Annotated in this window: 117 protein-coding genes and 3 tRNA genes; 52 read left to right on the top strand and 68 right to left on the bottom strand. The window is 69.3% G+C overall.

Annotation, left to right across the window (positions count from 1 at the left end):
- Positions 1 to 30 precede the first annotated feature (30 nt).
- The gene (locus tag ABZ860_RS27000) at positions 31 to 468 is read left to right on the top strand and encodes a hypothetical protein (protein WP_357225137.1); all 438 of its coding nucleotides are present in this window, start codon (positions 31 to 33) and stop codon (positions 466 to 468) included.
- Between the two features lie 28 nt (positions 469 to 496).
- Here the strand turns inward: ABZ860_RS27000 and ABZ860_RS26995 are convergent, their stop codons facing one another.
- Complete coding sequence (locus ABZ860_RS26995) at positions 497 to 1,042, bottom strand: AAA family ATPase (protein WP_357225134.1); 546 nt, start codon at positions 1,040 to 1,042, stop codon at positions 497 to 499.
- Positions 1,043 to 1,982: 940 nt separating this feature from the next.
- On the opposite strand from ABZ860_RS26995, the gene ABZ860_RS26990 reads away from it, so the two are divergent.
- Both ABZ860_RS26990 and ABZ860_RS26985 read left to right on the top strand, forming a co-directional pair.
- The gene (locus tag ABZ860_RS26990; RefSeq protein ID WP_357225132.1) at positions 1,983 to 2,525 is read left to right on the top strand and encodes a hypothetical protein; all 543 of its coding nucleotides are present in this window, start codon (positions 1,983 to 1,985) and stop codon (positions 2,523 to 2,525) included.
- A gap of 151 nt (positions 2,526 to 2,676) precedes the next feature.
- Complete coding sequence (locus tag ABZ860_RS26985) at positions 2,677 to 3,210, top strand: hypothetical protein (protein WP_357225131.1); 534 nt, start codon at positions 2,677 to 2,679, stop codon at positions 3,208 to 3,210.
- Positions 3,211 to 3,872: 662 nt separating this feature from the next.
- On the opposite strand, the gene ABZ860_RS26980 is transcribed toward ABZ860_RS26985, so the two are convergent.
- From ABZ860_RS26980 to ABZ860_RS26970, 3 genes are all read right to left on the bottom strand, one after another.
- Positions 3,873 to 4,097, bottom strand: coding sequence for a DUF2283 domain-containing protein (locus tag ABZ860_RS26980; protein ID WP_357225128.1), 225 nt, complete (start codon positions 4,095 to 4,097; stop codon positions 3,873 to 3,875).
- A gap of 101 nt (positions 4,098 to 4,198) precedes the next feature.
- Positions 4,199 to 4,287, bottom strand: a tRNA-OTHER gene (locus ABZ860_RS26975).
- Between the two features lie 574 nt (positions 4,288 to 4,861).
- Complete coding sequence (locus ABZ860_RS26970) at positions 4,862 to 5,500, bottom strand: hypothetical protein (protein ID WP_357225126.1); 639 nt, start codon at positions 5,498 to 5,500, stop codon at positions 4,862 to 4,864.
- A gap of 94 nt (positions 5,501 to 5,594) precedes the next feature.
- On the opposite strand from ABZ860_RS26970, the gene ABZ860_RS26965 reads away from it, so the two are divergent.
- The 4 genes from ABZ860_RS26965 to ABZ860_RS26950 all read left to right on the top strand — a co-directional run bounded on the left by ABZ860_RS26965 (position 5,595) and on the right by ABZ860_RS26950 (position 9,376).
- Positions 5,595 to 6,038 (top strand): hypothetical protein, encoded by a 444-nt coding sequence (locus ABZ860_RS26965; protein ID WP_357225123.1) that lies wholly within the window; start codon positions 5,595 to 5,597, stop codon positions 6,036 to 6,038.
- Positions 6,039 to 6,288: 250 nt separating this feature from the next.
- Positions 6,289 to 7,137: an HNH endonuclease gene (locus tag ABZ860_RS26960; RefSeq protein WP_357225121.1), complete on the top strand. Its 849-nt coding sequence runs from the start codon at positions 6,289 to 6,291 to the stop codon at positions 7,135 to 7,137.
- 618 nt (positions 7,138 to 7,755) lie between these two features.
- Positions 7,756 to 8,859, top strand: a complete 1,104-nt coding sequence (locus ABZ860_RS26955; RefSeq protein WP_357225118.1) for an HNH endonuclease — start codon at positions 7,756 to 7,758, stop codon at positions 8,857 to 8,859.
- Between the two features lie 178 nt (positions 8,860 to 9,037).
- The gene (locus ABZ860_RS26950; protein ID WP_357225117.1) at positions 9,038 to 9,376 is read left to right on the top strand and encodes a HEAT repeat domain-containing protein; all 339 of its coding nucleotides are present in this window, start codon (positions 9,038 to 9,040) and stop codon (positions 9,374 to 9,376) included.
- A 2,383-nt stretch (positions 9,377 to 11,759) separates the two neighbouring features.
- Here ABZ860_RS26950 and ABZ860_RS26945 read toward each other — a convergent pair.
- Positions 11,760 to 12,485: an XRE family transcriptional regulator gene (locus ABZ860_RS26945; RefSeq protein WP_357225114.1), complete on the bottom strand. Its 726-nt coding sequence runs from the start codon at positions 12,483 to 12,485 to the stop codon at positions 11,760 to 11,762.
- A gap of 162 nt (positions 12,486 to 12,647) precedes the next feature.
- On the opposite strand from ABZ860_RS26945, the gene ABZ860_RS26940 reads away from it, so the two are divergent.
- The 3 genes from ABZ860_RS26940 to ABZ860_RS26930 all read left to right on the top strand — a co-directional run bounded on the left by ABZ860_RS26940 (position 12,648) and on the right by ABZ860_RS26930 (position 14,083).
- On the top strand, positions 12,648 to 13,001 hold the full coding sequence (locus ABZ860_RS26940) for a hypothetical protein (protein ID WP_357225111.1): 354 nt from the start codon (positions 12,648 to 12,650) through the stop codon (positions 12,999 to 13,001).
- Positions 12,985 to 13,464: a GntR family transcriptional regulator gene (locus tag ABZ860_RS26935; RefSeq protein ID WP_357225109.1), complete on the top strand. Its 480-nt coding sequence runs from the start codon at positions 12,985 to 12,987 to the stop codon at positions 13,462 to 13,464. The genes ABZ860_RS26940 and ABZ860_RS26935 overlap by 17 nt, the downstream gene beginning before the upstream one ends.
- 67 nt (positions 13,465 to 13,531) lie before the next feature.
- Positions 13,532 to 14,083, top strand: a complete 552-nt coding sequence (locus ABZ860_RS26930; RefSeq protein ID WP_357225107.1) for an HD domain-containing protein — start codon at positions 13,532 to 13,534, stop codon at positions 14,081 to 14,083.
- Here the strand turns inward: ABZ860_RS26930 and ABZ860_RS26925 are convergent.
- Together ABZ860_RS26925 and ABZ860_RS26920 are read right to left on the bottom strand one after the other, a co-directional pair.
- Positions 14,066 to 14,542 (bottom strand): NUDIX domain-containing protein, encoded by a 477-nt coding sequence (locus ABZ860_RS26925; protein ID WP_357225105.1) that lies wholly within the window; start codon positions 14,540 to 14,542, stop codon positions 14,066 to 14,068. The genes ABZ860_RS26930 and ABZ860_RS26925 overlap by 18 nt on opposite strands.
- Positions 14,543 to 14,544: 2 nt before the next feature.
- Positions 14,545 to 15,285 carry an XRE family transcriptional regulator gene (locus ABZ860_RS26920; RefSeq protein WP_357225103.1) on the bottom strand — a complete coding sequence of 247 codons (741 nt, stop codon included), beginning with the start codon at positions 15,283 to 15,285 and terminating at the stop codon, positions 14,545 to 14,547.
- Between the two features lie 150 nt (positions 15,286 to 15,435).
- Here ABZ860_RS26920 and ABZ860_RS26915 point away from each other — a divergent pair, with 150 nt between their 5' ends.
- On the top strand, positions 15,436 to 15,654 hold the full coding sequence (locus ABZ860_RS26915; RefSeq protein ID WP_357225100.1) for a hypothetical protein: 219 nt from the start codon (positions 15,436 to 15,438) through the stop codon (positions 15,652 to 15,654).
- Positions 15,655 to 15,831: 177 nt separating this feature from the next.
- Here the strand turns inward: ABZ860_RS26915 and ABZ860_RS26910 are convergent, their stop codons facing one another.
- A complete protein-coding gene (locus tag ABZ860_RS26910; protein ID WP_357225099.1) occupies positions 15,832 to 16,188 on the bottom strand; it encodes a winged helix-turn-helix domain-containing protein in 357 nt (118 codons plus the stop codon).
- Positions 16,189 to 16,339: 151 nt separating this feature from the next.
- Between ABZ860_RS26910 and ABZ860_RS26905 the strand changes: the two genes are divergently transcribed.
- From ABZ860_RS26905 to ABZ860_RS26865, 9 genes are all read left to right on the top strand, one after another.
- Complete coding sequence (locus ABZ860_RS26905; RefSeq protein WP_357225098.1) at positions 16,340 to 16,681, top strand: hypothetical protein; 342 nt, start codon at positions 16,340 to 16,342, stop codon at positions 16,679 to 16,681.
- Entirely contained in the window at positions 16,674 to 18,026 is a 1,353-nt protein-coding gene (locus ABZ860_RS26900; protein ID WP_357225096.1) for an FtsK/SpoIIIE domain-containing protein, read from the top strand. Before ABZ860_RS26905 ends, ABZ860_RS26900 begins: the two co-directional genes overlap by 8 nt.
- Before the next feature lie 18 nt (positions 18,027 to 18,044).
- On the top strand, positions 18,045 to 18,704 hold the full coding sequence (locus tag ABZ860_RS26895) for a DUF2637 domain-containing protein (protein ID WP_357225094.1): 660 nt from the start codon (positions 18,045 to 18,047) through the stop codon (positions 18,702 to 18,704).
- 17 nt (positions 18,705 to 18,721) lie between these two features.
- A complete protein-coding gene (locus ABZ860_RS26890; RefSeq protein ID WP_357225093.1) occupies positions 18,722 to 19,081 on the top strand; it encodes a hypothetical protein in 360 nt (119 codons plus the stop codon).
- Between the two features lie 23 nt (positions 19,082 to 19,104).
- Positions 19,105 to 19,254, top strand: a complete 150-nt coding sequence (locus ABZ860_RS26885) for a hypothetical protein (RefSeq protein WP_357225091.1) — start codon at positions 19,105 to 19,107, stop codon at positions 19,252 to 19,254.
- A 97-nt stretch (positions 19,255 to 19,351) separates the two neighbouring features.
- Entirely contained in the window at positions 19,352 to 20,734 is a 1,383-nt protein-coding gene (locus ABZ860_RS26880; RefSeq protein ID WP_357225089.1) for a replication initiator, read from the top strand.
- A complete protein-coding gene (locus ABZ860_RS26875) occupies positions 20,724 to 20,906 on the top strand; it encodes a helix-turn-helix domain-containing protein (protein ID WP_357225087.1) in 183 nt (60 codons plus the stop codon). The genes ABZ860_RS26880 and ABZ860_RS26875 overlap by 11 nt, the downstream gene beginning before the upstream one ends.
- Positions 20,906 to 22,159 carry a site-specific integrase gene (locus ABZ860_RS26870; protein WP_357225084.1) on the top strand — a complete coding sequence of 418 codons (1,254 nt, stop codon included), beginning with the start codon at positions 20,906 to 20,908 and terminating at the stop codon, positions 22,157 to 22,159. Before ABZ860_RS26875 ends, ABZ860_RS26870 begins: the two co-directional genes overlap by 1 nt.
- Before the next feature lie 343 nt (positions 22,160 to 22,502).
- The gene (locus tag ABZ860_RS26865) at positions 22,503 to 22,685 is read left to right on the top strand and encodes a hypothetical protein (RefSeq protein ID WP_357225082.1); all 183 of its coding nucleotides are present in this window, start codon (positions 22,503 to 22,505) and stop codon (positions 22,683 to 22,685) included.
- Positions 22,686 to 22,765: 80 nt separating this feature from the next.
- Here the strand turns inward: ABZ860_RS26865 and ABZ860_RS26860 are convergent.
- The 3 genes from ABZ860_RS26860 to cysS form a co-directional block, all read right to left on the bottom strand.
- A tRNA-Thr gene (locus ABZ860_RS26860) sits at positions 22,766 to 22,841 on the bottom strand.
- A gap of 50 nt (positions 22,842 to 22,891) precedes the next feature.
- Positions 22,892 to 23,851, bottom strand: coding sequence for a 23S rRNA (guanosine(2251)-2'-O)-methyltransferase RlmB (gene rlmB / locus ABZ860_RS26855; protein WP_357225080.1), 960 nt, complete (start codon positions 23,849 to 23,851; stop codon positions 22,892 to 22,894).
- Positions 23,852 to 23,873: 22 nt separating this feature from the next.
- Entirely contained in the window at positions 23,874 to 25,268 is a 1,395-nt protein-coding gene (cysS, locus tag ABZ860_RS26850) for a cysteine--tRNA ligase (protein ID WP_357225079.1), read from the bottom strand.
- A gap of 325 nt (positions 25,269 to 25,593) precedes the next feature.
- Between cysS and ABZ860_RS26845 the strand changes: the two genes are divergently transcribed.
- Entirely contained in the window at positions 25,594 to 27,108 is a 1,515-nt protein-coding gene (locus ABZ860_RS26845; protein ID WP_357225077.1) for a DUF2637 domain-containing protein, read from the top strand.
- A 335-nt stretch (positions 27,109 to 27,443) separates the two neighbouring features.
- Here the strand turns inward: ABZ860_RS26845 and ABZ860_RS26840 are convergent, their stop codons facing one another.
- The 3 genes from ABZ860_RS26840 to ABZ860_RS26830 all read right to left on the bottom strand — a co-directional run bounded on the left by ABZ860_RS26840 (position 27,444) and on the right by ABZ860_RS26830 (position 28,864).
- Complete coding sequence (locus ABZ860_RS26840) at positions 27,444 to 27,713, bottom strand: GlsB/YeaQ/YmgE family stress response membrane protein (RefSeq protein WP_193207552.1); 270 nt, start codon at positions 27,711 to 27,713, stop codon at positions 27,444 to 27,446.
- A 192-nt stretch (positions 27,714 to 27,905) separates the two neighbouring features.
- Positions 27,906 to 28,364 (bottom strand): 2-C-methyl-D-erythritol 2,4-cyclodiphosphate synthase, encoded by a 459-nt coding sequence (gene ispF, locus ABZ860_RS26835; RefSeq protein ID WP_357225074.1) that lies wholly within the window; start codon positions 28,362 to 28,364, stop codon positions 27,906 to 27,908.
- Between the two features lie 17 nt (positions 28,365 to 28,381).
- On the bottom strand, positions 28,382 to 28,864 hold the full coding sequence (locus tag ABZ860_RS26830; RefSeq protein ID WP_030510364.1) for a CarD family transcriptional regulator: 483 nt from the start codon (positions 28,862 to 28,864) through the stop codon (positions 28,382 to 28,384).
- A gap of 257 nt (positions 28,865 to 29,121) precedes the next feature.
- Here ABZ860_RS26830 and ABZ860_RS26825 point away from each other — a divergent pair, with 257 nt between their 5' ends.
- Positions 29,122 to 29,778 (top strand): copper chaperone PCu(A)C, encoded by a 657-nt coding sequence (locus ABZ860_RS26825; protein ID WP_357225071.1) that lies wholly within the window; start codon positions 29,122 to 29,124, stop codon positions 29,776 to 29,778.
- A gap of 92 nt (positions 29,779 to 29,870) precedes the next feature.
- Here ABZ860_RS26825 and ABZ860_RS26820 read toward each other — a convergent pair whose 3' ends face one another.
- Positions 29,871 to 30,560: a response regulator transcription factor gene (locus ABZ860_RS26820; protein ID WP_357225070.1), complete on the bottom strand. Its 690-nt coding sequence runs from the start codon at positions 30,558 to 30,560 to the stop codon at positions 29,871 to 29,873.
- Positions 30,557 to 31,666, bottom strand: a complete 1,110-nt coding sequence (locus tag ABZ860_RS26815) for an ATP-binding protein (protein WP_357225301.1) — start codon at positions 31,664 to 31,666, stop codon at positions 30,557 to 30,559. The genes ABZ860_RS26820 and ABZ860_RS26815 overlap by 4 nt, the downstream gene beginning before the upstream one ends.
- A 185-nt stretch (positions 31,667 to 31,851) precedes the next feature.
- On the opposite strand from ABZ860_RS26815, the gene phoU reads away from it, so the two are divergent.
- The gene (gene phoU, locus ABZ860_RS26810) at positions 31,852 to 32,511 is read left to right on the top strand and encodes a phosphate signaling complex protein PhoU (protein ID WP_357225069.1); all 660 of its coding nucleotides are present in this window, start codon (positions 31,852 to 31,854) and stop codon (positions 32,509 to 32,511) included.
- A 139-nt stretch (positions 32,512 to 32,650) separates the two neighbouring features.
- Entirely contained in the window at positions 32,651 to 34,081 is a 1,431-nt protein-coding gene (locus tag ABZ860_RS26805; RefSeq protein WP_357225067.1) for a hypothetical protein, read from the top strand.
- A gap of 46 nt (positions 34,082 to 34,127) precedes the next feature.
- Here ABZ860_RS26805 and ABZ860_RS26800 read toward each other — a convergent pair whose 3' ends face one another.
- The 3 genes from ABZ860_RS26800 to mshA are packed head-to-tail and all read right to left on the bottom strand — an operon-like array spanning position 34,128 to position 36,690.
- A complete protein-coding gene (locus ABZ860_RS26800) occupies positions 34,128 to 34,871 on the bottom strand; it encodes a phosphoglyceromutase (protein WP_357225065.1) in 744 nt (247 codons plus the stop codon).
- A gap of 39 nt (positions 34,872 to 34,910) precedes the next feature.
- Entirely contained in the window at positions 34,911 to 35,396 is a 486-nt protein-coding gene (locus tag ABZ860_RS26795; RefSeq protein WP_357225064.1) for a YbjN domain-containing protein, read from the bottom strand.
- Positions 35,397 to 35,406: 10 nt separating this feature from the next.
- Entirely contained in the window at positions 35,407 to 36,690 is a 1,284-nt protein-coding gene (mshA, locus tag ABZ860_RS26790; RefSeq protein WP_357225061.1) for a D-inositol-3-phosphate glycosyltransferase, read from the bottom strand.
- 157 nt (positions 36,691 to 36,847) lie between these two features.
- Here mshA and ABZ860_RS26785 point away from each other — a divergent pair, with 157 nt between their 5' ends.
- Genes ABZ860_RS26785 through ABZ860_RS26775 form a run of 3 tightly spaced genes read left to right on the top strand, consistent with a single transcriptional unit; the run spans position 36,848 to position 38,974 of the window.
- The gene (locus tag ABZ860_RS26785) at positions 36,848 to 37,597 is read left to right on the top strand and encodes an SDR family NAD(P)-dependent oxidoreductase (RefSeq protein WP_357225299.1); all 750 of its coding nucleotides are present in this window, start codon (positions 36,848 to 36,850) and stop codon (positions 37,595 to 37,597) included.
- Positions 37,598 to 37,607: 10 nt separating this feature from the next.
- Complete coding sequence (locus ABZ860_RS26780; protein WP_357225060.1) at positions 37,608 to 38,417, top strand: class I SAM-dependent methyltransferase; 810 nt, start codon at positions 37,608 to 37,610, stop codon at positions 38,415 to 38,417.
- Positions 38,418 to 38,446: 29 nt separating this feature from the next.
- Complete coding sequence (locus ABZ860_RS26775) at positions 38,447 to 38,974, top strand: GNAT family N-acetyltransferase (protein ID WP_357225057.1); 528 nt, start codon at positions 38,447 to 38,449, stop codon at positions 38,972 to 38,974.
- A 17-nt stretch (positions 38,975 to 38,991) separates the two neighbouring features.
- Here ABZ860_RS26775 and ABZ860_RS26770 read toward each other — a convergent pair whose 3' ends face one another.
- A complete protein-coding gene (locus tag ABZ860_RS26770; protein ID WP_357225055.1) occupies positions 38,992 to 39,510 on the bottom strand; it encodes an O-acetyl-ADP-ribose deacetylase in 519 nt (172 codons plus the stop codon).
- Positions 39,511 to 39,561: 51 nt separating this feature from the next.
- On the opposite strand from ABZ860_RS26770, the gene ABZ860_RS26765 reads away from it, so the two are divergent.
- The 5 genes from ABZ860_RS26765 to ABZ860_RS26745 all read left to right on the top strand — a co-directional run bounded on the left by ABZ860_RS26765 (position 39,562) and on the right by ABZ860_RS26745 (position 42,239).
- The gene (locus tag ABZ860_RS26765) at positions 39,562 to 39,918 is read left to right on the top strand and encodes a BlaI/MecI/CopY family transcriptional regulator (RefSeq protein WP_357225052.1); all 357 of its coding nucleotides are present in this window, start codon (positions 39,562 to 39,564) and stop codon (positions 39,916 to 39,918) included.
- Positions 39,915 to 40,829, top strand: coding sequence for a M56 family metallopeptidase (locus ABZ860_RS26760; RefSeq protein ID WP_357225050.1), 915 nt, complete (start codon positions 39,915 to 39,917; stop codon positions 40,827 to 40,829). Before ABZ860_RS26765 ends, ABZ860_RS26760 begins: the two co-directional genes overlap by 4 nt.
- An 84-nt stretch (positions 40,830 to 40,913) precedes the next feature.
- Positions 40,914 to 41,348 carry a helix-turn-helix transcriptional regulator gene (locus tag ABZ860_RS26755; protein ID WP_204052224.1) on the top strand — a complete coding sequence of 145 codons (435 nt, stop codon included), beginning with the start codon at positions 40,914 to 40,916 and terminating at the stop codon, positions 41,346 to 41,348.
- 3 nt (positions 41,349 to 41,351) lie between these two features.
- Positions 41,352 to 41,711, top strand: coding sequence for a hypothetical protein (locus tag ABZ860_RS26750; protein WP_357225047.1), 360 nt, complete (start codon positions 41,352 to 41,354; stop codon positions 41,709 to 41,711).
- A gap of 177 nt (positions 41,712 to 41,888) precedes the next feature.
- Complete coding sequence (locus ABZ860_RS26745; protein WP_357225045.1) at positions 41,889 to 42,239, top strand: DUF2516 family protein; 351 nt, start codon at positions 41,889 to 41,891, stop codon at positions 42,237 to 42,239.
- Positions 42,240 to 42,260: 21 nt separating this feature from the next.
- Here the strand turns inward: ABZ860_RS26745 and ABZ860_RS26740 are convergent, their stop codons facing one another.
- Together ABZ860_RS26740 and ABZ860_RS26735 are read right to left on the bottom strand one after the other, a co-directional pair.
- The gene (locus ABZ860_RS26740) at positions 42,261 to 43,232 is read right to left on the bottom strand and encodes a magnesium transporter CorA family protein (protein ID WP_357225043.1); all 972 of its coding nucleotides are present in this window, start codon (positions 43,230 to 43,232) and stop codon (positions 42,261 to 42,263) included.
- A gap of 110 nt (positions 43,233 to 43,342) precedes the next feature.
- Positions 43,343 to 43,759, bottom strand: a complete 417-nt coding sequence (locus ABZ860_RS26735) for a VOC family protein (RefSeq protein ID WP_357225041.1) — start codon at positions 43,757 to 43,759, stop codon at positions 43,343 to 43,345.
- A 111-nt stretch (positions 43,760 to 43,870) separates the two neighbouring features.
- Here ABZ860_RS26735 and ABZ860_RS26730 point away from each other — a divergent pair, with 111 nt between their 5' ends.
- The gene (locus ABZ860_RS26730) at positions 43,871 to 45,475 is read left to right on the top strand and encodes a DUF2207 domain-containing protein (protein ID WP_357225040.1); all 1,605 of its coding nucleotides are present in this window, start codon (positions 43,871 to 43,873) and stop codon (positions 45,473 to 45,475) included.
- A 4-nt stretch (positions 45,476 to 45,479) separates the two neighbouring features.
- On the opposite strand, the gene ABZ860_RS26725 is transcribed toward ABZ860_RS26730, so the two are convergent.
- A complete protein-coding gene (locus ABZ860_RS26725) occupies positions 45,480 to 46,085 on the bottom strand; it encodes a CGNR zinc finger domain-containing protein (RefSeq protein ID WP_357225037.1) in 606 nt (201 codons plus the stop codon).
- An 85-nt stretch (positions 46,086 to 46,170) separates the two neighbouring features.
- Here ABZ860_RS26725 and ABZ860_RS26720 point away from each other — a divergent pair, with 85 nt between their 5' ends.
- Positions 46,171 to 47,052 (top strand): alpha/beta hydrolase, encoded by an 882-nt coding sequence (locus ABZ860_RS26720; RefSeq protein WP_357225035.1) that lies wholly within the window; start codon positions 46,171 to 46,173, stop codon positions 47,050 to 47,052.
- Positions 47,053 to 47,063: 11 nt separating this feature from the next.
- On the opposite strand, the gene ABZ860_RS26715 is transcribed toward ABZ860_RS26720, so the two are convergent.
- Positions 47,064 to 48,005, bottom strand: coding sequence for an asparaginase (locus ABZ860_RS26715; RefSeq protein ID WP_357225032.1), 942 nt, complete (start codon positions 48,003 to 48,005; stop codon positions 47,064 to 47,066).
- A gap of 47 nt (positions 48,006 to 48,052) precedes the next feature.
- On the opposite strand from ABZ860_RS26715, the gene dtd reads away from it, so the two are divergent.
- The gene (dtd, locus tag ABZ860_RS26710; protein ID WP_079316195.1) at positions 48,053 to 48,478 is read left to right on the top strand and encodes a D-aminoacyl-tRNA deacylase; all 426 of its coding nucleotides are present in this window, start codon (positions 48,053 to 48,055) and stop codon (positions 48,476 to 48,478) included.
- A 35-nt stretch (positions 48,479 to 48,513) separates the two neighbouring features.
- Complete coding sequence (locus ABZ860_RS26705) at positions 48,514 to 49,032, top strand: VanZ family protein (RefSeq protein WP_357225031.1); 519 nt, start codon at positions 48,514 to 48,516, stop codon at positions 49,030 to 49,032.
- A 7-nt stretch (positions 49,033 to 49,039) separates the two neighbouring features.
- Here ABZ860_RS26705 and ABZ860_RS26700 read toward each other — a convergent pair whose 3' ends face one another.
- The 9 genes from ABZ860_RS26700 to ABZ860_RS26660 form a co-directional block, all read right to left on the bottom strand.
- Entirely contained in the window at positions 49,040 to 50,107 is a 1,068-nt protein-coding gene (locus tag ABZ860_RS26700; RefSeq protein ID WP_357225028.1) for a folate-binding protein, read from the bottom strand.
- An 84-nt stretch (positions 50,108 to 50,191) separates the two neighbouring features.
- Positions 50,192 to 51,766: a fused response regulator/phosphatase gene (locus ABZ860_RS26695; protein ID WP_357225297.1), complete on the bottom strand. Its 1,575-nt coding sequence runs from the start codon at positions 51,764 to 51,766 to the stop codon at positions 50,192 to 50,194.
- Positions 51,759 to 53,462 carry an ATP-binding protein gene (locus tag ABZ860_RS26690; RefSeq protein WP_357225026.1) on the bottom strand — a complete coding sequence of 568 codons (1,704 nt, stop codon included), beginning with the start codon at positions 53,460 to 53,462 and terminating at the stop codon, positions 51,759 to 51,761. Before ABZ860_RS26690 ends, ABZ860_RS26695 begins: the two co-directional genes overlap by 8 nt.
- A complete protein-coding gene (locus ABZ860_RS26685; RefSeq protein WP_357225023.1) occupies positions 53,462 to 54,463 on the bottom strand; it encodes an ATP-binding SpoIIE family protein phosphatase in 1,002 nt (333 codons plus the stop codon). The genes ABZ860_RS26690 and ABZ860_RS26685 overlap by 1 nt, the downstream gene beginning before the upstream one ends.
- A 35-nt stretch (positions 54,464 to 54,498) precedes the next feature.
- Positions 54,499 to 54,900, bottom strand: a complete 402-nt coding sequence (locus ABZ860_RS26680) for an ATP-binding protein (RefSeq protein WP_357225022.1) — start codon at positions 54,898 to 54,900, stop codon at positions 54,499 to 54,501.
- The gene (locus ABZ860_RS26675; protein WP_357225020.1) at positions 54,897 to 55,262 is read right to left on the bottom strand and encodes an STAS domain-containing protein; all 366 of its coding nucleotides are present in this window, start codon (positions 55,260 to 55,262) and stop codon (positions 54,897 to 54,899) included. The genes ABZ860_RS26680 and ABZ860_RS26675 overlap by 4 nt, the downstream gene beginning before the upstream one ends.
- On the bottom strand, positions 55,262 to 56,104 hold the full coding sequence (locus tag ABZ860_RS26670; RefSeq protein WP_357225018.1) for an STAS domain-containing protein: 843 nt from the start codon (positions 56,102 to 56,104) through the stop codon (positions 55,262 to 55,264). Before ABZ860_RS26670 ends, ABZ860_RS26675 begins: the two co-directional genes overlap by 1 nt.
- 71 nt (positions 56,105 to 56,175) lie before the next feature.
- Complete coding sequence (locus tag ABZ860_RS26665; protein ID WP_357225015.1) at positions 56,176 to 56,589, bottom strand: Fur family transcriptional regulator; 414 nt, start codon at positions 56,587 to 56,589, stop codon at positions 56,176 to 56,178.
- A gap of 419 nt (positions 56,590 to 57,008) precedes the next feature.
- A complete protein-coding gene (locus ABZ860_RS26660; protein ID WP_357225014.1) occupies positions 57,009 to 57,500 on the bottom strand; it encodes an FABP family protein in 492 nt (163 codons plus the stop codon).
- A 118-nt stretch (positions 57,501 to 57,618) separates the two neighbouring features.
- Here ABZ860_RS26660 and ABZ860_RS26655 point away from each other — a divergent pair, with 118 nt between their 5' ends.
- Positions 57,619 to 57,981 (top strand): DsrE family protein, encoded by a 363-nt coding sequence (locus ABZ860_RS26655; protein WP_169987347.1) that lies wholly within the window; start codon positions 57,619 to 57,621, stop codon positions 57,979 to 57,981.
- Positions 57,982 to 58,003: 22 nt separating this feature from the next.
- On the opposite strand, the gene ABZ860_RS26650 is transcribed toward ABZ860_RS26655, so the two are convergent.
- The 4 genes from ABZ860_RS26650 to ABZ860_RS26635 form a co-directional block, all read right to left on the bottom strand.
- Positions 58,004 to 58,711: a glutamine amidotransferase gene (locus ABZ860_RS26650; protein WP_357225012.1), complete on the bottom strand. Its 708-nt coding sequence runs from the start codon at positions 58,709 to 58,711 to the stop codon at positions 58,004 to 58,006.
- Positions 58,701 to 59,975 carry a MurT ligase domain-containing protein gene (locus ABZ860_RS26645; RefSeq protein ID WP_357225011.1) on the bottom strand — a complete coding sequence of 425 codons (1,275 nt, stop codon included), beginning with the start codon at positions 59,973 to 59,975 and terminating at the stop codon, positions 58,701 to 58,703. The genes ABZ860_RS26650 and ABZ860_RS26645 overlap by 11 nt, the downstream gene beginning before the upstream one ends.
- 73 nt (positions 59,976 to 60,048) lie before the next feature.
- On the bottom strand, positions 60,049 to 63,138 hold the full coding sequence (locus ABZ860_RS26640; RefSeq protein ID WP_357225008.1) for an ATP-binding protein: 3,090 nt from the start codon (positions 63,136 to 63,138) through the stop codon (positions 60,049 to 60,051).
- Between the two features lie 312 nt (positions 63,139 to 63,450).
- Positions 63,451 to 65,373, bottom strand: a complete 1,923-nt coding sequence (locus ABZ860_RS26635) for a hypothetical protein (protein WP_357225006.1) — start codon at positions 65,371 to 65,373, stop codon at positions 63,451 to 63,453.
- 145 nt (positions 65,374 to 65,518) lie between these two features.
- Here ABZ860_RS26635 and ABZ860_RS26630 point away from each other — a divergent pair, with 145 nt between their 5' ends.
- From ABZ860_RS26630 to ABZ860_RS26620, 3 genes are read left to right on the top strand one after another with little or no spacing between them, the layout of a single operon-like run.
- Entirely contained in the window at positions 65,519 to 66,175 is a 657-nt protein-coding gene (locus ABZ860_RS26630; RefSeq protein ID WP_357225004.1) for a hypothetical protein, read from the top strand.
- A complete protein-coding gene (locus tag ABZ860_RS26625) occupies positions 66,175 to 66,852 on the top strand; it encodes a DUF4352 domain-containing protein (RefSeq protein ID WP_357225002.1) in 678 nt (225 codons plus the stop codon). Before ABZ860_RS26630 ends, ABZ860_RS26625 begins: the two co-directional genes overlap by 1 nt.
- Positions 66,849 to 67,766, top strand: coding sequence for a hypothetical protein (locus tag ABZ860_RS26620; RefSeq protein ID WP_357225000.1), 918 nt, complete (start codon positions 66,849 to 66,851; stop codon positions 67,764 to 67,766). The genes ABZ860_RS26625 and ABZ860_RS26620 overlap by 4 nt, the downstream gene beginning before the upstream one ends.
- Here ABZ860_RS26620 and ABZ860_RS26615 read toward each other — a convergent pair.
- The 11 genes from ABZ860_RS26615 to ABZ860_RS26565 form a co-directional block, all read right to left on the bottom strand.
- Positions 67,720 to 69,066 (bottom strand): hypothetical protein, encoded by a 1,347-nt coding sequence (locus ABZ860_RS26615; RefSeq protein WP_357224998.1) that lies wholly within the window; start codon positions 69,064 to 69,066, stop codon positions 67,720 to 67,722. The two genes, ABZ860_RS26620 and ABZ860_RS26615, sit on opposite strands and share 47 nt — an antisense overlap.
- A 30-nt stretch (positions 69,067 to 69,096) precedes the next feature.
- Entirely contained in the window at positions 69,097 to 69,531 is a 435-nt protein-coding gene (locus ABZ860_RS26610; RefSeq protein WP_357224997.1) for a type II toxin-antitoxin system VapC family toxin, read from the bottom strand.
- Positions 69,521 to 69,748, bottom strand: coding sequence for an AbrB/MazE/SpoVT family DNA-binding domain-containing protein (locus tag ABZ860_RS26605; protein ID WP_357224994.1), 228 nt, complete (start codon positions 69,746 to 69,748; stop codon positions 69,521 to 69,523). The genes ABZ860_RS26610 and ABZ860_RS26605 overlap by 11 nt, the downstream gene beginning before the upstream one ends.
- A gap of 113 nt (positions 69,749 to 69,861) precedes the next feature.
- On the bottom strand, positions 69,862 to 70,161 hold the full coding sequence (locus tag ABZ860_RS26600; RefSeq protein ID WP_357224991.1) for a DUF1416 domain-containing protein: 300 nt from the start codon (positions 70,159 to 70,161) through the stop codon (positions 69,862 to 69,864).
- The gene (locus ABZ860_RS26595; protein WP_357224990.1) at positions 70,161 to 71,000 is read right to left on the bottom strand and encodes a sulfurtransferase; all 840 of its coding nucleotides are present in this window, start codon (positions 70,998 to 71,000) and stop codon (positions 70,161 to 70,163) included. Before ABZ860_RS26595 ends, ABZ860_RS26600 begins: the two co-directional genes overlap by 1 nt.
- A complete protein-coding gene (locus ABZ860_RS26590) occupies positions 70,997 to 71,407 on the bottom strand; it encodes a DUF4395 domain-containing protein (protein ID WP_357224987.1) in 411 nt (136 codons plus the stop codon). Before ABZ860_RS26590 ends, ABZ860_RS26595 begins: the two co-directional genes overlap by 4 nt.
- Positions 71,408 to 71,580: 173 nt before the next feature.
- Entirely contained in the window at positions 71,581 to 71,946 is a 366-nt protein-coding gene (locus tag ABZ860_RS26585; RefSeq protein WP_357225295.1) for a thioredoxin family protein, read from the bottom strand.
- Positions 71,947 to 72,084: 138 nt separating this feature from the next.
- Positions 72,085 to 73,074: a zf-HC2 domain-containing protein gene (locus ABZ860_RS26580; protein ID WP_357224984.1), complete on the bottom strand. Its 990-nt coding sequence runs from the start codon at positions 73,072 to 73,074 to the stop codon at positions 72,085 to 72,087.
- Complete coding sequence (locus ABZ860_RS26575) at positions 73,071 to 73,583, bottom strand: sigma-70 family RNA polymerase sigma factor (RefSeq protein ID WP_357224982.1); 513 nt, start codon at positions 73,581 to 73,583, stop codon at positions 73,071 to 73,073. Before ABZ860_RS26575 ends, ABZ860_RS26580 begins: the two co-directional genes overlap by 4 nt.
- Before the next feature lie 61 nt (positions 73,584 to 73,644).
- The gene (locus tag ABZ860_RS26570) at positions 73,645 to 74,325 is read right to left on the bottom strand and encodes a DUF2993 domain-containing protein (protein ID WP_357224980.1); all 681 of its coding nucleotides are present in this window, start codon (positions 74,323 to 74,325) and stop codon (positions 73,645 to 73,647) included.
- A gap of 40 nt (positions 74,326 to 74,365) precedes the next feature.
- Positions 74,366 to 74,614 (bottom strand): MoaD/ThiS family protein, encoded by a 249-nt coding sequence (locus tag ABZ860_RS26565; protein ID WP_357224979.1) that lies wholly within the window; start codon positions 74,612 to 74,614, stop codon positions 74,366 to 74,368.
- Positions 74,615 to 74,883: 269 nt separating this feature from the next.
- Between ABZ860_RS26565 and ABZ860_RS26560 the strand changes: the two genes are divergently transcribed.
- Complete coding sequence (locus ABZ860_RS26560; RefSeq protein WP_357224976.1) at positions 74,884 to 75,597, top strand: response regulator transcription factor; 714 nt, start codon at positions 74,884 to 74,886, stop codon at positions 75,595 to 75,597.
- Between the two features lie 50 nt (positions 75,598 to 75,647).
- Here ABZ860_RS26560 and ABZ860_RS26555 read toward each other — a convergent pair whose 3' ends face one another.
- The 3 genes from ABZ860_RS26555 to ABZ860_RS26545 form a co-directional block, all read right to left on the bottom strand.
- Positions 75,648 to 76,100, bottom strand: coding sequence for a hypothetical protein (locus ABZ860_RS26555; protein WP_357224973.1), 453 nt, complete (start codon positions 76,098 to 76,100; stop codon positions 75,648 to 75,650).
- Positions 76,101 to 76,117: 17 nt separating this feature from the next.
- Positions 76,118 to 77,422, bottom strand: a complete 1,305-nt coding sequence (locus ABZ860_RS26550; protein WP_357224971.1) for a vanadium-dependent haloperoxidase — start codon at positions 77,420 to 77,422, stop codon at positions 76,118 to 76,120.
- 557 nt (positions 77,423 to 77,979) lie between these two features.
- On the bottom strand, positions 77,980 to 79,788 hold the full coding sequence (locus tag ABZ860_RS26545) for a bifunctional metallophosphatase/5'-nucleotidase (RefSeq protein ID WP_357224968.1): 1,809 nt from the start codon (positions 79,786 to 79,788) through the stop codon (positions 77,980 to 77,982).
- A 130-nt stretch (positions 79,789 to 79,918) separates the two neighbouring features.
- Here ABZ860_RS26545 and mshD point away from each other — a divergent pair, with 130 nt between their 5' ends.
- Positions 79,919 to 80,809 carry a mycothiol synthase gene (mshD, locus tag ABZ860_RS26540; protein WP_357224965.1) on the top strand — a complete coding sequence of 297 codons (891 nt, stop codon included), beginning with the start codon at positions 79,919 to 79,921 and terminating at the stop codon, positions 80,807 to 80,809.
- Positions 80,810 to 80,864: 55 nt separating this feature from the next.
- On the opposite strand, the gene ABZ860_RS26535 is transcribed toward mshD, so the two are convergent.
- The 3 genes from ABZ860_RS26535 to dcd form a co-directional block, all read right to left on the bottom strand.
- On the bottom strand, positions 80,865 to 81,863 hold the full coding sequence (locus tag ABZ860_RS26535; protein ID WP_357224963.1) for an inorganic phosphate transporter: 999 nt from the start codon (positions 81,861 to 81,863) through the stop codon (positions 80,865 to 80,867).
- Entirely contained in the window at positions 81,864 to 82,481 is a 618-nt protein-coding gene (locus ABZ860_RS26530; RefSeq protein WP_357224961.1) for a DUF47 family protein, read from the bottom strand. It abuts the gene before it with no gap.
- Positions 82,482 to 82,637: 156 nt separating this feature from the next.
- Entirely contained in the window at positions 82,638 to 83,213 is a 576-nt protein-coding gene (gene dcd / locus ABZ860_RS26525) for a dCTP deaminase (protein WP_079315405.1), read from the bottom strand.
- Between the two features lie 119 nt (positions 83,214 to 83,332).
- On the opposite strand from dcd, the gene ABZ860_RS26520 reads away from it, so the two are divergent.
- Positions 83,333 to 83,406 (top strand) — tRNA-Gly (locus ABZ860_RS26520).
- A 450-nt stretch (positions 83,407 to 83,856) separates the two neighbouring features.
- Here ABZ860_RS26520 and ABZ860_RS26515 read toward each other — a convergent pair.
- Positions 83,857 to 84,426, bottom strand: a complete 570-nt coding sequence (locus tag ABZ860_RS26515; protein ID WP_357224959.1) for a hypothetical protein — start codon at positions 84,424 to 84,426, stop codon at positions 83,857 to 83,859.
- A 313-nt stretch (positions 84,427 to 84,739) separates the two neighbouring features.
- Between ABZ860_RS26515 and ABZ860_RS26510 the strand changes: the two genes are divergently transcribed.
- Both ABZ860_RS26510 and ABZ860_RS26505 read left to right on the top strand, forming a co-directional pair.
- Complete coding sequence (locus ABZ860_RS26510) at positions 84,740 to 85,204, top strand: hypothetical protein (RefSeq protein WP_357224956.1); 465 nt, start codon at positions 84,740 to 84,742, stop codon at positions 85,202 to 85,204.
- Between the two features lie 277 nt (positions 85,205 to 85,481).
- On the top strand, positions 85,482 to 86,021 hold the full coding sequence (locus ABZ860_RS26505; RefSeq protein WP_357224954.1) for a GNAT family N-acetyltransferase: 540 nt from the start codon (positions 85,482 to 85,484) through the stop codon (positions 86,019 to 86,021).
- Between the two features lie 320 nt (positions 86,022 to 86,341).
- Here ABZ860_RS26505 and ABZ860_RS26500 read toward each other — a convergent pair whose 3' ends face one another.
- The 6 genes from ABZ860_RS26500 to ABZ860_RS26475 form a co-directional block, all read right to left on the bottom strand.
- The gene (locus ABZ860_RS26500) at positions 86,342 to 86,770 is read right to left on the bottom strand and encodes an HIT family protein (RefSeq protein WP_357224951.1); all 429 of its coding nucleotides are present in this window, start codon (positions 86,768 to 86,770) and stop codon (positions 86,342 to 86,344) included.
- 329 nt (positions 86,771 to 87,099) lie between these two features.
- Positions 87,100 to 87,879 carry an alpha/beta fold hydrolase gene (locus ABZ860_RS26495; RefSeq protein WP_357224948.1) on the bottom strand — a complete coding sequence of 260 codons (780 nt, stop codon included), beginning with the start codon at positions 87,877 to 87,879 and terminating at the stop codon, positions 87,100 to 87,102.
- Between the two features lie 318 nt (positions 87,880 to 88,197).
- Positions 88,198 to 88,986: a serpin family protein gene (locus ABZ860_RS26490; protein WP_357224946.1), complete on the bottom strand. Its 789-nt coding sequence runs from the start codon at positions 88,984 to 88,986 to the stop codon at positions 88,198 to 88,200.
- A gap of 39 nt (positions 88,987 to 89,025) precedes the next feature.
- Positions 89,026 to 90,039 carry a phosphotransferase gene (locus tag ABZ860_RS26485; protein WP_357224943.1) on the bottom strand — a complete coding sequence of 338 codons (1,014 nt, stop codon included), beginning with the start codon at positions 90,037 to 90,039 and terminating at the stop codon, positions 89,026 to 89,028.
- 109 nt (positions 90,040 to 90,148) lie between these two features.
- Positions 90,149 to 90,280, bottom strand: a complete 132-nt coding sequence (locus tag ABZ860_RS26480; RefSeq protein ID WP_357224940.1) for a hypothetical protein — start codon at positions 90,278 to 90,280, stop codon at positions 90,149 to 90,151.
- 39 nt (positions 90,281 to 90,319) lie between these two features.
- Complete coding sequence (locus ABZ860_RS26475) at positions 90,320 to 90,970, bottom strand: response regulator transcription factor (RefSeq protein WP_357224938.1); 651 nt, start codon at positions 90,968 to 90,970, stop codon at positions 90,320 to 90,322.
- A 160-nt stretch (positions 90,971 to 91,130) separates the two neighbouring features.
- Here ABZ860_RS26475 and ABZ860_RS26470 point away from each other — a divergent pair, with 160 nt between their 5' ends.
- The gene (locus tag ABZ860_RS26470) at positions 91,131 to 92,957 is read left to right on the top strand and encodes a C39 family peptidase (protein WP_357224936.1); all 1,827 of its coding nucleotides are present in this window, start codon (positions 91,131 to 91,133) and stop codon (positions 92,955 to 92,957) included.
- Positions 92,958 to 93,020: 63 nt separating this feature from the next.
- Here the strand turns inward: ABZ860_RS26470 and ABZ860_RS26465 are convergent, their stop codons facing one another.
- Positions 93,021 to 94,223, bottom strand: coding sequence for an ATP-binding protein (locus ABZ860_RS26465; protein WP_357224934.1), 1,203 nt, complete (start codon positions 94,221 to 94,223; stop codon positions 93,021 to 93,023).
- A gap of 73 nt (positions 94,224 to 94,296) precedes the next feature.
- Here ABZ860_RS26465 and ABZ860_RS26460 point away from each other — a divergent pair, with 73 nt between their 5' ends.
- Positions 94,297 to 94,917, top strand: a complete 621-nt coding sequence (locus ABZ860_RS26460; RefSeq protein WP_357224932.1) for a hypothetical protein — start codon at positions 94,297 to 94,299, stop codon at positions 94,915 to 94,917.
- A 187-nt stretch (positions 94,918 to 95,104) separates the two neighbouring features.
- Positions 95,105 to 98,215, top strand: coding sequence for a BTAD domain-containing putative transcriptional regulator (locus tag ABZ860_RS26455; RefSeq protein ID WP_357224929.1), 3,111 nt, complete (start codon positions 95,105 to 95,107; stop codon positions 98,213 to 98,215).
- A gap of 6 nt (positions 98,216 to 98,221) precedes the next feature.
- On the opposite strand, the gene ABZ860_RS26450 is transcribed toward ABZ860_RS26455, so the two are convergent.
- From ABZ860_RS26450 to ABZ860_RS26440, 3 genes are all read right to left on the bottom strand, one after another.
- On the bottom strand, positions 98,222 to 99,070 hold the full coding sequence (locus ABZ860_RS26450; protein ID WP_357224927.1) for an ABC transporter permease: 849 nt from the start codon (positions 99,068 to 99,070) through the stop codon (positions 98,222 to 98,224).
- The gene (locus ABZ860_RS26445) at positions 99,067 to 100,047 is read right to left on the bottom strand and encodes an ATP-binding cassette domain-containing protein (RefSeq protein WP_357224924.1); all 981 of its coding nucleotides are present in this window, start codon (positions 100,045 to 100,047) and stop codon (positions 99,067 to 99,069) included. The genes ABZ860_RS26450 and ABZ860_RS26445 overlap by 4 nt, the downstream gene beginning before the upstream one ends.
- A gap of 106 nt (positions 100,048 to 100,153) precedes the next feature.
- Complete coding sequence (locus ABZ860_RS26440) at positions 100,154 to 100,771, bottom strand: DUF4291 domain-containing protein (protein WP_357224922.1); 618 nt, start codon at positions 100,769 to 100,771, stop codon at positions 100,154 to 100,156.
- A gap of 201 nt (positions 100,772 to 100,972) precedes the next feature.
- On the opposite strand from ABZ860_RS26440, the gene rph reads away from it, so the two are divergent.
- Positions 100,973 to 103,570 carry a rifamycin-inactivating phosphotransferase gene (gene rph / locus ABZ860_RS26435; protein WP_357225293.1) on the top strand — a complete coding sequence of 866 codons (2,598 nt, stop codon included), beginning with the start codon at positions 100,973 to 100,975 and terminating at the stop codon, positions 103,568 to 103,570.
- Positions 103,571 to 103,628: 58 nt separating this feature from the next.
- On the opposite strand, the gene ABZ860_RS26430 is transcribed toward rph, so the two are convergent.
- Complete coding sequence (locus ABZ860_RS26430; RefSeq protein ID WP_357224919.1) at positions 103,629 to 104,912, bottom strand: MFS transporter; 1,284 nt, start codon at positions 104,910 to 104,912, stop codon at positions 103,629 to 103,631.
- A 107-nt stretch (positions 104,913 to 105,019) separates the two neighbouring features.
- Positions 105,020 to 105,421: an SRPBCC family protein gene (locus tag ABZ860_RS26425; RefSeq protein WP_357224916.1), complete on the bottom strand. Its 402-nt coding sequence runs from the start codon at positions 105,419 to 105,421 to the stop codon at positions 105,020 to 105,022.
- 82 nt (positions 105,422 to 105,503) lie between these two features.
- Between ABZ860_RS26425 and ABZ860_RS26420 the strand changes: the two genes are divergently transcribed.
- The 3 genes from ABZ860_RS26420 to ABZ860_RS26410 all read left to right on the top strand — a co-directional run bounded on the left by ABZ860_RS26420 (position 105,504) and on the right by ABZ860_RS26410 (position 109,039).
- Positions 105,504 to 106,991, top strand: a complete 1,488-nt coding sequence (locus ABZ860_RS26420) for an MFS transporter (RefSeq protein WP_357224914.1) — start codon at positions 105,504 to 105,506, stop codon at positions 106,989 to 106,991.
- A gap of 40 nt (positions 106,992 to 107,031) precedes the next feature.
- Positions 107,032 to 107,883, top strand: a complete 852-nt coding sequence (locus tag ABZ860_RS26415; RefSeq protein WP_357224912.1) for a helix-turn-helix transcriptional regulator — start codon at positions 107,032 to 107,034, stop codon at positions 107,881 to 107,883.
- A gap of 121 nt (positions 107,884 to 108,004) precedes the next feature.
- Complete coding sequence (locus ABZ860_RS26410) at positions 108,005 to 109,039, top strand: LacI family DNA-binding transcriptional regulator (RefSeq protein WP_357224911.1); 1,035 nt, start codon at positions 108,005 to 108,007, stop codon at positions 109,037 to 109,039.
- Between the two features lie 96 nt (positions 109,040 to 109,135).
- Here the strand turns inward: ABZ860_RS26410 and ABZ860_RS26405 are convergent.
- On the bottom strand, positions 109,136 to 110,329 hold a 1,194-nt coding region (locus tag ABZ860_RS26405), incomplete at its 5' end, for an endo-1,4-beta-xylanase (RefSeq protein WP_357224909.1).

Here is a 110,329-nt window from a genome sequence, read left to right as displayed (position 1 = left end):
TACGCGGCGGCCGTACTCACGCTTACATGGATGACCGAAGAGGGTCATCTCGGCGATTCCATGTATGGAGTGCTGACCATGGTCCTGATGGCCTTCCCGCTCTCCCTTGTCGGTACTTCTCTGTACGGCGTGCTGAAAGACGCAATCGTCGGGCAGAGGCACGATGACCCCGCCTACGGCTGGAACTACCACTACGCCTGGGATTACGTCCTGATGGCCTGGCCGGGGATCGTCACGGCCATCGCCCTGATGCTCCTGCTGAGGCGGCGGCGGACCCGTTCGGCGGGCCAGGTCGTCGGCTGGGCGCTGACGGCGGTCGTCACCTTGACCGGCGTGATGATCACCTTCGACGAGTGGGCGCCCCGCCGGCCGTACGGCTGGCCGTTCCTCGTGTACGGGCTGGTCATGGTCATCGGGCTGATCGCCGTACACAGGTCCGCCCGGAAAACGGCTGTCGGCGGGGCGTGACGTGCCCCTTCCCGTGATCTGCGGCGATTCAACGCGCGCGCCCTGAGCGTATCTGTTCCGCCAGCTCGGTCACGTCCACGACCTGGGTGGTGTCCACACGGTGGACGGGGCCGAGGGCGAGTGGGCTGGCTTGACGCGCCCATTCCTCCCACTGCTGATCATCAACGTGGGAGTCACGGTGGATGGGGTGCCGGTCAGCGGACCGTTTCTCGTATCGCCGGCGAGCGAGGGTCACAGGGATGTCGCACCACACCTCGTGGACGGCGGTGACGTCGGCTTTCTGCATACCGGCGAGAACGATCGGCCGCATATGCGCGAGCCACGGGCTTTCGAGCACCGCACCGCATGTGGTGTCGGCGAGGAGCGCCCAGAGGGTTTCGCTTGCTGCGGCGCCCAGTTTCTGGCTCCATCGCCGGTCGGCCAGACCTGGTGGTGGGGTGACGCCGAGTATGTCGGCGAGGGTTTCCTTGATGCGGTCCTTGCTGAGAAGGGGGAGGCCGAGAGCATGGGCGAGGGCCTTGGCGAGGGTTGTCTTACCCGAGCCGGGCAGGCCGTTCACGAGCACGACGAGCATTCGCCGATGGTAGGTCATGGCTCGTAGGTAGAAGCGGCCCAAGCCGTCCTCGGCCGAGACCGGCCATGTCCTCGGGTGCATCCGAAACCGCGTGTCAGCGTGGAAGATCTGTGGGGAAAGTTTCAGCCCTTGTCCGGTATGGCCGCAGGTCACCTCGTCGGGGAACGACGGCGGGTAAACGTGACCTGTACTGATATCACCCGCGCTGCAATGCTCCGCAGTGGAAGTTCGGCACGACATCCACCGCAAGGAGAGTAAGTGCGGAAAATCAGAGCTTTAGCCGTCGCCGGCGCTTTGGTCAGTGGGCTGGCAGTCGTCGCGAACGCCGTCCCCGCGCATGCCGATACGCTTCGTAACGTCTACTACTCCTCGTCCGACTGCTATCGGTATGGGGACTACGGCGTCCAGAACCACCTTTGGACCTGGTATCACTGTGATTACCAGTACAACCTATGGTTCCTTTACAGCGTCCCGTAGAAGGTCCTCCACTGTCGCGACCGGATCCAACCGGCTCGGGTTCACTGGTCGCCGGACGCAACGTGATGCTCATCGTTGGCCTTCTGCCACCCATCAAGCCCAGAGGAGCGCCGGTGGCGACGGAGGACGGTGCTGTACCGACACCAGAGGCCCCTTCCCGATCACGGGAAGGGGCCTCTGGGCTGGAGCCGCCTTGGGGAATCGAACCCCAGACTGTCTGTTCGCACGGAGAATCGGGGATGTCCAGAGGCGCACACCACTGCCACTGGGGCCTTGGTCACGGGTGCCTCTGACTGTTGCCGAGTCCACCGGCTTCCACGATCGTCCACGGCCGTTGTCAGCACTCGTGTCAGCGAGATCCTTCCTGTGACCCCTTCGGTGTGGCGGGTCGGACGGTCAGGCCGTCTCGGCCTGGCAAGCCTGTTACAGGTCAGTCCCAAGTCGGCGAAACCATGCTGGCCTAATGGACCTGACCGACGCTGTTGAGGCGCTCACCACGACCGTGACCCCGGGTCGCCGCATGCCGGGAAAGATCGGTATGGGCATCCTCCTGATCTGCTGGCTCACGCTCGGCGTGCTGCCGTTCGTGACCGCGGTGCCGGATTTCCGGCTCGCGACCGGGAAGATCGGCACTTCTGGCGCCCTCACCGTCGTCTCCTGCGCCTCCCTCGGCCAGGGACGGTATGACTGCAGGGGCAGGTTCGTCCCCGACGGCGGTGGAGACGCGGTCATGGTGGCCGCATCGCCCGACTCAGAAGTGGGGGACGTGACGCGGGCCCAGCTCACCCCTGAGGGGGATCAGGCGCTACCGTCCGGCACGAAGGGGGTCCTGCGGGCCATGACGCTCCCTGCCACCGGCCTCGGCGCGCTAGCCTTCCTGCCCTACGTCGTGCTGTACGTCTTCAGAGCCAGGCGGGGGCGCAAGACCGCCGTAATCGCGGGATCGGCGGTCACCGCCCTGTCCCTGGTACTGATCGTGATCGGCATGGTCGCCGCTTACTCCTGACCGGCCTGACCGGGCGACGAGGTCCGGCAAGAAGGTACTTTCAAAAGGTCCCGCTACCTCGCCTCGGCGCACCCAGCTGGCGCAACCGCTCATCCTTGCGCCTCTTGTTGTCTCACGATCTTGTCGGTGGCGGCGTTTACGCTTCCCGTTCATGAGCAACGATGAGACCCGCACTGTACGTCTGACAGTCGAAGTCGCTGACTGTGGCATCGCCGGGCTGCAGGACAAGGAACTGGACGGGTATGCCGATACACCAGCCCAGTCCGTTGGGTTCATCGAGGTCGAGAAGGGCTGGGTCACCCTTCACATCACCCATCAGTGTGGGCCGGCCGACTTCACTGTGACGATCGCCGACCGGGATCCCGGGGCAGATCTCGCTACCTATGAGGACATCGTGGAAATCGGCTTTGTGTCCATGTCAGGCGAAGTGGAGATGAGCGGGTACACCTTCGACGAGGCTGTGATGCATCCCCTTCCTCCTCTTCCGGGCGGGCCTGGAACCTACCGCATTCGGTATCACGTCAAGAACATGGATTGGGAAGGCGGGGGGGATGACGGCGTCGATAACCACTACCTTCAGATCTGGCCCGCCCCCCTTGAGGACCCCATTGTCGTCAAGGCCACGAGTGACATGTCTGAGTACTTTCTAGATCGAGAGAATTTCACGCGCAACCGAGGATTGTGAGCACGCGCCAGCCCATCCACACATCGGGCAGGCAACGGTCTGAGTCAGGCTTCTGGTGCGCAGCAACGTCCGAGACATGTCTCGCCGCCTCAACCGGCGCGCCGCAAGTTGCCCGGTCCTGATCACCTCGTACGCCGTCGACCCACCGCATAGCGGCAGCGGGCCGAGGACCGGAGGCGCAAGGCCGGCCTCGCGTGTACGTCAACCTGGTCGCGGTTCCCCGGTCATCGGATGCCATCGGTCACGGCCGGCCTTGAGCCGGAGGAGCCGGTCTGCTGGGCTTGCCTGAGTCGATGGCGGGCGAGGCGATCAGGCTCCCCAGCCACCCACGAACCCCGGCTCGCGCGCCGTGATCACCTCGGAGCCGGAGATCCCCCGCCGGAGGCGAAGAAAGACCTCAGCCATCTGCGGCGCTTCCGCGTGGCCGCGGCGGTCGGCGTCGTGCTCGTCCTGGTGGTCGCGCTTCCTGCGAGCGTCATGCGTCTGCCGGGGATCGGGCGCGGCTGGCGTCGGCGCGGACGGGACCGGCCCGAAGAGGCCGCACGCCCGGCCGCGTCCGGACGCGCCGCGCCACCGCCGCCCGGCACGGGCGGCGACTTGAACCCGTACGGCAACTCGATCAGAAATTCCGCCTGAGCCCTACCACTGTCAGACGCGCTCTCCTACCTGTGATCGTCTTCTTTGTCGCCCCGTTCGCCTGGCCACGTGGCGAGGATCTCGATACCGATCACCCTGCCGTTCTCGTCCAGGTCCAGGTTCACCATCGGCCTGTCCACGGTCACCGTTTCAGCGACACCGCCGGGCGGAATCGGGCCGTGCAGGTAAACGTATGCCGCTCCGGCTTCGGGATCGTATGTCCACGTGCCCGGGTGCTCTTCCAAGGTCATCTGGTCTCCTGTCAGCAGGGGTGTCAGCCAGATCCCAAGATTGTCCAGACAAGCAAAGGCCCCTGACCGCGATGACGCTGATCAGGGGCCTTCCGTACGAGAGCCGCCTTGGGGAATCGAACCCCAGACCTTCTGTTTACAAGGGAAGGGCAGACGCCTCGTCGGCAGCATTCCGGCCCGCTGAAGCGGCAGTCACGGGCCGGTGCTGTACGCCTCCGTAAGCCAGCGTTGCTGTAAGAGTTGCTGTACAGCAACCGGCTCTGCACGGATCCGCCTTCGATATGAAGCCAACCAGTGACCACCTCGAGTTGCCGCATCTGGCCTATGCATCAACATCCAGCGTCACTACTGACCGACACTGTTCGCCGAGCATCGCCTTGGTTGTCACTCAGTCACTCACGTCGAGCGGGCTGAGGGCTACTTCTCTAGAGCTGCGCACGATGGGAGCATCTACGGGCGGAAACAAATAGCGGTAGAGTTATACGAGCAGGGAGAAAAGGAACATTCGTCGACTGAGTATGCTCACCGGCCTCGCACGAGATACTGTTTATCGAGCTCTTGACGCCTACGGCATCCAATGGAGGGTCCAAGGGGAAGCAGATAAGCCCCAGCGCCGCCGGCATAGATAGTAGTGATGAGCCTCACAGAGAGAGCAGCATCTCGTTCGTGGATGTTCGCCGGCGTTCGTGGCGGTTGTCACTCAGGTTGCCGTACGAGCAGCGACCAAGCCTGGTCACTGCCCAGGCTTGGTCGTTTCAGGCGGGCTACTTAGTTTCCGACACGGTTGAGACTCGGCCGTCAACGAATGCCATGGTGCCATCCGCTAGCTCACTTACCAAGGTGGCATAAAGGCTTCCATCTTCGGCAGCCTCTCGCATCTGGTTCACAACTTCCTCGGTCGGCTTGGGGCCTAACTGAGGAGCAAGAGTGAACGGCTCCTGATGGGCAACAACTGAGCACCAACCAGCATCGTTAGCCAGTGGGATACGTCCAATTAGGACAGTCCCCATGGAAGTTCTTCCCGGCCAACTGGAAAGATTTATCTCAGGCTTCTCGATAAACACATTAAAATGCACTGGATGGGCGCGTTCTGTGATGTTAATTCGCTTCACATCATGCGTGTCGGGCAGCGTGATTGTGGCTACAGCTCCGGGCTGGATAATTAGCAATGCGCGGGTGAAACCTATCGCAATCTCGCTAGGTCGATTCCAGAGGACTCTCTGCTTCTTGTCCACTTTCAGGTGCCATTGCCCAGACTCATGTAGGCTAATATGTGCCTGAGTGACGCTTTCACGCTCTAAGAACAGTTCGGGCCTGCGTGCACCGGATCGGACTCGCCACCAGCGCGAACGCTGGCCGGCAACCTCGATCCCGAAGTGAAGGTCAGGGCTGTGTTGGTTCATAGGATAGATAGTAGACCTTTGGAGCTGTCGCCGTCGCACGGTTTTTCTTATAAGCCGGCGGGGCTCGTTATAGGCCTGGATTGAAGAGGGTTGTATGAACGGTCTCCCCGATGATGTGGTCGCGGCGGTGGGCCGCATTACCATCGCAGCCGGTGATCTCGAACTGGTCCTTGCATGGATTGGTGCCAGTCAGGCTGACGGTAACGCATTTAAGATCTTGGCCAAGCCGGGCGAGCCGCTCCGGGCCGCTCGCCGCTCCATTGAGGTTGCCGCGCCGGCCTATCGGGATGCGTTCCTACCTGTTGTAGAGAAAGCCGCTGACCTCCTGGCTCGGCGCCATACTGTGGTCCATGCAATGTGGGTTAACGACGATCCGGGTCAAGGGTGGGAGTTACTTCATTACAAGAGTTATGTACGGCATCCGGCTGATCCCCAGACACTGGATGAGCTGGCGCGCCAGCTCATGGAGATCAGAAACCAGCTAGTGCGGATCGTGACGGCGCAAATCAACAACCGTCCGGCACCCGCAATCACTTGATCCCTAGGACGTTCATGTAGGCCTTTCTACAGGTCAGCGGCGCTCGAAAGGGCGAGAGCAAGGTGCGCCTGTGCTGTCGCTCGGGCCGTACGCATGGCGGGGTCCCGACTGGTCCGCAGGTCTGATCAGCGACAGACCCAGTCGGTCTGCACAAGGTGGCTGGCAGACTGCTATGTCAAGCACTAGCCGTCCACCCTAAGTGCATCTATTCTCAACGGAGAGCGATGCATGAACCAAGGGATGAGGTCACATGGGACGGCAGCGCAAGTACTCAGACAGCACTCTGGCGGCGCTCTACTCTCTGGCACAAGGAACCTGCTACTGGCCGAGTCCTCCGTGTACTGAGCCAATTGTCAAGATGATTGACGGAGTACCTGAGTTAAACGTGGAAAAAGCTCATATCTATGCAGCGAACCCGGGAGGTGCACGAGAAAACGAGCAGATGACGGAAGACGAACTGGATGACTTCCCTAACATCATTCTCCTCTGTCGACCGCATCACAAGCGGATTGATGGTCGAAGACGCGACCTCTACCCCCCTGAGCTGCTCCAAGAGTGGAAGGCAAAACGGGAAGGTCCTGGTCTGTCCGCTCTAGACGGCTTGGGCAGACTGACCGAGGATCGCCTTAGAGAAATCCTCGTTGATGCTCACGAGTCGATAGCCGAACGAATGCATGAAGCAATCGAACGGTTCGAGGCAACAGACGCAGAAGCAGCGGCACTCTTACGTGCCCTGATTGATGAGCTGGCGGAAGCACGGCTTGAGGCGATGGGTTTAGATCCCGATCTGGTTACCATGCTGAGCAGTTCCTCCGACCAACTCATCACCTTGGGTGATTATGCTCCACTGCTTGCGTCAGCCGCCGAGGATTTAAAGCACCTCCCCGACGTCGTGCCTCTTCTGGCGGAGACGTCAAGGGATCTCCACGGATTAACGGATACGGTAAGTCTGCTCTCCGACCTGGCTAAAGAGCTCCCCGGCGAGACAACGATCGCGCAACTGGCAAGCGCAGCCTACACCCTGCAAAATCTTCCCGAGACGGTTGCTCACCTAGAGAGTGTCGTAGAGCAACTGCGATGGATTCAGGGGAACATGTAGTGACCTAATATTGCTTCAACCGAAGGGGAGTGCCACCGCATGGCAGGTAGAACTTTTCGGGATATACCGGAGGATCCAGATCTAGTAGCACTTCCCGGACATTTGACCTCGCTATGCTTGAAGCTAGATCCGAAATACCATGCTCGCTGTACGGGCGAAGTTTATCTAACGAAGCCACTGGACGGGCGTAGCTATGCACGTTGTGAATGCCCGCGATGCAACCATCCTGACATCCGACCTAGGAGATTGAAAGGAGGGGAAGAGGCGCGCTTACCTGTCGACGAAGAGACGATTGAGAACGTTAGTCATCATCTCGAGGCACGGAAATTCATCAAACAGCTAGGGCACCTCGCACCGCGGGGTCGTGATGGAGTTACCCTCCTCCACCGGCCACTGCTCCTTCTGTGGCTTCTAGGAAGAGTGGCTAATGGACAGCCAAGGCTCACCCGGTGGCGAGAGGTAAGAGAAGCGTTCAAAGAACTCGCAGCCAAGTATGGCAACGGAGCGGGCCCCGACGCGGCCGTCTATCCCTTCTGGGTCCTGCACGCTACTGATCACTTGTGGGAGATTTCACCCGCAGACAAGCTGACTCTAACCTCAGGGCGCAGACGTCCCACTTTGTCGTCACTGGATGCAATTGATCCAGCAGCCGGCTTTCCACCGGTCATTCACAACCTGCTCTCCACGCAGACCGACGTCCTCGCACAAGCTGCTGCACTTGTGCTAGTCCGGTTCTTCAATCCCATTGCGGATGACTTCTTGCAAGCTACGGGACTCCACGAGATCCTTGCCGGTCGTGAGATGGAAGCGCTCCTCCCCATACCTGGAAGCGTAAACTACAGCAACCGCACAACTTTATGGGAAGCTCACGGCGGGCAGAGAGTTTCTGGCATCGGACCGCTGGAAGACGGACTGATGTGCGTCTTCGCGGATGAGGAGGGACCTCACGCAGACCGTCGCATCCCTGATACCAACTTGATTGAGTACCGAGGTGATGGCCTGGTCGGTCATCAGCGCATGACAGGCGGAAATCAGCAACTCGCTAACTACCAAGCCGAGCAACGCGCGATCCGGTACTGGCATAAACCACTCGGCGGCGATTGGGAATTTGAAAGCTGGGCGGTAATTGTGGAGCGGCGCTATGTCTGGGGAAAGGACACCAAGAAGAACTGGCGCCGAGAGTACGCCTGGGTTCTAGCGCCAGTACCCTCTCCGTTTCGCGACACTTGGCCCGCCGAGGTTCTGGCGCTCTTAGCTGAAGACACCCACCAGACACGCGATGACACGCTCGGCACAGAGGCGCCTGTTGCAGCTAATCCCTCTGATGCTCGCGAGCGCTACCAGCGCCTCTGCGCCTCGGTCGAGTCACGCGAGCGCCAGAACAGCGGACGCTCTACCCGTACTGTCACCGAGCGATACTTCCGATCAGCGCAGGCCCGTCTTGCAGTGCTTCTTCGTGCTGATGGACGATGTGAGAACCCGAAGTGCGCAGGTCAGCCTAACGACGTGACAGACAAGGGCGACCCCATTCTTGAAGTGGACCATGTTAACGAGTTAGCCCGAGGCGGGCGTGACCACCCGAGTACTATGATCGCACTCTGCCCGAACTGTCATGCAATCAAGACACGAGGCAGTACGCGGCGCGCTCTCCAAAAAGAGCTACTGGGTGTAGCTCGGGGACTGCATCTACAATTATCCACGCGAGAGGTGCTTGGCCTGTAGGCCGGGTACAAATTCAGCGTGCCCCCTACCTGCGACAACGGCGCACAAGCCATCGCCGACCTGCGGGACCGCTTCCGTTGGTTGCCATCGCTTGCCACCGGTTTCCGCTGCGATGCGCCCCCGATGTGCCCCGAGGCGCGTCCCCATGCGGGCTGTTTTCAGCGGTACCCTCAGCCTCGTGATCAAGCGGTTTCAGGACGCCATGCACCTGATGCGCCGAAGCGATCCGCAGAAGCAGGAAGACGGCTTTCACAGCCTTCGGCCCTACGCAGCGGATCACGTTGCGGAGCTGATCGACGAGTTCCGGGCGGAGCACGAAGACCGCGGCCTGCGGTGCTGGTTGCTGGAGCTGATCGCTGAAGCTCGGTCTCCGGAAGCGCTTCCGTTGCTGACTGAGGTGGCCCAGTCCGAGGATGAGCCATTACGAGACTGCGCACTGCGAGCCTTGACCCTCCTGGGTACCAAGGAAGCCCGCCAAGTGTTATGGCGTGAGCGGGCGAATCGGCCGATGAGGTGAGCTAGAACCTCTTCCTTATCAGGGAACGGCAATGGGCCTTCGAACTGGTCTTACATGCTCTTACCTGCGGGGCACCGTCTGCTGCTGTCCACCAGCGTCCAGGGTCGTCCGTCGGCGTTGTCACGCAGTTGGTCACGCACGAGGAACCAGTCAGTAGTCTTTCTGAGATGGACTGGATGCCATTACTAAGCACGGTACTTGGTGCCGCGATTGGCGTCGGCGCGACGCTTGTCGCTGACTTGACACGGGCGAGTCGCAGCCAACGAGAAGGCGACCGTGCTAGTAAACGTCAGGCATATGGGGACTACCTTGCAGCACTGTCTCTGACGCGGCATAACCTTCGAGTCGCCGCTCGGTCTTCGGTGGCATCCGTTGACGATAGGGCTCGCCTGGCTTTTGATGCGTTCAAGGATGCCAAAGCGTATGAGATGCGGTACCAGGTTGCACTGGTCGCACCAGACCAAGTCATCGAGGCGTCCACCTCTGCATTCAATGCTCTGAGAAGCCTGCGTGATCTAGTGGAAGGCGGAGGAGGGACGCACGACGACCCGGCCTACCGTGCCGCTCAGGATCAGTGGGCGAACCGATTTGCCGAGCTGCGCCATCGCATGCGGAGCGACCTAGATCGCAAGAGACGCCGAAAGACAGTCGCGATCGACGTCCGTCAGCACACAGTGCATAGCAAAGCCGTAGGTAGAGCCCATCACAGCACCGAGGATCATACGTCGTAGGTCTGATCCGCCACCTGGGCTGAACTGCAATGATCGCCAGGCTCATGGGCTGAGCTGGGCTTTCTACGTTCGACGGTTCTCATCGTTTCGCGCTGCTTTTCGCGCTCGTGGGCCCTGCTTGCGCCCTTTGCGGCTCGACGATCTAGACCGATTGGCACGTCTCTCACCCCGAAAGTTGTCAGTGCCTTGCTCTAGCCTGCATCACATCAGTCTGTGCCCGGAGGGAAGTCGTGAAGCCGAGCGAGCTGCGTCGCAAGTCTCAAAAGTGCTCCTGTCGACTGTGCTTCTACTGCGACGACCCCCTGGAGCGGCACGAGCATGATCACTTTCCGGTCCCGAAGTCGGCGGGCGGTACGAGAGTTGTAGCGACATGCCTCGACTGCCACGACTATAAGGATCGCATCCCCGTCTACAAGTGGGACCTGGCCGCTTTGTGGGCCGCGCACATGGAGCTGTTCAAGGGGTTGGACCCGTCTCGATACAAGGGCCTGTACGGGGATGATCTGATAGATGCCTTGTGGGAAGACTCGTTACTGAGCGAGACGGAAGTCATGGCCCGGTGGAAGTCGCTCACTCCCATCGCCAGGGTTCTCTATGCGAGAATCCGGGCGCTGCGTGAGGTAGACATGCGATAAGATCGCTGTGCGTTCCGGAGTTTCGGGAACGCCGGAACGTCGCGCAGTTTGGCAGCGCACTTGACTGGGGGTCAAGGGGTCGTGTGTGCCACTATGCCCTGCGCCATTCGTTGCGCGATCCCGCACGCTCGCCTTGTCCTGATCTCTCGTCTGCCGTCGACCCATCGCGAAGCGACAGCGGGCCGGGGACGGAAGGTCAAGCCCTGCCTCGCGTGTACCTGCTCCCGGTGACCTTCCTCGCGCGCTGGTTGTCCTGCCGGCGCGGCTGGGCTTGACCTGGAGGAGCCGGGCTGCTGGGCTTGCCTGGATCGATGGCAGACGAGAGATCAGGACTTCCAGTCCAGCCAGCTACGGCGCCAGCTCGCGGCCCCCTCTCGGAGTCGGAGGCCCCGGGGTTTGGGGCAGCGCCCCAAGGTCCTGTCTCTCGCACCTTCCGCCCCGTCCCCTCTCCGCTCCTTCTTCTCTCCCCTCGTCTGCCAGCGTCGCCCCTCTTGGTCTCCGGGTTCTTCGGCTCTGGTGGTGCCGCTCGTGGCCAACGGCCCGTTCACCACTTGGGGAGAGAGATCACTTCTCGCACATTGCCGCTTGCCGCCACCGGTTGAACACCCGCGCCGCTTGTCGGCGCGGGGTGCGCGCCGCCTGCCGGCGGGACCGGCCGGAGAGCCGCAGCCCGCCGGCAGGGCGGGCGCGCGGCCCAGCGGTAGACACAACCTGTGTCCGCGTGCCTTCCCCTCTGGGAGTGCGGGCCGTGATGGCTTCTGGCCGCGCTGTGCCTCCCACCGGCGTTCGACCCCCTCACGGTGTCACTGGAAGACAGCTCAGGAAACAGCCTCCTCCTCTGCCGATCCCTTCTCCGGCGGGCCCTCCTCCTTGGTGGCCCGCCTTCTGTCTCGGATCGTCGAGCCTGCCACCCCCTCGCGCATCCTCCCCGCGGCGCCTTCGCTCCCCCTCCCACCGCGCCCCCGCCGAAGGCGGCTTGATAGCGAGAAGAAAAGTAGCTTCCTGCAGCGAGACCGATCAGCGAAACGGTTGGGCGACGGCCCAGATACGTTCGAGGCTGGTGTGGTAGACGGCTGTGCTGTCTTCGTCCTTGGTGGCCGTGAGATACAGCACGGGGGCCTGGGCCGCTGCGGTGCCGTAGGCATGGACGTTTACCAGTAACTCGGTGTCGGCCCGGTAGATGGAGTTGTAGAGGGTCGTGCGGTGGAGGCGGATTTCTACGCCGTCGACTTCCTGGAGCGGCCGGTACAGCATGAGGGCATTGCGTACTCGGGCGGCCATGACGTCGGCTCCGATGCCTTCTTCGGCTCCTCGGGCGGCTACCTCGGGACTGTCCGGATCGCCGAGAAGGATGCGGATCTTCACGCCTGCCTCGGCTCTGCTGGCGAGCAGGCGGATCATGCCGGTGTCCTCGGCGAGGAACAGGCTGCTGTAGGTCAGGATGTCGATCTCGCGGCTTGCGCCCTGGAAGAGCCGCCGCCAGATGTTCTGCGGTACGGCCCAGCGGTGGGGATAGACGGCTTTCACTTCGTGGGAAATGGTTCGCCGCAGTTGGGCGACGTCGGGCCACAGATCGCCTTCGTCCAGTTGAAGCATGTCGGCCAGTGCCCAGCGGTGGCGGGGGTAGGGGACGCGGCCTTTGAGCCAGCGGTCGACCGTCTTGGGGTCCACTTCGAGGGCGGCGGCGACGTCGACGGTTCCGAGTCTGGCCCGGGCAAGGGCATGGCGCAGGGTGTCGCTCACGGGGGTGTACCTCCTGGGGCGGCGGCTCTGCCTGCGACGTTAACACGAGACGTCCCTAGACGTCCCTTAGTCGCGGTGTAGAGGTTCCCCCGCCTCGGCGGAAGCTCGTTCGGCATGGGCGCGATGAACGCGCCCACCCAAGCCGAAAGGAGCGTGTCAGGCATGGAACAACTGCGGCCGGTTCAGAAGCGGCAGCGCGAGTATCAGGAACAGCTCTTGACGGAGCTGCGGGATGAGTTGGCACAGCGCGGGATCACGGCGGTCCTGATCGTGGATGAAAAGAACCGGCCAGCCCTGGACGTGACCGACAGTCGGCTACGGCCCCGCCGGGTCTACGTCCACCTGGCGTTCTTGTGGTTCTACTGGGGCGACCAGCACGACGAGCGGGTTTCGTGCCTGCGCCTGCTGCCGGCGGCCGACCGGATCGAGAAGGCGGCGCGCGAGGGCTGGCGCGAGGGCGAACAGGGAGAGCTCGGTATCGACCTGACGAAGATTCTCGATGCGCACCGCTCCTGAACGGCGCAAGGCATGGCTGACCGGGCAGCGAGTCTCCGGCAAGCTAACTGAGCGGCTGCGCGAGCGGATCACGACAGGTGTCTATCCGGCGGGCCGGGCGCTGCCCTCGGAGACCGCTCTGACGGCGGAGTTCCGCGTTGCCCGCAACACAGTGCGTCGTGCGTTGCGGACCTTGGAGGCAGAGGGGTTGATCGTGACGGTCCCCTCGAAGGGGCGGCTCGTGCAAGGCGCTGACGCGCCGGTCGATGCCTCATACCGTTACCAGCTCATCGCCCGCGAGCTGCGGCGGCGGATCGAGCGGGGCGACCTCGGTCCCGGAGACCTGCTGCCCAGCGAAGCGGAACTTCGCTGGCTGTACGAGGCGTCGCGCAACACCGTACGGCAGGCATTCGCGGAGCTGGAGCGCGAAGGGCTGATCGTGTCCCGGCAGGGCAAGGGCCGGTTCGTCCGCTTTGATGAGTAGGACGTCCTAGGACGTCTGGGTTGGTGCCCTAGGTCTTGCGGGGGCGGGTGCACCTATCGTCTGTCCCGTGGGACAGACTGCGTGGGCGCGGGACCTGGCCGAACGACTCCTAGCCAGGCCGCTGCCTCGGCGCTGGGCGCACACCGAGGGGGTGGCGGCGCGGGCCGTGTCGCTGAACCCGATCTTCGGAGAGGAAACCGACACGCTGACCGCTGCCGCCTACCTTCATGACATCGGCTACTCCCCTGAGCTGGTCGACACCGGGTTTCACCCCCTCGACGGCGCTCGCTACCTGCGTGATGTGGCGGGCGCCGACGAGCGACTATGTCGTCTGGTCGCCCATCACTCCTGCGCCGTGAACGAGGCCACCGAACGTGACCTATACGACGCCTTGACCAAGGAGTTCGCCCCGGAGCGGCGAGAGCTGGCCGACGCGCTGACCTACTGCGACATGACCACCGGTCCCGACGGCCGACACCTCGGTGTACACGAGCGGCTAGCCGAGATCCATTCCCGGTACGGTCCTGATCACCTGGTCAGCCGCTCGATCACTACTTCGACACCCTGCATCCTTGCCGCGGTTCGGGCGGTGGAGGCGGCGCTAACCGATGTGCGGTAGCCCGATGCCAGTGAGGTAGTGGCCGATCCGCAGGGCCATTGAGCGGTCCATCGGCAGCGCCTCGACCTGGTCGCGGGGCACCCAACGGACTTCGCGAGACTCGTCGCTGGGGGTGGGTTCGCCGCTGACGGCCTGTGCGGTGAGGACGATGGAGAACTCTTGCCGGGCCTCGCCGTTGGAGGTGTAGAGGATCACGTGGCGGGGGTCGGTGTAGGTACCGACAAGGCCGGTGATCTCGCACAACACGCCGGTCTCTTCGAGGGTCTCCCTTATGGCGGCCTGGGGGAGGGATTCGCCGAGGTCGATGGCACCACCGGGGACGGCCCAGTTGTCATTGTCGCTGCGGCGGATCATGAGGATGTCCCCGGCGTCGTTGGTGACGACGACGTTGACGGACGGAACCAGGCTGTTCGCCTGGGGAGCATCAGGGTCGTCGTAGTAGTCGATCCGGCGGGCCACGATCACGACCCTACCGACGTGGCCTGCTCCCAGACCCGTTCGAAGCTGTCGACGTAGGTGGTGACCATGTCCCCGCCTAACACCTTCCGTAGGTGCAGGACCGGGGCGTTGCCGGCGGGCACGCCGTACACGTGGGTGTTGACGAGAAGCTGATCGTCCCCGCGGTAGATGGAGTTGTACAGCACCGTGCGATGGAGCCGGATCTCCACCCCGTCCAGGCCGCGGATGGGACGGTAGAGGACGAGGACGTTGCGGATCTTGGCCGCCATGCCGTCGTCAATGCCCTCGTCGGCACCGCGCTGGGCGACCTCGGGACTGTCGGGATCACCGAGCAGGATGCGCACCCTCACTCCGGCTGCGGCCTTCTCGCCGAGCATGCGCACAATGCCGGCGTCGTCGGCGAGGAACAGGCCGCTGTAGACCAGGACACCGATTTCCTGCGTGGCGGACGCGAACAGACGTCCCCAGGCGTCCCGGGGAACGGCCCAGCGGTGCGGGTAGACGGTGACGATCTCGCTCTCGGACGCTGAGGCGACTTGTTCCCGGGTCAACGCCTCAGGCCACAGGTAACTCTCGTCCATCCCCAGGTGAGCGGCGACGGCGTACCTGTGCTTTCGGTACGGTGCGCGGCCTTTGGTGATCCAGCGTTCGACGGTCTTGGGGTCCACCTGGATCGCGGTCGCCAGCTCACTGATGCTTACCCCGCGTTCCAGAAGGGCCGCGCGTAGTCGCTCGTTGGCCATCTCACCTGCCGCGTCAGGACGTCCAGGGACGTGGCAATCGTAGACGGGACGTCTTGAACATGTCCCGTCGTGTAGTGATCTCGTCCTGCCCTTCCGTCGCACTCTCGGTGTCACAACGCACCACTACCTGCGACGGAAGGAGAACAGACCATGACAGACACCACCATCACCCATCCGGAGGAGGTGCCCGGCTGCGAGTGCGGGGCGCTGCTCGAGGAAGGGCAGACCCGCTGCGGCAAGTGCATCGCTCGTGACCGCTGGGCACGCCGTCAGGTCGCCCGCCGCCGGGCCGCCCGGCGTCGCGCCATCACCCGCCGTCCCCCGCGCGGCCCGCTCGGCGCCGCAGTCCTGGGGGTGATCTGGTCGTGAGCGCGCTGCCTCTGATCATCGCCCTGGCCCTGGCCGCGGTTGTGGCCGTCGGCTACGTGACGGTCCTGGTCGGCATCCGGCGGGAGGACAAGGCCATGTTCCGGGGCGAAGCCTCGGGCGATGCGTCAGCCCGGCTGGCCCGCCACGTCACCGGGTTAAAGGTCCGGAACGGCGGTCCTAACTCTCGGATCGCTGAGACAAGGTCGCTTCGACCCGTGCCAGGCGTTCCGACAGGTCCTGTACGGCGGTGCGTAGCGCGATGACCTCGCTCGCCAAGTCGCCCGCCGGCCCCGGCTCGACGTGTGGGACGTCTTCCCGGACAAACACGCCCTTGCCCTGCTGGCCGATGACCAGGCCCTCGGTGCGCAAGATTCCGACCGCGAGTTTCACGACGCTGAGCGAGGCGTCGTACTGCTCGGCGAGCTGGGTGGTCGACGGCAACGGCGCGCCGGGCGGCAGAGACCCGCCGCGGATCTGCTCACGCAGATCGTCGGCGATCTGGAGGTAACCGGGTCGTCCCGTCTTCCTCACCATTCGCGTCCCTTGCCCAGTCTCAGCCGCAGATCTTGCCCAGTCTCATCCGATCCCATCTCAGCACAACACGACGACCAAGCCAACCGAGAAGACATTGACAACCATGCCAACCTAGTTAACTATGTTGGCATCGAGCTAAGGAGGTTCACACATGCGCACCATTCCGATCCCGGTCGACGTGACCAAGCTCCAGTTCGTCTGCGTCCGCGCACCCCGCCCGCGCGTCCTCAACCAGGACACCGGCGAGATCAAGACCGACAAGAACGGCAACACCGTCTACGAGATCGTCCTGTCGGTGGAGGACGAGTTCGGCCGGATCGAACTCGTCAAGGTCGGCACCTCCGGCGAACCCCAGGTCACCGCCGGGCAGGACGTCACCCCGGTCGGCCTGGTCGGGTACGTCTGGGAGATGTCCCGGGGTGGCGAGGCCCGCTGGGGCATCAGCTACCGGGCCGCCTCGATCGTCCCGGCGGGGGTGTCCGCCCATGCGTGACGCCCTGGTGGTGCTGCTCGCGGGCCTGGCCGCTTCGGTGGCCGGCCTGTGGGCCTGGCACCGCTACCACTTCCGCTCCTTCTGGCTGCTCGTCGGCTTCCCCCTCGTCGCGGTCACCGTCCGGGCGACCTGGCGCAAGGTGGCCCTCGGATGCGGGCTGACCAAGAAGCGGCAACGCTGGTGGTTCACCACCGTCCCCGGCGCGATCGCCTCCACCGGGATCGTCAAGGTACGGCGGCGCTTCCAGCGCGTCGCGGTCGACACCAAGCCGTTCATGTGGCTACCCCGCCCGACCCGGCACGGCTGGCGCGTCACCGTCCACACCCTCGAAGGGCAGATCCCCGCCGACTACGCCCAGGCGGCCGAACGGCTCGCACACTCCTGGGGTGTGCATGCTGTACGGATCTCGTCCCCTCGTCCCGGCCGGGTCGTCCTGGCCGCCACCGTGCGAGACCCACTCGTCCGGCTCGACCACATACCGGCCTCGGGCGACCTCCTCACCGTCCAAGTGGGGCGGCTGGAAACCGGCGGCCTCTGGACGATCGACTTCCGCACGGTGCCGCACTGGATCAACGCGGGCGCCACCCAATCGGGCAAGTCCAACCTCGCCAACGCCCTGCTCGTCGGCCTCGCTCCGCAACCGGTCGCCCTGGTCGGCATCGACCTCAAAGGCGGCGTCGAGTTCACCCCATACGCGCCCCGGCTGTCGGCCCTGGCCACCACGCGGACCGAGAGCGTCACCCTGCTGGATGACCTGATGGCCGTGATGGTCGACCGGATGGGGCTGTGCCGTACGGCCGGCGCACGCAACATCTGGCAACTCCCGCCCGGCGTGCGACCGCTCCCGGTCGTGGTGCTGGTCGACGAGCTGGCCGAGCTGTACCTGATGGCCGACAAGTCCGAGAAAGACGAAATCGCCCACACCTCGACCGCGCTGCTGCGCATCGCCCAGCTCGGGCGGGCGTTCGGCATCTACCTGTTCCTGTCCGGCCAGCGGATCGGCTCCGACCTCGGACCCGGCGTCACCGCGCTTCGCGCCCAGTGCTCCGGGCGGATCTGCCACCGGGTCAACGACCCGGAAACCGCCACCATGACCCTCGGCGACCTCGACCCCGCCGCCCTGGTCTCCGCCCGCGCCATCCCCGCCGAGACCCCCGGTGTCGCAATCGTCGCCCATCAGGACGGCCAGTGGTACCGCGCCCGCTCCTTCCACGTCTCCGAGCAGACCGCAGAACACACCGCCCGGCACTGGTCCCGGCTCACTCCCACGTGGTCCGAGATCGCCCAGCCCGGCCGCGTCACCGGCCTTGATGAGGTCGCGCTGTCCGAGTTGTTGTCCGCCTGATCACGAAAGGGGGTAACGATGCGACGCCTCGCCTCATGGCTTCTCGACACCGGGCCGGTTCTCGTCCTGGCCGCCATCGCGGGTGCCGGATCGTTCACCCACATCCGCGAGACCGCCACCGACCACGGACAGACCGGCTGGATGTCGTGGGCCGTGGCCGTCTGCGTCGACCTCACCTGCGTCATGGCCGCCCGCGAACGCCAGCGGGACAAGAAGACCGGCCGGCAACGCAACGGGTGGGTGTCCTGGCCGACGCTCGTTCTGGCCGGCGGGATCGTGTTGTCCCTGGCCGCCAACCTGCACCAAGCCGAGCCGACCGTGTGGGGCTGGTTGACGGCGGCCACTCCCGCCGGGGCGTTCCTTATCGCCGTCTCGATGCTCGAACGCCGCGCCGCCGCCCCTCGTCCCGCACCGTCCGCGCCCGTCCTGACCGTCGATGCCGTCCCGTCCTCACCGACCCCCGCTCCGGCGCTCGTCCCCGCCACCGAGGACGGGCAAGACGGCGAGCCGGGACCATCCCCGGCTCTGGTCGACTACGCCCGCCGCGTGGCCGACGAGCACCAGGCCAAGCACGGCAAACCGATCACCCGCGACCTGCTACGCGCCCGCCTCGGCGTGTCCAACCAGCTCGCCTCCGACCTGCTCCGCAGCCTCCGCACCGCATCCGAACCCGCCTGACGAAAGGAGATCAGCCCATGAACGACGACCACCGTTCCGCACTCATCGCCGGGCTCCGCGCCCTGGCCGACTTCCTGGAGGCCAACCCGGCCGTCCCCGTCCCACGCTCGGTCAACGTCCTGCACTTCCCACAGCGCGGCAGCGACGCCGAGATGCGCGCGGAGGTGGATCAGGTCGCCGACCTGCTCGGCGCTCCGATCGATCCGCTTGACCAGAAGTTCGGCCACTACGGCGCTTCGGTCCGCTTCGGCCCGGTGGAGTACAAGGCCGTGGCCATCCTCGCTGCCCGCCGCGCCGAGCACGAGGCGCACATGAGCTACGAGGGCTGCGTCCAGCCCGACCCCATCCCCAACGCGAGCGCGGCCCAAGCCGCCTGACCACGAAAGGAGGTCACACACCCATGCCCGACACCGAGCAGGCTCCGCCCGCCACGCCTGCGACTCCGGCGCCGATCACGCCGCGCCGGTGGCAGTGCTGCCACTGCGGTGGAGGCGGTCTCGACTCCTACGGCGAGACCTGCCGCCACTGTGACGGGCTCGGCTTCTGCTGAACCACGTCAGCGCCCCCGGCCTGGCCGTACATCCGCCAAGACGCCTGCCAGGTCGGGGGCCATCCCTCCACCCATCGAGTGAAAGGAGGTCTCCATCTTGCCCGTAACATCCGCCAACGCGCACGCCATCCGCGGCGCCATCGCCCGACTCAACGACCCCAACTGCTCCCGCTTCGCCTCCCAGATCCGCCACACGGGCGGCTGCCGGCAGCCGATCCACCTGCGTGGCAAGGTCGAACACTGGGACAAAGCCACCGGGACCCTGCTGCACCGCTACAGCACCCGCCTCGAACCCGACGGCGTCCTGCGCGTCCCGTGCAAGACCCGCCGCGCCTCCCGCTGCCCGGCCTGCGCGGAGACCTACCGGGCCGACACCTACCACCTCATCCGCGCCGGCCTCGTCGGCGGCAAAGGCGTCCCCGCGTCGGTGACGGCACACCCGTGCCTGTTCGTCACCCTCACCGCGCCGTCGTTCGGCCCGGTCCACACCCGCAGGCAGCACAACGGGAGCGTCCTGCCCTGCCACCCCCGCCGCGACGCCGAGACCTGCCCGCACGGGCGCGTCCAGTCCTGCACCGCCCGGCACGGGACCGACGATGACCGCCTCGGCGAGCCGCTGTGCCCCGACTGCTACGACTACACCGGCGCAGTCCTGTTCAACGCGGTCGCGCCGCTACTGTGGAAGCGCTTCACCGACGCCCTTCGCCGACACCTGGCCAAGCTCGGTGGCCTGACCCTCCGCGACATGCGGGACCAGCTCGTCGTCTCCTTCGCCAAGGTCGCCGAATACCAGCGCCGCGGCATCGTTCACCTGCACGCCGTCATCCGCCTCGACGGCCCGGCCGGACCCATCTCCCCGCCCCCTGCCTGGGTCACGCTCGACCTGCTCACCCAGGCCGTAGAGCACGCCGCCTCCGTGGTCACCGCCAAGGTGCCCTCGTACGACGGCCACCCGGAACGGGTGCTGCGATGGGGCACGCAACTCGACGCCCGCCCGATCACCTTGGACGGCGAGCTGACCGACCAGGCCGTAGCCGGGTATGTGGCCAAGTACGCCACCAAGGCCGCTGAATCCGTCGGCACCATCGACCGGCGCATCGTCCCCGGCGAGGACCTGGCCGCCCTACCCGTCCGCGACCACGCCCGGCGGCTTATCGCCGAATCCCTCCGCCTCGGCGCCTTCGAGGAACTGGCCGAGTTCCGGTTGATCCACTGGGCGCACATGCTCGGCTTCCGCGGCCACTTCTCCACCCGATCCCGCCGCTACTCCACCACCCTCCGCGAGATTCGGGCGGAGAGAGAACGCTTCGTTCACACCGAAGAGATCGCCCACGGGCGCCTACCCCTCCTCGACGAAGACACCGTCCTTGTCATCAGCGAATGGGAGTACGCCGGAAAGGGCTACTCGTCCGGTGACGCCCTCGTCGCTGCGCTGGACGGCGCTCAGCTCCACGGCTCTGGGGGTCCTCATGACCTCTGAGCTACTCACCGTGCCTGAAGCGATGGCCGTGCTCAAAGTCAGCCGATGGACGCTCTACTGCCTCATCCGCTCGGGTGAACTGCCTTCGGTGCTCGTGAACGTCCGTTGCCGTCGCATCCCCGCCGCCGCTCTCGATGCCTACGTGACCCGTCTCTGCGAGGAGGCCGCCTGATGGGCAAGCGCGCCAACGGCGAGGGCTCCGTCTTTCCGTACAAGGACGGGTGGGCGGGCTACGTCTGGGTCACCACGCCGGAAGGCAAGCGGACCCGTAAATGGGCGTACGGCAAGACCCGCGAGGAGACCCACGAGAAGTGGCTCAAGCTCCACGAACTGGCCGGCAAGGGACCGGTGCCGACGAAGCACCCCACCGTGGCCGCATACCTGACCCAGTGGCTCGCCGAGGTCGTGAAGCCCAACCGCGAGCCGACGACCTACGTTGCGTATGAGCCGCTCGTGCGGCTATACATCATCCCCGCCCTCGGAAAGAAGCGGCTTGACAAGCTCACCGTCCGCGACGTACAGACGTGGCTCAACAGCCTGACGACGCTCTGCACCTGCTGTGACCAGAAGAAGGATCACAAACGGCCTGAGTCCAAGCGGCGGTGCTGTTCAAAGGGGCAGTGCTGCGAGAGCTACCCGTCTCGGAGCACGATCACCGGTATCCGCAGCGTCCTGCGTGCCGCGCTGGGCAACGCCATACGAGAAGAACTGATCTCGAAGAACGTCGCAGCGCTGGCCACACTCCCGACGAAGGCGAAAACCAAGAGCAAGCGCAGGAAGCGTCACGCCATCTGGAGCGCCGATGAGGCCCGGCGGTTCCTGGAGTACGTGAAAGGCAAGGACGATCCGCTCTACGCCGCGTACGTGCTCATCCTCGGCCTCGGCCTGCGACGCGGCGAGGTGCTGGGGCTGGTCTGGGACAGCGTCGATTTCGAGAACTCCGAGCTGTGGATCAATCACCAGCTCACTCGGGTCAGCGGTCAACTACTTCACCGCGACACCACGAAGACGGAGGACTCCGAGAACTCCCTTCCTCTCATCGGCCTCTGCGTCTCCGCGCTGAAGCACCGGCAACGGGTACAGGAGGACGCGCGGAAAGAGGCCGGCGAGAAGTGGAAGGACTCAGACCTCGTCTTCACCACGAAATTCGGCACGCCGATCGAACCGCGGAACTTCAACCGCTCGTTTGACCTCCACTGCGCCGGGGCCGACGTCCCTAGGATTCGCGTTCACGACACCCGGCACACCTGCGCCTCGCTCCTGGCCGCGCTCGACGTTCACCCTCGCGTCGCGATGCGCATCCTGCGCCACTCGCAGATCTCGCTAACCATGAACGTCTACACGCAGATCCCCTCGCCGACTACCCGCAAGGCCCTCGACCGCCTGAGCCAAAACCTTGATCGTAATCAGGCTTCAGAGGCGTAGCTACATAACTGTCTTATAACTTCTCCAGCGCCAGGGAGGCTCGGGTCGTGACGATTAAACCATCGAATGCACTTCTGAGCTGGGCAAATGTATGTTTGCTTACAATGCCAAAAGAGCAGCTCGGAATGCAAAGGACCTTCACATCCCTTAGCGCTCCTACGAAATATCGAGCCACACCGTTAGCTTCCCTTAGGGAACTGCGGTTTGTCTGCGCCGAGAAAGCCGACCGTTCTTGCTCTAGTCTTTGGGCAACGCGCGCCCCGAGCTGAGGGATATCTCGCCAAAGATCTTCACCCCAAGCTCGGAGCGCGCTTCAAGTCGCCCACTACAAGGAGACTCGACAGTGCCGACAGTACCGCCACCACCACATGCCGTGGTAGCCGCTTTCATCCTGGCAGGCCTTGCGATCGGTCTAGCTCTGATCGGCTTCCGAGCAACCGACATCAGCCAGATCATTAGTCAGGTCACGGCGCTGGTAGCGCTGTACGTCGCCAAGCAAGGCCCGGCCACCTCTACCCTCTCCTGACAGCTGAGTACGTTGCTGTACGGCCCTGCTGTACAGACGGCGAGAGGCCCCTTCCCTGTCGCGGGAAGGGGCCTCTGAGCTGGAGCCGCCTTGGGGAATCGAACCCCAGACCTTCTGTTTACAAGACAGATGCTCTGCCGATTGAGCTAAGGCGGCCTGTTACCAGACGAGTTTAGTGGGCCCAGGGCCGTACCGTCACGGTGAAATCACCGGCGACGGTGACGGGCGACCTCGTAGAGGGCGATCCCGGCGGCCACACCGGCGTTCAGCGACTCGGCGGCGGCGTTCATGGGGATGCGGGCGATCTGGTCGCACGCCTCCCTGACCAGGCGGGACAGGCCCTTGCCCTCCGAGCCGACGACCACGACGAGCGGTTCGCTCGCGAGCTCGACGTCCGCGATGTCCACGGTGGCCGTGCCGTCGAGGCCGACCACGAACAGGCCCTCTTCCCGGTACGCCTGGAGGGTCTGGGTGAGGTTCGACGCGCGGGCGACGGGGAGGGTCGCGAGGGTGCCGGCCGAGGTCTTCCACGCGCCGGCCGTGACGCCCGCCGAACGGCGGGACGGCACGAGCAGCCCGTGCGCGCCGAAGGCGGTCGCCGAGCGCGCGATGGCGCCGAGGTTGCGCGGGTCGGTCACGCCGTCCAGGGCGACGATCAACGGCACTTCCGCGGCGTCCCTGGCCCGCTCCACGAGCTGCTCGGGGTGCGCGTAGTCGTACGGCGGGACCTGCAGGCCGATGCCCTGGTGGACGGTGCTCTCGGTCAGCCGGTCGAGCTTGTCCCTGCTGACCTCCAGCAGCGCGATGCCACGGTCAGCCGCGATCTTGATGGCCTCGCGCACGCGGTCGTCGTTGTCGACCCGCTGCGCCACGTACAGCGCGTTCGCGGGGACCCCCGCACGCAGCGCCTCGACCACGGGGTTGCGGCCGCCGATGACCTCAGGAGCGTCCTCCCGGCGCGTACGGCTCGGCGCACGCGAGGGAGAACCCCCGCCGCCCCGGGACTCGCGCTCGATCCGCTCGGCGCGGGCCTTGTCCTTGTACCAGTGCCGCATGTGCGCGGGTGGCGTCGCTCCCTTGCCTTCCAGGGAGCGCCTGACCTTGCCACCCGAGCCCTTCGCCGGCCCCTGCTTCTTCGACGGCTTCCCTGAAGCCCTACCCGCCATGGTCTCTAGCGTAGGGCCACGCCTACTGTGCCAGCTCCCACCGAGGGCCCTGCGGGGTGTCCTCCACCACGATCCCGGCCGCCGCGAGCTGGTCGCGGATCGCGTCGGCCGCCGCGTAGTCCTTGCGGGCACGCGCGGCCTGCCGCTGCTCCAGCGCCACGGCCACGAGCGCGTCCACGACCTCCCGGAGCCCCGAGTCGCCGGTCGTGCGCCACTGCTCCGACCTGGGGTCGAGGCCGAGCACGTCGAGCATGTTCTGCGTCTCGGCGAGGAGCCGGGCGACCTGCTCCTTGTTGCCCTGCGCCAGCGCGACGTTGCCCTCGCGGACGACCTCGTGGATCACGGCGAGCGCCTGCGAGACGTTCAGGTCGTCGTCCATGGCGTCCACGAACGCCTGGGGCAGCGGCGCGGCGGCGTCCACGTCGTGGATCACCTCGGCGGCCCGCGTGACGAACCCCTCGATCCGGCGGTATCCGGCCGCCGCCTCCTGGAGCGCCTCGTCGGAGTAGTCGATCGCCGAGCGGTAGTGCGCCGCCACCAGGTAGTAGCGGAGCTCGACCGCGCGCACCTTGCGGAGCATGTCGGGGATCAGCAGCGAGTTGCCGAGCGACTTGCTCATCTTCTCGCCGCCGAGCTTGAGCATGCCGTTGTGCAGCCAGTAGCGCGCGAAGCCGTCGCCCGCCGCCTGCGACTGGGCGATCTCGTTCTCGTGGTGCGGGAAGATCAGGTCGACGCCGCCGCCGTGGATGTCGAAGGTGCCACCGAGGTACTTGGTCGCCATGGCCGAGCACTCCAGGTGCCAGCCGGGACGGCCCCGTCCCCACGGCGTCGGCCAGGTGGGCTCTCCGGGCTTGGCGCCCTTCCACAGCGCGAAGTCGCGCGGGTCGCGCTTGAGCGAGTCGGTGTCGGTGTCGGCGGCCGCCCGCATGTTCTCCAGCTTCTGGTTGGAGAGCTTGCCGTACCGGTCGGCGTAGGACACCACGTCGAAGTAGACGTCGCCGCCCGACGCGTACGCGTGCCCCTTGTCGATCAGCCGCCGCATCAGCTCGATCATCTCCGGCACGTGGCCCATCGCGCGGGGCTCGACGGTCGGCGGCAGGCAGCCGAGCTGGTCGTACGCCCAGGTGAAGGCGCGCTGGTTGCGCTCGGACACGACGAACCAGGGCACACCCTCCTGCGCCGAGACCCTGATGATCTTGTCGTCGAGATCGGTGACGTTGCGGCAGAAGGTCACGTCGTAGCCCTGCCGCATCAGCCATCGGCGGAGAACGTCGAAGTTCACGCCAGACCTGATGTGCCCGATGTGCGGCGGAGCCTGAACGGTCGCACCACACAGATACATCGAGACCCGGCCGGGCTCGACCGGTACGAATTCACGGACCGTACGCGTGCTGGTGTCGTAGAGGTGCAGGCTCACGAAGGCAAGGCTAACGCCTGACGGCATGGCACAGGGCTACTTGAGCGCCTGTGAACGGCATGGTGTGGTCGATCATGGAAACTTGCGACACATAAGTCCCGATATAACCTGAAACAAAACCCGTAACGATCTGTACGGCAGGCGGCGCCGGCTTCCTCTGCCCAGGGAAGGGCCCCTCGGACACGCAGCGTCGCCGGGCCGCCCGGGCGCGACACCCGGCCGGAACGCACCGGAGGTTCCCGGCGCAGTCCTCCGTTCCGACACGAAACGGGTGATCACGCAGGTGTGATCGATCGTCACTCCGATTCTGTAGGCTCGAAACGCCATGGACGTGACTCCCCCCGGCGCGGCAGGCACGGCCTCCCGCCCGTCCCGAAACACCCCCTCCGGAATCCCGCTGGTGCTGCGCCGCCTGGCCCTCGGCCTCGCGGGCGCCGCCCTCGCGGTGCTCGCGGGGGTCGCCTGCGCGCTGTCCTTCGACGACCTGCGGGCTCTGGCCGTCTCCGGGCGCGCCGAGCCGCGGCTCGCCTACCTGTATCCCGCGGCGTTCGACGTACTGCTGGTCGTCGCCCTGGTCAGCGTGCCGCTGCTGCGGGGCGCGCGTTTCCTGGTCCGGTTACAGGCGGGCTTCGTCCTGCTCCTGCTCCTGGCGTCGGCCGCCGCCGCGAACGCCGCGACGGCCGTGGGCGTCTCCTTCGACCCCGACGCCTCCGCTCTCGTCGTGGCGTTGTCGCCCTGGGTGATGCTCGCCATCGGGCTGTGGCTGCTGCTGCTCCTGCTGAAGCACGTGCGCACCAATCGGGCCGACCTGGACGGCGACGACGACTCCGACGACGACCTGGTGCCCTTCGACGGCGCACGCGAGCCCCGGACCGCCGTCACCGCCCCCTATCCGATGGCCGTGCGGGAGCGCCCCGCGCCCGCGCACGCCGTCACCGAGGAGCACGGCGCGCCGCCCCTGCAGCCGGTTCCCGAGGCCGTGGCGCCCCCCGGCTACGTCCCGCCGCTGCCGGTCAGCCCGGTCTCCGAGACCGTCGCACCGCCCGAGTACGCACCGCCGCTTCCCGTCACCCCTCCGCATGCCGAGGACGAGGCAGGACCCCACGCCGTCACCCCCGACACCGACGAGGACGGCGAACGGCTGCCGCCCGAGGCGATCCCGGAAACCGTCTACGGAACCACGTCCGAGGCCGGGCCCGGAGAGATGCCGGACCAGGAGCCGGACGAGCCCGAGGCCCTGCCGGTCGTGCCTCCGACGGCGGCGCCCCGCACCCCGCCCGTCACCGAGCAGGCCGAACCGGACGCCACAGAGCCGGACATCGCAGAGCCGGTCGTGACGGAGCCGGCCGCCGAGACGGCCGTGGATGAGCACGCCCACGACGCGCAGCCCGTCGCCGCCGAGACGGCGGCCCGGCCCGCCCCGGAGGTGTCTGCTCCCGGCGAGACGGGTGACCGCCCGACGGCGCAGCCCCGCCGCAACCGTCCCGTGCGCTGGGGCGACCTCGTGCGACCGCACACCGGCGACGTCCTCGTGCACCCCCGCCCCAAACCGGAAGAGCCCGCCGACGCCGAGCCGGAGCGGCCCGAGGACGAGTCGGGCGTCGACACCCAGCCACTCCGCCAGATCAGGGACGTGCCGGATCCCGCCCACGCGCCGGACTGCGCCGACCCGGGCGAGCAGGACGGAAGGCGCGAGCCGTACGTCGCGGAAGGCGGCCATCAGGGCGCGCCGGAAGCCGGGGACACCGAGGATGGCGCCGAGGAGAGGCCCGAGGAGGGGACTGTCCCGATGGCGCCTCCGTCAGGCCGGATGCGCAGCACGCCCCGCCCGCCCGCCTGACAGCGCCCGCGAAGGCCGACCCCGGAGGGCCTCCGCGAAGACCGACCGCGGACGCCGAGCGAAGAGCAACCGGCCCGTGCGCCCCACAGCGGTGCCCGCACCCCGTGGCGGCACGGGCCGTCTCCCGCGGCCGCCTCCGCAACCTCGGTCAGCCCGTGGGCCGGCCATTCCTCGCACCCACGGCCAGGCTCGCGCCTCCCGGCAGCTCGTTCGCCGGCCGAGGAGGCGGCCCGATGCACCGGGGTCGAACAGCGCGCAGGCCCGCCCGGCTGGGGAGCCGGACGGGCCTGCGCGCTATGGGGTGAGGGCGGGGGCCGCCCCACCGAGCGAGTGCCTTACACCCGCGACCCTCGCTTGATGCCGGCGACGATGCCGACACCCACGACGGCCAGTACGACCTGCATGACCAGTTCGATCCAGTCGATGCCATCCGTCGTGGCAACACCCATGACCTGGGCGATCGCGGTACCGATGAGCGCCGCGACGATGCCGACGACGATCGTCAGCAGCCAGCCGATCGGCTGCCGGCCCGGCAGGAACAGGCGGCCCAGAGCGCCGATGACCGCACCGATGACGATGGCGCCGAGAATGGACTCGATTGTCATATCGACCTCCCGATGAGGGTGACCCTTTCATCCTCGGACTGTCGGATACCCCACGGAACGGAAATATGCGTCCCATGAAAGAAAAAAGAGGGCGGCGGCTCGATTCCGCGCCTTGGTTCGAGCCGCCGCCCACGCGTAAGTGAGACGCTCCGGGTCTCATTCAGGTTGGCATGTCCGATTGGAACGGGACATTCACGTCGGCAGGATCAGGGCGGTCGCGATGGCCGCCACGCCCTCGCCGCGGCCGGTGAGCCCCAGGCCGTCGGTCGTGGTCGCGCTGACGCTCACCGGCGCTCCGGCGGCGGCCCCGAGGGCTTTCTCCGCCTCCGCGCGGCGAGGTGCGACCTTCGGGCGGTTCCCGATGATCTGGACGGCCAGGTTGCCGATCTCGAACCCGGCCTCCCGGACCTGGCGGGCCGCCTCCTCCAGGAGGGTCACCCCCGCGGCGCCCGCCCAGCGGGGATCGGAGGTGCCGAAGAGCGCACCCACGTCTCCGAGCCCGGCGGCCGACAGCAGCGCGTCGCAGCAGGCGTGCGCCGCCGCGTCACCGTCGGAGTGACCGGCCAGCCCGGTCTCGCCCGGCCAGAACAGTCCGGCGAGGTGGAGCTCCCTACCGGATGCGAAAGGGTGGACGTCGACTCCGACGCCCACCCTTGGCGATGTGATGTTCAGGAGTTGAGCACCTCGTCGAGCAGGGCCTCCGCCTTGTCCTCGTTGGTCTTCTCGGCCAGCGCGAGCTCGCTGACGAGGATCTGGCGCGCCTTGGCGAGCATGCGCTTCTCACCGGCGGACAGGCCGCGCTCCTTGTCGCGCCGCCACAGGTCGCGCACCACCTCGGCCACCTTGTTGACGTCCCCCGACGCCAGCTTCTCAAGGTTGGCCTTGTAGCGGCGGGACCAGTTGGTGGGCTCCTCCGTGTGCGGCATGCGCAGCACGTCGAACACCCGCTCGAGTCCCTCTTGGCCGACGACGTCGCGCACACCGACGAGCTCGGCATTTTCCGCTGGTACCTGTACGGTCAGGTCGCCCTTGTCGACCTTCAGCACCAGGTAGGTCTTTTCCTCACCCTTGATGGTTCGGGTCGTGATGGCCTCGATCCGAGCAGCCCCATGGTGGGGGTAGACGACAGTGTCGCCGACCTGGAAAGTCATGTGACGAGTACCCCTTCCGCTGTACTCCAGGGTACCACGCGGTTACCGCCTCCCGGAACAGTGAAAGGAACATAACTGCAGGTCAAAGCCTCGTTTTGGGGCTTGACAAGCCACTCACTCTGTGAATCGGCATATGGGACATACCAGGTGACCTGCACTGCTGCGGCCTATCGACCGGGAGCCGACGCCGGACCGGTGACCGGCGCGGATAAGGTGATTGCTGCCCATACACGTGCGTACCAAGGAGACCTCGAACCGTGACCAGCAGCCGTCGCAGGGCGATCGCCATTGCCGCGCTCCTCGCCGCCGCCATCCCTGCACTGGCCGCGTGTGGCGCCGGTTTCGACGCCAACACCAACGTGCCGTACGCCCCGAACGAGGCGGGTGTCCTCTACGACGGCGACGGCCCCGGCAAGGCCTACGGCAAGAACGGCGTCATGATCCCGCAGGCGTTCGTCCTCGGGCCGGAATCCGGTCAGCAGCTCGCCGCCGGGGCGTCGGCGCCGCTCTACCTGACTCTCCTGAACAGCACGGGGACCGCGGACCAGCTCACCGGCATCGTCCCCGAGGAGCAGAAGGCCACCTCGGTCAAGGTGCAGAGCCCCATCGACCTCCAGCCGGGCACGCTCGCCAAGACACCCGGGGTCACGGTCGAGGGCCTGAAGACGGCGCTGCGCGGCGGCGAGAGCATCAAGCTCACGCTCCAGTTCAAGAACGCCGGCGACGTCGCGCTCACCGTGCCGGTCGTCGCCCGCAGCCGCGAGTTCGCGACGCTGCCGCCCGCGCCGACGGCCGCGCCCACGGCCTCGACGGCCTCGCCGCTCGCCACCGGGAGCCCGGCGCCGTCGGACACCGCCTCCCCGGAGACCACCGGGGCCACCACCTCCGAGTCGCCCGCCGCGAACGCCGGCTGACGGCCGTGTAGACGCGAAGGAGCCCCTGTCCGGCCGGACAGGGGCTCCTCTCATGCGACGGGGTCGCGCGAGCCGTATGAGCCCGTACGGACTCAGTCGTCGGCGGGGTCGAACTTGTAGCCGAGACCGCGCACCGTGAGGATGCAGCGGGGGTTGGACGGGTCGGCCTCGACCTTGGCCCGCAGCCGCTTCACGTGCACGTCGAGCGTCTTGGTGTCGCCCACGTAGTCGGCGCCCCAGACCCGGTCGATCAGCTGGCCGCGGGTCAGCACCCGCCCGGCGTTGCGCAGCAGCACCTCGAGCAGCTCGAACTCCTTCAGCGGCAGCTGCACCTGCTGGCCGCGCACGGCCACGATGTGCCGGTCGACGTCCATGCGGACCGGCCCCCCGGTCAGGACGGCCGACTCCACCTCCTCGACGTCGCCCTGCCTGCGCAGCACCGCGCGGATGCGCGCCACCAGCTCCCGGGACGAGAACGGTTTGGTCACGTAGTCGTCGGCGCCCAGCTCGAGGCCGACCACCTTGTCGATCTCGCTGTCCTTCGCGGTCAGCATGATCACCGGCACCTTCGAACGCTGCCTGAGCGAGCGGCACACCTCGGTTCCGGGCAGGCCCGGGAGCATCAGGTCGAGCAGGACGAGGTCGGCGCCGTTGCGGTCGAACACGTCCAGCGCGTCGGGGCCGGTGGCCGCCACCGCGACCTCGTACCCCTCTTTCCTCAGCATGTACGACAAGGCGTCCGAGAACGACTCCTCGTCCTCGACGACGAGTACCCGAGTCACTTAGCGGCCTCCTGGGGGATGGTCGTGCTTGGTACGGGGACCGCCTGACCGCCGAACGCGGGAAGGCGAAGAGTGAAGGTCGAACCGGAGCCCTCTTTGCTCCACACCGCGACCTCGCCGCCGTGGGCGACGGCCACGTGTTTGACTATCGCGAGGCCGAGCCCGGTGCCACCGGTGGCGCGCGACCTGGCCGCGTCGACGCGGAAGAACCGCTCGAAGATGCGCTCCTGGGCGCTTTCCGGAATGCCGATGCCCTGATCGCTCACGCTCACCTCGACGGCGTTCCCGGCCGGCCTGGCGCTGATCACGACGCGGGTGTGCTCGGGGCTGTAGGCGACGGCGTTGTCGATGAGGTTGCGCAGCGCGGTGACGAGAAGCTCCTCGTCTCCCCAGACCTTCAGGCCCTCGGTGCCGCCCGCGACGAGCGTGATGTCCTTCGCCGAGGCCTTCGTGTTGCACCGGTCGATGGCCTCGTGCACGGTCTCGTCCACGGGCACCTGGGCGGGCGCCGGGATGGGCTCGCCGCCCTGGATCCGCGACAGCGTGATCAGGTCCTGCACCAGGTAGGTCAGGCGGGCGGCCTCGTGCTGCATCCGGCCGGCGAACCGCTTCACGGCCTCGGGGTCGTCGGCCGCGTCCTGGATCGTCTCGGCGAGCAGGCTCAGCGCGCCGACCGGCGTCTTGAGCTCGTGACTGACGTTCGCGACGAAGTCCCTGCGCACCGCCTCGACCCGCTGCCGCTCGGTCTGGTCCTCGGCGAGCACGAGCACCTGTCCGTGGGAGCCGAGCGGAGCCACCCGCACCGCGAACGACGTGGACTCCTGCCCGAACTTGCGGCCGGCGGTCTCTATCTCGCTCTCGCGGATCTCGCCGTCCCTGCGGACCTTCCTGGCCAGCGCGAGCAGTTCGGCGGCCATCAGGGACTCCCCGCGTACGAGGCCGAAGGCGCGCGCGGCCGAACTGGCGCGCAGCACCCGGTCCTCTCGGTCGAGGACGACCGCCGAGGAGGGCAGCACGGCGAGCACCGACGCCACCCCCGGAGGCAGGCCGTCGTCCACCGGTTCCGGCGTGCGGGGCTTGTCCGCCTGCCGTCGGATCGCGAGCATGACGAAGGAGCCGAGGACAAATCCGCCCATCGCCGCCAGGCTCGCCAGCAACTCGTTCACATTCAGCAGCCTAGGCGGCATTTCTCGTTCTTCCACCTGTCCGACCTGGCACGACAGCCCTGTTTCCGGAAAAGTTCATCCGGCGGTCGGGATTCGTTCATCGGCGCGCGCGTAGCGTGGCGGCCATGCGCGACGCCTATCACGAAGAGCTTGCGGCCCTGACCGACCGCCTGGTGGAGATGACCCGCCTGGTGCGGTCGGCCATGTCGAGGGGGACGACCGCCCTGCTCGACGCCGACCTGCAGCTGGCGGAGAGCGTCATCTCCCAGGACGCCGAGGTCGACCGGCTGCACCAGGAACTCGAGGCCTCGATCTTCGAGCTGATGGCCACGCAGCAGCCGGTGGCGGTCGATCTGCGTACCGTCATCACCGCCCTGCGGATGGCCGCCGACCTGGAGCGCATGGGCGACCTGGCCGAGCACATCGCGAAGCTCGCCCGGATGCGCCATCCCGAGTCCGCCATCCCGGCCGAGCTGCGCGACACGTTCGTCGAGATGGGCGCCATCGCCGAGAACCTGATCACCAAGGCGGGCAGCTGCATCGCCTCCCGCGACATCGACCTCGCCAAGGAGCTGGAGGAGGACGACGACGCGATGGACCGCCGTCACCGCCGGCTGTTCCGCGTCCTGCTCTCCAAGGACTGGGAGCACGGGATCGAGGCCGCCATCGACATCACTCTGGCCGGCCGCTACTACGAGCGGTACGCCGACCACGCCGTACGCGTCGCCCGCGACGTGGTGTACCTCGTCACGGGTACGCGCGACACGGACGCCCTCGCCGGCTGACGCTGCGGCGAACGGGGGCGCGAAAGCCCCGGTCCTCGGGGGGCCGGGGCTTTCCGCGTCGCTCGGGGCGCCGACGGGCCCCTCACACATTTGCGAACTGCGGGTCGTTTGTCGCACGTGCCGAATAGTCTTCGCTCTCGTGCCGAGACGATCATGGGCGCTCTGGGCGGCGGCGACGCTGACCGCAGTCGCTCCTGCCCTCTTCTTCTGGGTCATATGGACCTTGACCGGCGACTACGGCAGCCGGAGCTACCTGTCGATGTCCCAGGGCTCCTGCCTCGGGTGGGACATCTACGACCAGGTCTCTCCATGGGCCTATCCCGTCAAGGCCTTTCCCCTCTTCTCGTACGACGGTGCACCGCTGATCGTCCTGGGCTTCGCGGGCTGGTGGCTGAGCCTGCGAAGTGGGCGGATCGGACTGGGCAGGATCATCGGCCGGTGCGTGGCCGTCGTCCTGCTCGTCCTCAACCTCCCCGACTTCCTGCTTCCCACGCTGGACGCGGCGCTCGGCCCCGCGTGCACGCAGATCTGGGGGCCGCCCGAGCTGTTGTCCCAGCAGTTCGCGTGGAGGCTCTACGACTGCCTTCCGCCGATCCTCGTCCTGCTCGCCGTACGCGCTCCCCGGCGCGCGTTCGTGCGGCGGGGCCCGGTCGTCCGTACGGCGGCGGGCGTCCTGACGGTGACCGCGGGCGTCCTCCTCCCGGCGGCGTCGGCCCCGCCCGGGAAGGTGAGCGCGGAGTGGGAACTCGGTTGTCCCGGATTCGGCGACGACACGGTCACGAGGCTGAGCGCGACGGAGAGGGACTTCCTCTGCGCGGTCCGCGGTCACGATCACCGGTACAGCTCGGGCCTTGAGAGGTGGGACGGGGTCTCCGACCGGGATGTCCTCGGCCAGGGGCGCCACCTGTGCGCGTTGGCGACCCGGCACGGGGGCGACACCGGCGCTCGGGCCGTTCGAGAGGCCCCGCAGGCGTCCCTGGCGATCGTGCTGCCGAGTCTGTGCCCGGCCGTGGCCCGCGCGCGGCAGGCGGAGGAAGATCAGTGGCAGGCGGAGTCGGACGCGTACGTCGCCCGGGAGGAGCGCGCCTGCGCGGCGCATCCCCGGCACCGGCCGAAGATCAGGCCCGTACGGCAGCGCCGGGCCACCTTGTGGACCGAGTTCTGGACCATCGAAGGCTGGGAGGACGGCTACGAGGGCAATCCCCCTGACCTGGTGAAGGACCTGGTGGGAAGCGGCCAGGGCGCGCTGGCGATCTGGGCCGCCGATGAGGCCGGTTCCGCCTGCGTGACCGTCGAGTCCTACACCCGGCGTCCGCCGCTGGAGGTCAGAGGCTGGGAGGAGGTGGTCGAGGTGGGGTACGAGAGCCCGACCGGGTCCCTGCAACTGGGCGGCGGGGAAGGGCCGACGCTGAAGGGGCTCACCGTACGCGGCGCGGGTTCGTACCGCGTGAGAGTCCACCTGCGCGGCCGCAAGCTCGTCTACCAGGTGGCCTATCCCCCGGACGGCGCCGTCGAACTCCTGGTCCAGGTGTTCCCCGGCAGGGCGAAGAAGCCGGTCGTCTACAAGTAGGCCGCACCCCTGGTGAGGGGCGCGGCCTTGGCGGGAGACGTGGAGGTTACTTCTTGCCCTGGTTGGCGACGGCCTCGATGGCGGCCTTGGCGGCCTCGGGGTCGAGGTACTCGCCCTTGCCGACCGGGCGGAAGTCGGCGTCCAGCTCGTAGCGCAACGGGATGCCGGTGGGGATGTTCAGGCCCGCGATGTCGGCGTCGCTGATGCCCTCCAGGTGCTTGACCAGCGCGCGCAGCGAGTTGCCGTGCGCCACCACCAGCACGTCGCGGCCGGCCGCGAGGTCCGGCACGATGTCGTCGTACCAGTACGGCAGCATGCGCCCCACGACGTCCTTGAGGCACTCGGTGCGCGGCACCAGCTCCGAGGGCAGCTGGGAGTAGCGGCCGTCACCGAGCTGGGAGTACTCGTCGTCGTCGGCGATCGGCGGCGGCGGCACGTCATAGGACCGGCGCCACAGCATGAACTGCTCGTCACCGAACTCCGCGCGGGTCTGGGCCTTGTCCTTGCCCTGGAGCGCGCCGTAGTGGCGCTCGTTCAGCCGCCAGGAGCGCTTGACCGGGAGCCACAGCAGGTCGGCCGCCTCAAGCGCGATGTTGGCGGTCTTGATGGCCCGGGTGAGCACCGAGGTGTGCACCACGTCGGGCCGGATGCCGGCCTCCAGGAGCAGCTGACCGCCGCGCCGCGCCTCCTCCTCGCCGGTCGGCGAGAGTGTGACGTCCACCCAGCCGGTGAACAGGCCTTTGACATTCCATTCGCTCTCGCCGTGCCGCAGCAGCACCAAAGTCGCCATGCGGCCAATCCTATCGGCGTGCGGCGGACGTCCCGTTGGTCAGGACTCGACCACCCGGGCGAAGGCCCTGAGGTTGGCCAGCGACTCGCCGCGCTTGACCCGCCACTCCCACTCGCGCCTGATGGACGTCGCGAAGCCCAGCTCGAGTGCGCGGTCGAACGACTCGTCCGAGTAGGTGAGAACGCAGCCGAGGACCCGGTCGATCTCCTCCTCGGTCACCGCGTCCAGCGGCAGCCGGCCGACCAGGTGCACGTCGCCCGTGTCGTCGACGGCGAAGTGGACGCCGTACATCGAGCCGTTCTTGTGGAGCAGCCAGCGGTAGAACTCGGCGTGGTTCTCGTCGGGCTGCCGGCAGAAGAACGCCTCGATGTTGAGCGCCTGGTCGCCGATGACGAGCCAGGTCAGCGTGGCGAGCTTGTGCTGGCCCGGCAGCTTGACCAGGAACGCGCCCGGCTTCGGCCGTTCGTAGGACAGCTCGGCGGACTCCAGCGCCGACGCGATGACGGCTTCCAGATCCGGTCTCATACGCCCCACCTTATGAGTTGACCGCGATGGGGGTCCGGTGGAGCTGGGCCATGGCGCCGGTGTACACGTCGGCCAGCCGGGCGGCGGTCGCCGACCAGCCGAAGGCCCTGGCGTGCGGCACGGCGCCCGCGGCCAGCTCGGCGAGCCGGTCCGGGCGCCGGGCCAGCACCGCCAGCTCGCGCGCCCAGTCGTGCGGATCGTGTCCCGCCACCAGCACGCCGGACACGCCGTCCTTGACGGCCGTGCGCAGGCCGCCGACCGCCGCCGCGACGACCGGCGTGCCGCACGCCTGCGACTCCAGCGCGACCAGCCCGAACGACTCGTTGTAGGAGGGCACCACGGTCACGTCGGCGGCCCGATACCAGTCGGCGAGCTCCGGCTGCGGCGCGGGCGGCGCGAGCCGTACGACGTCGGCGATGCCGAGTTCGGCCGCGAGGTCGCTGAGCAGGGAGGGATGGGCGAGGCCGTTGCCGCTGGGCCCGCCCACGCAGGCCACGACGAGCCGCGACCGCAGCGAGGGGTCCTCCACGAGCATCCGGGCGGCGGCCCTGAGCAGCACGTCGGGGGCCTTGAGCGGCTGGATGCGGCCCACGAACAGCAGCACGTGGGCGTCCTGCGGCAGGCCGAGGCGGCGGCGCGCGGCGCCCTTGGACGCGGGCTGGAAGACGGCGAGGTTCACGCCGGGGTTGACGACCGCCACCCGCTCGCGGGGCGCGCCGTACAGGCTGATCAGCTCCTCGGCCTCGGCGGCGGTGTTGGCGACCAGGCGGTCGGCGACCTCCACGACCTGCTCCTCGCCGAGCACGCGCATCGCCGGCTCGGGCTTGTCGCCCTCGGCGAGCAGCGCGTTCTTCACCTTGGCCATGGTGTGCATGGTGTGCACGAGCGGCACGCCCCAGCGCTCCTTGGCCAGCCACCCCACCTGGCCCGACAGCCAGTAGTGCGAGTGGATGACGTCGTACCTGCCGGGGTCGTACATCGCCTCCGTGCGCAGCACGCCGGACAGGAAACCGCACAGTTGTCCCGGGAGATCGGCGCGGTCGAGCTCCTCGTACGGCCCGGCGGTCACGTGGCGCACGAGCACGCCCGGGCTCAGCTCGGTGACCGGAGGAAGGTCACGGGCGGTGCGGCGGGTGAAGATCTCCACCTCGATGCCCAGCGCCGCGAGGCGTTTGGCGACCTCGAGGATGTAGACGTTCATGCCGCCCGCGTCCCCGGTGCCCGGCTGGTCCAGCGGGGACGTGTGCACGCTGATGGTCGCGACGCGGTTGACCCGACGCCGTAACACCGACACCCGAACCACCTCCGAAGGCTTTATAACCACCAAAATCATCACTGGATTCCCCGACATCGGTGAGATCGGGGGGCCCTGAGAGGATGTCGCCTGCCGATCGAGGCAGGGTGGAAGGACGATGGCGGTGACGATGACCAATCCCGCGGGGACCGAGACCGTGGTCAAGACCGCGGTGGTGACCGGTGCGAGCAGCGGCATCGGCGAGGCGACGGCCCGCCGGCTCGCCGCGGAGGGGTACCGGGTCGTGGCGGCGGCGCGACGGCGGGACCGGCTCGACAAGCTCGCGGACGAGGTGCCCGGCCTGCGCCCGGTGACGCTGGACGTGACCGACCAGGCGTCGGTGGACGCGCTGGCCGCCTCGCTGGACCGCTGCGACGTCCTGGTGAACAACGCGGGCGGCGCTTTCGGGCTCGAGCCGGTGGCCGAGGGCCGGGTGGACGACTGGCAGCGGATGTACGACGTGAACGTGCTCGGGTCGCTGCGCATGACCAGGGCCCTGCTGCCGAAGCTCGTCGAGTCGGGGGACGGCGTGCTGGTGATGCTCACCTCGACTGCCGGGTTCGTGTCGTACGAGGGGGGCGGCGGCTACTGCGCGGCCAAGCACGCGCAGACCTCGATGACCGAGACCCTCCGCCTGGAGCTGTGCGGCGACCCGGTGCGGGTCGTCGAGATCGCGCCGGGCATGGTGATGACCGACGAGTTCGCCGTGACCCGCTTCCGCGGCGACGCCGAGCGGGCCGCCAAGGTGTACGAGGGCGTCCCCGACCCGCTGAGCGCGGACGACGTCGCCGACGTGATCGCCTTCGCCGTGACCCGCCCGTCGCACGTGAACATCGACAGGCTGGTCGTCCGGCCGCGGGCGCAGGCCGCCCAGCACAAGGTGCACCGGGTGGCGCCGGGGACATGAGCGCAGGGTCATGAGGCCGGTCCGGCCCGTCGGGACGGTCACGCGCGGGACCACCGGGCACAACCGGCTGCGCCGCTGCGACCGCTGGATCGCCGCCGTGTACGGCCCGCTGCTGCGCTCGGCCCGCGCGGGGACCGCGCCGCTGGTGGTGGACCTCGGCTACGGCGCGTCGCACACCACGACGACCGAGCTGTTCACCCGGCTGCGCCGGGTCTGCCGCACGGTCGAGGTGGTGGGCGTGGAGATCGCCCCCGAGCGGGTCGCGGCGGCCAAGCCGTACGAGCGGGAGGGGCTGTCGTTCGTCAGGGGCGGCTTCGAGCTGCCGGTCCCCCGCCCGCCGATGATCGTGCGCGCGTTCAACGTGCTGCGGCAGTACGGCGAGGCCGAGGCGTGGGAGCACTGGGACCGGCTGCGGGCCAGGCTGCACCCCTCGGGCGTGCTCGTCGAGGGCACCTGCTCGGAGGTCGGCCATCGGGCGACCTGGGTGGCGCTCGGCGCCGAGGGGCCGCGCACGCTCACCTTCGCGGCCCGGTTCACCGGGTTCGAACGGCCTTCCGACCTGGCCGAGCGCCTGCCGAAGACGCTGATCCACCGCAACGTCCCGGGCGAGCGCGTCCACGCGTTCCTGACGGACTGGGACCGCGCCTGGGCGACCTGCGCCTCCTTCGGCGCGTACGGCGCCCGGCAGCGCTGGATCAGGACGGCCGAGCTGCTGGCGCGGGACTGGCCGGTGGAGGCGACCCCGCCCACCGGCGGCCCCGGCCGCTGGCGGCTCGGCGAGCTCACCCTGCCCTGGAGCAGCGTCTCCCCCCGCGGTTGACGGACGGGGCGGTTGGTAACGTCCCGCCCATGCGTTTCGTCGTCGACCCGGAGATGACCCCCGAGCTCTTCGAGGAGCTCCTGAGCTGCTGGGCGGAGGTGACCAACGCGGGCGGTGCGGTGGGTTTCGTGCCTCCCGTGACGCCGGACGACATCAGGCCGACGGCGGACAGGGCGTTCGCCCGCACCCGCGCGGCCGCCGGGCCGCAGGCCCCCGACAGCCTCCTGGTCGGGTTCGGCGACGACGGCGCCGTAGGCGCCTGGCTCATCCTGGGCGACAACGGCTCGGGCCTGCGGGCGCACTGGCGGTGGCTGCTGCGGGTCATGGTGCACCCCAAGCACCAGGGCAAGGGGTACGGCAGGGCGCTGCTGCTCGCCGCCGACGACGCCGCCAGGTCGCTCGGCCTGGAGGCGTTACAGCTCACCTGCCGCGGCGGCACCGGGGTCGACCGCTTCTACGCGAGCGTGGGCTACCGGGAGGTCGGCCGGGTGCCCCGCTCGATCCGGGTGACCCCCGGTGACGACCGCGACGAGATCTACATGCTCAAGTGGCTGTGAAAGTTTTGGCCCAATGCTTATCCGATGTCCCGTAGGGCCGATTCGAAGACCGCATAGGCTGCGGTGGTGAAGAGCACGAAACGCACCTCTTCGACGACGGTCGGGGCGGCCTGCCGTACCGCGGCGATCGCGATGCGGGCGGCGTCCTCGACCGGCCACCGGTAGATCCCCGTGGAGATCGCGGGGAACGCCACCGTGCCGGCGCCCAGCGCGTCGGCGACGACGAGCGACTCCCGATAGCAGGAGGCGAGCAAGTGGGATCGGTCCTCGCTCCGCGAGTACACGGGCCCGACCGTGTGGATCACCCATCGCGCGGGCAGGCGCCCCGCGGTGGTCGCGACCGCCTGCCCGGTCGGCAGTCCCCTCCCGTACCGGGAGGCGCGCAGCGCCCGGCACTCCTCGAGGATCTCCGGGCCGCCGCGCCGGTGGACGGCGCCGTCCACCCCTCCGCCGCCCATGAGCGACGAGTTGGCCGCGTTGACGATCGCGTCCACCCGCTGCTCGGTGATGTCTCCTTCGACCAGAACGATTTTCATGCCTCCCACCTCTCTACGGGACGTAGTACTACCCCAGGTAGGCTGAAAGACGTGAAGGGACTGGGAGAGCTCGAACGCAGCATCATGGACATCCTCTGGGCGGAGAACACCCCGCTCACCGCGCGCGAGGTGGGACGCCTCATCGAGGACCGCGACCTCGCGCCGACGACCGTGATGACCGTGCTCGACCGGCTTTCCCGCAAGGGCTTCCTCACCCGCACCCGCGACGGCCGCGCCTGGCGCTATCAGCCCGCCGCGAGCCGTGACGCGTACGTCGCCGAGCTGATGCTCGAGGCCCTGGACCTGACCGGCGACCGCGACGCGGCGCTGACCCGCTTCGCCCGCGCCGTCTCCGGGTCCGAGGCCGAGATCCTGCTGAAAGCCCTCACGGAGCTGGAGGAAGAGTGATCGCGGCGGCGGTCTTAGCGGCGCTCGCGACGATCTGCGCGGTGGCCGCGTGGCGGCTGACGTTCGCGCGCTGGACTTGGCGCGCCCCGCGCACGGCGATCCTGCTGTGGCAGTCACTCGGGCTGACCTGGGGGCTCGCCTCCATCGGCGCCCTGCTCGCCTTCGCGCTCGACCCCTACCGCAAGGGCGTCGTGCACGGGCTCGCGGAGTTCCTGCTGAGCGTGGAGTTCGGCGTGCGCCAGCCGTACGACTACCTGCGGCTGGCCGCGCTGGTCGCCGGCCTGTCGCTGCTCGCGGTGCTGGTGGCCCTGCCCCTCGCGGCCGGGGCGCAGACGCTGCGTGCCCGCCGGCGGCACCGGCTCCTGCTCGCGCTGGTCGCCAGGGACGAGCCGGCCGTGCCCGGCGTGCGGGTGGTCGACTTCCCCGGGGCCGCCGCCTACTGCCTGCCGGGGCTCAAGTCGCAGGTCGTCATCAGCGACGGGACGCTGCACCTGCTGTCGTCCGCGGAGCTGGAGGCCGTGCTGGCGCACGAGGCCGCCCACGTGCGCGAGCGCCACGACCTGGTGCTGCTGCCGTTCGCCGCGCTGCGCCGCGCGCTGCCGTGGTCGAAGCTGGTCCGCGACGCGCAGGCGTCGGTCGAGCTGCTGGTCGAGATGGCCGCCGACGACCGTGCCAGGCAGCGGTGCTGCCCCCGCAGGCTGGCCACCGCCCTGCTGCGCTTCGGCACCTCGGCCGCGCTGCCCACGCCGCAGGGCGCGCTCGGCGTGTCCGCGCCGTCCAGCGTGATGGCCAGGGTCGACCGGCTCGTACGGCCCGAGGTCGCGCTTCCGGTCGCCCACCGTTTCCTGATCCTGGCCGGATCGGTCGTGCTCGCCACCAGCGCCCCGCTGCTGTGGCTGCTTCCCGGCTGAACCGTTTGCTTGCCGAACCATGGGTGCTAGCTGGAATTGTCCACCGAGTTTGCAATTGCAAGCAGTGCGAGGCAGACTGGGGGTATGGAACTGCCCAAGGTCGCCTCGCTCGGTGAGTACATCCGCCAGCAGCGGCAGCAGGCGAAGATCTCGCTTCGTCAGCTCGCCGCGCAGGCCGGGGTGTCCAACCCTTACCTGAGCCAGGTCGAACGGGGCCTGCGCAAGCCGAGCGCGGAGATCCTGAACCAGATCGCGAAGGGTCTGCACATCTCCGCCCAGGCGCTCTACGTCCAGGCCGGTCTCATCGAGGACCGCGAGCCGCACAGCGACGTGCTGGCCGCGATCCGGGCCGACGTCACACTCACCGGGCGGCAACGCCAGGTGCTGATCGACATCTACGAGTCGTTCCGTAAGGAGAACCGGGCCGACACCGCCCAGCCGCCGCAATCGGCTGAGCATCTCGGGGACGACCCGGTTCTCCCACGCGACGGCATTACACCGGATTCGAAGGAAGGATAGCTCATGACCATCACGACCCAGGCCAAGAAGATCACGGAGTCCAAGCCGTTCTACGCGCTCACGGGCGCCGGCGACTACGCCGTGGAGAAGGCCCGCGCCTACGCCTCCACCGTGCAGGACAAGGCGGAGGTCGTCGCGCGCGAGCTGCCGGAGAAGGCGAAGGGCTACGCCGACGCCGCCGCCGCCCGGTTCAACCGGCTGTACGACGACCTGGCCAGCCGTGGCCGCAAGGTCGTCAGCCGGGTGAGCGGCGAGGCCGCGCTGGAGCTGACGGAGGTCTCGGAGACCGCCGAGCCGGCGATCGCCGCCGAGACCACCTCCAAGCGGACCGGTCGCGCCCGCGCCACCACGGCCCAGGGCTGATCCGCGGCCCACGCGAACACACGGCTGCGGCCCGCCTTCCCTCAGGGGAGGCGGGCCGCCGCCGTTTCGCGGACGTCCGCGGCTGCCGGTCGGGAAGTTCGCGGGGACCGGCCCTCGGCGCCCGCGCCACGTGTCGGCGCCGCCCACTAGTCTGGGGGCGTCAGCGACTGTCACCGTGTGGGAGAGTCCATGTTCGGGCTGTACGGCATCCTCGACATCATCTTCTGGCTGCTTTCCGTCGGGGCCTTCGTGTTGTCCGGCTGGGCGCTGGTGCACGCCCTGCGGATCCCCGCACGCGCCTTCCCCGCGGCCGGCAAGCAGACCAAGCGGCTCTGGCTGATCATCCTCGGCCTCGCGACGCTGTTCACCTTCGCCGCCGCGATCAACTACCTGGGCATGGGCATGGGGCTGCCCAACATCTTCACGATCGCCGCCGTCATCGCGGCGGGCATCTACCTCGCCGATGTGAAGCCCGCGGTCAACGACTATCGGGGCGGCGGCAACCAGGGGCCGTACGGGCCGTGGTGAAAGGCCGGTGAGGCGCCCGGGTCAGAGCCAGTCGCGGGCCCGGAACACTCGGTAGAGCGCGGCCGAGGCGACGACGATCAGCGCGGTGGACGTCCAGAAGCCCGACGAGTGCCCGAAGCCGGGGAACGGGATGTTCTGGCCGTAGAAGCCGGTGATCAGGGTGGGCACCGCGATGATCGCGGCCCAGCTCGTCACCCGCTTCATGATGAGGTTCATCCGGTTGCCCTGCATGGTCAGGTGCGTCTCGCGGATGTTGCTGACAAGGTCGCGCAGCGACTCGGTCCACTCCGTGGCCCGCAGCACCTGGTCGTACACGTCCTGGAAGTACGGCGTCATCTCGCCGTCGCCGCTCAGGCCGTTGCGGCGCAGGAGCGTGTTCACGGCCTCCCGCATGGGCATCACGATCCGGCGCAGCGTCACCAGGCTCTTGCGCAGCTCGAACGTGCGCCGCTGGTCCTCGGGGCCGACCGGCCGGTCGCCGAACACCGTCCCCTCGAGGTCCTCGACCTGCTCGTCCATGGCCTCGACGGTCTCGAAGTGGCTGTCCACCACGTAGTCGAGCAGGCCGTGCAGCAGGAACGCGACGCCGTACCGGGCCAGGGCCGCCCCCTCGTCCCAGCGCCGGACCACCTCGTCGATGGAGAAGTCGTCCGACTGGCGTACGGTGACCAGCGCGTTCTTGGTGATGAAGGCGGCGGCGGGGGCGATCCGCACCTGGCCGGACCCGCTGTCGAAGGCCGCCGCGTAGACGCTGAGGAACATGTGGCTGTCGTAGACGTCGAGCTTGGGCCGCTGCCGGTGCTGGAGCGCGTCCTCCACGGCCAGGGCGTGCAGCCCCAGCTCCTCGCTGATGGCGTGGAGGTCCTCCTCGGTGGGGGCGCACATGTCGAACCACACCACCGCCGACGGGTCCTTGACGTGCTCGGAGACGTCGGCGACCGGAAAGCCTTCGGCCTCAAGGGTCCCGTTCCGGTACAACCGGGTGTGTCCCATGGACGGTTACCCTACCCATCCGATGCGGCCCGCCGAAGGGGGCGCCCTCCTGGTCACGCAGGAGGACACCCCCGTCTCGCACGGCACCGGCCACCGGCGGCGCCGCCGCGTCAGCCCTTGCCGAGCTGCTGGAAGCGGATCATGTTGCCCGCCGGGTCGCGGAAGGCGCAGTCGCGGACGCCGTACGGCTGGTCGATCGGCTCCTGCAGGACCTCGGCGCCGGACTCGCGGATCTGCTCGAAGGTCGCGTCGCAGTCGGGGGTGGCGAAGACGACGGCGCGCAGCCGGCCCTTCGCGAGCAGGTCGCTCAGCGCCGCGCGGTCCTCCGGGGAGGCGGTCGGGTCGGCGTTGACGGTCTCGAGGACGATGTTGACGTCCGGCTGGGACGGCGGGCCCATGGTCAGCCAGCGGGCGCCCTCATACCCGACGTCGTTACGCAGCTCGAGGCCGAGCACGTCCCGATAGAAGGCGAGCGCCGCGTCGCCGTCGTCGACCGTGATGTAGCAGTAGTGAAGAGTGAGTTCCATGCCGACGACGTTACGGGCCGCGGTGTTCCCCGTGCTTCTCGATTCCTGACCGGTCCGCCGGCCCGCATCCGATCCCCAGTTGGAGCACCGGGACCGGTAGGGTTGCGGCTCATGGTGGATCTCGCGCGCCGGCTCGGACTGGCGGCACTGCTCGCCGTCCTCGCCGCCTCCCCCGCGCACGCCGTCACCGCGGCTTCCGCGCCTCCGGCGAAGGACGAGGTGACGATGGAGCTCCGCGAGAACGGGGTGCTCCACGTGAAGGAGACGGTCACCCCCGCCGGCGAGACGGTGCGGCGCACGCCGCTCACCCGGACCCGCTACGACGACGGCCACGACCGCGTCTACCGCATCTCCAACGTCAAGGGCGGCTCCTACGACGGGAAGACCCTGACGTTCAAGGGCACGGTGGAGTACGACGTGACCGGCGCCGTGACGCCCACGGCGTCGGGCGAGGAACTGCGCTGGTTCGCGGTGTCGGGCCCCGTGCAGGACGCGGTCGTCACCGTGACCGGCCCGGGCCGGGTGCAGAACCTGTCCTGCTTCGCCGGTGAGCTGAGCGCGGCCATCGCCTGCACGAGTGCCTCGGCCGAGGAGACCGGCACCACCTCCACCTTCGAACAGCAGGGCCTCGGGGAGGGCCAGACGCTCACGGTCGTCGTCGGCTATCCGAAGGGCGCGACGGGGGCCCGGCCGATCCTGGAGCGCAGGTTCGAGCTGTCCAACGCGTTCACGCTGAACGCGGTGACCGGCGGCTCCCTGGCGGCGCTGCTGGTGCTCCTGCTGGGCGGCGTGGGGCTGCTCTACTGGACGCGGGGCCGCGACGCCCGCGTGGTCGGCAGCGAGTCTGGCCCGGTCAGCGGCCATCGCGGCGGGCACTTCACTCCTCCGGACGGCGTGCGTCCCGGGCAGATCGGCACGCTGTTCGACGAGCAGGCCGACGTGGTCGACGTGACCGCGACCATCGTGGACCTCGCCGTGCGCAACTTCCTGCGGATCGACGAGCAGCCGCGCCAGACCTACGACACCCCCGACTGGTGCCTGATCAAGCTGCCCGGCGCCCCGGTCGGCCACCTGCTGCCCTACGAGCGGGCCCTCTACGACGCGATCTTCGACGGCCGCGACCGGGTGCTGCTGTCGGAGCTGCACGGTTCGTTCGCCGCCCGCCTGTCCACGGTGCGCGACGCGTTGTATCAGGACGTCGTGACGCAGGGCTGGTTCGCCCGGCGGCCCGACTCCACCCGGTCGCGCTGGACGACCCTCGGCCTGGCCGTGGTCGTGCTCGGGGTGATCGCCACCGTCCTGCTCGCCTGGTTCACGACCTACGGCCTGCTCGGACTCGCCCTGATCATCGCCGGAGCCGCCCTGGCCTTCGGCGCCCAGTACATGCCGGCCAAGACGGCCAAGGGCGCCGCGGCCCTGGCGCACACGCTCGGCTTCCGGGAGTACCTCACCGGGGCGAGCGTCGACGACGTCCCCGCCGGCCAGCGCGTGGAACTGTTCTCCCGCTACCTGCCGTACGCGGTGATCTTCGACAGCGTGGACCGGTGGGCGCGGGTGGTCAGCGCGTTCGACGGCAACGGGCGGCAGACCGACCATCTGTACTGGTACCAGGGCCCCGCCGAGTGGGACCTGTCGAGGTTCGCCGACTCGATGCGGACGTTCGTCATGACCACCTCGGGGGCGATCTCGACCTCGCGCCAGTTTCGCTCCTTGTAACCCCCTAAGAGTCGGAGCCGACGGCGCGGTGACGCCGGTAGTGCCGGGCGACACGGGCCCGGTTGCCGCACCGCGCCGCCGAGCACCAGCGCCGGCGCGGATGGGCGGGCAGGAACAGCATCACGCAGTCGTCGGCGGCGCACTCCCGCACGGCCGTGACCGCAGGGTCGGTCAGCAGCTCCGCGACCGCCTCGGCGAGCACCGCCGCCAGCCGGGCGCCCGGCGGGCCGTCCCTGCGCGGCAGGGCGGTCACGGCCGCGCCGTCCCAGGCCAGCTCGCGGACGGCGGGTGCGGCACGCTGCGCCCTGTTGAGGCCGCGCAGCGCGTCCTCGGGCGGCCGCAGGCCCCGGCGCGCCTGGTCGATCGCGGCCGCCGCGTGCTCACGCACCTCCTGCACCGCGCTCACCGCGGCGGCGAGGTCGTCGTCCGCGAGCCGCGCCTCCCCGCCCTCCGGTAGCGCGCCGCCGAGCCGGTCGGCCTGCAGGCCCAGCCAGGTGCGCAGCCCCTCGGCGGTGGCGATCAGGTCGGCCGGGCCGTCCTGCGTGTGCGGCCGGGTGTTGACCAGGTCGAGGGCGAGCGGCTCCCCGGTGAAGGGGACCAGGTCACTCATGACGCTAATGCTATCTCCATCGGTTGACGCATTAGGTCGCCAGGGGCTAGAACTAATGCATCATTATCGCCAGGAGGCATTAGTCATGACGCTGATCACCGTTCCGCGCACGCTCCACCGGCACGTCGAGGTCGGGGACGTGCGGGTCTTCTACCGCGAGTCCGTGCCGGACGAGGGCGGCGACGACGCCCCCGTGATGCTGCTGCTGCATGGATTCCCGTCCGCGTCACACCAGTTCCGGCGGCTCATCGACGTGCTCGGATCCCGCTATCGGCTGATCGCGCCCGACTACCCCGGCTTCGGGCACACCGAGGCGCCCGCGGGCTTCACCTACAGCTTCGACAACCTCGCCGCCGTGATGGAGGGCTTCGTCGAACGGCTCGGGCTGACCCGGTTCGTCATGTACGTCTTCGACTTCGGCGCCCCGGTGGGATTCCGGCTGGCGACCCGGCACCCCGAGTGGATCGCCGGCCTCGTCGTGCAGAACGGCAACGCGTACGAGGAGGGCCTGTCGGACGGCGCCCGCGCCTTCATCGCGCTGCGTCCGGACGTCGAGGGCGACGAGGACAAGGTACGGGCGCTGCTGACGCTGGAGATGACCCGCGGCCAGTACGAGGGCGGCACGGCCGATCCCCGGCTGGTGGCCCCCGACGGATGGACCCTCGACCAGCACTTCCTCGACCTGCCGGGGCGCAAGGAGGCCCAGGTGGCGCTCGCCTTCGACTACCGGAGCAACGTGGCGCGCTACCCGCTGTGGCAGGCCTGGCTACGCGAGCACCGGCCGCCGACCCTGATCACGTGGGGCCGCGACGACATGTTCTTCCCCGAGCCGGGGGCCCGCGCCTACCTGCGCGACCTGCCCGACGCCGAACTGCACGTCCTCGACACCGGTCACTTCGCGCTGGAGGACCGGCTCCCCGAGATCGCGCCCCTGATCGCGGCGTTCCTCGACCGCGTGTGGGTGTGACCCGCAGCCGGTCAGGCGGGACGGACGCGGACCTCGCCGACCGGGACCCCGCCGCCGAACAGCGGGGCGGTGGCCAGCCCGGCCAGTTCGGGGGCGTCGATCCCGGCGGCGCGCAGGGCGGCGACGGTGACCGGCACGCGGGCCCGGCCGCCACCGTCCACGATCTTCACCGCCCCGGCCCGGCCCTCGGCATCGGCGAAGGCGTCGAACGCCTCCGCGCCCGACTTCACCAGCAGCCCGGGAACGGCCCGCATCAGCAGGTTCTCGGCCCGGGTCGTGCCGCTCGTCCACTCGGGGTGCGCGCGCATCGCGTCGGCGACGCGCCGCTCCGGCGTGCCGGCCGGGGCGAGCGTGAGGGTGCGGAAGGCGCGCGCCACCCCCGCAATCGAGACGAAGAACAGCGGCGCGCCGCAGCCGTCCACACCGGTGGCCGCGACCCTCTCGCCGGTGAGCTCCTCCACCGTGACGCGGATGGCCCGCTGCAGCGGGTGGCCGGGATGGCGGTAGTCGTCGACCGGCCAGCCGTTGACCACGCAGGTGGCGAGCATCGCCGCGTGCTTGCCCGAGCAGTTCATCAGGATCCGGCGGGCGTCGCCGTGCTCCCGCAGGACCCTGCGGCGCGCCTCCTCGTCGAGGGGCAGGTCCTCGGGGCAGCGCAGGAAGGTCTCGTCCAGCCCCGCGCCCGCGAGGATCTTCCGTACGCCGTCGATGTGGAAGGGCTCGCCGCTGTGGCTCGCGGCGGCGAGCGCGAGCAGTTCGTTCTCGAGCGGCAGGCCGGCCCGCACCATCGCGAGCGCCTGCAGGGGCTTCATGGCCGAGCGTGGCGACGCCAGGCTCGCGGTGTCCCCGCACACCATGACCGGGGCGCCGTCCGCCCCGATCACGTGCACGCGGGCGCGGTGCACCGACTCGACGAACCCCGACCGGACGACCTCGACGACCATCTCCGACATGACGGGCAGTCTATGAAGCCCCCCCGGGCGTGGCAGAATTCGGGGCCATGCGTGCGGTCGTACAGCGGGTCAGCTCCGCGTCCGTTGTGGTGGAGGGTCAGGTCGTCGGCGCCATCGACGAGCCCGGCCTGCTCGTGCTCGTGGGCGTCACCCACACCGACGGGCGAGCCGAGGCGGCCAGGCTCGCCGCCAAGCTGTGGGGACTGCGCATCCTGCACGGCGAGAAGTCCTGCTCCGACATCGGCGCGCCGCTGCTGGTGATCAGCCAGTTCACGCTGTACGGCGACGCGCGCAGGGGCCGCAGGCCCACCTGGCAAGCGGCCGCGCCCGGCCCGGTAGCCGAGCCCCTCGTGGAGGCCGTGGTGGCCGAGCTCCGGGCGCTCGGCGCACGGGTGGAGACGGGCGTCTTCGGCGCCGACATGAAGGTCACCCTCACCAACGACGGCCCGATCACCCTCGTCCTGGACGTCTGACCGGCGCGGTCTCCCCGGCCTGCCATCATGATCGGATGCGGGAGGCGTGGAGCACCTGGGGACATGTCGTCGTCGCGACCGTCTGCGCCGTTCCCGTGGCCGCTCTCGCCGTCCTGCTCCTCACCCGCCGCCGCGCCCGCCGAGGACATCCCACTCCCCTCCGCGCGTCCCTCGCGGACGTGGTCATGGTGGCCGGGACCGCACCCTGGATCTGGATGATCCTCACCCCGGGGACGGAGGACGGCGTGCACGTCGTCCCCCTGGTGGACCTGGCGGGCCAGGTCGCGCGCTTGTCACCGGGAGCGGCGGTCGTGCAGATCGGCGGCAACCTCCTGGTCTTCGCCGCGCTCGGCGCGATGCTCCCGGTCCGCTCCGCGCGCTTGGCCTCGCTTGCGGCGGTGGCCGCCGTCGCGGCCACCGCCTCGCTCGGCGTCGAACTCCTCCAGTACGGCCTGCGGCTCGGGCGGGTGAGCTCCGTGGACGACGTGATCCTCAACGCGGCGGGCGCCGTGCTCGCGGCCCTGTGCACCCGCAGGTGGTGGGTCCGCGGCTGAGAACCCGCTAGCGGATACGGCGGCGGAGGGCGGGGTCGATCGTCACGTTGCGCCCGGCGTCCGGCGGCACCACGACCTCCTGGCTCGCCGCCACACCGCCGGCCAGCAGGTCGATGTCCACCGGCACCGTACGCTTCACGACCGCGAGGGCGATCGGGCCCAGCTCGTAGTGGCGGGCCGACGAGCCCACGAAGCCGATCTGCCCGGGCTCGGCGGAGCCCTCCACGGCGGCCTCCGGCTCGGCCTCGACCGGCGTGCCGACGCCGAGGGTCACCGGGGCGCCGTGCGGGGGCAGCTCGTCCACGCTGCCGTCGAGGTGCAGGAAGACCAGGCGGCGGGGCGGGTGGCCGAGGTTGTGCACGCGGGCGACCGTCTCCTGTCCCCGGTAGCACCCCTTGGTCAGGTGCACGGCCACGTCGATCCAGCCGACCTCGTGGGGGATCGTCTTGTGGTCGGTCTCGAACCCGAGCCTGGGCACGTGCGCGGCGATGCGCAGCGCCTCGTAGGCCCACAGACCGGCGGGACGCAGGCCCAGCGCGTCCGGCAGGCCGCCCAGCCGCTCGCGCGGCACGAGCAGGTCGCCGCCGATCGCGACGGCTCCCTCCACGGTCACGCCGAGCCCGTCGGCGCTCTCGTCCGGAGCAGGCGGGGCGAGGGAGACCACCGCGTAGTCCGCGGTGACGTCGGCGACCTCGACACGCAGCATGAACCGCATCTTCTCCAGGAAGGCGACCAGCTCGGCCGAGGTGCCCGGCTCCACGTGGGCCCACACGGCCTCGCCGTCGTCCACGAGCGTGAGGTGGTGCTCGACGCGGCCCTGCGGGTCGAGCAGCAGCGCCTGGGTGGGCGTGCCCGGCCGGAGCGTGTCGAGCTTCTGCGAGCTGAGGCTGTTGAGCCAGCTCAGCCGGTCGGGCCCGGCGATCCGCACGACCTCGCGATTGCTCCGGTCGACCAGCGCCCGCCCGGCGGCCAACGCGCGCTGCTCGGCGTAGGGATCGCCGTAGTGGGCCGCGACCGTCTCGTCCGGCGCCTGCGCGGCCACCGCGCCGGGTGTGTCAAGCAAAGGGCTCCGCATGCGTTCAAGGCTATTCGGTCCCGTGCGGCCGGCGTGGCGGCGGCAGGCCCGCCTGTGGACGACGCTCGGCCTGTGGACGACGCCTCAGAACGGCACGCGGCGGACGGCGACCAGCGCCACGTCGTCCTCGCGGGCGCCGAAGGTGGCGATCAGCCGGTCGCAGAAGCCCTCCAGGTCCTCGTCCACGTTCTCGGACTGCTGCCGGGCGATCTCCAGGCTCTCGTCGAGCAGTTTGTCGCGGTCCTCGATCAACCCGTCGGTGAACAGCAGAACGGTGGCGTCCTCGTGCAGCCGGACCCGGTCCACCCGATACCGCTCGTGGGCCACGCCGAGCAGCAGGTTGCCGAACCGGTGATAGGCCGCCCCCTTCCCGGCCAGCAGCGGCGGGATGTGCCCGGCGTTGACGATCTCGCTGTCCCCCGTCGCGGGATCGATCAGCATCAGGCAGACGGTCGCCGTCATGCCGGGGTGGTAGCGCAGCAGGACGGCGTTGAGCAGGCTCATCGAGCGGGCGGGATCGACGGCGTCGATCACCGACGCCCGCAGCGCGTTGCGCAGTTCCGCCATCACGGTGGCGGCGTGCAGTGAGTGGCCCTGCACGTCGCCGAGCGCGACCAGGACCCGGTCTCCGAGGGGCAGGACCTCGTAGAAGTCGCCGCCCACCTCCACGTTGTCCACCGCCGGCTGGTAGCGCACGCTGATCCGCAGGCCGGGGATCCGGGGGATCTCGGCGGGCAGCAGGCTGCGCTGCAACGTGAGCGCGATCATGTGCTCCTCCGCGTAGGCGCGGGCCGCGTCCACCGCCAGCGCCAGCGCCTGGCCGAGCTGCCGCAGCAGGCTCAGCTCCTCGCCGTCGAGCGGCGATCCCGTCTCCACTCCGAGGAACACCGGCGGCCGGCCCGTCTTCGTACGGCACAGCACGCCCGACACGCGCGCGACGACGTCGCTGTCGGGGACGACGCGGGCCCAGGTCGCGTTGTCGATCTCGAACGTCTGCACTCCGGGGCACTCGCCGATGGAGATGGTGCTGAGCCGGTCCAGGGTGTCGGGATGGACCGGCCGTGCCGTCGAGCGCTCTCCCGGCCGGGCGGAGAACCTGCGCACTCTCCCGTCCGGCGGGATCGCCAGCACCCGCGAGTAGCGCTCCAGCAGGCGGGAGCAGCCCTCGGCGGCCGCCGACAGGAGCCGTTCGAAGTCCTCCGCCTGGTTCATCTCCAGCGTGATCTCGGCCAGCTCGCTCAGCCTGGCCGCCATCCGCTCGGCACGCTGCCGGGCCCGGTAGTAGCGCAGGGTCGCCCGCACCGTCGCGGCGAACTCGTCGGGCTGGATCGGCTCCGACAGGTACGCGTCGGCCCCGCGTTCCAGCCCCTCGGCGCGGTCGGCCGGGGTGACGGCGTTCCCGGACACCTGGATGACCGGAATCGAGGCGGTCTCCGGGTCCGCCTTGATCTTCTCGCACACCTCGATGCCGTCCACGTCGGGCATCCGTACGTCGAGGACGACCAGGTCGGGCTTGAGCGCGCCGACGACGGCCAGCGCCTCCTCACCGCCGCCGGCCTCGACGACCCGGTGCCCGCCACGGCGCAGCCAGCTCGCCAGGATGTAGCGCTTGGTGGGGACGTCGTCGACCACCAGCACCGTCGCCGCGGCGTCAAGCATGAGCCCCACTTCCGTCACCTCCCACGCTCCCGGCCTTGTCGCGTACGGCCTCCCGGATCGCCTCCAGGAGCTGGTCCCTGCGCAGTCCGTGCTTCGACAGCATCGGGTGAGACGCTCCCGGCTGCTCGGCCACCACCGACACGACGACCGCCGGGATGCCGTGCAGGACGTCGTCCTCGGCCATCCTGTGCAGCAGCGCCGTGCCGTCCAGGCGCGGCATGAGCAGGTCGACCAGGACCACCTCCGGCGGCCGTTCGCGCATCAGGTCGAGGGCCTCGATCCCGTCGGCCGCCTCGTCCACCGCGGCCGCGAACCCGCAGAGCATCCGCCGGGCCACCGCGCGGAACCCGGCGTCGTCGTCGGCCACGAGCACCCGGCCCACCTCCGGGCTGGCCACGCGGTGCGGCACCCGCAGCATGGCCGTGGTGCCCTCGCCCGGCCTGCTCGCCAGCTCCAGCGTGCCGCCGAGCGCCTCCGCCAGCCTGCGGGCGTACGGCAGGCCGAGGCCGGTGCCCTTCGCCTTGAGCTGCAGCGCCCCGGGCACCTGGAAGAACTCCTCGAAGACGCGCTCCAGGTGCTCGGGGGGAATGCCCACGCCGGTGTCGGCGACGGTGAAGACGACCTCCGCCGTCGCGGGGTCCGCGACGGCCGTCAGCCGCACCTCCCCGCACTCGGTGAACTTCAGCGCGTTCGACAGCAGGTTGCGCAGGATGGTGGTCAGCATGGACTCGTCGACGAACATCTCGCCGATCTCGCCCGACACGTCGACCGACAGCGTGACCTCGTCGGCCCGCCCGGCGGGCTGGAGCGTCATGCGCAGTCCCTCGGCAAGGGCGATCACGTCCACCATCGACGGGTGCGGGTCCAGCCGCCCGGACTCGGCCTTGGCCAGGTCGAGCAGCTCCCCCACGAGCGCCAGCAGGGTCTCCGCGGAGGTGCCGATGAGGGTGATCTGGTGCTCCTGCTCCCCGGTGAGCGGCTCCGCGCCCGAGCCGAGCAGCAGCCGCACCAGCCCGATGATCGAGGTCAGCGGCAGCCGCAGCTCGTGGCTCACGCTGGCCCAGAACCGCTGCCTGGCCTCGGCCGCCTGCCGGAGCTGGGACGACTTCTCGTCCAGCTCGGCGTAGAGCGCCACGACGCCGCGGTTGGTCTCCTCCAGCTCGGCCGACAGCTCGTTGTACAGCGCCAGCACGCCCTGGTTGGTCTCGGCCAGCTCCGCGTTGAGCCGAAGCACCTCCTCCAGGGTGCCGGCCAGCTCCTTGTTCTGCTCACGCAGCACGTCCAGGGCCGTGCTGGACGGCGACAGACGGGCCAGCTCCTCGCGAACGCCGTCGAGCGGCCCACGCCTGCAGTGCTCGGGCACCCGCTTCACCAGCGTGACGCGCCTGTCCTCGGCGGAGAGCACGATCTCGTCGACCATGCGGCCGGCCAGCTTCACACCCTCGCTCTCCCGCACATCGGCGCGGTCGAGATAGTCCACGGTGATGACCAGCCGGTCGCCGCGCAGGTGGAAGACGACGGCGCTCCCGGAGCCCCGCGCCAGCACCTCACGGCCGATCTCGCTGAGCGCCGTCGCCACCCGGATCTGATCCTGGGATTCCAGCCCGACGAGTTCGGCGATCTGGCGGCCCAGCTGCCGTACGGCGAAGACGTCCTGGTCCCTGCTGATCTCCGCGCGGGTGAGCACCTCGCCCATCACTGCCCCTGTCTGACGGTCACGACGCAGGCGTCGTCCCTGCGGCTGCCCGCGTCGCGCAGCAGGGTCGCGCCCACCACGGCCGGGGAATGGGCGAACAACCCGGGGAAGGAGGCGGGGTCCCAGCGGTCGGTGAGACCGTCGGAGTGGAGCACCACCGTGGCGTGCGGCGGCAGCGCGTACTCGTACTGCCGGGGACGCCTGCCCTTGTGCCCGGCGATGCCGGGCAGCGAGATCATCCCCTGGCGGCCCTCGGCGTGGGCGATCCAGCCCGAGATGTTGCCCAGCCCGGCGAACGTGACGCTCTCACGGCCGACCCGCACCACCGCGACCGCTCCGCCCCGAGTGTGGCCCAGCCCCCGGTGCAGGCGTTCGAGGGCGGCGGCCGGAAAGGCGTGCGGATCCTCCATGAAGATCCGTACGGCCTCGCGGGAGGCGTGCGCGGCGAGGCCGCCGTGGCCGAGCCCGTCGCAGACGAGCACGCTGATCGCGTCGCCGTCGTCGGCGAAGGCGAAGGAGTCGCCGCACACGCTCTCCTCGCCGATGGGGCGGCGCAGCCCGCTCACCCGCAGCGGCGGGCCGGGCAGGCCGTCCGGGGTGAAGTGCAGGACCAGCACGGTTCCCCTGCCGGGCACCGAGTAGACGTCCCAGCCGGTGGCCATGCGGGCGATCGCGCCGAGGCCGATGCCGAGCGTGCCCGAGGTGGAGTAGCCGTCCCGCAGGGCGCGGCCGAGGTCGGCGATCCCGGGGCCCCTGTCGACGGCGACGAGTTCGACCGCGCCCGGCCTCTCCACGTGGGGGCGCACGAGCACGGCGCCCTCCACCGCGTGCTTGACCAGGTTGGAGACCGCCTCGGTCACCGCCACCGCGACCTGACCGGTGCGGTTCTGGTCGAATCCGGCGGCCGTGGCCAGCGCGACAGCAGTCCTGCGCACCGCGCCGATCACACTCGGGTCGGCGGTGGAGACCCAGACGTCCTCGTGCCGGTGCGTCATCGTCATGTCACCGCGTCCACTCGATCACCGCGTCCACTCGATCACCGGGCCCACTTGGTCACCGTCACGCGGGTGCCCGCGCCGGCAGCGGACACGACGTCGAACTCGTCCACGAGCCGCCGCGATCCGCTCAGCCCGAGTCCCAGCCCCCCGGCGGTGCTCCAGCCCTCGGTCAGCGCCTGCTCGACGTCCGGGATGCCCGGCCCCTCGTCGGTGAAGACGAGCCGCAGGCCCGGCCGCCGTCCGCCTTCCAGCACCTCGATCAGCACCCGGCCGCCTCCGGCGTGCACGAGGGCGTTCCTGGCCAGTTCGCTGGCGGCGGTCACGACTTTCGTCTGGTCGACCAGGGAGAGCCCTATCTCGGCCGCGAGGCTTCTGACCTGCTGACGTACGACTACGACGTCACCGTTGGTGGCGATGGGCAGCTCCCGGGGCGCGCTCACCCCACGGCGCCCCTGACCTGCTCCAGCATCGCGACGCCCTTCTCCAGGTTGAGAGCCGTGCGCACGCCGCCGAGCGACAGCCCCAGCTCGACCAGCGTGATCGCCACCGCGGGACGCATGCCGACCACCACGGTCTCGGCGTCGAGCATGCGGGTCATCGCGGCGATCGTGGAGAACATGCGGCCGATGAACGAGTCGACGATCTCGACGGCCGTGATGTCGATGATGACCCCTCGCGCACCCGAGGAGACCACCATGTCCGCCAGGTCCTCCTGCAGGGCCAGCACGCTCTGGTCGTCCAGGTCGATCTGGATCGAGACGATCAGGATGTCGCCGAGCTTGAGAATCGGCACACGTTCCATCAGGCGCGCTCCGCCCTGACCGCGACCCGCGTCCGGGCGGCGCCCGTGATCTCCACGCCGCTCCGCCCGAGCGCGTACGCGAGCGCGTCGGCCAGCGAGGCCTTGGTGACGATGTCGCCGAACTCGATGCCGAGCGTGACGATCGTGTGCGCGATCTGCGGGCGGATCCCGGAGATCACGCACTCCGCGCCCATCAGGCGGGCCGCGACGACGGTCTTGAGCAGGTGCTGCGCGACCTGCGTGTCGACGGCGGGCACGCCGGTGATGTCGATGACCGCGTGCTCGGAGCCCGTGTCGACCAGGGTCTGGAGCAGCTTCTCCATGACGACCTGGGTGCGGGCCGAGTCGAGCGTGCCGACGAGCGGCACGGCGACGATGCCCTCCCACAGCTTGACCACGGGGGTCGAGAGCTCCAGCAGCTGCTCCGTCTGGTCGAAAATGATCCTCTCGCGGGCGGCGGTGTAGGTCTCGAAGGTGTACAGGCCGAGGTCGTCGACGAGCCGGGAGAACCACACGAACCCGCGTAGCGCCTCTGGGCCGCCGTCGGTCTCGGCCACCTCGTACAACGCCTCCTTGAGGGAGAACACGAGCCGCGCGGTGTCCGAGGGCGTGTGCCCCTGCCGGACACGGGCGCGGGAGAGCTCGGCGAGCAGCCCGCGTACGTCGGCGAAGTCTCCGTCCTCGCTGCTGAGCGCGGTGCGCAACGCCTGGTAGAGGTCACGGAGTTCGTCGGGAGACGCTCCGGACAGTTGGGTCCACCGCTGGAGCAGCCGCTCCTCGCTGGACAGGAAGAGATCGACTATGCGCCGCCTGGCGGCCTCCGCGGGAACGGTCACCCTCATCTCCTGACGAATCGGCGTAGTGCGCCACTCGTCACGCTACCGGCCTCAATGCCCAAAACGGGCCATAATACTCAAACCCGGCATTTGCGACAATTCCCGAAGACGGTGAGATGGCGGACGTCGGTGGCGAAGCCCAGCTCGGCGTCGAGGGCCGAGACGAGGCCGTCCACCAGCTCCGGAGCCACCTCGGTGACCTCGCCGCAGCCCCGGCAGACGAGGTGGACGTGGTCGGCCTCGGAGGCGAGGTGATAGGTGGGAGCGCCGTGCCCGAGATGGGTGTGGGTGACCAGCCCGAGCTCCTCCAGGAGCTCAAGGGTCCGGTAGACGGTCGAGATGTTGACGCCCCTGGCCGTCTGCTGCACCCGGGAGCAGATGTCCTCGGGTGTGGCGTGTCCCAGTTCGGTGACCGCTTCCAGCACGAGCTGGCGCTGGGGAGTGATCCGGTAGCCGCGGGCCCGCAGCTCCTCGTGCCAAGTCTCGGCCATGCCCAGAGTGTAAGTGGCGCCCGGCGAAACACGCCCTACGCCGGCCGCTCCCTCGTCGTCCCCGGGACATTCCCCCGCCGCCGCGCGGAGGGGCGCGAAGTTCATCGCATTAATCGTTTGCCCGCGCGCGGGGCCCTCGCATAGCGTGAAGGCACGCAGAAGGGAGGTGGTCCAAACAATGGTTGATCATTCTTGGGCTAGCGAGGTGGCTGTCCGCTAGGACTCGTCCATCTGGACCTTCCGTCTGGATGTCGGACGACATCCTGGCGAATCCTCGACAGACACCGGAACCCCGGGCAGCCGGCGGCCGTGGACGACTTCCGTCCCCGGCCATGGTCCAGCCGGCCCGCCTCGTCAGGAGGCGGAGCGCGCCCGGGGTTCTTTCTTTTCCCCGTCCTGCTCGTCGAAGCTACTCGTCGCTACTCGTCGAAGTCGCCGACCCGCTTGAGCTCCGCAGAGGCGTGCGACTGCAGCGGGTGCCCCATCGCCGCCATGTCGTAGGCGTACATGAGGTTGCCGTTGACCAGGCCGTAGAGCCGGTGGCCCGAGTTGTACTCCTTGGCCGTCGTGGTCCGCGCGACCACGTCCGTACGCAGCTCGATCTTGTGGAAGACGACCTCCCCCACGTAGATCTCCACGATGCCGGTCGGGTGCGCGAGGCACACCTCGATCTGGCGCTCGGGCTGGATCCGCCAGAACCCCGTCTCCGTGGACAGAGGCCGGACCTTGTTGCCCTCGCCGTCGAGCAGCCACGTGCGGCTCTGGTAGGTCAGGAACGGCTTCCCGTTGTGCCCGAAGACGATCTCCTGGCCGAAGTTGGCGCTCTCCATGGTGGGATAGCCGATCACCCCGGCCCCCTCCCAGCGGCCCAGGAGGAAGGCGATCGGCTCGAGGTCGGGATGTACGTCCATGGAGACGAGCTTAGAGGCGCGCGAGCGGCCCCTCGCACCATGCGCGGCAGGCACGGATTGCCCAACTTGTACGGCACGCGGCGGCGCACCGCCCACCCCGGCGGACTAGGCTTCGGACATGGCACGATCACTGGTGATCAAGGTGACGGCCGGGGCGGACGCCCCGGAGCGCTGCAATCAGGCGTTCACGGTCGCGGCGGCCGCGCTGGCGAGCGGTGTCCCCGTCTCGCTGTGGCTGACCGGCGAGTCCTCGTGGTTCGCGCTGCCGGGCCGGGCCAAGGAGTTCACCCTGGCCGAGGCCGCCCCGCTGGAGGACATGCTCGACGCCGTGCTCGCCGCGGGCAGGGTCACGCTGTGCACCCAGTGCGCCGCCCGCAGAGGCATCACGGTGGACGACGTGATCGACGGTGTGCGCATCGCCGGGGCCTCCACGTTCGTCGAGGAGGCCCTGGGCGAGGGCGTGCAGGCGTTGATCTACTGACCGGCCGGGAACCGCCGAGCGATCAGCTCGGCAGCACCGCGCGCAGGCGTTCGTCGCGCAGCGCCTGATACCAGCTGTCGTCGATCGGGGGCAGCGGTCCGGTCACCCAGCTCAGCAGCAGGTCGGCCAGCGCGGGGTTGCGGGCGAGCGCCGGCCCGTGCAGGTAGGTGCCGATGACGCGGCCCGCGTAACAGCCCTCGGTGCCGTCGCCGTTGCCGGTGCCGACGAGGGTCCGCGACAGCGGGCGCACGCCGGGGCCGAGTCTGGTCACGCCCATGTGGTTCTCGAAGCCCGTCAGTGTGGGCAGCCCCAGCGCGGGGTCCACCTCGGCGGCCAGCTCGCCGACGGAGCGCCGCTCGCCCCGCCCCGAGCTGATGTCCAGCAGCCCGATGCCGGGCACCGGCTGCCCTTCCTCGCCGCCGAACACCGTGCCCATGATCTGGTAGCCGGCGCAGACCGCCAGCAGGGCCGCGCCGCGCTCGATCGCGGCGTGCAGGCCGCCGTCCCGGCGCAGCCGCTCGGCCCCGAGGATCTGCGGCCGGTCCTCGCCGCCGCCGATCAGGTAGACGTCGCCCTGGCGCGGCACGGGGTCGGAGGAGCGTACGTGGACGGTCCTGGTCGGGATGCCCCGGGCCCGGGCCCGCTGCTCCAGCACCAGGACGTTGCCCTGGTCCCCGTACGTGCTGAGGAGGTCGGGATAGATCCAGACGATGGACAATTCAGACTGCACGGCCGAACTCCGCTCGGATCTGCTGGAACGCGGTGTAGTTGGCGATCACGTCGATCTTGCCGGGCGCGAGGAGGGCCACCGCCTGCTCGAACGAGTCGCAGAGCTGGAAGGGGACCCCGGCCACGGCCAGCCGCAGCGCGAGGTCGAGACGGCGCTCGCCGGTGACGAGGACGGGCCTGCCGCGCAGGATGCGGTAGTCGACGTCCCACAGCCATGAGGTGTCGCGGCCGTCCGGCCCCTGCGCGTTCACCGACAGGATGATCGGCAGCGCCGGGTCGGCCACGTCGAACGCCTCCAGCCAGCCGGCCGGGTTCTTCGCCAGCAGCAGCCGCAGCGACCGGCCGTCCCGCTCGACGGTCGTGTAGCGCCCGGCGACGGAGGTGACCATACGCAGCCGGGGCAGCGCCCGGGCGGGGTCGAGGCCGAGGGTCTCGGCGACCGCCAGCGCCACGGCGGCGTTCGCCCGGTTGGCCTGCCCGGGAAGCTGGAGGTCCAGCCGCCAGTGCTGGCCCCGGGGGTCGGTCACGTACTCCCCGTCGAGCACCCAGCTGGGCTCGGGCCGGTGGAAGGTGCACTCACGGCACGCCCAGTTGGTGTCGGCGAGCTGCACCGGGGTGAGGCTCTGACCGCCGTTGCCGAACCCGGCGCGGTCGAGCGGGCCGCCGCACTCGGGGCAGCACCAGGAGTCCTCGCGCCAGCGCTGCCCCGCCGCCACCCATGTGACCCGGGCGGCGGTGGACGCGCCCCAGGTGACCAGCGGGTCGTCGCAGTTGGCGATCACGTGCGCGGGCCGGCCCGCGAGGGCGCGGCGCCACTTCTGGGCCAGCAGCCAGATCTCGGCCGCCCGGTCCATCTGGTCGCGGCTCAGGTTCATGAGGCAGACGATGCCGGCGTTGGTCGTGTCGAGGACCTCGGGAAGGTACTTCTCGTCGACCTCCAGCACGCCGTACGGCGCGTCCTTGTTGGAGGCGAGCGCCGAAACGTGCCCGGCCGGCATGTTGGCGCCGAAGGCGTTCGTCGCCACGTCGCCGAGCTCCTGCAGCGCCGAGGTGATCAGACGCGTCGTCGTGGTCTTGCCGTTCGTGGCGCTGACCAGGACGAGCTTGCGGTCGGCCGCGAGCTTGCGCAGCAGGTCGGGCTCCAGCATGAGGCCGACCCTGCCGCCGATCACCGAGCCGTCGCCACGCCCGGTGGCCCTGGACAGCGTCGCGGCCGTGCGGCCCAGGGCGCTGGCGAGCTGCGCCCGCAACGGAAGCTGACTCATGCCGCGATCCTAGTGCCCCTCCCTCCGATCCTTGCCTGTAGCGTCGCCCAGAGCGGCACCGGCCGCGTGCATGTCACGATCCGAAGGACAGCTCCGCGGGGGTGTCGCCGTCGAACGGCAGCACGAACCGGCGCGGCCAGGACAGCACGGTCTCCAGCCAGCCCGCGCTCATCGTCTGGGCCACGTATTTGACCCGCTCGCGCGGCTCGACCCCGATGGCGACCGTCGTCACGTCACGCTGGATGCCCTCGTGCTCGTCGTCGCCCAGGATGACCCGCCAGGCCAGGGCGCGGTTGCGGTCCACCTCCATCGACAGGGGGTGGTGGCGCAGCGCCTTGGCACGGTGGCCGAGCAGCTCGGTGCGTACGCCGACGGCGACCCCGCCCTCGGCCGGCTCGGCGCCGTTGACCCCCTGGTGGGGGTACGGCCGACCGGCGGGGTCGGTGCCGAACAACGGATACTCCATCGCCGGGGCCGGGCTGCGCAGGTTGGGCGCGGGATGCCCGAACGGGAACAGCCGGTCCACCTCGTGCAGCCAGCGGACCTGGGGAATCACCCAGGCCGCGCCCGGCCGCTCGCCCGCCCGCATCGGCGGCTCGCTCCCCCCACCGTCCGCCTGGCCCGCCGCGAGCAGCCCGGCGGCGACCTCGGCGGCCTTCTCGGTGAGCAGCGCGGGGTCGAACCACGTCCGCAGCGACCAGGCGCGGCGCGCCACCGACCGCTCGACCAGCGTGGCCAGCAGGCACTCGCGCCGCTTGGCCGGCAGCTCCGCCCAGATGTCGGCGAGCACGCGCGGCACACCCGGCAGCGACCGGTTCGTCACGAACGCCAGGACGACCGTGTCGGTCCAGATCCGCAGCCACGCCCACTCCGGGGCCACCGCGAGCAGGTCGGCCTCGCGCAGCTCGACCAGCGTGCACGCCTTCCCCGTACGGCACTCGCGCCCGCAGGCGGCCGAACGGCGCCCGCAGATCGGCGGCACCGGGCCGAGCGTCTCGCGCTCGCGGTCCTCGCCCAGCGGTACCTGGACGCGCAGCGGGCGGTCCATGCCGTCGGCGAACACCGCGGCGAAGCCCGGCTGGAGCGACACCACCTGGCGCGACTGGTCCTCGCTCAGGTTCATCGCCGCGCCGACGAGCGCGCGGTCGTCCTCGGCCGGGAGCCGGTGCACCACCTTGAGCGCGGTGTTCTTCACCACGTCGGAGACGAGCTTGGTGGGGATCTGCTCGGCCACGATGATGCCCTCGCCGTACGCCCTGATCTCGGCGAGCATCCCGGCCAGCAGCTCGACGGCGTGCGTGGAGGCCCGCTGGGAGCCCCGGTCGCGCAGCAGCCGGTGGGCCTCCTCGATGACGATGACGTGCCGCAGCCCGCCGACGCCGTCCTCGGCCCGCGGTTCTGAGCGGGCGCGCATCCGCAGGTGCTCGACGATGCGGATGATGAGCGTGCCCATGAGGAACGCCTTGTCCTCGTCGTTGGCCACGTCCTCGATCGCGAGCACGACGTTGCGCTGCAGCAGGCCGCCGATGTCCGCCGGGTGCCCGCCCTCGAAGAACCGGCCCGCGCTGCCGACGCGCAGACTGCGCAGACGCAGGCTGATGAAGCCCTCGACGTCGGCCTGGACCTCGTTGCCGTACCCGATCTCCTGGATGACCTCCAGCGCGTGCTGCTGGAGCTGCTCCAGAGTCGGCACGGCCGGCTGCACGGCGGCCCCCGGGATGCCCCCGCCGGTGACCACGTCCCAGCCGTTGGCCTCGTAGACGCGCTGCAGCGCCAGCGACATGATCTGCGGGAACGGCTCCTCGGCGTCGAAGGCCGCCATGAACAGCGCCCTGACCATGTCGATGTGGGCCTGCACGGGGTAGCCGGGCTCGGGCGCGAGCGGATTGACGCTGATCGGCACGTTGTCGGGCGCCGACGGGTTGATGACGGTCAGCGGCGCCAGGTGCTCGACCCGGCCGGCCATCGCGGCGTACTCCGACTTGGCCGGCTCGATCGCCAGCCAGGGGATGCCCGCCTTGGTGAGCTGCTCCAGCAGGTGACGCACGGTCTGCGACTTGCCCGAGCCCGTGGCGCCGGTGACGAAGGCGTGGCGGTTCAGCGTGGCCAGCGGCACCCGGAACGTTCCGACGGCGCGGTCCTGCCCGTCGACGATCGCGCCGAGGTCGACGGTCTCCGCCGAGCCCTCGACCTCGGCCTCGCTCGTCACGTCGAAGAAGCCCGCGTCGAGCACCCGGACCCCCGGCACCTCCCGGCGCGGCAGCCCGGCGAGCGCGGCGAGCGCCCCGGCCGTCGCGGCGAACGGCGCCGCCGCGCCGTCGGCCGAGTCCTGCAGGTTGACCGCCAGCGCCTCACCGAAGCCGTACACGGACTCGCAGGTGCCGTCGCCGGTCAGGGCGGGCAGCGACATCGCGCTGCGCAGCCGGTAGGGGTGGTGGCTCATCTCCACCGAACCGACCAGCACCGGCGCGATCTGGCGCAGTTCGTCGGGGCCGGCCGCGCCGGCGAGCACCCGGACGTTCCACAGGCCGGCCTCGCGGAAGGCGTCGAGCTCCTGCATCCTGCGCTCGGCCCGCTCGGCGTCGAACCGCGACCGCTCCGAGGCGTCGCCATACTGGCGCAGCACGTTGAGCTGGGTGCGCAGGTGGGCCACCTCGGCGTCGAGCAGGTCGGTCGGCTCGGCGACCACCACCCATGCGAACGGCCGGGACATGAGCGTGACCAGCGTCGACTCGAACAGCGTGGGCCGCTTGGTCTCGTCGGGCTCCGGCTCGCGCCTGCCGTACAGCGGCGGGGCCTGACGGCCGGGGCACGGCGTCCAGACGAGGTCGGCGAGGTCGGCCAGCCACTCGTCGCCGATCTCCACGCCGCGCGCGCCGCCGGGGAACAGCAGCGGCTGCGGGCCGGTGACCGGCGGCTCAGGCGTGGTCGCCGCCCGCTTCGGCGGCTTGGGCGGCGTGAGCGGTCCCGCGTTGGTGATGAGCTCCAGCGGCGCACCCGAACCCCGCGACAGCCAGCCGATGACGAACGGCCGGTTGCGCTGCGCGGCGGACAGGACCGCGGGGAGCACCGTGACGAAGTCCCACTCCGCGGACGAACTACGCGATGGGGCGGTGATCGCCTGGATCCGGTACCACGGCCCGCTCAGGGGAAACGGCTGCATCAGACCCCTCAGGTGACGACGAACAGGGGAGAGACTCCTTCAACGATCACGCCCGCACACCCCGGTTGACGATGCCCTTACCGACAGCGGACGGTGTCATGGGCGCGTACGACGTTTCGGGAGCGGTCATGACCGCTTGCGCCAGTCGAGGCGAGGCGGCGGCGGGCCGACCGTCGGAAAGCGCAGCGGGGGTACGTCGGGCAGCGGACGGCGGCGTGCTCATGACCGCTTGCGCCAGTCGAGGCGAGGCGGCGGCGGGCCGACCGTGGGAAAGCGCAGCGGGGGTACGTCGGGCAGCGGACGGCGGCGTGCTCATGACCGCTTGCGCCAGTCGAGGCGAGGCGGCGGCGGGCCGAGGTTCGGGGGTACGTCGGACAGCACGGGCTCCTCCGGCTCCGGCTCGGGCTCCGGGGGCGCGAGGGCGGCCCGGCGGATCTCCTCGAACTCCCCCAGCGTCGTCTTGGGGAAGGTGAGTATCGCCGGGTTCGCGTCCGCGAGGCGCACCTGGCGTCCCTCCGCCGTCGAGTAGGTGACGATCACGGAGGTCGTGGGGAGCTGCTGGAGCTGGTGCGGCTCGACCAGGAACTCCCGCGACCGCTGCAGGACGCCGTCGGCGACCGTGGGCGCGCGCCGCCCCCACTCGGTCGACTCGGTGATGTCCTCCCGCAGGTCGCCCTCGCTCTTCTCCTCCCCCTCCGTACGGCTGTCGCCGACGGTGGAGGTGTAGAAGCCGCTTGGGCCGTTGACCGCCGAGCTGAACGTCTCGGTGAGCTGGGCGAGCTCCAGGCGGTGCTCGGTGCCGACGTGCTCGCTGGCCACCCGGGCGTCCTCGGCGTTGCCCAGGCGCATGAACGCGACGGCCGCGTGCCCTCGGCCGAGCCGCTCCCGCACGGTCGGCGTGAGACTGCGGTAGGTCAGCACGAGTCCCGTGCGCGAGGTCTCGCAGGCGTCCATGAGCCGGTCGAGCACGTCGCCGCGCAGCTTGTCCGCGCCCGCCACGATGATCGTGTGATACCAGGGCCGTTCGCTGGCCGGCGACTGGCGCAGGATGTGCGTGAGCGCGGTCGCGACATAGGTCCCGAGCACCCGGTTGCCGAAGACCCCGGCCTGCCGGTCCATGCTGACGACCCGCAGCCGCGCGGGCGGCAGCCGTACGGCCTGGGATCCCAGCGTCTCCAGCTTGCGCAGCTGCGATTCCAGCGCCCAGGCGCGCTCGATGACCACACGGTCGGCCACGCCCCGGCCGAACAGCGTGCCGATGCGTTCGAGCTGCGACGCCGTGAGCAGGCCGCCCTTCATGTCGTCGCGTGGGTCGCCCACCTGCGCGAGCGCCCGCAGGGCGGCGGTGACCTGGCTGATCGTCGCGTTCTCGCCCAGGACCTCGAGCACGCGCTCCAAAATCGCGTTGTCGAAGCCGATGTCCCTGCTGGTCTCCTCGCTGACGCTCACCACGTGGGCGAGCACGTCGGCGAACGCCTCGGGCTTGAGCGTCGCGCCCAGGTCGAGCCGGGGCAGGTCCACCGGGAGCACCCAGACGAGCGGGTCGTCCCCGCCCCTGCGCGCCAGCTCGATCAGGTCCTTGGCGATCGCGCCCTCCGACAGATCGAGCACGGTCAGGTGGCCGCCGCTGTAGAGCCGGGTCGCGCCGATCAGCGTGACCAGCGCCGACCAGCCGGTCAGCGTGCCCCCGGCGACGTCGACCCGGTCGATGTCGTCGGGCACCGCCACGGCGTACCAGTTGATCTGCTGGTCGAAGCGGTTCTTCTTCTCGGCCCAGTCGCGGTATTTCGCGGCGTGCTCCTCCTGGGCCGTGACGATCTCCCGCTGGCGGCGCTCCTGCTCCCGCAGCGCCTTGCGGCGGCGCTCGTCGAGCCGCTCGTTGACCGTACGGTCGCCCTGGCGGATGGCGTAGGTGCAGATGGCGGCCACGCCGCCGGCGGCGACCACGCCCAGCATCACGAACGACCAGGTGAGCAGGCCGGTCACGCCGAGGACGAGGATCCCCGCGGCCACCACGGCCATGAACGTGCGGAAGATCCGGACGGGGCGGTTGAGCAGGTCCTTCTGGAGCCGCTCGCGGTGGATCCACTCGGTGTCCACCGGAGGCTCGGTGACGTCCTCCCTGGCCGGCCGCTTCGGCGGCGGCCCGGGATCCGGGTACAGCAGCGCGTACTGCCAGCCCAGGTAGATCCGATCCGCCTGCAACTGGGCATGCTCGGGGTGCGGGTCGCCCACAGGCCCTCCATGTCCGCCTCGGTCACAGCGTAGGAGCTGGAAGCCCTGTCAGGGCGGGCTTCTCGCCATTCGGACGCATTTCCGCGCGGGGGGTCGAACCATTGCGACCAATGGGGCAACTGTGGTCGTACTACCATCGCTTGCCATGACGTCATCCCCCAATGGCGCCCGTCGACGACGCCCGGTCCTCGTCCCGGTCGCTCTCGCGCTTGCCGTAGTGGGCGTCGGCGTCACCGCCGCCTTCGGCGGCTTGAAGGAGGCCCCGGACAAGCCCCCGTCCACCGTCTCGCCGGGGGACACGATCGACCAGGGGCAGTTCCGCACGCAGTTCATCAAGGCGATCGACACCACCGAGAAGGGCGACTTCGGCGACACCAAGCGCTATCTGGAGCTCGTCCTCAAGGTCACCAACATGGGCAAGGAGACCGCCTCGATCGGCGTCGTCCCGGAGTCCGGGAAGTACTCGCCGTTCGGCTCCTTCGCCGGCTCTCTCCTGCGGACCCGTCCGGAGATCAAGACCAAGTACGGCCCCCAGGTCTCCGTGCTCAGTCTCGGCGTCGAGAGCCACCAGCTGCATCCCGGCATCACCACCACGGTCGTGGTGAAGTACGAACTCGAGCCGACCGCGACCGCGCCCCCGGAGATCAGCCTCGACGTGGGCTCGTTCGTGTACGAGCAACTCGGGCTGCTGAACCAGGGCTACGCCTGGCAGCTCGCGGGCGCGTACAAGGACGACAAGGGCCCCTTCGAGCCCGAGGTGGCCACGCAGATCACCCTTCCCGTACGGAAGGAGAGCAGCTGATGGCGGTCACACAGACGGAGCGCCGCACCTCCCGTCGCGCGGTCCGCGCCAAGCCGCCGAGGCGCGGTGTGGGGCGGCGGATCGGCGCCGGAGTGGCCGGAATCGTGCTCGCGGCCGCGGCGGTCTACGTACAGCAGAATTTCGCGATGCCCTTCGAGCAGCGCACCTCCTACCTGACCTACAAAGGCCGGGTCGGCGAGACCGTGGAGACCAAGCGCTTCACCGTCAAGGTCCTGTCGGTAACGGCCGCCCGCACCGTGGACACCACGGACTACTCCAACAAGGTGTCCAAGGTGGCCACGAGCAACCTGTTCCTCCTGGTCGACGTCTCGGCGACGAGCGCACGCGAGCCCTTCAAGCTGAGCAGGCTCGGTCCCCCCGTCCTCCTGACGGCGGACGGCCGGCGCTATCAGCCGACGGACAAGGTCAGCGACGCGCTGACGCTGTTCAACAAGTACATCCAGCCCGGGTTCTGGTCCAGCGGGCTGCTCGTCTTCGAGGTGCCCAAAGACGCGGTGCCGGGCGCCGACCTCGTCTTCGTCCCTCCCGTCAGCCCGCTGGTAAGCGACAACTACGCGCCCGAGGCGCAGATCGACCTCGGGCTGTCCGGCGCCGCGGCCGACCGGCTGACCTCACAGCCGGAGGACCATTACTCACTCGTGAGCCCGAGCCGATGACCGAGACCCCCATGGACGGAACCCCGCCGAGGAACGGCCCGGACTCCCGGGACTGGTTCGCTCCCCCGGCCGAGCAGCTCTCCGACATCACCTACAGCGGCCCGCTGCCCCGGCCCATGCCGATGGCGCCGCCCTCCGTGCCCATCCCCGGCACGCTGAAGCCGCCGACGGACCTGCGCGTGTGGCCGCCTCCCGAGCCCGAAGGGGAGGACAGGTCCACGCAGCCCTTCCCCGCGCTGCGGACGAACCGGCAGCCGCCTCCCCCGGCGCTCGCGCCCGTTCCTCCCTCCCCGGAGCCGTCCGCCGAGGCGCCCGCGGCGTCCTCGGTGCCCGCGGTGCCGACAGCGCCCAGGCGGCGTACGGGCCTGCTGGTGGGGGGCACCGTGCTGTCCGTCGTGCTCGCCGTCGCCGCCCCCACGCTGTTCGGCTACCAGGCCTACAAGTACGGCCGCCCCGACGACACCGTCCACGTCGTGCAGCCCGGCCAGGCGGGAGTCTGGCAGCACGTGTCGTGGCGGGCCACCGTGGAGAAGATCAAGGATCCCACCGGCAAGCCGGATCGATCCGACCGCCAGTGGTTGAAGGTCGTGGCGACCAGGACCGCACTCGACGCCGAGGGCGCCATCCGTCACGGAGAGCCGGCGGAGGTCAAGTTCACCGACCGAGCCGGGCGCACATGGCAGGTGGAGATGGTGAACAACGAGACGCCGCCCGACGTCAAGGACAACAAGATCGGCACGCCGTACCGGCTGGAGATGATGGGCGTGGTCCCGCCCTCCGTGGCCGACGAAGTCGAGGTCGTCCTGCGGCCGAGCAGCTACCGGGACGTGCCCGGCCAGTCCGCCGCGGACTTCGTGAAGGACGCCTTCACCTCGCCGGAGAAGGACGATCAGGTTCTGCGGTTCCGCCGCTGACCGCCGCTCCGTCGTTCGCCCTGGCCCGCGCCCGCGTCGCGGCCAGGTCGAACGTGGCGGCGATCAGGCACATCGTCACCAGGGTCACGACCAGGTCCACCACGTAGACGACCGGCTCGCCGGTCGCGAACCACAGGTACGGTTCCTCACTCGCGGTGAGATAGCGGCCGGCCCTCAGAAGATAGTCGCCGCCGATGTGCAGGCCGACGTAGCAGAGGGCGAACAGCCCGAACAGCGCGGCGCCGCCGCGCGCTGTCAGACGCAGGGAGTTGAGCAGCGGGATCCATCGAGCGGTCCAGCCGGCGCTCAGCTTCGCGAGGGCGAGACGCGTCCAGTTGTGGGTGCGCTCCAGGTGGACCGCCGCCTGCTCCAGGCGGGTCCCTCTGATCGTGGTCCGGGTGTCCTCCGCGTAGGCGCCGTAGACCAGGATGCCGATCGTCAGCCACGTGAGCGGGATGGCGAGGGCGTCGATGACGTGCGGCCAGACGTCACCCAGCCACTCCGAGACCTGCTTCCATCCCGGTACGCCGTCCTCGGCGCTGGCGGCGAAGTCGTGCCAGGCGGCGACGGCGGACCGGTGGCCGATCCAGTCGGAGCGCGCCCCCACGGCGGAGGCGATCGCGTTGAGCCCGTAGAACGCGAACGCCAGCTCTCCGAACGTGGCGAGTATGCCGGAGAAGCGGCCTTCTCCCGCCTCGTGACGGCGGCCGAAATACCACTTGACCACATAGGCGACGGCCATCGTCGCCAGGGAGACCTTCGGATCGAGGTTGAGCAGCCCGGCCGCCACCCCGCTGTCGTCGCCGCTGCCGGCGTCGAGCACGTACCGGTCCGGCTGGCGCAGCATGTCGATGCCGGAGAACTCCCGAGCGTCGTCGGCGACGAAGCCCCAGGTCGTGTAGATGCCGGCGAAGACGAGCGCGGTCCGGTTGAGAGCGTTCAGCAGGCTCTCCTTGGCCTCGCCTCCCGCGCGCCGGGCCTGGGTCTCCAGCAGCGCCTCGCGGACGACGTACAGCATGCCCACGGTCGTGGCGAGGGACGTCATCACGACGAGCGTGAACAGGAACATCGTCAGGACCAGCCGGGCCTGATACCACGATCCGTGCGAGACGGTCGCGGCCAGCAGGAGGAGCCCCCAGCGAACCAGCCGTCCTGCCGAGAACCAGAGGATCAGCGGGAGGGCGCATTTGGCGAGGATCCGCAGGGCGTTCAGCGGCAGCGCGTACGGCGACAGCGTCCAGGAGGCCCGGCGCGGCGCGGCATCCTGGCGAGGGGCGGCAAGTGCGGACGTTCCGGACACCTGCCGCATGTTATCGGCTCTTGCTCCTCCCTACGGCGCGATGAGCTCGACTGTGGGGAAGTAGGTCCGATATCGGGCGGTGTCGCGAGTGAGCAGCCGGTATCTCCGCACCGCCGCGTGCGCGCCGATGAAGAAGTCGGGCAGCGGCGACCTCTTCTCACCCCCGCGTCTGCGATAGGCGAGAAAGGCCTTCCCTGCCAGGAAGGCGGCCTCGAAGGGCACGTCCTCGCGCTCGTAGTCCTCGGGTGGCAGCGCCTCGTTCACGCTCTCGATGCTGTCGTAGCCGATCGACACCTCGGAATACACGACCGGGTTGACGACCAGCCGTCCTTCGTCCAGAGCCCGCGCCAAGGCGTCGGCAGACCAGGCCGCCCACTTGGGGTCGTCGGTGGCGACGTCGAGCAGGACGCAGGAATCGACGAGGGTAACCCGCTCACGGACGACACGCAGGGTGCTACTCGTCACGTAGCAGTCCCATGATCTCGTCGGTCGTCATAGACGTCGTCGCACTGCCCCGGAGCCGCTGCGCGGCGCGCTGACCCCGTGTGCTGCTGCTTTCCCGGCGCACGATCTGCAGGGTGTTGCCCACCTCGATCACATCGACCTCGTCACCGGGATGCAGGCCGTACTTCTCGCGAATCTCGGCGGGGATGGTGACCTGTCCCTTGCTGTTCAGCCGCATCGCGCCCGTTCCCGTCACGTATTACAGGTAGCACGTAATACTAGCCGCCGACAGGAAAACCGAGAAGGCCGGTGCGTTCGCGGAACGCACCGGCCTTCGGTAGAACGGGTGGATCAGACGGTGACCGAGAGCTGGGCGACCTCGCCGAGCTTGGCCTCGACGGGGACGTCCTTGGTGACGCCACCGCCGGCGATGATGCGGACGGTCCACTGGCCGGGCGCGGCGAAGAAGCGGAAGATGCCCTCGTCGGAGACGACGACCTCACCGGTGAACTCGCCGCTGTGGTCCAGCAGGCGGGCGTACGCCGTGCCGGCGCCGGAGACGACGCCCTGGATCACGGCCTGGTTGGACAGGTCGATGCCGGCCGGCAGCGCGACAGTCTGCTCAGGAGCAGCGCAACCCTGGATGGTCATCAGCGGGCCTCCCCCAGCTCGATCGGCACGCCCACGAGCGAGCCGTACTCGGTCCACGAACCGTCGTAGTTCTTGACGTTGGGCTGGTCGAGCAGCTCGTGCAGCACGAACCACGTGTGCGCGGAGCGCTCGCCGATGCGGCAGTAGGCGATGGTGTCCTTGGAGAGGTCCACGCCGGCGCCCGAGTAGAGCTCGCGGAGCTCGTCGTCGGAGCGGAAGGTGCCGTCGTCGTTGGCCGCCTTCGACCACGGGATGTTGCGGGCGGTGGGCACGTGGCCGCCACGCTGCGCCTGCTCCTGCGGCAGGTGGGCCGGGGCGAGCAGCTTGCCGGTGAACTCGTCGGGCGAGCGCACGTCGACCAGGTTCTGCTTGCCGATCGCGGCGACGACGTCGTCGCGGAAGGCGCGGATGTCGTTGTCGGGCTCCTTGGCCGCGTACTGGGTGGCCGGCCGCTCGACGACGTCCGTGACCAGCTCGCGGGACTCCAGCTCCCACTTCTTGCGCCCGCCGTCGAGCAGCTTGACGTTCTCGTGGCCGTAGACCTTGAAGTACCAGTAGGCGTAGGCGGCGAACCAGTTGTTGTTGCCGCCGTACAGGACGACGGTGTCGTCGTTGGCGATGCCGCGCGACGACAGCAGCGCCTCGAAGCCGGCCTTGTCGACGAAGTCGCGGCGGACCGGGTCCTGCAGGTCGGTCCTCCAGTCGATCTTCACGGCACCGCGGATGTGACCCTTGTCGTAGGCGCTGGTGTCCTCGTCGACCTCGACGAGCACGACACCCGGCGTGTCGAGGTTGGCCTCGACCCAGTCGGCGTCCACCAGAACGGCGGAGCGGCTCATTGGATTCTCCCAGGTTGTAGACGGCGAATGAGCAGGTACATTTCGCAGCCCAGGCAGAAGCCGAACGCTGCGTTGAGGAAGGCGGCCAGCAGTGCCGCTGCTGTCGCACCCAAGGCCAGTGGGGTGATCCCCGCCGCGAACCCGATCAGTCCCACCACCGCGAACCCCAGCCCGACCGCCTGCGCGAAGCGCGGCGGCGCCGCGTCCTCCGTCTCGGCCGGCGGCCCCAGCCTCGGCCGCACGAACCGGCGGAAGACCAGCCCGTACGGCGACGCGTCGACGGCGCCCAGCGCGAAGACGATCGCCTGCGCGGCGAGCAACCATGGGTTCTGCGTGACCAGTACGACCGCGAGGACCGCAGTGGTCACGGCCGCGCCGAAACGCGGGCCACGAGGGTCGATCTGCATCGTGGGGATGCTCCTGAAGGATTCATGGAACGCGGCACGAAGCCGCAGGAATCACCCTCAGGCCATGCGACAGAGCGAGGTCGCGACGCGGCAGAAGTCCACCGCGCGCCGCTTCGTGAGCAGCTCTGTCGTGGGAGTCATGACCACGACAGTACCTTCCGTCTCGGCATCTGTCACACCTTGTCCGATGGCTGAGACGGCCCGTGAGACGCGCCGTCCACGGCCGCGCCGAGAGCGGCGATGACGTCGGCCTTGCGCGGCTGGCCGGACGCCCTCTTCACCACGTTGCCCGCACCGTCGAGGACGAGCACGGTCGGGGTGCGCAGGACGTCGAAGCGCCTGACCAGATCGAGGCGTGACTCCGCGTCGATCTCCACGTGCCGGACGCCGGGGACCAGGCCTGCCACCTCGCCCAGGATCCGGCGGGTCGCGCGGCAGGGCTGGCAGAACGCGGTCGAGAACTGCACCAGGGTGGCGCGCTCGCCGAGGTCGACGCCGAGATCGCCACTCGTCACCGGGGCGTGTTCCACGACCCGCATCCTTCCGTTGCGCCGCTTGAGGACCAGCCCGAGGACCACGCCCAGGACGAGCGTGGCCACGAGCGTCGCGATCCCTGTCATCACCGTCTGCAACCGTACGCCCGGCGCGGCTGATTCCCGCGCCGGGTCACGGCGAGGTCACAGCCTGGCGGTCACCAGGACGCGGCCGCTCGAGTCGGCGAGCTCGATGCGGTCGATCCGGCCGGGCCGCAGCGCCGTCGAGCCTTCGAGGACCGTCTTCTGCCCGCGATACTCACCTCTGCCCACGGTCCGGCTGCCGAGGGTCGAGACCGTGCCGTCCTTGGCGACCGCGCGCAACGTGCAGACCGTGCCCGCCGGAACTCCGGCGACCCTGGCGACGACCTGTGTCCCGCCCTCGTACGGCACGAGCCGCACGGCGATCCGCACGTCGCCGCTGCTCCCGCGCACCTCGGACGGCCCGGGCGACGCGGGCGACGCGGGCGACGCGCTGACCGTCGCCTCGGCGCGCGACGGCTCGACCTTCCTCGCCACCGCCCCGTCGGACGACGTGGCCGAGGGCGGGGGCGACGCCGGGGCGACGAGCAGCTCCGGGGGCGCCTGCGTGCCCGCCGCGTCGGCCTGCCCCTGTGCCGCCTGATCTGAAGCCGCCGGATCCTTGGCGGCCTGCTCTGGGACCGCCTGCGCCTGACTCGCCCGGTCCGCCTGAGCCTTGGCTGCCTGGTCTGGGGCCGAGGCGGCCGACCCCGCCACCGTAGTCTGCGACGCCTTCTGCGCCGCCGACACCCACGCCGTGCCGCCCACCGCCGCGACGACGACGGACGCGGCGAGCGCCAGCAGCACGCGGGACCGGCGCCCGCGCCGGGCGGACGCCGCGACCGGGGGCGCGACCGCCACCGCGTCCGTGTGACCATTCGCGAAGACATCCGCGAAGACACCGTCGAGCACGGCGGGCGGCGGCGCGGCGGCGCGCTCGATGTCCTCGGCCGACACGCGGGCCAGCAGCGGCGGCAGCCCGGACAGCTCGGCCAGCTCCGCCCGGCAGGCCGCGCAGGTCTCCAGGTGGGCCTCGACCTCGGCGGTCTCCTCGGCGTCGAGTGCCCCCAGCACGTAGGAGCCGAGCGAGATCCGCACCTCCTCGCAGGTCATGGTGCCAGCCCCCGTTCCTCCAGGGCGAGCTTCAGCGCCCGGAGGGCGTAGTAGGTCCGCGACTTCACCGTTCCCGGCGGGATGCCGAGGATCTCCGACGCCTCCTTCACCGATCTCCCCCGGTAGTACGTCTCCAGGAGCACCTCGCGGTGCTCCGCCCTGAGCGAGGCCAGCGCCTCCGCCACCCCCCACGACTCGACGGCGCGTTCCAGCTCGTCGTCGGCGGGCAGCACGGCGAGCGCCTCGTCCCCCGTCTCCTGCGGCCTGGACTTGCGGGCCCGGTGCTGGTCGACGACGAGATTGCGGGCGACGGTGAACAGCCACGCGCGAACCGGGCGCCCCTGGAGCCCGGAGGGATGCCGCCAGGCCCGAAGCAGCGTCTCCTGCACCACGTCCTCCGCCCTGCCCCGATCACCGGTCAACCGCAGTACGTAGCCGTACAGCGGCCCTCCGTGATCCTCCCAAAGTGCGCGTATGAGCTCCTCGTCGGCGGTTCCGGCTGGACTCACACCCTCATCACGTACGCCGGGGCGCGGCGGTTCGGCGGTGTGACGATCGTCACGCGCGCCCTCATCGGAGGGGGACATCGGACGCGGTGCCCTGGACCGCGAGCCCTTCGCTCGTCGACTTCACCCGGGTGATCCTGAGGTTGAGCGGCAGGTTCTTCACCGGCACCGTGAACGAGATGAACCGCTCGGGATTCGGCACGGGGATGCCGCCGGCGATCTTCACGTTCGCGGGCGTGAGCCGTATGCCGCCCTGGACCACCTGGATCTTCATGTCCGCGGTGACCGGCACCTGGTTGCCGAGCACGGTCACGTTGCCCGAGACGCGGAGCTCGTCGTCGCCGGTGCCCTCCACCTTGATGCCGCGCGGCGCGCGGGCCGACAGGGTCTGCCGGGAGATGACCACGGTCCCCGTCACGCGGTCGGCCCTGATCTCGGTGGTCGCGGCGTTCTGGATCAGGTCGGAGAGCGGGGCGGTGACGCCGTACAGCGTGGCGTCGATGCGCTCGAGCTGGACGCCCTCCCGCTCCACCTTCCCGATGCCGATGCTGATCTCCTCGTATCGGCCCGAGATGGCCTGGGTGAGGAACGGTATGCCTTTGACCTGCACCGAGGGGGCCTCCGCCAGGTCATACTTGGCCTCGATCTGGCGGGCGATCTCACGCTGCACCCCGACCACGGCGACCCGGTCGAGCACGACGAGCAGGATGGCCAGCAGGGCCACGGCCACGACCAACTTGCGCATCCGACCCCTCCGAAGGCGCCTTTGCGATCAGAGTAGTCGCTCATCCCCCGGCGAAGGGGGGTAAAACCTCGACCACGGCGCCTTCGGGGAGTTCGATCGTCGCCGGATCGCGCGTGCCCGCCGGAGCGCCGTCGACGAGGAAGGAGCACCGGCGCAGCACGCGCTCGACGGCCGGGTTCCGCGAGATCCCCGCGAGCAGGTCCCCCAGCGTCTCGGCGTCGAACGGCTCCTCCGGCACGCCGGCGGCCTCCTTGGCCGCCGCCCAGTAGCGGATGGTTCCCCTGGCCATGTCCGCCGCTCCTCTCACTATCGCGTCACCCTGCAGATCACTATCACGTCACCCTGCGGAAGCTCTCCGTCACCGTCACGTTACGGCGGTAAACCACGTGACGTGTTGTTCACACGGGTGACGCACATTGGACGCAAACTTCGTGTGGGCTACCCTACGAATTAATGGACTCGGGCGATGTGGCCCCCGGGTCCTTACGTGTTTGTACGGCTGTCGCGGTTTCCAGTGCTGCAAACGGCGCCGAGCCGACATGGTGCGAGGAGGCTCATGTGAGCAATCTGCTCCTGCTGACCAACGCTCTGGAGCCGTCGGCGGAGGTGCTCCCGGCACTCGGACTGCTGCTGCACTCGGTGCGGGTCGCGCCCGCCGAGGCCTCCGCGCTGATCGACACGCCCCCGGCGGACGCCATCCTGGTGGACGCGCGCCGCGAGCTCGTGCAGGCCAAGAGCCTGTGCCGGCTGATGCGCACGACCGGCGTCACCTGCCCGCTGATGGCGATCGTGACCGAGGGCGGCCTCGCGGCGATGACGGCGGAGTGGGGTGTGGACGACGTGATCCTCGACACCGCGGGGCCGGCGGAGGTCGAGGCACGGCTGCGGATGGCGGTCGGCCGGCTGTCGCTGGCCGCCGCCGACGAGGTCCCCGACGAGATCCGCAGCGGCGACCTGTCGATCGACGAGGCGACCTACACGGCCCGGCTGCGCGGGCGCGCGCTGGACCTCACCTTCAAGGAGTTCGAGCTGCTGAAATACCTCGCCCAGCACCCGGGCCGGGTCTTCACCCGCGCCCAGCTGCTGCAGGAGGTCTGGGGCTACGACTACTTCGGCGGCACCCGCACCGTGGACGTGCACGTACGGCGCCTGCGGGCCAAGCTGGGCGCCGAATACGAGGCGCTCATCGGAACGGTCCGCAACGTGGGCTACCGCTTCGTCCCCGACCGGGGCGGCGAGCAGCAGACCGAGACCGAACCGGCGAGGCGCTGAAGACGGTACGGCTCACGTCCTCGCGGACGTGAGCCGCGGCGTCCGCGAGATCAGTCCTTCACCGTCAACCCGCACCAGGGGGTCCAGCCGGAGACTTCCTTGCCCTGTTCCGCCCGCACCCGCCACCGGTAGGCGCCTGCGCTCAGCGTGCCGGGGTCGATGGTCAGGGCGAACACGCGGCCGCTCGGCCAGATCGGGCGCGTGCTGCTGATCGGCGTCGTCCCCTCGCCACCGGCCACCTCGAACGTCCCGCGCAGACCCGGATGCCTGCCGAGGGGCACGGGGCTGGCGGCCAGGACGATGGTGTCATTCTTCGAGACGACCGCGGTCCCGGCCCTGCAGAGCTGGTTCGGCTGGTACGGGTCCGTCTGGATCCGCAGGCCGGTGGGGGTCTGCGGCGTTTCCTGAGCGGCGACCGCGGGGCTCGTGATCGCGTACAGCGCGCCCGCCGACACGGCGAGTACGGCCGCGGCCAGTGCGGCGAGACGGTATCTGTGCTGCATCTGCACCTTCTCCCGGATCAGAAGAGATAGAGGAGGACTCTGCCGTCGTACTGGACGTTGCAGGCCCAGGAGTTCGCCTGTCCCTGTCCTTGTGCGATGTCGGCGCCGTCGTAGTCGCACTGGTTGAAGGCGTCCCGCACCGAGTCGTACCGCGACAGGTCGGCGGTGTACGTGGAGGAGGGCGTGGCGGTGGACGACGGCGCCGAATAGGTGTAGCCCACTCCGACCTTCAGCTTCGTGTGGGTACGCGTGCCGTCCGCGAGCAGCTCACCGCCGGGTCCGACGAGCTTGCGGCCGGCGGCGTACCCGTAGTCGCCGTCCCAGGAGTAGTGCACGCCAAGGTAGATGCGGCTGCGCGCGTCCTCCTGGCCGGCCTGGCTGAAGCTCGTGAAGGAACGCGTGAGGAACCTCCCCGACGAGTCCACCGCGTGCGGGTCCTCGGTGCCGACCGTGAAGCTGATCGAGTCGGTCCCGAAGTACTCCTGCATCGAGGCGGCCCAGGCGCCGGCGAAGGTGGCGTGCCCGGAGATGTACGCCGGGAACGGCGGGCTGAAGTGGACTCCCGCGGTGTCGGCGGACAGCGGCTGCCAGGAGGCGTCGGGGGTGGTCTGGGCGTTGCCGTCGTCGGCCGCGAGCTGGATCGCGCTCTCCGGGCGCCACAGGTCGATTGCGGTCAGATATTTGGCGTCCCAGGCCACGATCGCGGCGTCGGCCAGCGCCGCGCTGACGGTCGAGAACAGCTTCGTGTTCTCCAGCTGACTCAGGCCGCGCTGCTGGGAGACGCTGCGGGTCGTGTCGAGGAGCTGGCCCGGCGGTTTATAAGTGCCGTTGAGGTCGTTCGCCCAGAACCAGGCGATCTGCGTCTGCTCGGCCGTCCGGGTGGTGCTGGTGGCGCCGCCGAGCGACTTCACCTCGTTGACCTGATCGGCGTACGCCTGGCTGCTCAGCAGTGAGGTGATGTCCGAGAACCCCCCGGGAAGCTGTGGCCGGGCAGAGGACGACGAGACGGGGCTCAGGTCCAGCGTGCCGTTGGCCGGCCAGTCGACCGGGTAGCGGTAGTCGGGGGCCGGCTGGGGCGAGCCGTACCTGTAGAACCTGTGGAGCTTCCCCCAGTTCGGGGTGGCCGCGGCGCCCGATCCTGTGGGCCGCCACTGCCCGGGCGCGGTGCTCGGGACGTACGACGTGTTGTCGGTGGAGCCGTCCCCGGCCCTAGTGGCGATCATGCGAGCCGCGGCCTGCTCACCGATGCTGCGCCCCGACTTCTGCGCGTCGGTCGCGGGTGCGACCGGCTCCGCCTGGGCGAAGAATGGCGTGAAATCCACCTCGGGAAACACCCCGGTAAGCACCTTGTACGCTGCGTAGTCAATTGCAGTCGCGACGTCAGGATTCGCCACCCTAGGCGACGGATCGATACCCGGGTTGTATATCCCACCGAGGCAGTCGACCGGGCGCAAATCGCGTCCCTGCTTGTAACACTGGGTGTAATTCGCCGCGTCGTACACGGCGAGGTGCATCATTGCGGCCGCTCGCGCGAGCGGGCCCGGAGCTCCGCCGACCTGGCGAAACGCTTCGAGAAGCACGTCATTCCAGTAGAGAACCCGGTCCCCCACATCCACCGCGGCCCGGGCGGGCGCCACTGTTCCCAGCCCCAAAAAAAGCACGGTAAGTGACATCGTCGAGGCGGTCAGTGCACGGAATAACCGTATTCTGGCCAAGGCACCTTCTTTCCGATCGCGACCAGTCGGTTGGAGTGTAGACAGAAGTTTCGGCATTGATCAATGACATTTTTGTTAAGTCCGTTGTAACGACAGAAATATGACGCGAGACATGACGAAGGCCCGCTCCCGGGACCGGGAGCGGGCCTCGACGTGCGGAAGAGCTACTTGATCAGAGTGATCCGGCCGGTGGCCGGCGGGGCGACCGGCGAGTGCGCGCCCATGTAGGCGACGAAGGCGTCGATGTCCAGCGGGCCGCTCCACAGGTCGGTGCCCTTGGTGAAGACGGTGAAGCCGTCGCCGCCGCCGACGAGGAAGTTGTTGGCGGCCACCCGGATCTGCTGGGTGCCGGTCACCGCGGTTCCGTTGATCTTGATGTCGGTGACCCGCGAGCCCTCCGGCTTCGTCGTGTCGAAGGTGTAGGTCAGCGACGAGGACGGCTGCAGCAGCCGGTGCGTGACCGCTCCGGTCACCGGGTCGACCTTCCAGATCTGCTGCTCCAGCAGGGCCTTGAGTTGCTCCCCGGTGAGCGTGACGACCTGCATGAGGTTGTTGAACGGCTGCACCTGGAAGGCCTCGCCGTACGTCACGACGCCGTCGCCCTCGGAACCGCTCTGCGCGTACGTCAGGGGCGCACGGACGCCGCCCGGGTTCATCAGCGCGATCTCGGCGCCACCGCCGGACTTCGTCTCCTCGAGCTGCGCGTCGGCGATCAGGTCGCCCAGCGGCGTCTCGGGCTTGGTGGTGGCGGCCGAGGAGTTGTTCACCAGGTTGCCGATGTCGGCGGTGATCTTGCCGATCGGCTTGTTGGCGACGGTCGAGACCCGGTTCTTCCAGGCCTGGATGTACGTCTCGGTGTCGGCGTCCGGGGTGACGGTGCGGGTCACCACGTTGTTCTTGGCGACGACGCTGGAGCGGATGACGTCCCTCGTCCTGCGGTCGACCCGGAAGTCGATCTGGGTGATCGCCCGGCCGAACGACGAGCCCTGAGTGTAGACGCGGTCCTGACCGGCGGGGTCCTTCACCTTGCAGACGTACGCCTGGTGGCTGTGGCCGCTGATGACCAGGTCGATCTGCGGGTCGAGGCCGGTGGCGATCCGCGAGCCGTTGCCGGGGATGACCGGGCACGAGCTGGGGTCCTGGTTCGGGGTGATGTTGTCGCCCTCGTGGACCAGCACGACCTGCGCCTTGACCCCGTGCTTGGCGAGGTACTTCGACACCTTGTTGGCCGCCGCCACCTCCTCGGTGAACTGGAGGCCCTTGATGCCGGCGGCGGTGACGATGTTCGGAGTGGTCTGCGTCACCAGGCCGATGAAGCCGATCTTCACACCGTTGATCTTCTTGACGTAGAAGGGCGGCAGGGCGTAGTCGCCGTTGCCCTCCTTGAGGACGTTCGCCCCGAGGTAGTCGAAGTTCGAGCCCTTCCACTCGCCCGCCGGGGAGCAGCCGTCGACCGGGTGGCAGCCGCCGTTCATGATGCGGTTGAGCTCGTCGATGCCCTCGTCGAACTCGTGGTTGCCGGCCGAGGAGGTGACCAGGCCGAGCTGGTCGAGCAGGGCGACGGTCGGCTCGTCGTGGTAGGCGGCGGACAGCAGCGGCGACGCGCCGATAAGGTCGCCCGCGGCCACCAGGAGGGTGTTGGCGTCGCGCAGCTGCTTGAGGTGGGCGGCCAGGTAGGACGCGCCGCCCGCGATCGAGTACTTCCCGCCGGCGATGCCGGTCAGCGAGCCGTCGGTGTCGGTGAGCGGGCCGTTCGGGTCGAGGATCCGGGAGCTGGACCCGGTCGGGGGCTCCAGGTTGCCGTGGAGGTCGTTGATGGTCAGCAACCGGACGGGAACGGAGGGACCGGGCTTCTGGTCGTGCTTGCCGGATTGGGGAGCGGGAGATGCGGCGGCCGTGCCCATCGTGAGGGCGGCGACGCCCACCACGGCGGCGCCGGCGACGGCCAGTCGCGTCAGGGATGCTCGGGTCATGACCCCCGACAGTAGAGCGGGGATCTAAGCAGGAAATGGCGCAAAGATAACGATTCAGGGAGGGAACCCATGGCGTCTATTGCCAAAGCCCGGTAGGGGAATCGCCGACCCTTCACTTATGGTGCCAGACATGGACGTACGCGTGGAGATCACGGAACGGCTCGATGACGAGCAGGTGGCGGCGGTGCTCGCCCTGGTAGAGGCGGCCGCCGAGGCCGACGGTGTCGCTCCGCTCAACGAGCATGTGATGCTCCAGGTGCGCCACGGGGGCGATCACGGCGCGAGAGCCGTACTGCTGTACGAGGACGGGAACGTCGCGGGCTTCGCCCACCTGGATCCGGCCGATCCGGAGGAGGGGCCGAGCGGCGAGCTCGTGGTGCATCCCGCCTTCCGCGGTCGCGGCCTGGGCCGGCGGCTGTTGGGCGACGCGCTGGAGGCGAGCGGGGGCAGGCTGCGCCTGTGGGCGCACGGCGACCTGCCCGGCGCCGCCCGTCTCGCCGCGAGCGCGGGCCTGGCCCGGGTGCGCTCCCTGTGGCAGATGCGCCGCCCGCTGTCCGAGCCCCTGCCCGCCGCCGCCCTCCCCGAGGGCGTACGGCTGCGCACGTTCGAGCCGGGACGCGACGAGAAGGCGTGGCTGGCGCTCAACGCGCTGGCCTTCGCCACCCACCCCGAGCAGGGCTCCTGGACGGCGGCAGACCTCGAACTGCGGGAGCGGGAGCCGTGGTTCGACCCCGCCGGCTTCTTCCTCGCGGTACGGGAGGACGCGCTGGCGGGCTTCCACTGGACCAAGGTGCACGGCGGCGACGAGCCGATCGGGGAGGTCTACGTGGTGGGGGTCGCGCCCGGCGAGCGCGGCACGGGCCTCGGCCGGGCGCTGACGCTCGCCGGGCTCGCGCATTTGCAGGCGCTCGGCCTCGCCCAGGTCATGCTCTACGTGGACGAGGAGAACACCGCGGCGGTCCGGCTGTACGAGTCGCTCGGGTTCACTCGGTGGAAGACGGACGTGATGTACCGGCGCTGAACGCCGACGGGCCGGTCCCCCTCGGGGGCCGGCCCGTTTCGTATGGAGGCGTCCTCTATCCGAGGACGAGGTTGAGGATGAAGTAGCCGATCGCGGCGACGACGGCCGCGGCCGGGATCGTCAGGACCCACGCGGTCACGATGTTGCCGGCGATGCCCCAGCGCACGGCCGACAGCCGCTTGGTGGCCCCGACGCCCATGATGGCGCTCGTGATCGTGTGCGTGGTCGAGATCGGCGCGCCGAACCCGATGGCCGCCGTGTAGAGGACGCCGGCCGCCGCCGCCTCACTCGCGAAGCCCTGCGGCGGGTCGAGGTGGATGATTCTGCGGCCCAGCGTGCGCATGATGCGCCAGCCGCCGGCGTACGTGCCGAGGGAAATCGCCAGCGCCGACGCCGTGATCACCCACTCGGGGATGCTCGCATCCTTGGGGACGTACCCTCCGACGACCAGGGCGAGGAAGATCACACCCATCGTCTTCTGCGCGTCCTGGAGGCCGTGGCCGAGTGCCATCCCCGCCGCCGACAGCGTCTGGGCGTACCGGAATCCCTTGCCCGCCTTATGAGGGTTGGCCCTGCGGAAGATCCACAGAATCGCGATCATGATGAGCGCGCCCAGGAAGAAGCCCACGACCGGCGACAGCACCATCGGGATGACGACCTTCTCGACCACCCCGTCCCATTTCACGGCCTCGGTCGCGGCCAGGGCCGAACCGATCAGGCCGCCGATCAGAGCGTGACTGGAGGACGAGGGCAGGCCGAAGTACCACGTGATGAGATTCCACACGATGGCGCCGATCAGCGCGGCGCCGACGATGATCAGGCCGTGCCTGCCGTCCGGGGGGGCGATGATCCCCTTGCCCACGGTCGAGGCGACCGACGTGCCGAGGTGCGCGCCGATGAAGTTCATGACCGCGGCCATGAGCAGCGCCAGACGGGGCGTGAGGGCTCGGGTTGAGACGGAGGTGGCGATGGCGTTGGCGGCATCATGGAAGCCGTTCGTGTAGTCGAACACCAGCGCGATGACGACCACACCGATGACAAGCGCGAGCTCCACTTAGCTTTCCTTGACCGCGATCGTCTCGATCGTGTTCGCGACATGCTCGAAGGCGTCGGCCGCGAGCTCGAGCTGCTCGATGACCTCCCGCATCTTCATGACGGTCAGCGCGTCGTACTCGCCGCTGAACAGCTTCGCCAATAGCCTGCGGTAGATCTGGTCGGCCTGGTTCTCGAGCCGGTTGATCTCGATCCAGTACTCGTTGAGGTGCTGCATCGAGCGCAGGCGCGGCATCGCGTCCGCCGTGAGCTCGGCTGCTCGCTCGAGGACCTCTACCTGACGTACGACCTCCTTGGGCAGGTGGTCGATCTGATAGAGGACGATCAGGTCGGCCGCCGCCTCCATGTAGTCCATCACGTCGTCGAGATTCGACGCGAGGCGGTAGATGTCCTCGCGGTCGAAGGGCGTGATGAAGCTTTCGTTGAGCCGGTTCATGATCGCGTGAGTGCGCTCGTCGCCCGCGTGTTCGCAGGCGCGCATCTTCTCGGCCAGAGCCTCCCGGTCCGAACCGTCGCTGATGATCTCGACCAGCAGACGCGATGCGGTGACGAGGTTGTTCGCCGAGTCGGCGAACAAGTCGTAGTAGCTGTCCTCACGGGGCGTGAGACGCAGGCGCACGTCGTTTCTCCAGATGTGCGGGGACGGTCCGCAGAGAAGGGTACGGCTTACCAGTGGAAATGCGAAGTTCAGGCCACGCAAGCCCGCTTGTAACCTACTCTTCCCCTTCCCGGTGCCCAGAACGTCTCCCGTGACACACTTGTTGCATGAGCCGCTTCAGATCTTGGTGCGGTGGAAGTTCAGGAACGACCTGCTCGGCGTCGGCCCCCGCTGCCCCTGGTAGCGCGAGCCGTACCGGTCCGAGCCGTACGGGAACTCGGCGGGCGAGCTCAGCCGGAACATGCAGAGCTGACCGATCTTCATGCCCGGCCACAACTTGATCGGCAACGTGGCGACGTTGGACAGTTCGAGCGTGACGTGCCCCTCGAAGCCGGGGTCGATGAAGCCGGCCGTCGAGTGCGTCAGCAGGCCCAGCCGGCCCAGGCTCGACTTGCCCTCCAGCCGCGAGGCGATGTCGTCGGGCAGGCTGATCACCTCGTACGTGCTGGCCAGCACGAACTCCCCCGGGTGCAGGATGAACGGCTCGTCGCCGTCCGGCTCCACCTGCCGGGTGAGGTCCGGCTGCTCCATCGCGGGGTCGATGTGCGGATAGCGGTGGTTCTCGAACACCCGGAAGTAGCGGTCCAACCGCACGTCGATACTGGACGGCTGGATCATCGCCGGGTCGTACGGGTCGAGCTTCACCCTGCCCGACTCGATCTCGGCGCGGAGGTCACGATCGGAAAGCAGCACGGGTGCAAGGCTAGTGGGCCCCCTGAGCGGCGGGTATCGGGGATCTTCGCGTCGAGACTGCAGGAGCACGCCCGGGATCCGCTACAGTAGGGGCAGCGACAGGCTCCAAAGCCGGTCACGCGGGTGTAGTTCAATGGCAGAACATCAGCTTCCCAAGCTGACAGCGCGGGTTCGATTCCCGTCACCCGCTCCAAGCGAGAAGGCCCAGGTCAGGGACAGATTCCCGACCCGGGCCTTGATTCTTTCTGCGGCTCTTTGATCTTCTCGGGCCATTAGCGGGCCATCAGGTCTTGTTCCAGGCTTGGATCTTGGATGCTGTGGTCGGGCCACTGAACCGATCCCAGGAAGGGCAGCCATGGAGCGCGAACCCGTCTACTACAATGCGAAGTCCGAGGGCGGTGACGTCAACGAAGATCCTTCCGAAGACGCCATCTACATGGTGATCAAGGCGGCGGCGCGGCGCGCCGCCGCACGGCCCAGCGTCGCGGACTCCGGCCGCGCATGCGGCCTGGGGGCCGGTCACGGCCGTGGCCGCACTCGGGCCGCCCACCGGCCGCCGACCCGCCGCACTCAACCTCCCCGCCGCACTGGGCCGCGCCGCCGATCCGAGACGGATGCTGTCGGCTTACCACCACAGCGGATCTCAGCCATGCAGACCCCAGTGATCCAGACCCGTATAAACGAACGCGGTCCGGCATACAGGAGCAGAAAGGCACTCCGCCTCTCCTCTGTAGATCGCCACGAGCGAATCCGATCCCCTCCACCAGGTATCCGCCAGCCCGGCCACTTCCTGTACAGGCTCATGACCGTCGAGCCGGATCGCTTCGACCTCATCGGCCGTAACCTTCAGGATCTTCTTGGCCCACATGGACGCGTGATAGGCCAGTGCGACCGATTCCACCCAGCCCTCGACGGTCGCATGCAGGGGTACCCAACGGTCACCGTACACACCGAACCCACCATCGGGACCGATCATGAAGGAATAGGGAACGGCCGTCCGCTGTATGCCGGCCTCGAACCACCACCCTTCAGCTGGTGAACCTTCCGGCGTATCCGGACACAAGATTCGTGGGCCACCGTCGTAATGCGGAGCCGGCGGAAGCACGAGCCCGCCCCAGCGAGCCCCGAACTCCGCAACCCGATCGACCTCACGTGCCGGGATGCCTAACGCGAGCCAACCGTCCCGGTGTCGATCAACCTCTAGAGAGTCCACCCGGAGACCATGAGCACGGACAAAATCGCGTGCCCTACGAGTGAGCCCCTCAGGGACATCAGCGAGGTAGGGATCCACTCCGCGACGTTACAACGCCTCCGGCGGGGGCGCTCCGGCTCCGGGGTGATCGCCAAGGCCCGCGCATCGTCTCTGACCGTAGATGGCTGAGGTAGGGGCCTGATCGCCCCGCCCGCCATCGACCCGGGACAAGCCGAGCAGACCAAGGCCGCCGCGTCCCCTTCGGGCGGGTCGACGGCACACGGGGTGATCAGGCAGGCGGAGGCTTGCGCGCCGCGCATGAGAAAGTGACCTCGTGGTCGACGATCCTTCCACTCTCATCAACTACTGGCTCAGCGTCTGGGAGCTGAACAGCTTCTACGCCCGCCAACCGGAGCGGGGCGAAGGACAGCGAGTGTGGGCAGAGACGGCCATGTATGCGCTTGGCAGAGCCGAGGCCGCAGGTCTAGATACGACCAGCGCCAATGTAAGCCGCTTCTACCTGCGCGCAGGCCTGATCAGCGACCTCGGCCCCATGGGCTCATCCCTGTGGAACCCCGACGCACTCGCCGCGGACATCCTGGCGGCCCTCCCTCTACAACTGGAACAAGCCACAGAGTGGACCACCAACTGGCAACAACGCCCCCGGACAGAGATCCTGGCCCTCCGCCGGTGCAAGAACCTGCTGGGGCCAGCCCAGTACATCCGGGACTATTTGTCGACGACGCCGACGGCGAGAAGGCTTGACCAGTGGCTGACGCTCCGAGAGCAACTTCCCTAGCTGATCAAACAGTAACGGATTGATGCACTTGATCGTCATGCAATCAGCGTGCAATTAGACAGGGGAACGAGGGGGCGCCCACGGTCATTCATGACCGGCTCCACGCCCAGGTCAGCGCCAGTACAGGCCTGTGATCCATGCAATTCCCAAGCCGACAGCGCGGGTTCGATTCCCGTCACCCGCTCCATACGGAAGTCGGGCCCCCAACGGTCCACGAATACAGGTTCTGATCCTGGCTGACCTGATCAAGCCCGCGCCCTGAGAAAATCGCTGGGTGATGAGCCCCTTGATCCGTCCAAGAACCATCAAGGATCTGCGTGCCTGCATCGATGCTCTCGCCACCGTGCATGCTTCCGATCGCTACCCAGTGGACTGGCCCGCCGATCCCGGGCGTTGGCTGACACCTTCCAACCTTGTTGAAGCATGGGTGGTGGTTGAAGGCTCTGACGTCGTCGGCCACGTGGGACTCGCACAGCTGGACGCGACAGCGCTTGAACCGCCCCTCGCCCGGGCCATCAGTACGCCGACCGGTCCGGTCGGATCGATCACCCGGCTCTTCGTCACTCCTCAGGGGCGAGGCCACGGGCATGCCACTCGCCTCCTCGACGTGGCCGGCAAGAAGGCCGCCGATCTAAAAATACCTCTCGTGCTCGACGTATCCGACGACGGCCACGCGGCCATCGCCCTGTACGAACGTGCCGGATGGCAACGTGTGGCAAGCGCCCGCGCCGAGTGGCTGAACGCAGCAGGCGAAAACGCTTTGCTGCACTACTACGTGAGTCCCGAGACAATGCGGAAGCCAGCTCAGAGCGAATAGACGCCTTCAGCTCGACGACATACGGGCCAGGCTGGCGAGATGTATCACTCCTCCAGAAAGATCGCGCTCGCGGGCTGATCAGCGTGCAATTAGACGGATGACAAGGGGTCAACCACGGTCATTCATGGCCGGCCCCACGTCCGGTTCAGCACCGCTATAAGACATGATCCACTCGATTCCCAAGCTGACAGCGCGGGTTCGATTCCCGTCACCCGCTCTATCGTGAGGGGCTGGGGGCGATCGCGGTCCGGGACTTCGTTCCTCAACCCGATCTATCGAACTCAACCCGGACGGAAACGTCAGCTCTTGAGGTTCCTCCACTATCGCTTGGTGAGCGCCTTGTGGAGCTGAGCCGCCTGCTGCGCTCGGACCTCGAAGGGAACCTCGATCTTGCCTGGGCCCGGGAGGATGAATCCGTCATCGGGGGAACGAGGGATCACATGGACGTGGAGATGAGAAAGCGTCTGGCCTGGGATGTTGTCGTTTTGCAGAACCATGCTGCCGGGTGCTCCAAACGCTTCCCGAACGGCGGCGGTCACTTGGCCCACCACATCGAACAGCTCAGCCAAAAGATCGCGATGGGCAGCATGAAGACTCGTCACATGAGCAGTCGGAAGCACGAGACAGTGACCAAGGTTCTTTGCTCGCTGCCAAGGGACGGGCAGGACGAAGACGTTGGCAGTGCGATAGGCGACGAGCTCCCCGTCTACGTCACCGGCACCGATGAGACAAAAGGGGCATAAGGTCATCTGCTGGATTCTCGGCTAGCTCGGGACAACGCGTCCACCCAAATATCTGGCGGTTCGGCTGTACGGTCCAGCCACGACCAGAAGGTCAGAGCGTTCCCGTTGCGTGCCCGTTCGGTCGGCGACCAGCGGGAGACAGCGGGGACTCACAGCGCGGGTTCGATTCCCGTCACCCGCTCCACCTACGAAGGCCCAGGTCAGGGAGCACATCCCCACCCGGGCATTGATTGTTTTTGAAGCTGTTCGATCTTCTCGGGCCATTGGCTCTGAATCAGCTCACTCGGACTCCAACCTCTCGCGTCTCCCATCCCCCAGTCAGTAGACGTGCCTTCTCAGACGGCTCCACCTCCAAAGAAATCGGCCAGCGCGGAGGCCAGCTCGTCGTTGGAGACGCCGTGCCACTCGCCCTTGAGAGTGAGGTGACAGCCCCGAGGAAGGGCCGTCGCCACATCCTCGGCCCAGCCGCGCAAGCGGTCGTCGCTAGCCTCACTGTTGACGACCAAGGTCGGCACGATCACGGACTGAAGAGTGGCGAGGGAGACGGCTGGGGTTATGCGACTGTCGTACGCGAGCGTATGCGCGACGCCCTCCAACATCGGGAAGAAGGGAGCCTGTCGCATACCCGCAGTTATCTCGGGGGGGACACCGATGCTTGTGTGGAAGTGCTCGACCGCGTCGGCCCGGCGACCGGCAGCCACGAGTTCGTCGATCTCGGCTGCGAGGTCACCTTCCTGCGGCGGCTGGTCGAGGGCGATCGGTGGTTCGAGGAGTGAGAGCATCGAGATCGGCAGCCCGGCCGCCGCCCCGAGCAGGGCCAAGGCCGCGCCAGAGGAGAACCCGTGGACGAACGCTGTCCCTCCAGCCGCCTCGATCACGGCCGCAAGGTCCTCTACTTCGCGTTCCACCGCATACGGCGGGGTGTCGCCGCTCTCTCCGCGTCCACGCCTGTCGTAGGTCACGACCGTGAACTTGCCGGCGAGGCGCCCAGCGAGTGAGCTCATGGGGCCGAACCCGCGGAATCCACCTGCCGCATCGACCAGTACGAGCGACGGCCCTGCTCCCACCTGTTCGAATCCAATCCGTGTCCCATCGCGTGACGTCACCGTGGCCATCGCTATCCCTTCGTACGGCGACCTCTGACGCTACAGAGCTCCCCCGACAAATTCGCGAATTGAGGAAGAGGCCATGACCCTGATCACGTTCCAGAACGGACGGCGATCAGCGGTGAATCGCGGGGACTCACGGTCACTCGGCCAGCCCTGACCCGCACCCCTGTTTTCCCAGCCCAGCACGGCAAGATCAGTAGCCTATTCCCAAGCCGACAGCGCGGGTTCGATTCCCGTCACCCGCTCCACGTCCCGTGCTCCGCTGTAGGCCCGATCCGGACGCGCATGCCGTCAGCCAAAGCTGTCGAGCTGCAGCTTCAACACTCAGTGGTTGGGTTCCTCGGGCCACGCGTCAGGCTCGGCGATCCAGCCCGCTGTCAGGATGAGGCGGGTCCGGCGGTCCACTGTGAGAAACCCGAAGGGCCTGGAGAAATCCAGATCTATGTATTTGATGCGGTAGGGAGGTCGAGTGGCCACCCCGCCTGCGGCGACGCCGATGGCAGTTACCGCAGCAGACTCGAACCCGGTGGCCTGAAAGGTGGCGACGGCGTTCTGCTGGGCCTGGGTGACGGCGAGAGGCTCGGTGCTGATGCCGGGAAAGTGCCCACGGGTCACGTCGGTCACCGTCGCCAGGCCGAATACCCCGGGCTGATCCAGTAGATCGTGTGTGGAACTGATGCTGAACCGCGGCACCGTGACATCGAGCAGGTCTTCAGGGGCGTGGGCGCGTACGAATCGAACGGTCATTCCGGGGCCTGGGGTGCCGGCAGAGAAGACACTCGCTCCGATAGCGGTGTGGCGCCCGGCTACTACGTCGATACCCGCGGTGAGAATCTGGCCGGGTTTCGCGGAATCCTCACCAAGCATCAGGTGAACATCGATTCCGCCCGTGCCCATGACACGAAGCAGGGTCAGGAAGCCTGCGGGGGTGTCGGCGACCCTGGCCCGGTCGAGGATTCGAGTGGTACGGCGTAACACGTGGAACTCACGCCCAGCCCATGGCCCACCCTCGAAGACGCCGATGCCATCGATGAATGGCCGGAGCCATGTGGTCCGAACGGTGAGCGCCATGGCCAAGACCAAGAGCATCTCATCCGTCACCTTGAGAGGCATGGTGGGTCCGGTGATCAGAAACCAGAGGCGGCCAAAGCTTCAGTCTTGGCTGGATTCGAGATAGCCGGTGAGATAGTTGAACGACGCGGCGATGTCTTCGCCGGTGCCGTGCGGCCGGCGCAGCTCGTCGACGAAGATGGCGATGTCGGCGAGCCGCCACCAAAGCGGATAGAGAGCGAGGCCGGCCGGTGTGACGGTCCGGCCGGTGGCCCGTGTGTAACGGACGAGTACGTCATCGTCGCCGACCGGGTCCTTGCCGAGCATGCGGGCGAGGGCGGGGGTGAGCATCCACAGGTCCCGCTCCGGCGGAGCGATCTGCACGGTGCCCCAGTCGATGAGCCGCAGCCCGGCCGGGGTACGCATGACGTTTCCGGGGTGCGGTTCACCGTGCGTGACCACCCACGCCGCGGCAGCGCTGCGTACGTGGTCGACCCGCCGATCGAAGTCGGCGAGCGATCGCCGGACTTGCCCGGCATGGACGGACAGCAGCTTCCGGGCCGGCTCGGCATAAGGCCCGCCGGTCCACTTCCGATCGAGGTCCCGCAGCGCCTCCTCCAGCTTGCCCCGGCCGGGCAGCACCAGGTCGGCCCGTGATGCGGTGTCCGCCACGAACGGGGTCGCCTCGTGCAGCTCGGCCAGCAGGTCGATCACCTCGACGCGGTCCTCGGGCGGATGCACGCCGAAGTGCCCGGCGGCTCCCGCCACCATTGGAAACACCGACAGGGCGTATCGCGAGCTCAGCCGCCGGACCGCGGCGTCGGTCACGGTCGGGATCGGCGCGACGACGAAGTCGAGTCCCGCGTCCCGGCGCAGTGCGAGGGCAGCACCGAACGACCGGCCGAGCCGCTCGAACGCGCCATCACGACCAGCGTCCTCCACGCCGAGGTCATCCACCTTGAGGAACCACGCCGTCCCTCGCTGATCCAGCACGGACCAGTGGTAGCTGCCTGCGCCGACCGGGAGGTACTCAACCGCGTGGGGCTCGATGCCCCAGCCCTCGGTCAGTGCCACCGTCAGTGCGGCCTTCGCCAGACCTGCCGGTCTATCCCTCATCGCCGGTTTCCTGTCTCATTCGCCGCAGGCCGATTCCCGTCATCCGCTCCATGCTTCGTTTCGCTGTCATAGTTCGCGTCAGCAGGATGGGACCTCGTGGACGGTGGCCTCAGGAGAAGCTCGTCAGATCCAGCACCCCGACCGTCTGGCCCCCGCTCTCCTCACCTGTGAGCTGGAACCCGAGCTTCACACCCTCGGCATCGCCGCCGTGCCGGCCGACCTCCGTGTGGTGCCTTCGCACCACCCCCTTCGACGGGTACGTCGGATGAGGGCTCCGGTCCTACAGATCGTCACCGAAACGCTGGAGGGCCGACCGGGTCAGGTCGGCCTTGTTGCCTGCGTGCAGCTTCGCGCGGATGCGCTCGACGTGGGAGTCGACGGTGGCCTTGCTTATCCCCATCCGGCGGGCGATCTGACTGTGGGTCTGGCCACGAGCGATCCAGCGCAGGGTCTCCTCCTCGCGAGGCGACAGCGGAACCGGCGCCTGCCCTCGTTGGTCTTCCCCCGCCTCCTCGGGAGCCTCGGCCAGCGCGGCGAGGTCGGCGAGCAGCGCGTCGGCCAGGTGGGGAGACAACGCGAACCCGCCGGCGGCGACGGTCGTCACGGCGGCCAACATCAGCGGGGCGCTCGCGTCCTTCGTGACGTATCCCCTGGCCCCCGCACGGATGCAGGCCAGCACGTCTCCGGGACGGCGTGAGGCCGACATGACCAGGACCGGCACCACCGGGCTCAGGGTGGCCACGGCCTCGATGGCCGGCCCCTCCTCCACCAGGTACAGGTCATGGACCACCACATCGAACCGGTCGAGCGGCGGCAGCAGACCGGTGTCGGCCACGGACGCCGCGACCTGGACGCCCTCGGCGCCCGCAAGCATATGTTCCACCCCGTGTCGTGCCACCGGATGGTCGTCGACGATCCCCACACGAATCATGCATTGATATTGGTGCTTATCGCCTGACCTGTCGATGGTTTTACTGCATAACCCGACTTGTCAAGAGTGCATCTCTCCTCGGCATTTTTGGGAAATTTCGCGCCGCCCTCTCGAACCGGACGCTTGAGCCATCCCACCCGACGTCCTGACGGAGGAAATCATGACCAGGCGACCCACCAACCGGATTCTCGCGGCCGGCGCGCTTGCGAGCATCACCGTGCTGACGCCGTCCCTGCCGGCGATGGCGGACCAGTCCCCCGCACCCACGTCCGCCTCAGCGGACACCTCCTCGCCGGGCGCCCTGTCCACCCGCCTCGCCGGCCGCCAATACGAGGTGCTGGTCGACGGCGTGGTGAAGGCCCGATTCCCGGTCGCCGACCTCGCCAACACCGTGGAGGCCGCCCTGAGCCCGGACGGGGCGCGGGCCACGGTCATCCCCGACTTCGACAGCCGCCACGGCAGCGGCCTGTCGGTGCTCGACGTCGCCACGGGCTCCACCCGGCAACTGCTGTCCGCCCCGGTCACCTCGGCCGTGTTCGGGCCGGGGGGCAGGCTCGCCTCGGCCGAGGACCAGACCACGTCCGGTGCGATCCGCGTGGGCACGGCCACGGACGCCGGGCCCGTGGTGGCCACCGTTCCCGGCCGTGACGTGCGCGTCCTCGGCTGGGCCGCGGACGGGGCCTCGCTGTTCGTCGTCACCCGGCCGGAGAGGGCGGACGTCTTCTACGCCGAGTCGCTCATGCGGCTCGACCTCGCCACGGGGCAGGTGTCGCCGGTGCTGAAGAGCGACATCGCCGCACACAAGATCTACTCGCGCTTCCGCCTGCCGATGGTGAACGGCGAGCAGCGGGTGAGCTATGTGTCCACGGACGCCAAGGACATGTGCGCGGGCACCAGCGAGCTGGACCTCGCCAGCACCACCGGCGAGCGGCTGCGGCGGTTCGGGACCGACCGCACCCTGCACTACCGCGACGGGCTGTGGAGCGAGGACGGCGCCACCGTGACGTACGAGGCGCAGTCCTGCCCCGACCCGAAGGCCGGCAAGAAGGCGTCGGAGGCCCGGTCGGCGGTGAACGGCATCTGGGCGGCCGACGTCGCCGGCGGCAGGCGCACCCGGCTGGTGGACGGCATCTCCGCCGCCTACCAGATGAGGGGCCTGCGCGGCGGCAGGCTGGCCCTCGGCTCTCCCAGGGACGGGGTCCGCATGGTCGACGCGTCCGCCTCGGCGTCGCCGGCCCCGCTGTCGGCCGCCACGCTGAACTCGGCGTTCGCCGAGCGGGCCGCCAAGGTCACGCTCGCCGACAGGGCCAAGGTCGTGCCGGCCGCCAAGGCCGGCACGGCGAACGGAGCGGCGGCGCCCGCGACCGCGCTCAGCGCGAACGCCGTCCACATGCCGCTGTCGAGCGTGTACATCCACCAGCTCTGGGACACCGAGGACGCGTTCAACGGCAACTGGGCCTGCGCGCCGACCTCGGCCGTGATGGCGCTGGCCGGATACCAGCTCAAGGACCCGTTCCCCGTCAACGTGAGCGTCCCGTATCCCCACACCTCGCCCTACGGCGGTTACATCACCCGGGAGTTCACCTCGCCTGACGGGAAGACGAGGTTCAACTACACGGCGCCGGACCCGAACGGCAACTGGTGGCCCGGCGCCTACGGCTGGGTGGTGAACGACGAGGGCTACGGATACCTGCCCTATCTGCTGACGTTCCTGCAGCGGAACGGGGCGAACCCGCACCAGCCGCCGGCGGGGATCAGCGCGGCCTGGGTGCGCAGCGAGATCGACAAGGGCTACTTCGTGATCGCGGGCGGCACCTACCAGTTGGGCGGCAGCGGCCACTACGCCGTGATCGTCGGCTACGACGACAACGGCAACTTCCTGGTCAACGACCCGTACGGCAAGTACGCCTCCGGCAACTACGACCCCGGACACCCGTACACGTACAGCTGGAGCTTCATTAATCCCTCGGTCCTCGTCGCCACCTGACCGTCATGAGGCGTCGCGCCGCGGGCCGGGACTCGGCCCGCGGCGCTCCTGCGTGACGCCCCGTCACTTCTGAACGGCGGTTCCGGACCGCGGGGCGGGGACCTGCACCGGGACGACCAGCTCGACGTACGTGCCCGCCTCGGGGGCGCTGTCCACGGTCACCGCGCCGCCGACCTCCTCCAGGCGCTGCCGGACCGACCGGGCAAGCCCGGTGCCGCCGCGCCGCTCGTCCGGCTGGAACCCCACTCCGTCGTCGGCCACGCTCACCAGCAGCGCGCCGTCCTCGAACCCGGCGCTGACGACCGCCGCGCTGACGCCGGAGTGCTTGCGCACGTTGGTCAGCAGTTCGCGCACCGCGCCGGCGACCGCGGCCACGACCTCCGGCGCCACCTGCCGGCAGAGATCTCGCCTGCCGCGCAGCCGGGCGTCGGTCAGGTCGACGTGCAGGCCTCGCCGGGCGTGTTCGGACACCACCTGGTGCAGCGCGCCCACGATGTCGTCCGTCTGCTCGGCCGCGCCGCCTTCCACCACGGTCCGCAGCCATCGGGTCTCGGCGCGAAGCTGCTCGCCGAGCCGGGTCGAGTCGAGCTCTCCACTGCTGACCAGGATCTCCATCGTCTGGAGCACCCGATCGTGCAGCATGCGGCTGTACCGGTTCGCCTCTCTGTCACGGGCCAGTTCCTCCGCCCTGGCCAGCGCGATCGCCCAGCCCTCGTCCGCGACCCGGCCAGAACGCCTCAGCTCCCTCGCGAGCAGCCAGGCCATCGCACTGTTGACGAAGTAGCTGATGGTGTTGGGCACCTCGTTGAACCCGGACCCGCCGATGAACGCGAACTGGGCGGCGAGGTAGGCCGCCGCGAGGGCGCCGGTGGCCGCCAGCATGGGGATCGGCCGGACGAGGGCGACACCGACGCCCACCGCGGCCAGCAGCGAGAAGGGGTACATGTAGTACGCCCAGGTGTGGTTGCCCTCCGGCGCGAGCAGCGGCCCGCCCGCCAGCAGGCCCGCGCAACAGAACGCGACGTCGAGCAGCACGGCGGGAACGGGCATCGCCCTCCTGCGCACGAACCACATGGTTATCGCGGCGGCCTCGGCCACCAGCAGCAGCGCCAGCCCGACCGCCCCCCAGGGCAGCCTGTAGTGGCCGAGCTCCGTCAGCAGCGCCGGGGGGAGCTGGACCAGACCGCCCACGCGGAACAGCACGAACGCCGTCAGCAGGACACGCTCCGCGCGCGCCGAGTTGCCCCCGGCCTCCCCCGCCCCCATCTGCATCCCTCTCTTGGACCTAGGTCCTTTACCTGACATGACCCGCCGGAGATCGGCGCTCACCGTGAGGGACATGGACACCTGCCGATCGGCGGCCCGCGCCGCCACCGTCTGCCTCAGCGTGCTCGGGACGTCCGCCGTCCTGATGGCCGCTCCCCTGCCGCCCGCTCGGGCCCTGGGCCCCGGCCAGGCCTGCGTGTTCCTCCAGCCCGACGGGGCGCCCGTCCCCCTGCTCGGCAACGTGGGCCACATCGGATGGGGCTTCGCCGTCGCCGGCACCGACCAGTGGATCTACGGCTCGACCGAGAACCCCAACGGGGATTACCAGATCTACGCGCCCGCCTTCAACGGCGCGTGGAAGGCCCAGGGGGACTTCGCGAGAATGCTGAACGACTTCACCACCCAGCCGCACTTCCCCGCGACAGCGAAGCAACCCGCCCCCGCCCATCGATACACGACGTACAAATGCGTGAAGACTGCCGGCAGCGCGGTCAACGCGGCGGCCACGGCCGCGAACGGCAACGCCACAGCGGGCTACACCGGCATCGGCAACAACTGCCTCGACGCCTCGATCAGGGTGCTGAACGCGTACGGTGTGCCGGGCCTGCCGTCGGCCACGTTCTCCCCCTATCCCAACAACTGGTTCAACGCGCTCGGCGCGGGATGGACGGCCGGGCGGCTCACCGCCCCCTGAGCCTCGCCGCACCCCGCCGGCCGCACCACGAGAATCGTCAAGGGCCGTACGGAGGGACTCGCCCGGCACGGTCTCCTCCAGCGGTCGGGAGCTCGGCGACAGGTCCTTGCGCCGCCATTATGACCCGATTCCGAGCATCGAACTCGCGAAACCGGGTGGATGGGGCGGCGGAGCCTAGACTTGCGCCATGCCGACCGACCTGAGCCTGCTCGACGGTGTGCGGTGGCGGGGGCAGCCGGTGGTCGGCGAGAGGGCTCAGGCGCTGCTCGCGGCCCTCGCGCTCGCCTGCCGGACCGTGAACGCGGACCAACTCGTCGCCGACGTGTGGGGGGACAGCGAACCGGCCAATCCGGCCAAGGCGCTGCAGGTCCTGGTGTCCAGGACCAGGTCGGTCGTGGGGCCGGACGCGCTGGTCACGGAAGGCAGCGGTTACCGGCTCGAGGTCCCGCCCGTGCGGATCGACGCCGCGCGGCTGCACGGTCTGGCGGACCGGGCGCGGGCGATGCTCGCCGAGAACCCGGCCGCGGCGGCCGCGGCGGCGGAGGAGGCTCTCGCGCTGGGCGTCGGGGCGCTGCCGCCCGAGGGCTGCGGCCCACTGGCCGAGGTGCGCCGGCGTGCGGAACGCGACCTGGCGTCGGCGCGGGTCGTGCTCGCCCGGGCCCGGAGCCGGAGCGGCGACCACGGCCCCGCCCTGCCCGAGCTGGAGGAGGCCGCGCGCGTCCATCCCGAGGACGAAGGGCTGCTCGCCGACCTCCTGCACAGCGAGGCGGCGGTGCGCGGAACGGGCGCCGCGCTGGACCGCTTCGAGCGCTACCGGTCGGACCTGCGCGACCGGATCGGCGCCGACGTCGGCCCTGAGCTGCGACGGGTCCATCGTGAGCTGCTGGCGCTCGACAGCCCCGTGCGCGCCGGCGTGCGGTTCGACACGACTCCGCTGCTCGGCCGCGACGACGACCTCCGGCGGGTGCGGGCACTGCTCGCCGCCTCCCGGGTGGTCTCGATCCTCGGTCCGGGCGGGCTCGGCAAGACCCGGCTCGCCCATGCTGTCGCCCGCGAGGCCCCGCAGCCGGTGGTGCACTTCGTCGAGCTGGTCGGCGTGACCGCGCCCGAGGACCTGGTCGGCGAGGTCGGGTCGGCGCTCGGCGTCCGCGACTCGGTGACCGGGCGCCGCACGCTCACCCCACAGCAGCGCGCCGACGTGCGGGCCCGGATCGCCCAGCAGCTCGACCTGGCCCCGACGCTGCTGGTGCTCGACAACTGCGAGCATCTGGTGGAGGCGGTCGCCGACCTGGTCGCCTATCTGACCGCGACCACGCGGGAGCTGCGCGTCCTCACCACGACCCGCTCGCCGCTGGCGATCGCCGCCGAACGCGTCTATCCGCTGCCCCAGCTGGGAACCGGTGACGCCGTCGAGCTGTTCCGCGACCGCGCCACCGCGGCCCGGCCCGGTGTGCACCTCGACGAGGATGACGTACGCGCCGTCGTGGCCCGCTTGGACGGCCTGCCGCTCGCGATCGAGCTGGCCGCCGCCAAGGTGAGGGTGATGTCACCGGTCGAGATCGCCCGACGGCTGGAGGACAGGTTCGCGCTGCTGCGCGGCGGCGACCGGAGCGCCCCCTTCCGGCACCAGACGCTGCTGGCGGTGATCGACTGGTCCTGGAACCTTCTCGGCGAGCGGGAGCGCCGGGCCCTGCGCCGTCTGTCGGCCTTCCCGGACGGCTTCGCCCTCGACGCGGCGGAGGAGGTGCTCGGCGACGACGCTCTCGGCGACGTCGAGGAGCTCGTGGAGCAGTCCCTGCTCACCGTCGTGGAGACGGCCGGCGGCGTCCGGTACCGCATGCTCGAGACGGTGCGCGAGTTCGGCCGGATGCGGCTGGACTCGGCCGGCGAGACCGCCGACGCGCGAGCCGCCGTACGCGCGTGGGCCGTCGGTTACGCCGACCGGCACGGCGCCCGGCTGTACTCGCCGGGGCAGGTCGACGCGATGGACCGGCTGCGTTCGGAGGAGACGAACCTCGCCGACATCCTGCGCGAGGCCCTCGCCGACCCCGACCCGGAAGCGGTCGCGGTTCTGTTCTCCGCCCTGAGCGGCTACTGGACGATCTGCGGGGACCACACGCGCACCGTCGTCCTCACCCCGGCCGTCGCCGCCGCCCTGAGCGACTGGGCGCCTCCACCCCGGCTCCTCGACCGAGCCCGGATGGCCCTGAGCATCGCGCTGTTCACCACCAGCGTCGTCTCCCTCGAAGAGACCGGGACACTGACGCGGCTGCTGTCGGAGCTGGGCGCCGACTCGGCGAACCCGGCCGTACGGGCGCTGGTGACCGCCCTGCTCATCATGGTGTCGGACCGCGAGCGCGGCCTGGAGGAGCTGGCCGCCGATCCCGACCCGCTGGTCCGCCGGATCGCGCTGCACTGGCTGAGCCACGGCCGGGAGAACGTCGGCGATCCGGTCGGCGCCATCGAAGCGGCCCGAGCCGCTCTCGAACTCGTCGACGACGACGTCGGTCCCTGGCACCGGGCGTTGCTGCACACCCAACTGGCCGGCCTGTACACGCACCTCGACGACTCCGCGTCGGCCGCCCGGCATGCCACCGAGGCGCTCCCCGTGCTCGAACGCCTCGGGGCGGTGGAGGACGCCGTCCAGATCCGCGCCACCCTCGCCATGGGGGAACTCGCCGAGGGCCGCCGCGACGAGGCCGCACGGATGCTCGACGACTTGGAGGCGCTCGCTTCCCAGGGCACCTACGGCGAGGTCCTGGCGGTCGCCGCCGGCAGAGCCCAGCTGGCCCTCGCCGACGGCGACATCGCCGAGGGCCTGCGGCGGCACCGCGAGACCGCCGAGGTGCTCCGGAACCTGCGCATGCCGGGCGCGCCGACCGGTTCCATGCTGTGGTCCATCGTCGGCGAGGTCGTCGCGGTCTCGGCGTTCGCGGAGTACGGCGAGGGCGACGACGGCGCGGACCTCTTCGAGTCGCTGCGGGCCAAGGTCCTGATCTCGTTCGATTCGGACCACGCCTTCAGGGACTACCCGCTGGTGGGGATGGTGCTCGCCGGGCTGGGCATCTGGGGCCTGCGAAAGGGGGCGATGCCCGCCGAGGAGGCGGTCCGGCTGCTCGTGCTCGCCGACCGGTTCGCCTACAACCGGTTCGTCCCGACGATGCGGTGGCCGGTGCTGTCCGCGCACGCCGAACGGATCGCCCCCGGCGTCATGTCCCGGATCGAGGCCGAATACGGCGAACGACGCGGCCCCGACCTGATGGCCGAGGCTCGCGCCGTCCTGGAGCGGGTGGTCTGACACCGGCTACATCTTGCGGGAGTACGAGCGGACCGCCAGCGGAGCGAAGATCGCCACGACGACCGCGCAGCCGATGACCGCCCAGCCGACCTCGGCCGTCACGGCCCCGTCGTTGAACAGGTCGCGAACCGCGGAGACGACGTGCGACACCGGGTTGACCTTCACGAACGCCTCCAGCCAGCCGGGCAGCGTCTTGGCGGGGACGAAGGCGTTGGACAGGAAGGTGAGCGGGAACATGATCATCATCGATATGCCCTGCACACTCTGCGCGGAACGCGCCATCGTGCCAAGCCAGGTGAAGATCCACGCCAGCGACCAGCCCGCGATCACGGTGAGCGCGACGCCGCCGACGCAGCCGAGCACGCCGCCGCCGGGGCGGTAGCCGATGAGCAGGCCGGTGACGACCGTCAGCACCGACGCGATGCCATAACGGATCAGGTCGGCGATCATCGGGCCGGCCAGGGGTGCGATCCTCGCGATCGGCAGGGACTTGAAGCGGTCGAAGACCCCCTTGTCCATGTCCTCGCGCAGTTGCACGCCTGTCGCCATGCAGACGGTCAGGGCCGTCTGGGCGAGGATGCCGGGGATCAGCGTCGGGAGGTAGTTCGACACGCTGCCGGAGATCGCGCCGCCGAAGATGAAGGCGAACATCGCCGTGAACAGCAAGGGCTGGATGAGGACGTCGAAGAACTGCTCGGGCTTGCGGCGCATCTTCTTCAGTGCTCGCCATGCCATCGACAGGATCTGGACCCAGGTCGCCTGCAGCGAGCTGCGGGACGTGGTGCGGGCGACCACGGCGGACGGGTCGATGCGCTGGGGGGCGCCGGTGGTCGGGGTCAGGGTGCTCGTGGTCATCGGGCCGCCTCCATCTGGGGTTCCGTCTGGGGTTCGTCGGCGCCGTGGCCGGTCAGCGCCAGGAAGACTTCGTCCAGCGTCGGCTTGGCGACGCTCACCGAGGAGATGCCGAGGCCTGCTTGTCTCAGGCCGATCAGGACGTCCGCGGCCTGGTTGGGGTCGGGGAGGGGGATGTTCATGCGTCCTGATTCGGGAGTCAGGACCGGCTCCTCACCCAGCAGCCGGCGTACGACGTCCGCGGCCAGGGCGGTGTCGGAGCCGTCCGCGAGGTGGAGCTGCAGGGTCGAGTCGCCGACCTGGGTCTTCAGGGCGTCGGGGGTGTCCTCTGCGACCTTCCGACCTCGGTCGATCACGGCGATGCGGTCGGCCAGCTGGTCGGCCTCGTCCAGATATTGGGTGGTCAGGAGGATCGTGGACCCATCGGTGACCAGCTCGCGGATGGTGTCCCACATCTGGCCCCGGGTTCTCGGGTCGAGGCCGGTCGTGGGCTCGTCCAGGAAGATCAGGGGTGGGCGGGTGATCAGGCTCGACGCCAGGTCGAGGCGGCGGCGCATGCCACCGCTGAACTGCGACAGCGGACGGTCGGCCGCCTCCTGGAGGTCGAAGCGTTCGAGCAGGTCACCGGCGATGCTCTTGGCCCGGGTGCTCGTCAGGCCCTGCAGGCGGGCGAACAGCCAGAGGTTCTCCCGGGCGGTCAGGTCCTCGTCCACCGAGGCGTACTGTCCGGTGACGCCCACCAGCTGCCGGATGCGGTGGGGTTCCCGCCGGACGTCGACGCCGAAGATCTCCGCATGGCCGCCGTCGATCGGGAGCAGGGTGGCGAGCATCCGGAGCGTCGTGGTCTTGCCTGCTCCGTTGGGGCCCAGGACCCCGAAGATCTCGCCTTGCCGTACGTGGAGGTCGATGCCGTCCACGGCCCGGAAGTCCCCGAAGTTCTTGACCAGACTGTCGGCCCGGACGGCGCTGAGGTCCGCCATGACGCGTCTCCTCTCTCCGCCGGGTACCTCCCGGCGTCCGAGAAGAGCTTCCGCGTCGCCGGCTTCATGGCGGCTTCACGCTGGTTTCACCCCTGAGCCTGCGGTTTCACCCCTGAGCCTGCGGTTTCACCGGGGTGCCGGCCCAGGCGCCGACGGTCTTGGCGAGCTCTGCGGGCAGGGGATACGGGCGTTCCAGGGGAAGCAGGTCCGTGACGTCCCGGCCATCGCGGAGGGCCTGCCGGATGTCGCGGACCCGGCCGGTCAGGTCGGTGATCGAGAGGATCCACCGATCGAGATATCGGGCGACGGCCTCGCCGGACAGGCCCACCTGGATCGATCGGTACGGCAGCGGATTGTGGTGGGGGTCGCGTTCGGGGTCCCACTGGATCCGGACCGGACTCGCGTGCAGGCGCTTCTTCCAGGCCTCGTGGTCTTCGCCGTCCCCCGGATGGCTGAGGCAGGAGTGCGCGAGCGCCCACTCGAATCCCTCTCGCGTGATGTCGACGGCCAGGACCCTGGTCTGACCGGGCTTGGTGGCCCAGCCGCAGCGGTACATCATCCACAGAAAGGACGGCTTGATCCACGTCATCCGTTCGCGCTTGAAGGGCGATACGAATCGTTGCGCGGCGACGGCCGGGGCCGCGATGGCCGGGTCGTAGGCCTGGTAGACGGTGATGGCCTCGTCGGTGTAGGCGGCGCGGATCTGCCGATACGGGACATTCATTTCGCAGAGCATCGCGAACCGCAGGCCTGCCGGACAACCGGATTAACCGGAACGCGACGGCGTACGCGCCGCATGTGGCGCACACCCCCGCCACTTTCACTGTATAGCAGACTCGCGCGCCTCATGAGGCGTCGAAAAGTGCTTCATACTTGCCCGTTGCGAACCGACCCGACGAACGATGGAGCATCGGAATTGGGCTACGTGATGGGTTTCGAGCAGATTGACTCGACGAACGTCGCAGACGTCGGCGGGAAAGGGGCGCACCTGGGCGAGCTCTCGCGCATCGACGGCATCCGCGTGCCGGACGGCTTCTGCGTCACGACGGACGCCTTCCAGCGGGTCGTGGCCGAGGTGCCGTCGATCGGCGCTCAGCTCGACCTGCTCTCGCGCGTGGAACCGGACGACCGCGCGGCGATCCGCACCCTGAGCGCGGACATCCGCCGCGCCGTCGAGGACGTCGCGATGCCCGACGATCTCGTGGCGGCGATCGGCGAATCGCTCGCCCGGCTCGGAGAGCACGCCTCCTACGCGGTGCGTTCCAGCGCGACGGCCGAGGACCTGCCGACCGCGTCCTTCGCCGGCCAGCAGGACTCGTACCTCAACGTCGTGGGTCTGCCGGCGATCCTCCGGCACGTCCGGAGGTGCTGGGCCTCGCTGTTCACCGAGCGGGCGGTGACCTACCGGCGCCGTAACGGCTTCGACCACCGGAAGGTGCGGATGGCCGTGGTCGTCCAGCGGATGGTGTTCCCCGACGCGGCCGGGATCCTGTTCACCGCGGACCCCGTGACCTCGAACCGGAAGATCGCCACCGTGGAGGCCGGTTGGGGACTCGGCGAGGCGCTCGTCTCCGGTCTGGTCTCGGGGGACGTCTACACGGTGCGCGACGACGAGGTCGTTAGCAGAGCGGTCGCGACCAAGCCGCGGTTCGTCCAGGCGTCGCCGGGAGGCGGCACGCAGGACGCACCGGTCGAGCCGCGGCGCCAGACGCAGCCGGCGCTGACGGACGCGCAGGTCGTACGCCTGGTGCGGCTGGGCCGGCGCATCGAAGCGCACTTCGGCCGGCCCCAGGACATCGAATGGTGCCTGGTGGGCGACGACTTCCACATCGTCCAGAGCCGGGCGATCACCACCCTGTTCCCCGTCCCCACCACCGACGACCAGGAGAACCACCTCTACGTCTCCGTCGGTCACCAGCAGATGATGACCGACGCGATGAAGCCGCTGGGGCTGTCCCTGTGGCAGCTCACGACCCCACGGCCGATGCACGAGGCGGGCGGGCGGTTGTTCGTCGACGTCGCCCCCGTCCTGGCGACATCCGCGGGTCGCACGCGCCTCCTCGGGACCCTGGGGAGATCCGACCCGCTGATCCGGGACGCGCTGCAGAGCGTCCTCGACCGGGGCGACTTCCTCCCCTCGCTTCCGGACGAGGGCTCTGGCCCCGTACCCGCCGGTGACGCCCCCGCCCCGATCGAGACCGATCCGGCCATCGTCACCGAGCTGATCCGGCACAGCCAGGCGTCCGTCGCCACCCTGCGGCGCGATATCCAGGGTCTGTCCGGGCTCGCGCTGCTCGACTTCATCCTTGCCGACATCGCGGAGCTGAAGCGCATCCTGTTCGATCCGCGCAGCACGCAGGTGATCATGGCGGGGATGGAGGCGGCCTGGTGGCTCAACGACCACCTCGAGGCGTGGCTGGGCGAGAAGAACGCGGCCGACGCGCTCACGCAATCCGTCCCCCACAACGTCACGTCGGAGATGGGGCTCGCGCTCCTCGACGTCGCGGACGCGATCCGGCCGCACACGGACGTCGTGGCGTTCCTGCACCGCGTCGTGGACGAAGGCAGGGAGGGCGACGGCTTCCTGGACGAGCTGGCCGGGCTGGCCGGGGGACGGGAAGCGCGTGACGCCATCCGCGGCTACCTCGACGAGTACGGCATGCGCTGCGCGGGCGAGATCGACATCACCAGAACGCGCTGGAGCGAGCGCCCCGCCACGCTCGTGCCCACCATCCTCGGCAACATCAAGAACTTCGAGCCGGGCGCCGGCAAGCGACGGTTCGAGCAAGGACTCCAGGAGTCGCTGCGGAAAGAACAGGAACTGCTGACGCGATTGCGCGCCCTGCCCGACGGGGAGCAGAAGGCCGAGGAGACCAAGCGGATGATCGACCGCGTCCGCACCTTCGCCGGATACCGGGAGTACCCCAAGTACGGGATGATCAGCCGCTACTTCGTCTACAAGCAGGCGTTGCTGCGGGAGGCCGATCGCCTCGTCCGGTCCGGCGTCCTTCGCGAGAAGGACGACATCTTCTTCCTCCGGCTCGAGGAGTTGCGAGAAGTCGTGCGCACCGACCACGTGGACGCCGGACTCATCCTGGAAAGGCGCGAGGCGTTCCGGTCGTACGAGACGCTCACACCGCCCCGGGTCCTCACGTCGGACGGCGAGGCCGTCACCGGCCGGTATCGGCGTGACGACGCCCCGCCCGGCGCGCTGGCCGGCCTCCCGGTCTCGGCCGGAACCGTCGAGGGCCGTGCCCGCGTCGTCATGGACATGGCGCAGGCCGAGCTCGAGGCGGGCGACATCCTGGTCACCGCCTACACCGACCCCAGCTGGACCCCCCTGTTCGTCGCCGCCGCCGGACTGGTGACGGAGGTGGGCGGCCTCATGACCCACGGAGCGGTGATCGCGCGGGAGTACGGCCTGCCGGCCGTCGTGGGTGTGGAGCAGGCCACCCGGCTGATCCAGGACGGGCAGCGGATCCGCGTACACGGCACCGACGGGTACGTCGAGATCCTCGCCTGAACCGTCGCACCGAGGTGGGCGGTGCCGAGAAAGCCGCTGCCGCCCACGATGAGGATCCTCATGGGCTGTGACCCTGGTTCAGGGACGTGGCCGCCTCGTGAGTGCTGTCCCCGCCGAGCGCCGTGACGTCGCTCTGGAAGCGTGTCATCCCACGGAGGAGAAGAGTGGCCAGGGGCACGGCGAACCCGGCCACCGCGCCGATCGCGAGAAGCGCCGGGCGGCCGATCGCTGCGACGGCCGGACCGGTGAACGTCAAGCCGAGAGGCGTCATGACCGAGGCGGCCAGCCAGTCCACGGAGGTGACCCGGGCGAGCCGCTCGGGTGGGATCTCCCTCTGGAGGTTCACCACCCACTGCACGGCGAAGATCTCCAGCCCCAGGCCCACCGTGACGTAGCACGCGTACACGAATCCCGGCGACACCGGCCAGGCGAGTGCGAGCGGCACGAGGCCGTAGAGGGCGAGCCCGGCGATGGCGGCCAGCCCCGGCCGGCCGGGCTTCCACCTCATGCTGACGAGCCCGCCCGCCAGGCCGCCGACCGACAGCAGAGCAAGGGCGGTTCCGTACACGGCGTCGCCGCCGAAGGTCTCGCGGGAGACGAGGGGCAGCAGGACCTGCGCGGGCGCGATCGTGAGCATCTGCTGGAGCGCGACGGCGACGATGACCCCCAGGACCCACCGCCGCCGGACGACCTCGGAGAGGCCGTCGGCGATCTCCCGTACGGCGGACGCCCGCCGCCCGAGCGTGACGACGGGTTCGCGCAACGGCAGGAGAAGGACGAGGCCGAGCAGATAGGCCGTCAGCACGGCGAGGAATCCGATCCTGGCGGACCACGCCGTCACCACGTACGCGCCGAGACTGGGCCCGATCACGGCGCCGAGCCGCCAGGAGACAGCCGTCAGCGCAGCGCCGGCCGGACGCTGGGCGGGGGTGAGGACCGAGGACAGACAGGCCTGGTACGCGGGCCGGTGGAACGCCTCCGCCCCTCCGACGAGGAAGACCAGCAGCGCGAGAAGCCACGGGGAGACACCGCCGCACAACCCGACGGCGGCCACGCAGCATTGGAAACCCAGCGAGGCGACCATCACCGTACGGCGTGGCAACCGGTCCGCCCACAGCCCGCCGAGCAACGCGAACACGATCAACGCGATCCACCGGCAGGTGAAGATCGCGCCGATGGTCGAGGCGGTGCCACCCGCGTTGAGGGCCGCGATGGTGACCGTGACCGGGAAGATCTGATCGGCCGCCACCGACATCGTGAAGCTGAGCCACAGCAGGCGGAATTCGCGATTTCGCGCCAGAGACCCACCCGCGGAACCAGTCAGGCCTACGAGCTTCCTCAAGCGACTGCGCATGCTACGCAATGAATCCCGATTGAGCGGAAGGCGCAAGGAAATGGCAGCCATGGCGGGGCTGCTTGCGGGTGAACAAGCAGGCCGGAGCACTGTGCTTAAGCGGCGGATTCGAGTATGTGCTTCAACCGGGCGAGGTCGGCCTGGACGAGGCCCGCGTCGCGGGCGAAGTCCTCGTCGTTCACACCCGGCAGGCGGCGCAGGGTGAAGACCACCTCGCAGGCGTCGCCGTCGGGAATGACCCGCACCGGGTTGTGGACGACCTGCCCGGAGGGCAGCGTGACGTCGTGGTCGAGGACGCCGTACTCGTTGCGCTTCGCGAAGGCCAGGCCGACCCGGCCGGACGGGGTCTCCACATACCACTGTCCGTCGACGTTCTCCACCGAACTGCCGAGCCCCGGAGCCCACGCCGGGAGGTTGGCCGGATTCGACGCGTATTCGTAGACGTCGGCCGCGTGCCGGTCGATCCACACGCTGATGTGCCTGGATTCCGAAGCCATGCACGCCATCATGCCGTAGCCGGCCACACTGTCCGCCGCCGTGCTTGACCTCGAGCGCGCTCGAATTCCTAGCGTCGCGGTCATGACTGCTGCAATCCCGCCGGAGAACACAACCGACGAACGCGGCCGGCGCCGCCGGTTCCTGGTGCTCGCCGTCTGCTGCGCCAGCATCGTCGTCGTGGTGATGGACATCTCCATCGTCAACGTCGCGCTGCCGGCCATCCGCCGCGACCTGAACGCCTCGGTGTCCGGCCTGCAATGGACGGTCGACGCGTACACGCTGGTGCTGGCCGGCTTCCTGGTGCTCGCCGGGTCGATGGCCGACCGGGTGGGCCGCCGGCGCGTCTTCCAGATCGGCCTGGCCGCCTTCGGGCTCGGCTCGCTGCTGTGCGGCCTGGCGCCGAGCATCGGCTGGCTGGTCGCGGCACGTGCGCTCCAGGCGGTCGGCGGCACGATGCTCAACCCGGTGGCGATGGCGATCGTCGCCCACACGTTCCCCGAACCGGCCGAGCGAGCCAGGGCCATCGGGGTGTTCGGCTCCATGAGCGGCCTGGCGCTGGCGCTGGGACCGATCCTCGGCGGCGCCCTGGTCGACGGCTTCGGCTGGCGCTCGGTCTTCTGGATCAATGTGCCGATCGCGGCCGCCGCGATCGTGTGCACCGCGTTGTTCGTGCCCGAGTCCCGCGCCGCCCGGGCGCGCCGGTTCGACCCGGTGGGACAGGCCCTGACGGTCCTGCTGCTGGGCAGCGTCGTCTACGCGGTCATCGAGTCCAGGGCGATGGGCTGGACCTCGCCGGTCATCCTCGGCCTGCTCGCCGTCGCCGTGGTCGCCGTGCTGGGCATCCTCGCCTACGAGCCGCGCCGCGCCGATCCACTGCTGGAGCTGCGCCTGTTTCGCAGCGTGCCGTTCGGCGCCGCGATCCTGATGGCGCTGTTCGCCCTCTGCGGGTTCGGTGCGTTCCTGTTCGTGACCACCCAGTATCTCCAGGACGTACGCGGCATGCCCGCGCTGACGGCCGGGCTGTGCCTGCTCCCGGTCGGGGCGCTGGTCGTGCTGCTGTCGCCGCTCACCGGCCGGCTGGTCGGCGCGCGTGGTCCCCGGCTGCCGCTGGTGGTCGCCGGGACCGCACTGGCGCTGGGCGGCGGCACGTCACTCTGGCTGGGACCGGCCACCCCGCTGCCGGCCGTACTCGCGACCTATCTGCTGTTCGGCGTGTTCCTGGGCACCGTCAACCCGCCGATCACCAACACCGCGGTCTCCGGCATGCCCCGCTCGATGGCCGGGGTGGCGGCCTCGCTGGCCTCGGCCGGACGGCAGACCGGCACGACCCTGGGCGTCGCGATCGCCGGAGCGATCCTGGGATCGGCCGTGGCCCGCGGTGGCACGGCCTACACCGGCGCGGAGCGCGGCGTGTGGTGGCTGGTGCTCGGACTCGGCGTCGGCATCCTGATCCTCGCGCTGCTCAGCACCGGGCGCCGTGCTCTGGGCACCGCCGTACGGGCGGCGGCCCTGTTCGAGGACCTCGACCGGGGCGCGGCTCATCGAACCCGGCCCGCCGGCCACCGGTGATCGGCCGGTCCTGAAGGCGCTCGGGTGCAGACTGGTGTGCATGGCGACGGGAGGAACGACGAGGGCGTTCGGCGAGGCGCTGCGCCGTTGGCGCGACCGGGTCGCGCCGGAGACCGCCGGACTGCCCACGGCCGGACAGCGGCGCGCGGCCGGTCTTCGGCGTGAGGAGCTGGCCCTGCTGGCCGGGATCTCCGTCGACTACGTGACCCGGCTCGAACAGGGCCGCGCGTCCCATCCGTCGGCCCAGGTCGTCGAGGCCCTGGCCCGGGCGCTGCGGCTGTCGGGCACCGAACGCGCGCACCTGTTCCGGCTGGCCGGGCTGGCGCCGCCGGGCCCTGAGACGGTGTCGGCGCACATCACCCCGAGCGTCCGGCGGCTGCTCGACCGGCTGGACGGCATCCCCGTGGCGGTCTTCGACGCGTGCTGGACGCTGCTCCAGGCCAACCCGCCGTACGCCGCGTTGATGGGCGACCCGTCGGAGTGGCCCGGCGACCAGCGCAACGCGGTGTGGCGGCATTTCCTCGGCCCTGGCAGCCGGGCCAGGCATACTCCGGAGTCCCTCCGGGCGTTCGAGGCGGCCCTGGTCGCCGACCTGCGCGCGACCGCCGACCGCTACCCTGCCGACCAGCGGCTGCGGCGGCTGGTCGCGGATCTGCGCGCGAACAGCGACCGGTTCGCCGAGCTGTGGGATTCCGGCGCCGTCGGCCGGCACGAGGCCGGGCGCAAGACCATCGACCATCCCGACGTCGGTCCCCTGACATTGGACTGCGACGTGCTCACCGTCACAGGCAGCGACCTGCACATCATGGTCTACACGGCCGAGCCCGGCACCGAGGACGCCGAACGCCTCGCATCCCTCACCGCACTCGGCACGCCGACACTCGCAGGATAAACCGGTTTCCGAAAGTTATCACAGTCGGCATCAGGACGAACTCAGCGGCCGACTGAAATTATTCGGCCGATCACCGAAACATTCAGGGCGATCGGCACCCCTCGCCGTTAGACTGCGCCTTGTGACCGTTGTCGACGAGCCGTCCGCACCCGTCCCAGAGCCGCTGACCCTCGCGCAGCTCGCCGAACTCGCAGGAGTGTCGAAGGCGACGGTCTCCAAGGTGGTGAACGGCAGGTCCGCGGTGGCGCCGGAGACCCGCGCGCTCATCGAGGGCCTCATCCGCGAGCACGGCTTTCGCAGGCAGCGGCGGCGCTCCAGCCCGGCCGCCGTACTGGAGCTGGTCTTCCACGAGCTGGCGGGCGACTACCCGACGGAGATCGCCAGGGGGGTGGGCCAGGTCGCGCGCGAGCATCACATGGCCGTGGCGATCTCCGAGCTGCAGGGCAACCACGTTCCCGGCACCGACTGGCTCGAGGACGTGCTCGGCCGCCGTCCCGCCGGCGTCATCGCGGTCTTCTCCAATCTGACCGACGTCCAGCGTGAGCGGCTCGCCACTCACAAGATCCCTCTCGTCCTCCTCGACCCGACCGGCGACCCGGGACACCGTGTCCCCTCCGTAGGCGCGGGCAACTGGAACGGGGGGCTCACCGCGACCCGCCATCTGCTGGAGCTGGGCCACCGGCGGATCGCCATCATCACCGGGCCGTCGCACGCGCTGTCCAGCCGGGCCCGTCTCGACGGCTACCGCGCCGCACTCGACACGGCCGGGGTGCCCGTCGACCCGGACCTGATCTGCCAGGGCGACTACCAGATCGAGGACGGGCTGACGCACACCCACCGGCTGCTGCGCCTGTCCGATCCGCCCACGGCCGTCTTCGCCTCCAACGACGGCCAGGCCATCGGGGTCTACCACGCGGCCCACCAAATGGGGCTGCGCATCCCCGAGGACCTCAGCGTCGTCGGCTTCGACGACATGCCTCCGGTGCGGTGGGCCATTCCGCCGCTGACCACGATCCACCAGCCGCTGGCCGAGATGGCGGGGGCGGCGGCCGCCATGCTGGTGACGCTCGCCAGGGGCGAGCCGCTCCCCCACTACCGCAAGGAGTTCGCCACGACCCTCGTCGTACGCGAGAGCACCGCTCCGCCGAAGTGCTGAAGGCGGACCTCCGGCGCGACGGGGTCCGCCGCACCGAAGGTCCGCGCTCCCCCGGGGGAAGGATCGGGGAAGGCCGGATAGCCCTGGGAGAGGGCGTCAGGGGCTGGTGCAGGTGACGGACGGCGTGGCCGCGCTTCCGTTGGCGGTGAAGCCGAACGTGATGGACGAGCCGGCCGCGATGGAGCCGTTGTAATCCGCGTTGCGGACGGTCACGCCGGAGCCGGACGCGCTGTAGGTGCCGCTCCACAGGCTGCTGATGCTCTGCCCGCCCGGCCAGGTCCACTTCACGGTCCAGCCGTTGACCGCCGCGCTGCCCGCCCGTACGGTCACCGTCGACTGGAAGCCGCCCGGCCAGCTGTTGGTCGTCTCCATGGTCGCCGAGCACGCCCCGTCGACCGGCGGTGTCGGGCTGGTACGCGGGGACGGACTGGTGTTCGGCGTCGCGGCGTTGAGGGCGTCGAGGACGGCCGTGTAGGCCTGCTTCTTGTTGAAGTTGCCGTCGAACAGCAGGGGGGTGTCGCCGCTGCGCCAGGAGTACTTGTCGGTGATGCCCCATACGGTGATGCCGGTGCAGCGGGGGACGGCGGTGCAGGCCTGGGTGACGCGGCGGTAGGCGTCGGCCTGGGCCGAGCCCGAGCCGCCGATGTCGAGCTCGGTGATCTGGACGTCGACGCCGAGTGCGGCGAACTGGGCGATGTTCTGCTGGTAGTTGGACGGCACCGATCCCGAGGACAGGTGCGATTGGAGTCCGACGCAGTCGATCGGCACGCCGCGGGCCTTGAAGTCCTTGATCATGTTGTAGACGCCTTGCGTCTTGGCGGCCGTGGCGTTGTCGATGTTGTAGTCGTTGTAGCAGAGTTTGGCGTTGGGGTCGGCCGCCCGCGCGGCGCGGAAGGCCTCCTCGATGAAGCCGTTGCCGAGTTTCTGCGTCCACACCGAGCTGCGCAGGGTGCCGACGGCGCCGCCGTCGGCGAAGGCCTCGTTGACCACGTCCCAGGCGTAGATCTTGCCCTTGTAGTGGCCCATCACGTTGTTGATGTGGTTGACCATGGCCGAGCGCAGGTCGCTGGTGGACAGGCCGCTGACCCAGCTGGGCAGCTGGTTGTGCCAGACCAGGGTGTGCCCGCGGATCGTCATGCCCTTGCTCTGGGCGTGGCTGACGATCTGGTCGGCGGAGGTGAAGCGGAACGAGCCGCGTGAGGGCTCGGTGGCGTCCCATTTCATCTCGTTTTCCGGGGTGACCGCGTTGAACTCCCGGTCCCAGGTGGCCACGTAGGTCGAGTCGTTCAG

Origin of the sequence: Microbispora sp. NPDC046973 (assembly GCF_040644495.1) — a bacterium.
In the GTDB taxonomy this organism is placed as follows: Bacteria; Actinomycetota; Actinomycetes; order Streptosporangiales; family Streptosporangiaceae; genus Microbispora.
This window is presented reverse-complemented; position numbering and strand designations above follow the sequence as displayed.

Coding starts and splice junctions, on each gene's coding strand:
- ABZ860_RS26720 (WP_357225035.1), top strand. CDS start 46,171: ATGACGCTGATCACCGTTCCGCGCACGCTCCACCGGCACGTCGAGGTC.
- ABZ860_RS26695 (WP_357225297.1), bottom strand. CDS start 51,766: ATGCTTGACGCCGCGGCGACGGTGCTGGTGGTCGACGACGTCCCCACC.
- ABZ860_RS26625 (WP_357225002.1), top strand. CDS start 66,175: ATGGCGGTCACACAGACGGAGCGCCGCACCTCCCGTCGCGCGGTCCGC.
- ABZ860_RS26580 (WP_357224984.1), bottom strand. CDS start 73,074: ATGACCTGCGAGGAGGTGCGGATCTCGCTCGGCTCCTACGTGCTGGGG.
- ABZ860_RS26675 (WP_357225020.1), bottom strand. CDS start 55,262: ATGGAACGTGTGCCGATTCTCAAGCTCGGCGACATCCTGATCGTCTCG.
- ABZ860_RS26715 (WP_357225032.1), bottom strand. CDS start 48,005: ATGTCGGAGATGGTCGTCGAGGTCGTCCGGTCGGGGTTCGTCGAGTCG.
- ABZ860_RS26470 (WP_357224936.1), top strand. CDS start 91,131: ATGACCAGGCGACCCACCAACCGGATTCTCGCGGCCGGCGCGCTTGCG.
- ABZ860_RS26445 (WP_357224924.1), bottom strand. CDS start 100,047: ATGGCGGACCTCAGCGCCGTCCGGGCCGACAGTCTGGTCAAGAACTTC.
- ABZ860_RS26935 (WP_357225109.1), top strand. CDS start 12,985: ATGCGCACCGCTCCTGAACGGCGCAAGGCATGGCTGACCGGGCAGCGA.
- ABZ860_RS26940 (WP_357225111.1), top strand. CDS start 12,648: ATGGAACAACTGCGGCCGGTTCAGAAGCGGCAGCGCGAGTATCAGGAA.
- ABZ860_RS26750 (WP_357225047.1), top strand. CDS start 41,352: ATGACCATCACGACCCAGGCCAAGAAGATCACGGAGTCCAAGCCGTTC.
- ABZ860_RS26890 (WP_357225093.1), top strand. CDS start 18,722: ATGAACGACGACCACCGTTCCGCACTCATCGCCGGGCTCCGCGCCCTG.
- ABZ860_RS26655 (WP_169987347.1), top strand. CDS start 57,619: ATGGCACGATCACTGGTGATCAAGGTGACGGCCGGGGCGGACGCCCCG.
- ABZ860_RS26475 (WP_357224938.1), bottom strand. CDS start 90,970: ATGATTCGTGTGGGGATCGTCGACGACCATCCGGTGGCACGACACGGG.
- ABZ860_RS26840 (WP_193207552.1), bottom strand. CDS start 27,713: ATGACAATCGAGTCCATTCTCGGCGCCATCGTCATCGGTGCGGTCATC.
- ABZ860_RS26735 (WP_357225041.1), bottom strand. CDS start 43,759: ATGGAACTCACTCTTCACTACTGCTACATCACGGTCGACGACGGCGAC.
- ABZ860_RS26965 (WP_357225123.1), top strand. CDS start 5,595: ATGAACGGTCTCCCCGATGATGTGGTCGCGGCGGTGGGCCGCATTACC.
- ABZ860_RS26460 (WP_357224932.1), top strand. CDS start 94,297: ATGGACACCTGCCGATCGGCGGCCCGCGCCGCCACCGTCTGCCTCAGC.
- ABZ860_RS26595 (WP_357224990.1), bottom strand. CDS start 71,000: ATGAGCCGCTCCGCCGTTCTGGTGGACGCCGACTGGGTCGAGGCCAAC.
- ABZ860_RS26900 (WP_357225096.1), top strand. CDS start 16,674: ATGCGTGACGCCCTGGTGGTGCTGCTCGCGGGCCTGGCCGCTTCGGTG.
- ABZ860_RS26775 (WP_357225057.1), top strand. CDS start 38,447: ATGCGTTTCGTCGTCGACCCGGAGATGACCCCCGAGCTCTTCGAGGAG.
- ABZ860_RS26845 (WP_357225077.1), top strand. CDS start 25,594: ATGGACGTGACTCCCCCCGGCGCGGCAGGCACGGCCTCCCGCCCGTCC.
- ABZ860_RS26600 (WP_357224991.1), bottom strand. CDS start 70,161: ATGACCATCCAGGGTTGCGCTGCTCCTGAGCAGACTGTCGCGCTGCCG.
- ABZ860_RS26585 (WP_357225295.1), bottom strand. CDS start 71,946: ATGCGGGTCGTGGAACACGCCCCGGTGACGAGTGGCGATCTCGGCGTC.
- ABZ860_RS26500 (WP_357224951.1), bottom strand. CDS start 86,770: ATGACCTTATGCCCCTTTTGTCTCATCGGTGCCGGTGACGTAGACGGG.
- ABZ860_RS26490 (WP_357224946.1), bottom strand. CDS start 88,986: ATGCCTCTCAAGGTGACGGATGAGATGCTCTTGGTCTTGGCCATGGCG.
- ABZ860_RS26705 (WP_357225031.1), top strand. CDS start 48,514: ATGCGGGAGGCGTGGAGCACCTGGGGACATGTCGTCGTCGCGACCGTC.
- ABZ860_RS26885 (WP_357225091.1), top strand. CDS start 19,105: ATGCCCGACACCGAGCAGGCTCCGCCCGCCACGCCTGCGACTCCGGCG.
- ABZ860_RS26660 (WP_357225014.1), bottom strand. CDS start 57,500: ATGGACGTACATCCCGACCTCGAGCCGATCGCCTTCCTCCTGGGCCGC.
- ABZ860_RS26555 (WP_357224973.1), bottom strand. CDS start 76,100: ATGCAGCACAGATACCGTCTCGCCGCACTGGCCGCGGCCGTACTCGCC.
- ABZ860_RS26995 (WP_357225134.1), bottom strand. CDS start 1,042: ATGCTCGTCGTGCTCGTGAACGGCCTGCCCGGCTCGGGTAAGACAACC.
- ABZ860_RS26690 (WP_357225026.1), bottom strand. CDS start 53,462: ATGGGCGAGGTGCTCACCCGCGCGGAGATCAGCAGGGACCAGGACGTC.
- ABZ860_RS26570 (WP_357224980.1), bottom strand. CDS start 74,325: ATGCGCAAGTTGGTCGTGGCCGTGGCCCTGCTGGCCATCCTGCTCGTC.
- ABZ860_RS26830 (WP_030510364.1), bottom strand. CDS start 28,864: ATGACTTTCCAGGTCGGCGACACTGTCGTCTACCCCCACCATGGGGCT.
- ABZ860_RS26670 (WP_357225018.1), bottom strand. CDS start 56,104: ATGAGGGTGACCGTTCCCGCGGAGGCCGCCAGGCGGCGCATAGTCGAT.
- ABZ860_RS26620 (WP_357225000.1), top strand. CDS start 66,849: ATGACCGAGACCCCCATGGACGGAACCCCGCCGAGGAACGGCCCGGAC.
- ABZ860_RS26425 (WP_357224916.1), bottom strand. CDS start 105,421: ATGGCTTCGGAATCCAGGCACATCAGCGTGTGGATCGACCGGCACGCG.
- ABZ860_RS26980 (WP_357225128.1), bottom strand. CDS start 4,097: ATGACCTTGGAAGAGCACCCGGGCACGTGGACATACGATCCCGAAGCC.
- mshD (WP_357224965.1), top strand. CDS start 79,919: ATGGACGTACGCGTGGAGATCACGGAACGGCTCGATGACGAGCAGGTG.
- ABZ860_RS26465 (WP_357224934.1), bottom strand. CDS start 94,223: ATGGGGGCGGGGGAGGCCGGGGGCAACTCGGCGCGCGCGGAGCGTGTC.
- ABZ860_RS26795 (WP_357225064.1), bottom strand. CDS start 35,396: ATGAGACCGGATCTGGAAGCCGTCATCGCGTCGGCGCTGGAGTCCGCC.
- ABZ860_RS26870 (WP_357225084.1), top strand. CDS start 20,906: ATGGGCAAGCGCGCCAACGGCGAGGGCTCCGTCTTTCCGTACAAGGAC.
- ABZ860_RS26895 (WP_357225094.1), top strand. CDS start 18,045: ATGCGACGCCTCGCCTCATGGCTTCTCGACACCGGGCCGGTTCTCGTC.
- ABZ860_RS26420 (WP_357224914.1), top strand. CDS start 105,504: ATGACTGCTGCAATCCCGCCGGAGAACACAACCGACGAACGCGGCCGG.
- ABZ860_RS26495 (WP_357224948.1), bottom strand. CDS start 87,879: ATGGCCACGGTGACGTCACGCGATGGGACACGGATTGGATTCGAACAG.
- ABZ860_RS26440 (WP_357224922.1), bottom strand. CDS start 100,771: ATGAATGTCCCGTATCGGCAGATCCGCGCCGCCTACACCGACGAGGCC.
- ABZ860_RS26800 (WP_357225065.1), bottom strand. CDS start 34,871: ATGGCGACTTTGGTGCTGCTGCGGCACGGCGAGAGCGAATGGAATGTC.
- ABZ860_RS26910 (WP_357225099.1), bottom strand. CDS start 16,188: ATGGTGAGGAAGACGGGACGACCCGGTTACCTCCAGATCGCCGACGAT.
- ABZ860_RS26970 (WP_357225126.1), bottom strand. CDS start 5,500: ATGAACCAACACAGCCCTGACCTTCACTTCGGGATCGAGGTTGCCGGC.
- ABZ860_RS26700 (WP_357225028.1), bottom strand. CDS start 50,107: ATGCGGAGCCCTTTGCTTGACACACCCGGCGCGGTGGCCGCGCAGGCG.
- ABZ860_RS27000 (WP_357225137.1), top strand. CDS start 31: ATGACCGAAGAGGGTCATCTCGGCGATTCCATGTATGGAGTGCTGACC.
- ABZ860_RS26875 (WP_357225087.1), top strand. CDS start 20,724: ATGACCTCTGAGCTACTCACCGTGCCTGAAGCGATGGCCGTGCTCAAA.
- ABZ860_RS26915 (WP_357225100.1), top strand. CDS start 15,436: ATGACAGACACCACCATCACCCATCCGGAGGAGGTGCCCGGCTGCGAG.
- ABZ860_RS26630 (WP_357225004.1), top strand. CDS start 65,519: ATGACGTCATCCCCCAATGGCGCCCGTCGACGACGCCCGGTCCTCGTC.
- ABZ860_RS26645 (WP_357225011.1), bottom strand. CDS start 59,975: ATGAGTCAGCTTCCGTTGCGGGCGCAGCTCGCCAGCGCCCTGGGCCGC.
- ABZ860_RS26755 (WP_204052224.1), top strand. CDS start 40,914: ATGGAACTGCCCAAGGTCGCCTCGCTCGGTGAGTACATCCGCCAGCAG.
- ABZ860_RS26605 (WP_357224994.1), bottom strand. CDS start 69,748: ATGCGGCTGAACAGCAAGGGACAGGTCACCATCCCCGCCGAGATTCGC.
- ABZ860_RS26640 (WP_357225008.1), bottom strand. CDS start 63,138: ATGCAGCCGTTTCCCCTGAGCGGGCCGTGGTACCGGATCCAGGCGATC.
- ABZ860_RS26545 (WP_357224968.1), bottom strand. CDS start 79,788: ATGACCCGAGCATCCCTGACGCGACTGGCCGTCGCCGGCGCCGCCGTG.
- ABZ860_RS26815 (WP_357225301.1), bottom strand. CDS start 31,666: ATGCTCGCGATCCGACGGCAGGCGGACAAGCCCCGCACGCCGGAACCG.
- ABZ860_RS26725 (WP_357225037.1), bottom strand. CDS start 46,085: ATGAGTGACCTGGTCCCCTTCACCGGGGAGCCGCTCGCCCTCGACCTG.
- ABZ860_RS26985 (WP_357225131.1), top strand. CDS start 2,677: ATGAGCAACGATGAGACCCGCACTGTACGTCTGACAGTCGAAGTCGCT.
- ABZ860_RS26565 (WP_357224979.1), bottom strand. CDS start 74,614: ATGGCCAGGGGAACCATCCGCTACTGGGCGGCGGCCAAGGAGGCCGCC.
- ABZ860_RS26505 (WP_357224954.1), top strand. CDS start 85,482: ATGAGCCCCTTGATCCGTCCAAGAACCATCAAGGATCTGCGTGCCTGC.
- ABZ860_RS26685 (WP_357225023.1), bottom strand. CDS start 54,463: ATGACGATGACGCACCGGCACGAGGACGTCTGGGTCTCCACCGCCGAC.
- ABZ860_RS26920 (WP_357225103.1), bottom strand. CDS start 15,285: ATGGCCAACGAGCGACTACGCGCGGCCCTTCTGGAACGCGGGGTAAGC.
- ABZ860_RS26450 (WP_357224927.1), bottom strand. CDS start 99,070: ATGACCACGAGCACCCTGACCCCGACCACCGGCGCCCCCCAGCGCATC.
- ABZ860_RS26415 (WP_357224912.1), top strand. CDS start 107,032: ATGGCGACGGGAGGAACGACGAGGGCGTTCGGCGAGGCGCTGCGCCGT.
- ABZ860_RS26590 (WP_357224987.1), bottom strand. CDS start 71,407: ATGCAGATCGACCCTCGTGGCCCGCGTTTCGGCGCGGCCGTGACCACT.
- ABZ860_RS26740 (WP_357225043.1), bottom strand. CDS start 43,232: ATGGGACACACCCGGTTGTACCGGAACGGGACCCTTGAGGCCGAAGGC.
- ABZ860_RS26455 (WP_357224929.1), top strand. CDS start 95,105: ATGCCGACCGACCTGAGCCTGCTCGACGGTGTGCGGTGGCGGGGGCAG.
- phoU (WP_357225069.1), top strand. CDS start 31,852: ATGCGCGACGCCTATCACGAAGAGCTTGCGGCCCTGACCGACCGCCTG.
- ABZ860_RS26960 (WP_357225121.1), top strand. CDS start 6,289: ATGGGACGGCAGCGCAAGTACTCAGACAGCACTCTGGCGGCGCTCTAC.
- ABZ860_RS26905 (WP_357225098.1), top strand. CDS start 16,340: ATGCGCACCATTCCGATCCCGGTCGACGTGACCAAGCTCCAGTTCGTC.
- ABZ860_RS26780 (WP_357225060.1), top strand. CDS start 37,608: ATGAGGCCGGTCCGGCCCGTCGGGACGGTCACGCGCGGGACCACCGGG.
- ABZ860_RS26485 (WP_357224943.1), bottom strand. CDS start 90,039: ATGAGGGATAGACCGGCAGGTCTGGCGAAGGCCGCACTGACGGTGGCA.
- ABZ860_RS26730 (WP_357225040.1), top strand. CDS start 43,871: ATGGTGGATCTCGCGCGCCGGCTCGGACTGGCGGCACTGCTCGCCGTC.
- ABZ860_RS26770 (WP_357225055.1), bottom strand. CDS start 39,510: ATGAAAATCGTTCTGGTCGAAGGAGACATCACCGAGCAGCGGGTGGAC.
- dtd (WP_079316195.1), top strand. CDS start 48,053: ATGCGTGCGGTCGTACAGCGGGTCAGCTCCGCGTCCGTTGTGGTGGAG.
- ABZ860_RS26665 (WP_357225015.1), bottom strand. CDS start 56,589: ATGGCCGAGACTTGGCACGAGGAGCTGCGGGCCCGCGGCTACCGGATC.
- rlmB (WP_357225080.1), bottom strand. CDS start 23,851: ATGGCGGGTAGGGCTTCAGGGAAGCCGTCGAAGAAGCAGGGGCCGGCG.
- ABZ860_RS26990 (WP_357225132.1), top strand. CDS start 1,983: ATGGACCTGACCGACGCTGTTGAGGCGCTCACCACGACCGTGACCCCG.